The organism is Nocardia sp. CA-107356, assembly GCF_050946365.1.
In the GTDB taxonomy this organism is placed as follows: Bacteria; Actinomycetota; Actinomycetes; order Mycobacteriales; family Mycobacteriaceae; genus Nocardia.
The window spans coordinates 1,481,057-1,594,012 of record NZ_CP191992.1 but is presented as its reverse complement, the minus strand read 5'-3'; the positions used below and the strand labels follow the sequence as shown (position 1 = coordinate 1,594,012).

At 66.9% G+C, this 112,956-nt stretch carries 111 protein-coding genes, 2 pseudogenes and 1 riboswitch (2 of these 114 only partly in view); of the genes and pseudogenes, 60 read left to right on the top strand and 53 right to left on the bottom strand.

All coding sequences use genetic code 11. From position 1 onward, the window contains the following. Positions 1-793, bottom strand: partial view of a translational GTPase TypA gene (typA, locus tag ACQP1G_RS07370; protein ID WP_433199870.1) — the 5' portion only. 1,106 nt of this gene lie to the left of the window's left edge; only the first 793 of its 1,899 coding nucleotides appear in the window; its start codon is at positions 791-793; its stop codon lies beyond the left edge, outside the window. Between the two features lie 228 nt (positions 794-1,021). On the opposite strand from typA, the gene ACQP1G_RS07365 reads away from it, so the two are divergent. Together ACQP1G_RS07365 and ACQP1G_RS07360 are read left to right on the top strand one after the other, a co-directional pair. Beyond that, complete coding sequence (locus ACQP1G_RS07365; RefSeq protein WP_433199867.1) at positions 1,022-1,198, top strand: hypothetical protein; 177 nt, start codon at positions 1,022-1,024, stop codon at positions 1,196-1,198. A 67-nt stretch (positions 1,199-1,265) separates the two neighbouring features. After that, a complete protein-coding gene (locus tag ACQP1G_RS07360; protein WP_433199864.1) occupies positions 1,266-1,562 on the top strand; it encodes a 4a-hydroxytetrahydrobiopterin dehydratase in 297 nt (98 codons plus the stop codon). On the opposite strand, the gene ACQP1G_RS07355 is transcribed toward ACQP1G_RS07360, so the two are convergent. Beyond that, complete coding sequence (locus tag ACQP1G_RS07355) at positions 1,501-2,784, bottom strand: mannosyltransferase (RefSeq protein WP_433199861.1); 1,284 nt, start codon at positions 2,782-2,784, stop codon at positions 1,501-1,503. The genes ACQP1G_RS07360 and ACQP1G_RS07355 overlap by 62 nt on opposite strands. A 430-nt stretch (positions 2,785-3,214) precedes the next feature. Between ACQP1G_RS07355 and ACQP1G_RS07350 the strand changes: the two genes are divergently transcribed. Together ACQP1G_RS07350 and ACQP1G_RS07345 are read left to right on the top strand one after the other, a co-directional pair. Then, positions 3,215-4,000 (top strand): Rv1157c family protein, encoded by a 786-nt coding sequence (locus ACQP1G_RS07350; protein ID WP_433199857.1) that lies wholly within the window; start codon positions 3,215-3,217, stop codon positions 3,998-4,000. 107 nt (positions 4,001-4,107) lie between these two features. After that, positions 4,108-4,485, top strand: a complete 378-nt coding sequence (locus ACQP1G_RS07345; RefSeq protein WP_433199854.1) for a hypothetical protein — start codon at positions 4,108-4,110, stop codon at positions 4,483-4,485. A 169-nt stretch (positions 4,486-4,654) separates the two neighbouring features. Here the strand turns inward: ACQP1G_RS07345 and ACQP1G_RS07340 are convergent, their stop codons facing one another. The 3 genes from ACQP1G_RS07340 to ACQP1G_RS07330 all read right to left on the bottom strand — a co-directional run bounded on the left by ACQP1G_RS07340 (position 4,655) and on the right by ACQP1G_RS07330 (position 7,529). After that, positions 4,655-5,362: a DUF1906 domain-containing protein gene (locus ACQP1G_RS07340; RefSeq protein ID WP_433199851.1), complete on the bottom strand. Its 708-nt coding sequence runs from the start codon at positions 5,360-5,362 to the stop codon at positions 4,655-4,657. Positions 5,363-5,564: 202 nt separating this feature from the next. Next, positions 5,565-6,692 (bottom strand): hypothetical protein, encoded by a 1,128-nt coding sequence (locus ACQP1G_RS07335; protein ID WP_433199848.1) that lies wholly within the window; start codon positions 6,690-6,692, stop codon positions 5,565-5,567. Between the two features lie 228 nt (positions 6,693-6,920). Further along, positions 6,921-7,529 carry a CHAP domain-containing protein gene (locus tag ACQP1G_RS07330; protein WP_433199845.1) on the bottom strand — a complete coding sequence of 203 codons (609 nt, stop codon included), beginning with the start codon at positions 7,527-7,529 and terminating at the stop codon, positions 6,921-6,923. A 220-nt stretch (positions 7,530-7,749) separates the two neighbouring features. Between ACQP1G_RS07330 and ACQP1G_RS07325 the strand changes: the two genes are divergently transcribed. The 4 genes and pseudogenes from ACQP1G_RS07325 (at position 7,750) to ACQP1G_RS07310 (ending at position 11,322) form a co-directional block, all read left to right on the top strand. Beyond that, the gene (locus tag ACQP1G_RS07325) at positions 7,750-8,400 is read left to right on the top strand and encodes an ABC transporter permease (protein WP_433208249.1); all 651 of its coding nucleotides are present in this window, start codon (positions 7,750-7,752) and stop codon (positions 8,398-8,400) included. Next, positions 8,393-9,584, top strand: a pseudogene (locus tag ACQP1G_RS07320) (ABC transporter ATP-binding protein). Before ACQP1G_RS07325 ends, ACQP1G_RS07320 begins: the two are co-directional and overlap by 8 nt. Then, complete coding sequence (locus tag ACQP1G_RS07315) at positions 9,581-10,360, top strand: ABC transporter permease (protein ID WP_433199842.1); 780 nt, start codon at positions 9,581-9,583, stop codon at positions 10,358-10,360. The pseudogene ACQP1G_RS07320 and the gene ACQP1G_RS07315 overlap by 4 nt, the downstream one beginning before the upstream one ends. Next, on the top strand, positions 10,357-11,322 hold the full coding sequence (locus tag ACQP1G_RS07310) for a glycine betaine ABC transporter substrate-binding protein (RefSeq protein ID WP_433199839.1): 966 nt from the start codon (positions 10,357-10,359) through the stop codon (positions 11,320-11,322). Before ACQP1G_RS07315 ends, ACQP1G_RS07310 begins: the two co-directional genes overlap by 4 nt. Before the next feature lie 28 nt (positions 11,323-11,350). Here ACQP1G_RS07310 and ACQP1G_RS07305 read toward each other — a convergent pair whose 3' ends face one another. Then, complete coding sequence (locus tag ACQP1G_RS07305; RefSeq protein WP_433199836.1) at positions 11,351-12,007, bottom strand: TIGR03086 family metal-binding protein; 657 nt, start codon at positions 12,005-12,007, stop codon at positions 11,351-11,353. A gap of 119 nt (positions 12,008-12,126) precedes the next feature. Between ACQP1G_RS07305 and ACQP1G_RS07300 the strand changes: the two genes are divergently transcribed. Continuing rightward, positions 12,127-13,098 (top strand): helix-turn-helix transcriptional regulator, encoded by a 972-nt coding sequence (locus ACQP1G_RS07300; RefSeq protein WP_433199833.1) that lies wholly within the window; start codon positions 12,127-12,129, stop codon positions 13,096-13,098. 76 nt (positions 13,099-13,174) lie between these two features. After that, on the top strand, positions 13,175-14,122 hold the full coding sequence (locus ACQP1G_RS07295; protein ID WP_433199830.1) for an alpha/beta fold hydrolase: 948 nt from the start codon (positions 13,175-13,177) through the stop codon (positions 14,120-14,122). Positions 14,123-14,162: 40 nt separating this feature from the next. Here ACQP1G_RS07295 and ACQP1G_RS07290 read toward each other — a convergent pair whose 3' ends face one another. Further along, positions 14,163-15,620, bottom strand: coding sequence for an MFS transporter (locus ACQP1G_RS07290; RefSeq protein ID WP_433199827.1), 1,458 nt, complete (start codon positions 15,618-15,620; stop codon positions 14,163-14,165). 75 nt (positions 15,621-15,695) lie between these two features. Here ACQP1G_RS07290 and ACQP1G_RS07285 point away from each other — a divergent pair, with 75 nt between their 5' ends. Further along, the gene (locus tag ACQP1G_RS07285) at positions 15,696-16,178 is read left to right on the top strand and encodes a MarR family winged helix-turn-helix transcriptional regulator (protein ID WP_433199824.1); all 483 of its coding nucleotides are present in this window, start codon (positions 15,696-15,698) and stop codon (positions 16,176-16,178) included. A 34-nt stretch (positions 16,179-16,212) separates the two neighbouring features. Next, the gene (locus tag ACQP1G_RS07280) at positions 16,213-16,839 is read left to right on the top strand and encodes a hypothetical protein (protein ID WP_433199821.1); all 627 of its coding nucleotides are present in this window, start codon (positions 16,213-16,215) and stop codon (positions 16,837-16,839) included. Between the two features lie 4 nt (positions 16,840-16,843). Here the strand turns inward: ACQP1G_RS07280 and ACQP1G_RS07275 are convergent, their stop codons facing one another. Continuing rightward, complete coding sequence (locus ACQP1G_RS07275; protein ID WP_433199818.1) at positions 16,844-17,668, bottom strand: AraC family transcriptional regulator; 825 nt, start codon at positions 17,666-17,668, stop codon at positions 16,844-16,846. Positions 17,669-17,730: 62 nt separating this feature from the next. Here ACQP1G_RS07275 and ACQP1G_RS07270 point away from each other — a divergent pair, with 62 nt between their 5' ends. The 6 genes from ACQP1G_RS07270 (at position 17,731) to ACQP1G_RS07245 (ending at position 24,269) form a co-directional block, all read left to right on the top strand. Continuing rightward, positions 17,731-18,675 carry a DMT family transporter gene (locus tag ACQP1G_RS07270; RefSeq protein ID WP_433199815.1) on the top strand — a complete coding sequence of 315 codons (945 nt, stop codon included), beginning with the start codon at positions 17,731-17,733 and terminating at the stop codon, positions 18,673-18,675. A 62-nt stretch (positions 18,676-18,737) separates the two neighbouring features. Continuing rightward, entirely contained in the window at positions 18,738-20,756 is a 2,019-nt protein-coding gene (locus tag ACQP1G_RS07265; RefSeq protein ID WP_433199812.1) for a protein kinase domain-containing protein, read from the top strand. 1,040 nt (positions 20,757-21,796) lie between these two features. Then, the gene (locus tag ACQP1G_RS07260; protein WP_433199809.1) at positions 21,797-22,477 is read left to right on the top strand and encodes a TetR/AcrR family transcriptional regulator; all 681 of its coding nucleotides are present in this window, start codon (positions 21,797-21,799) and stop codon (positions 22,475-22,477) included. Then, complete coding sequence (locus ACQP1G_RS07255; RefSeq protein ID WP_433199806.1) at positions 22,474-23,229, top strand: SDR family NAD(P)-dependent oxidoreductase; 756 nt, start codon at positions 22,474-22,476, stop codon at positions 23,227-23,229. The genes ACQP1G_RS07260 and ACQP1G_RS07255 overlap by 4 nt, the downstream gene beginning before the upstream one ends. 161 nt (positions 23,230-23,390) lie before the next feature. Then, positions 23,391-23,639 (top strand): hypothetical protein, encoded by a 249-nt coding sequence (locus ACQP1G_RS07250; protein WP_433199803.1) that lies wholly within the window; start codon positions 23,391-23,393, stop codon positions 23,637-23,639. A gap of 57 nt (positions 23,640-23,696) precedes the next feature. After that, positions 23,697-24,269, top strand: coding sequence for a hypothetical protein (locus ACQP1G_RS07245; RefSeq protein ID WP_433199800.1), 573 nt, complete (start codon positions 23,697-23,699; stop codon positions 24,267-24,269). An 86-nt stretch (positions 24,270-24,355) separates the two neighbouring features. Here the strand turns inward: ACQP1G_RS07245 and ACQP1G_RS07240 are convergent, their stop codons facing one another. Both ACQP1G_RS07240 and ACQP1G_RS07235 read right to left on the bottom strand, forming a co-directional pair. Continuing rightward, positions 24,356-24,847, bottom strand: a complete 492-nt coding sequence (locus tag ACQP1G_RS07240; RefSeq protein ID WP_433199797.1) for a nuclear transport factor 2 family protein — start codon at positions 24,845-24,847, stop codon at positions 24,356-24,358. Between the two features lie 10 nt (positions 24,848-24,857). Beyond that, on the bottom strand, positions 24,858-25,445 hold the full coding sequence (locus ACQP1G_RS07235) for an NADPH-dependent FMN reductase (RefSeq protein ID WP_433199794.1): 588 nt from the start codon (positions 25,443-25,445) through the stop codon (positions 24,858-24,860). A 136-nt stretch (positions 25,446-25,581) separates the two neighbouring features. On the opposite strand from ACQP1G_RS07235, the gene sigJ reads away from it, so the two are divergent. The 3 genes from sigJ to ACQP1G_RS07220 all read left to right on the top strand — a co-directional run bounded on the left by sigJ (position 25,582) and on the right by ACQP1G_RS07220 (position 28,185). Continuing rightward, complete coding sequence (sigJ, locus tag ACQP1G_RS07230; RefSeq protein ID WP_433199791.1) at positions 25,582-26,472, top strand: RNA polymerase sigma factor SigJ; 891 nt, start codon at positions 25,582-25,584, stop codon at positions 26,470-26,472. A 212-nt stretch (positions 26,473-26,684) separates the two neighbouring features. Continuing rightward, positions 26,685-27,335, top strand: coding sequence for a winged helix-turn-helix transcriptional regulator (locus ACQP1G_RS07225; protein ID WP_433199788.1), 651 nt, complete (start codon positions 26,685-26,687; stop codon positions 27,333-27,335). 40 nt (positions 27,336-27,375) lie between these two features. Continuing rightward, positions 27,376-28,185: a class I SAM-dependent methyltransferase gene (locus tag ACQP1G_RS07220; protein ID WP_433199785.1), complete on the top strand. Its 810-nt coding sequence runs from the start codon at positions 27,376-27,378 to the stop codon at positions 28,183-28,185. Between the two features lie 261 nt (positions 28,186-28,446). On the opposite strand, the gene ACQP1G_RS07215 is transcribed toward ACQP1G_RS07220, so the two are convergent. Next, positions 28,447-29,142 (bottom strand): MerR family transcriptional regulator, encoded by a 696-nt coding sequence (locus tag ACQP1G_RS07215; RefSeq protein WP_433199782.1) that lies wholly within the window; start codon positions 29,140-29,142, stop codon positions 28,447-28,449. Positions 29,143-29,255: 113 nt separating this feature from the next. On the opposite strand from ACQP1G_RS07215, the gene ACQP1G_RS07210 reads away from it, so the two are divergent. Continuing rightward, entirely contained in the window at positions 29,256-30,464 is a 1,209-nt protein-coding gene (locus ACQP1G_RS07210) for an erythromycin esterase family protein (RefSeq protein ID WP_433199779.1), read from the top strand. Between the two features lie 228 nt (positions 30,465-30,692). Next, the gene (locus tag ACQP1G_RS07205; protein ID WP_433199776.1) at positions 30,693-31,124 is read left to right on the top strand and encodes a DUF6545 domain-containing protein; all 432 of its coding nucleotides are present in this window, start codon (positions 30,693-30,695) and stop codon (positions 31,122-31,124) included. Positions 31,125-31,204: 80 nt separating this feature from the next. Here the strand turns inward: ACQP1G_RS07205 and ACQP1G_RS07200 are convergent, their stop codons facing one another. The 5 genes from ACQP1G_RS07200 to ACQP1G_RS07180 all read right to left on the bottom strand — a co-directional run bounded on the left by ACQP1G_RS07200 (position 31,205) and on the right by ACQP1G_RS07180 (position 35,476). Further along, positions 31,205-32,233: a MerR family transcriptional regulator gene (locus ACQP1G_RS07200; RefSeq protein ID WP_433199774.1), complete on the bottom strand. Its 1,029-nt coding sequence runs from the start codon at positions 32,231-32,233 to the stop codon at positions 31,205-31,207. Further along, a complete protein-coding gene (locus ACQP1G_RS07195) occupies positions 32,227-32,865 on the bottom strand; it encodes a HEAT repeat domain-containing protein (protein ID WP_433199771.1) in 639 nt (212 codons plus the stop codon). Before ACQP1G_RS07195 ends, ACQP1G_RS07200 begins: the two co-directional genes overlap by 7 nt. Positions 32,866-33,082: 217 nt before the next feature. Then, entirely contained in the window at positions 33,083-34,210 is a 1,128-nt protein-coding gene (locus tag ACQP1G_RS07190) for an RNA polymerase subunit sigma-70 (protein ID WP_433199768.1), read from the bottom strand. Beyond that, a complete protein-coding gene (locus tag ACQP1G_RS07185) occupies positions 34,207-34,371 on the bottom strand; it encodes a hypothetical protein (protein WP_433199765.1) in 165 nt (54 codons plus the stop codon). Before ACQP1G_RS07185 ends, ACQP1G_RS07190 begins: the two co-directional genes overlap by 4 nt. Before the next feature lie 46 nt (positions 34,372-34,417). Further along, positions 34,418-35,476, bottom strand: coding sequence for a zinc-binding dehydrogenase (locus ACQP1G_RS07180; RefSeq protein ID WP_433199762.1), 1,059 nt, complete (start codon positions 35,474-35,476; stop codon positions 34,418-34,420). 245 nt (positions 35,477-35,721) lie between these two features. On the opposite strand from ACQP1G_RS07180, the gene ACQP1G_RS07175 reads away from it, so the two are divergent. After that, on the top strand, positions 35,722-35,919 hold the full coding sequence (locus ACQP1G_RS07175; protein WP_433199759.1) for a helix-turn-helix domain-containing protein: 198 nt from the start codon (positions 35,722-35,724) through the stop codon (positions 35,917-35,919). 69 nt (positions 35,920-35,988) lie between these two features. Here ACQP1G_RS07175 and ACQP1G_RS07170 read toward each other — a convergent pair whose 3' ends face one another. Then, positions 35,989-36,609: a TetR/AcrR family transcriptional regulator gene (locus ACQP1G_RS07170; RefSeq protein WP_433199756.1), complete on the bottom strand. Its 621-nt coding sequence runs from the start codon at positions 36,607-36,609 to the stop codon at positions 35,989-35,991. A gap of 77 nt (positions 36,610-36,686) precedes the next feature. Between ACQP1G_RS07170 and ACQP1G_RS07165 the strand changes: the two genes are divergently transcribed. After that, positions 36,687-37,553 carry a sterol desaturase family protein gene (locus ACQP1G_RS07165; protein WP_433199753.1) on the top strand — a complete coding sequence of 289 codons (867 nt, stop codon included), beginning with the start codon at positions 36,687-36,689 and terminating at the stop codon, positions 37,551-37,553. Between the two features lie 173 nt (positions 37,554-37,726). On the opposite strand, the gene ACQP1G_RS07160 is transcribed toward ACQP1G_RS07165, so the two are convergent. After that, positions 37,727-38,209, bottom strand: a complete 483-nt coding sequence (locus ACQP1G_RS07160; RefSeq protein ID WP_433199750.1) for a MarR family winged helix-turn-helix transcriptional regulator — start codon at positions 38,207-38,209, stop codon at positions 37,727-37,729. Positions 38,210-38,318: 109 nt separating this feature from the next. Between ACQP1G_RS07160 and ACQP1G_RS07155 the strand changes: the two genes are divergently transcribed. After that, a complete protein-coding gene (locus tag ACQP1G_RS07155; protein WP_433199747.1) occupies positions 38,319-38,663 on the top strand; it encodes an EthD domain-containing protein in 345 nt (114 codons plus the stop codon). A gap of 594 nt (positions 38,664-39,257) precedes the next feature. Further along, a complete protein-coding gene (locus tag ACQP1G_RS07150) occupies positions 39,258-40,391 on the top strand; it encodes a LuxR C-terminal-related transcriptional regulator (protein ID WP_433199744.1) in 1,134 nt (377 codons plus the stop codon). A 314-nt stretch (positions 40,392-40,705) separates the two neighbouring features. Here ACQP1G_RS07150 and ACQP1G_RS07145 read toward each other — a convergent pair whose 3' ends face one another. Continuing rightward, positions 40,706-41,884 carry a thiolase family protein gene (locus ACQP1G_RS07145; protein WP_433199741.1) on the bottom strand — a complete coding sequence of 393 codons (1,179 nt, stop codon included), beginning with the start codon at positions 41,882-41,884 and terminating at the stop codon, positions 40,706-40,708. Positions 41,885-41,993: 109 nt separating this feature from the next. Between ACQP1G_RS07145 and ACQP1G_RS07140 the strand changes: the two genes are divergently transcribed. The 4 genes from ACQP1G_RS07140 to ACQP1G_RS07125 are packed head-to-tail and all read left to right on the top strand — an operon-like array spanning position 41,994 to position 46,264. Next, positions 41,994-42,770, top strand: a complete 777-nt coding sequence (locus ACQP1G_RS07140; RefSeq protein ID WP_433199738.1) for an enoyl-CoA hydratase/isomerase family protein — start codon at positions 41,994-41,996, stop codon at positions 42,768-42,770. Continuing rightward, complete coding sequence (locus ACQP1G_RS07135; protein ID WP_433199736.1) at positions 42,767-43,906, top strand: acyl-CoA dehydrogenase family protein; 1,140 nt, start codon at positions 42,767-42,769, stop codon at positions 43,904-43,906. The genes ACQP1G_RS07140 and ACQP1G_RS07135 overlap by 4 nt, the downstream gene beginning before the upstream one ends. Then, positions 43,903-44,712, top strand: coding sequence for an SDR family NAD(P)-dependent oxidoreductase (locus ACQP1G_RS07130; protein WP_433199733.1), 810 nt, complete (start codon positions 43,903-43,905; stop codon positions 44,710-44,712). The genes ACQP1G_RS07135 and ACQP1G_RS07130 overlap by 4 nt, the downstream gene beginning before the upstream one ends. Before the next feature lie 10 nt (positions 44,713-44,722). Further along, positions 44,723-46,264 (top strand): class I adenylate-forming enzyme family protein, encoded by a 1,542-nt coding sequence (locus ACQP1G_RS07125; RefSeq protein ID WP_433199730.1) that lies wholly within the window; start codon positions 44,723-44,725, stop codon positions 46,262-46,264. 218 nt (positions 46,265-46,482) lie between these two features. On the opposite strand, the gene ACQP1G_RS07120 is transcribed toward ACQP1G_RS07125, so the two are convergent. After that, a complete protein-coding gene (locus ACQP1G_RS07120; RefSeq protein ID WP_433199727.1) occupies positions 46,483-47,883 on the bottom strand; it encodes an arylsulfatase in 1,401 nt (466 codons plus the stop codon). A 281-nt stretch (positions 47,884-48,164) separates the two neighbouring features. Further along, the gene (gene ychF / locus ACQP1G_RS07115; RefSeq protein ID WP_433199724.1) at positions 48,165-49,244 is read right to left on the bottom strand and encodes a redox-regulated ATPase YchF; all 1,080 of its coding nucleotides are present in this window, start codon (positions 49,242-49,244) and stop codon (positions 48,165-48,167) included. A gap of 139 nt (positions 49,245-49,383) precedes the next feature. On the opposite strand from ychF, the gene ACQP1G_RS07110 reads away from it, so the two are divergent. After that, positions 49,384-49,698 carry a type II toxin-antitoxin system Phd/YefM family antitoxin gene (locus tag ACQP1G_RS07110; protein WP_433199721.1) on the top strand — a complete coding sequence of 105 codons (315 nt, stop codon included), beginning with the start codon at positions 49,384-49,386 and terminating at the stop codon, positions 49,696-49,698. Continuing rightward, complete coding sequence (locus ACQP1G_RS07105; RefSeq protein WP_433199718.1) at positions 49,695-50,117, top strand: type II toxin-antitoxin system VapC family toxin; 423 nt, start codon at positions 49,695-49,697, stop codon at positions 50,115-50,117. The genes ACQP1G_RS07110 and ACQP1G_RS07105 overlap by 4 nt, the downstream gene beginning before the upstream one ends. Before the next feature lie 5 nt (positions 50,118-50,122). On the opposite strand, the gene ACQP1G_RS07100 is transcribed toward ACQP1G_RS07105, so the two are convergent. Next, positions 50,123-51,046, bottom strand: a complete 924-nt coding sequence (locus ACQP1G_RS07100) for a quinone oxidoreductase family protein (RefSeq protein ID WP_433199715.1) — start codon at positions 51,044-51,046, stop codon at positions 50,123-50,125. Between the two features lie 159 nt (positions 51,047-51,205). On the opposite strand from ACQP1G_RS07100, the gene ACQP1G_RS07095 reads away from it, so the two are divergent. Both ACQP1G_RS07095 and ACQP1G_RS07090 read left to right on the top strand, forming a co-directional pair. Next, a complete protein-coding gene (locus tag ACQP1G_RS07095) occupies positions 51,206-52,042 on the top strand; it encodes a helix-turn-helix domain-containing protein (protein WP_433199712.1) in 837 nt (278 codons plus the stop codon). A gap of 10 nt (positions 52,043-52,052) precedes the next feature. Beyond that, positions 52,053-52,478, top strand: coding sequence for a VOC family protein (locus ACQP1G_RS07090; RefSeq protein ID WP_433199709.1), 426 nt, complete (start codon positions 52,053-52,055; stop codon positions 52,476-52,478). A 49-nt stretch (positions 52,479-52,527) separates the two neighbouring features. Here ACQP1G_RS07090 and ACQP1G_RS07085 read toward each other — a convergent pair whose 3' ends face one another. From ACQP1G_RS07085 to ACQP1G_RS07075, 3 genes are all read right to left on the bottom strand, one after another. Next, positions 52,528-53,316: a carbohydrate ABC transporter permease gene (locus tag ACQP1G_RS07085; protein ID WP_433208246.1), complete on the bottom strand. Its 789-nt coding sequence runs from the start codon at positions 53,314-53,316 to the stop codon at positions 52,528-52,530. 128 nt (positions 53,317-53,444) lie between these two features. After that, positions 53,445-54,323 (bottom strand): carbohydrate ABC transporter permease, encoded by an 879-nt coding sequence (locus ACQP1G_RS07080; protein ID WP_433208243.1) that lies wholly within the window; start codon positions 54,321-54,323, stop codon positions 53,445-53,447. Positions 54,324-54,424: 101 nt separating this feature from the next. Then, positions 54,425-55,717 (bottom strand): ABC transporter substrate-binding protein, encoded by a 1,293-nt coding sequence (locus ACQP1G_RS07075; protein ID WP_433199706.1) that lies wholly within the window; start codon positions 55,715-55,717, stop codon positions 54,425-54,427. Positions 55,718-55,920: 203 nt separating this feature from the next. On the opposite strand from ACQP1G_RS07075, the gene ACQP1G_RS07070 reads away from it, so the two are divergent. Next, a complete protein-coding gene (locus ACQP1G_RS07070) occupies positions 55,921-58,230 on the top strand; it encodes a carbon starvation CstA family protein (protein WP_433199703.1) in 2,310 nt (769 codons plus the stop codon). After that, entirely contained in the window at positions 58,227-58,490 is a 264-nt protein-coding gene (locus tag ACQP1G_RS07065) for a YbdD/YjiX family protein (protein ID WP_433199700.1), read from the top strand. The genes ACQP1G_RS07070 and ACQP1G_RS07065 overlap by 4 nt, the downstream gene beginning before the upstream one ends. A 45-nt stretch (positions 58,491-58,535) precedes the next feature. Here the strand turns inward: ACQP1G_RS07065 and ACQP1G_RS07060 are convergent, their stop codons facing one another. The 4 genes from ACQP1G_RS07060 to ACQP1G_RS07045 form a co-directional block, all read right to left on the bottom strand. Continuing rightward, a complete protein-coding gene (locus tag ACQP1G_RS07060; protein ID WP_433199697.1) occupies positions 58,536-59,066 on the bottom strand; it encodes a methylated-DNA--[protein]-cysteine S-methyltransferase in 531 nt (176 codons plus the stop codon). Next, on the bottom strand, positions 59,063-60,691 hold the full coding sequence (locus ACQP1G_RS07055; RefSeq protein WP_433199695.1) for a DNA-3-methyladenine glycosylase 2 family protein: 1,629 nt from the start codon (positions 60,689-60,691) through the stop codon (positions 59,063-59,065). The genes ACQP1G_RS07060 and ACQP1G_RS07055 overlap by 4 nt, the downstream gene beginning before the upstream one ends. 202 nt (positions 60,692-60,893) lie before the next feature. Next, entirely contained in the window at positions 60,894-64,181 is a 3,288-nt protein-coding gene (locus tag ACQP1G_RS07050; protein WP_433199692.1) for an AAA family ATPase, read from the bottom strand. Positions 64,182-64,242: 61 nt separating this feature from the next. Next, complete coding sequence (locus tag ACQP1G_RS07045) at positions 64,243-65,424, bottom strand: exonuclease SbcCD subunit D (protein ID WP_433199689.1); 1,182 nt, start codon at positions 65,422-65,424, stop codon at positions 64,243-64,245. A 438-nt stretch (positions 65,425-65,862) separates the two neighbouring features. Here ACQP1G_RS07045 and ACQP1G_RS07040 point away from each other — a divergent pair, with 438 nt between their 5' ends. Both ACQP1G_RS07040 and ACQP1G_RS07035 read left to right on the top strand, forming a co-directional pair. After that, positions 65,863-67,020 (top strand): DNA recombination protein RmuC, encoded by a 1,158-nt coding sequence (locus ACQP1G_RS07040; RefSeq protein ID WP_433199686.1) that lies wholly within the window; start codon positions 65,863-65,865, stop codon positions 67,018-67,020. A 58-nt stretch (positions 67,021-67,078) separates the two neighbouring features. Next, positions 67,079-68,017 (top strand): DUF6542 domain-containing protein, encoded by a 939-nt coding sequence (locus ACQP1G_RS07035; protein ID WP_433199683.1) that lies wholly within the window; start codon positions 67,079-67,081, stop codon positions 68,015-68,017. Positions 68,018-68,045: 28 nt separating this feature from the next. On the opposite strand, the gene ACQP1G_RS07030 is transcribed toward ACQP1G_RS07035, so the two are convergent. Further along, positions 68,046-69,056: a 4-hydroxy-3-methylbut-2-enyl diphosphate reductase gene (locus ACQP1G_RS07030; protein WP_433199680.1), complete on the bottom strand. Its 1,011-nt coding sequence runs from the start codon at positions 69,054-69,056 to the stop codon at positions 68,046-68,048. Positions 69,057-69,291: 235 nt separating this feature from the next. On the opposite strand from ACQP1G_RS07030, the gene ACQP1G_RS07025 reads away from it, so the two are divergent. From ACQP1G_RS07025 to ACQP1G_RS07010, 4 genes are all read left to right on the top strand, one after another. Continuing rightward, positions 69,292-69,936 carry a lipid droplet-associated protein gene (locus ACQP1G_RS07025; protein WP_433199677.1) on the top strand — a complete coding sequence of 215 codons (645 nt, stop codon included), beginning with the start codon at positions 69,292-69,294 and terminating at the stop codon, positions 69,934-69,936. 146 nt (positions 69,937-70,082) lie between these two features. Beyond that, positions 70,083-71,327, top strand: coding sequence for an exodeoxyribonuclease VII large subunit (gene xseA, locus ACQP1G_RS07020; RefSeq protein ID WP_433208240.1), 1,245 nt, complete (start codon positions 70,083-70,085; stop codon positions 71,325-71,327). Between the two features lie 2 nt (positions 71,328-71,329). Continuing rightward, complete coding sequence (locus ACQP1G_RS07015) at positions 71,330-71,572, top strand: exodeoxyribonuclease VII small subunit (RefSeq protein ID WP_433199674.1); 243 nt, start codon at positions 71,330-71,332, stop codon at positions 71,570-71,572. Next, positions 71,569-71,913: a VOC family protein gene (locus tag ACQP1G_RS07010; protein WP_433199671.1), complete on the top strand. Its 345-nt coding sequence runs from the start codon at positions 71,569-71,571 to the stop codon at positions 71,911-71,913. Before ACQP1G_RS07015 ends, ACQP1G_RS07010 begins: the two co-directional genes overlap by 4 nt. Before the next feature lie 8 nt (positions 71,914-71,921). On the opposite strand, the gene ACQP1G_RS07005 is transcribed toward ACQP1G_RS07010, so the two are convergent. Next, the gene (locus tag ACQP1G_RS07005) at positions 71,922-72,488 is read right to left on the bottom strand and encodes a DUF4245 domain-containing protein (RefSeq protein ID WP_433199668.1); all 567 of its coding nucleotides are present in this window, start codon (positions 72,486-72,488) and stop codon (positions 71,922-71,924) included. A 110-nt stretch (positions 72,489-72,598) separates the two neighbouring features. Between ACQP1G_RS07005 and glpX the strand changes: the two genes are divergently transcribed. After that, positions 72,599-73,642 (top strand): class II fructose-bisphosphatase, encoded by a 1,044-nt coding sequence (gene glpX, locus ACQP1G_RS07000; protein ID WP_433199665.1) that lies wholly within the window; start codon positions 72,599-72,601, stop codon positions 73,640-73,642. 48 nt (positions 73,643-73,690) lie between these two features. On the opposite strand, the pseudogene ACQP1G_RS06995 reads toward glpX, so the two are convergent. Next, positions 73,691-74,646 (bottom strand): annotated as a pseudogene (locus ACQP1G_RS06995) (alpha/beta fold hydrolase). A gap of 183 nt (positions 74,647-74,829) precedes the next feature. On the opposite strand from ACQP1G_RS06995, the gene ACQP1G_RS06990 reads away from it, so the two are divergent. Together ACQP1G_RS06990 and ACQP1G_RS06985 are read left to right on the top strand one after the other, a co-directional pair. Further along, positions 74,830-75,693: an alpha/beta fold hydrolase gene (locus tag ACQP1G_RS06990; protein ID WP_433199662.1), complete on the top strand. Its 864-nt coding sequence runs from the start codon at positions 74,830-74,832 to the stop codon at positions 75,691-75,693. Positions 75,694-75,788: 95 nt separating this feature from the next. Further along, complete coding sequence (locus tag ACQP1G_RS06985) at positions 75,789-77,210, top strand: class II fumarate hydratase (protein ID WP_433199659.1); 1,422 nt, start codon at positions 75,789-75,791, stop codon at positions 77,208-77,210. A gap of 102 nt (positions 77,211-77,312) precedes the next feature. On the opposite strand, the gene ACQP1G_RS06980 is transcribed toward ACQP1G_RS06985, so the two are convergent. From ACQP1G_RS06980 to ACQP1G_RS06970, 3 genes are all read right to left on the bottom strand, one after another. Then, positions 77,313-78,182: an acyl-ACP desaturase gene (locus ACQP1G_RS06980; RefSeq protein WP_433199656.1), complete on the bottom strand. Its 870-nt coding sequence runs from the start codon at positions 78,180-78,182 to the stop codon at positions 77,313-77,315. Between the two features lie 148 nt (positions 78,183-78,330). Next, the gene (locus ACQP1G_RS06975; protein ID WP_433199653.1) at positions 78,331-78,876 is read right to left on the bottom strand and encodes an LGFP repeat-containing protein; all 546 of its coding nucleotides are present in this window, start codon (positions 78,874-78,876) and stop codon (positions 78,331-78,333) included. 183 nt (positions 78,877-79,059) lie between these two features. Next, a complete protein-coding gene (locus ACQP1G_RS06970; protein ID WP_433199650.1) occupies positions 79,060-80,454 on the bottom strand; it encodes a PhoH family protein in 1,395 nt (464 codons plus the stop codon). 282 nt (positions 80,455-80,736) lie between these two features. Between ACQP1G_RS06970 and ACQP1G_RS06965 the strand changes: the two genes are divergently transcribed. After that, the gene (locus tag ACQP1G_RS06965; RefSeq protein ID WP_433199647.1) at positions 80,737-81,009 is read left to right on the top strand and encodes a hypothetical protein; all 273 of its coding nucleotides are present in this window, start codon (positions 80,737-80,739) and stop codon (positions 81,007-81,009) included. A 62-nt stretch (positions 81,010-81,071) separates the two neighbouring features. On the opposite strand, the gene ACQP1G_RS06960 is transcribed toward ACQP1G_RS06965, so the two are convergent. Both ACQP1G_RS06960 and ACQP1G_RS06955 read right to left on the bottom strand, forming a co-directional pair. After that, positions 81,072-81,491 (bottom strand): limonene-1,2-epoxide hydrolase family protein, encoded by a 420-nt coding sequence (locus tag ACQP1G_RS06960; RefSeq protein WP_433199644.1) that lies wholly within the window; start codon positions 81,489-81,491, stop codon positions 81,072-81,074. Positions 81,492-81,585: 94 nt separating this feature from the next. Continuing rightward, positions 81,586-82,326, bottom strand: coding sequence for a TetR/AcrR family transcriptional regulator (locus ACQP1G_RS06955; RefSeq protein ID WP_433199641.1), 741 nt, complete (start codon positions 82,324-82,326; stop codon positions 81,586-81,588). 112 nt (positions 82,327-82,438) lie between these two features. Between ACQP1G_RS06955 and ACQP1G_RS06950 the strand changes: the two genes are divergently transcribed. From ACQP1G_RS06950 to ACQP1G_RS06935, 4 genes are all read left to right on the top strand, one after another. Beyond that, a complete protein-coding gene (locus ACQP1G_RS06950; protein WP_433199638.1) occupies positions 82,439-83,632 on the top strand; it encodes an FAD-dependent monooxygenase in 1,194 nt (397 codons plus the stop codon). A 132-nt stretch (positions 83,633-83,764) separates the two neighbouring features. Further along, positions 83,765-84,955, top strand: coding sequence for a hypothetical protein (locus ACQP1G_RS06945; protein ID WP_433199635.1), 1,191 nt, complete (start codon positions 83,765-83,767; stop codon positions 84,953-84,955). Next, positions 84,952-85,692 (top strand): ESX secretion-associated protein EspG, encoded by a 741-nt coding sequence (locus tag ACQP1G_RS06940; protein ID WP_433199632.1) that lies wholly within the window; start codon positions 84,952-84,954, stop codon positions 85,690-85,692. The genes ACQP1G_RS06945 and ACQP1G_RS06940 overlap by 4 nt, the downstream gene beginning before the upstream one ends. A 71-nt stretch (positions 85,693-85,763) precedes the next feature. Next, positions 85,764-86,195, top strand: coding sequence for a hypothetical protein (locus tag ACQP1G_RS06935; protein ID WP_433199629.1), 432 nt, complete (start codon positions 85,764-85,766; stop codon positions 86,193-86,195). Between the two features lie 290 nt (positions 86,196-86,485). Here ACQP1G_RS06935 and glyA read toward each other — a convergent pair whose 3' ends face one another. Beyond that, positions 86,486-87,781, bottom strand: a complete 1,296-nt coding sequence (glyA, locus tag ACQP1G_RS06930; protein WP_433208237.1) for a serine hydroxymethyltransferase — start codon at positions 87,779-87,781, stop codon at positions 86,486-86,488. Positions 87,782-87,894: 113 nt separating this feature from the next. Further along, positions 87,895-87,979, bottom strand: a riboswitch (ZMP/ZTP riboswitch). A 52-nt stretch (positions 87,980-88,031) separates the two neighbouring features. Further along, a complete protein-coding gene (locus ACQP1G_RS06925) occupies positions 88,032-88,601 on the bottom strand; it encodes a TetR/AcrR family transcriptional regulator (protein ID WP_433199627.1) in 570 nt (189 codons plus the stop codon). A 117-nt stretch (positions 88,602-88,718) separates the two neighbouring features. On the opposite strand from ACQP1G_RS06925, the gene ACQP1G_RS06920 reads away from it, so the two are divergent. Together ACQP1G_RS06920 and ACQP1G_RS06915 are read left to right on the top strand one after the other, a co-directional pair. Further along, complete coding sequence (locus ACQP1G_RS06920) at positions 88,719-89,198, top strand: PaaI family thioesterase (protein WP_433199624.1); 480 nt, start codon at positions 88,719-88,721, stop codon at positions 89,196-89,198. 32 nt (positions 89,199-89,230) lie between these two features. Continuing rightward, entirely contained in the window at positions 89,231-89,680 is a 450-nt protein-coding gene (locus ACQP1G_RS06915) for a nitroreductase family deazaflavin-dependent oxidoreductase (protein WP_433199621.1), read from the top strand. A gap of 3 nt (positions 89,681-89,683) precedes the next feature. Here ACQP1G_RS06915 and ACQP1G_RS06910 read toward each other — a convergent pair whose 3' ends face one another. After that, positions 89,684-90,880: a DUF885 domain-containing protein gene (locus ACQP1G_RS06910; protein ID WP_433199618.1), complete on the bottom strand. Its 1,197-nt coding sequence runs from the start codon at positions 90,878-90,880 to the stop codon at positions 89,684-89,686. A 176-nt stretch (positions 90,881-91,056) separates the two neighbouring features. Between ACQP1G_RS06910 and coaA the strand changes: the two genes are divergently transcribed. After that, the gene (gene coaA, locus ACQP1G_RS06905) at positions 91,057-91,989 is read left to right on the top strand and encodes a type I pantothenate kinase (RefSeq protein WP_433199615.1); all 933 of its coding nucleotides are present in this window, start codon (positions 91,057-91,059) and stop codon (positions 91,987-91,989) included. An 87-nt stretch (positions 91,990-92,076) separates the two neighbouring features. Here the strand turns inward: coaA and ACQP1G_RS06900 are convergent, their stop codons facing one another. Together ACQP1G_RS06900 and ACQP1G_RS06895 are read right to left on the bottom strand one after the other, a co-directional pair. Beyond that, entirely contained in the window at positions 92,077-92,655 is a 579-nt protein-coding gene (locus tag ACQP1G_RS06900) for a hypothetical protein (RefSeq protein WP_433199612.1), read from the bottom strand. Between the two features lie 178 nt (positions 92,656-92,833). After that, positions 92,834-93,622, bottom strand: a complete 789-nt coding sequence (locus tag ACQP1G_RS06895) for an isoprenyl transferase (protein ID WP_433208234.1) — start codon at positions 93,620-93,622, stop codon at positions 92,834-92,836. A 222-nt stretch (positions 93,623-93,844) separates the two neighbouring features. Between ACQP1G_RS06895 and trhA the strand changes: the two genes are divergently transcribed. From trhA to ACQP1G_RS06880, 3 genes are all read left to right on the top strand, one after another. Continuing rightward, on the top strand, positions 93,845-94,501 hold the full coding sequence (gene trhA / locus ACQP1G_RS06890; RefSeq protein ID WP_433208231.1) for a PAQR family membrane homeostasis protein TrhA: 657 nt from the start codon (positions 93,845-93,847) through the stop codon (positions 94,499-94,501). A gap of 185 nt (positions 94,502-94,686) precedes the next feature. Beyond that, positions 94,687-96,951: an MMPL family transporter gene (locus tag ACQP1G_RS06885; protein ID WP_433199609.1), complete on the top strand. Its 2,265-nt coding sequence runs from the start codon at positions 94,687-94,689 to the stop codon at positions 96,949-96,951. Continuing rightward, positions 96,948-98,543, top strand: a complete 1,596-nt coding sequence (locus ACQP1G_RS06880; RefSeq protein ID WP_433199606.1) for an adenylate/guanylate cyclase domain-containing protein — start codon at positions 96,948-96,950, stop codon at positions 98,541-98,543. Before ACQP1G_RS06885 ends, ACQP1G_RS06880 begins: the two co-directional genes overlap by 4 nt. A 49-nt stretch (positions 98,544-98,592) precedes the next feature. On the opposite strand, the gene ACQP1G_RS06875 is transcribed toward ACQP1G_RS06880, so the two are convergent. Beyond that, the gene (locus ACQP1G_RS06875; RefSeq protein WP_433199603.1) at positions 98,593-99,135 is read right to left on the bottom strand and encodes an ATPase; all 543 of its coding nucleotides are present in this window, start codon (positions 99,133-99,135) and stop codon (positions 98,593-98,595) included. Between the two features lie 201 nt (positions 99,136-99,336). Here ACQP1G_RS06875 and ACQP1G_RS06870 point away from each other — a divergent pair, with 201 nt between their 5' ends. Then, positions 99,337-99,681 (top strand): YrdB family protein, encoded by a 345-nt coding sequence (locus ACQP1G_RS06870; protein ID WP_433199600.1) that lies wholly within the window; start codon positions 99,337-99,339, stop codon positions 99,679-99,681. A 141-nt stretch (positions 99,682-99,822) separates the two neighbouring features. Here the strand turns inward: ACQP1G_RS06870 and ACQP1G_RS06865 are convergent, their stop codons facing one another. From ACQP1G_RS06865 to ACQP1G_RS06850, 4 genes are all read right to left on the bottom strand, one after another. Continuing rightward, complete coding sequence (locus ACQP1G_RS06865) at positions 99,823-101,895, bottom strand: thioredoxin domain-containing protein (protein ID WP_433199597.1); 2,073 nt, start codon at positions 101,893-101,895, stop codon at positions 99,823-99,825. 92 nt (positions 101,896-101,987) lie between these two features. Then, on the bottom strand, positions 101,988-102,575 hold the full coding sequence (locus tag ACQP1G_RS06860) for a DUF308 domain-containing protein (protein WP_433199594.1): 588 nt from the start codon (positions 102,573-102,575) through the stop codon (positions 101,988-101,990). Positions 102,576-102,756: 181 nt separating this feature from the next. After that, on the bottom strand, positions 102,757-103,020 hold the full coding sequence (locus tag ACQP1G_RS06855; protein WP_433199591.1) for a hypothetical protein: 264 nt from the start codon (positions 103,018-103,020) through the stop codon (positions 102,757-102,759). Continuing rightward, the gene (locus ACQP1G_RS06850; protein WP_433199588.1) at positions 103,020-103,448 is read right to left on the bottom strand and encodes a hypothetical protein; all 429 of its coding nucleotides are present in this window, start codon (positions 103,446-103,448) and stop codon (positions 103,020-103,022) included. Before ACQP1G_RS06850 ends, ACQP1G_RS06855 begins: the two co-directional genes overlap by 1 nt. Before the next feature lie 131 nt (positions 103,449-103,579). Between ACQP1G_RS06850 and ACQP1G_RS06845 the strand changes: the two genes are divergently transcribed. Together ACQP1G_RS06845 and ACQP1G_RS06840 are read left to right on the top strand one after the other, a co-directional pair. Beyond that, positions 103,580-106,297, top strand: a complete 2,718-nt coding sequence (locus tag ACQP1G_RS06845) for an AAA family ATPase (RefSeq protein WP_433199585.1) — start codon at positions 103,580-103,582, stop codon at positions 106,295-106,297. Between the two features lie 154 nt (positions 106,298-106,451). Beyond that, positions 106,452-107,501, top strand: coding sequence for an alpha/beta fold hydrolase (locus ACQP1G_RS06840; protein ID WP_433199582.1), 1,050 nt, complete (start codon positions 106,452-106,454; stop codon positions 107,499-107,501). 81 nt (positions 107,502-107,582) lie between these two features. Here ACQP1G_RS06840 and ACQP1G_RS06835 read toward each other — a convergent pair whose 3' ends face one another. From ACQP1G_RS06835 to ACQP1G_RS06810, 6 genes are all read right to left on the bottom strand, one after another. Continuing rightward, positions 107,583-109,178, bottom strand: coding sequence for an ABC-F family ATP-binding cassette domain-containing protein (locus ACQP1G_RS06835; protein WP_433199579.1), 1,596 nt, complete (start codon positions 109,176-109,178; stop codon positions 107,583-107,585). 431 nt (positions 109,179-109,609) lie between these two features. Then, complete coding sequence (locus ACQP1G_RS06830; protein ID WP_433199576.1) at positions 109,610-111,085, bottom strand: dihydrolipoyl dehydrogenase family protein; 1,476 nt, start codon at positions 111,083-111,085, stop codon at positions 109,610-109,612. A 23-nt stretch (positions 111,086-111,108) separates the two neighbouring features. Further along, positions 111,109-111,555: a VOC family protein gene (locus tag ACQP1G_RS06825; protein WP_433199573.1), complete on the bottom strand. Its 447-nt coding sequence runs from the start codon at positions 111,553-111,555 to the stop codon at positions 111,109-111,111. Between the two features lie 33 nt (positions 111,556-111,588). Further along, the gene (locus tag ACQP1G_RS06820) at positions 111,589-112,440 is read right to left on the bottom strand and encodes an alpha/beta fold hydrolase (RefSeq protein WP_433199571.1); all 852 of its coding nucleotides are present in this window, start codon (positions 112,438-112,440) and stop codon (positions 111,589-111,591) included. A gap of 75 nt (positions 112,441-112,515) precedes the next feature. Continuing rightward, positions 112,516-112,731, bottom strand: a complete 216-nt coding sequence (locus ACQP1G_RS06815; protein ID WP_433199568.1) for a hypothetical protein — start codon at positions 112,729-112,731, stop codon at positions 112,516-112,518. Positions 112,732-112,807: 76 nt separating this feature from the next. Next, a protein-coding gene (locus ACQP1G_RS06810) for an aldo/keto reductase (RefSeq protein ID WP_433199565.1) crosses the window boundary here: on the bottom strand, positions 112,808-112,956 show its 3' portion. Its footprint extends 46 nt past the window's final position; only the last 149 of its 195 coding nucleotides appear in the window; its start codon lies off the right edge, out of view; its stop codon occupies positions 112,808-112,810.

The window sequence follows — 112,956 nt, the reverse complement described above, 5'->3', positions numbered from 1 at the left end:
CGTCGGCGTGCATCCAGGAGACGTTCTGCCCCTTGCGCAGTTCACCGCTGTAGATGCGGACCAGCGCGAGACGGCCGAGGAAGGCCGAGGCGTCGAGGTTGGTGACATGCGCCTGCAGCGGCGCGGTCGGATCGCCCTTGGGCGCCGGGATGTTCTCCATCAGCACGTCGAACAGCGCGTCCAGGTTTTCCGCATCCGGCGCGCTGCCGTTCTCGGGACGTTCCTTGGACGCCTTGCCCTCGCGACCGGAGGCGTAGAGAACCGGCAGATCCAGCGCGAGCTCGGCGGCCTCCGCGGCCTCGTCGTCCAGGTCGGAGGCGAGGTCGAGCAGCAGATCGTGGCTCTCCTCGACGACCTCTTCGATGCGGGCGTCGGGGCGGTCGGTCTTGTTCACCACCAGGATGACCGGCAGCTTCGCGGCCAGCGCCTTGCGCAGTACGAAGCGAGTCTGGGGCAGTGGCCCCTCGGACGCGTCGACCAGCAGCACGACACCGTCGACCATGGACAGGCCGCGCTCGACCTCACCACCGAAGTCGGCGTGGCCGGGGGTGTCGATGACATTGATCACGGTGACCGAACCGTCCGGGTGGTGCCGGTGCACCGCGGTGTTCTTGGCGAGAATGGTGATGCCCTTCTCGCGTTCCAGGTCACCGGAGTCCATCACCCGGTCGACCGGCTCGGCTCGCTCGGCGAAGGCGCCCGACTGGCGCAGCATGGCGTCGACCAGCGTCGTCTTACCGTGGTCGACGTGGGCCACGATGGCGACGTTGCGAAAATCGCGTGCAGACGACACGCCTCAATCCTCCTGCTGTTGGGTGCTGATACCGGCGGTGCCCATTGTTGGCGTGATCGGGACCCTACGTGGTTACGCAGGCTTCCTCCTCCGGGTCCTGACGTTCACGCCAGGCTCCCTGCAAACAGGTGGAGAATCGATACTCACCGGGCATTGCGGCCAGTTACACAGTACCGGTATCCGGATGCACCGCAGACCAGAGCTCCGCTAAGGGTATGCTAACCAACCATGGGCAAGGTCAAGGCCAAACAGGTTTCGAGCCTGAAGCCGAAGAAGAAGTGCTGTCGCAAGAAGACGCGCTGCTTGAAGTGCCCTGTTGTCATCATGCGGATGAAACGCCTGGAAGCGGCCGGTTGCTGCGGTAAGGAACTGAAGAAGGGCCTGAAGAAGGCCCGCGCCCGCTGAATCGACGATTTCTCCACACCCTCGTGATTCCCCGGCGCTTTCCCGGCGCCCGGGGTACAACTCGGATATGAGCGCTCCCAAATTAACTGAGGCAGAACTCACCGACGCTTTGACCCAACTGCCGGACTGGACCCACTCCGGCGACACCATCACGCGCACCGTCGAGGCCAAGACCTTCCCCGCGGGCATCGAACTCATCCGGCAGGTCGCCGAAGTCGCCGAGGCGGCGAACCATCATCCCGATATCGATATCCGCTGGCGTCGGGTGAGCTTCACACTCTCGACCCACGACTCGGGCGGACTCACTGCGCTGGACGTGTCGCTGGCTCGCGAGATAGATCGGCTTGCGGCGCAATCCGATTGACCAGCCGCCCGGACCACATGACCCAGACATAGAGGACCAGCACGCCGAGCACGTCGACGGTGCCGAGCCAGGACAGCACCCCGGGCCGCGAGATGGTCCAGATCGACGGCTGGGCGAACGACAGTACCCATGGCACGCCGATCAACGTGGTGACCAGCCAATAGCCGGCGAGTATCCGCGCGCCGGGCGCCTGCCGCAGTGGTCCGTACACCAGCCACATCACCGTGGGTAGCAGCCACACGAAGTGATGCGACCACGAGATGGGCGACACCATCAGCCCGAACAACTGCACGACGATCAGGGTGCCCAACCGGTCGTCGGGACCAAGTGCGCGCCAAGCGAAGAAGGCCGACACGGCGACCACGACGACGGCCGCCATCCACCACGGCCCGGATTGGACGTCATAGCCGAGCAGACGGCTCAGCGCACCGCGCAGCGACTGGTTCCAGACCGAGCCGACCGGACCGATCCGGTCGGCGTCACCGAGCAGCGTGCCGAAGTACCGCTTCGCTTCCTTGTGGTTGATCAGGAAGCTGACCCCGACCGTCGCACCGAACACCGCCGCCGACCACACCGCGGTGCCCCAGCGCCGCCGGGCCACGAAGTACAGACCCGAAATCGCTGGCGTCAGTTTGATTCCCGCGATCACACCGATCAGCCCGCCGGATAGCCACCAGCGCGAACTGCGCACCGCGAGCATGGCCCCGAGTACCAGGAACACATTGACCTGGCCATAGTCGATCGTGGTCCGCACCGGCTCCATCCAGATGCCGATCGCGGTCCACCAGACGGCGGCGGTGCGCCACTGTGGCTCGCGCATCCGCTCCTTACCGAGGATCAATTCGAAGGCGATCCACACCACGACATAGAGCGCGGCGACAATGGCCAGCAGCCAGAGCACCGCGATCACCGTGAACGGCAGATAGTGCAGCGGGAAGAAAACCAGCGCCGCGAACGGCGGATAGGTGAACGGCAGCGGGAAGTCGGGAGTCTTCTCGGCGTAGGTGAAGTCGTAGAGCCGGTCGGTCAGTAGGGCCGCTGAACCGTCGACATAGACGTGCAGATCGACGAGGTTCATCCCGTTCTTCGACAGCAGCATCCACAGCAGCCTGGCCAATACGGACAGACCGAGCACCGGCACAGCCAATCGGAGGCTTCGATTCAATTCGCAGGCTTTCGAGTCGTTCCGGGTCGTCGGCCTGGTCCCGCGAGGTTCGGGCATTCGGCGACAGAGCTGAAGTCTTTGACCAGATTAACCGCCGGCTCGATAGATCCCACCAATCCCCTGGACGCACCGGGGTGAGCGAGCGACAGCGAGTGCACCGAAGCCACAGCGCGCGACGGAGCCGAACGCTGACGAGGGGTAGTCGCGAGCTGTCGAGCCCGGAGGAGGTAGGTTCCGTACCCGCGGCAGGCCACGCGCATCGATCATCACTGATAACATTTGCATCAACTTTCACTCTGGCAACATCAGACAGGGCTACCGTCTGATATCACTGATCGTCCACAACAGAATTAGGGGCACGTCGGCTGTACAACACGGCGATCATGTCCCTAGAGTGACCCCGAAACGATGGCTTTTTGCATCGCTCCTGATGTACCCGAGGTTAAGGACGGCCAGACCAGTGCTTCGCACCCGAGGATCGCGGATCATGTTGTCCGCGCTCGCCATCGCAGCGAGCGCTTCGCTCGCCGCGCCGTCGACGGCAGTCGCGGCACCGGCCCCCGCACCCGTCGCACCGAGGAACACCATTCCCATGGTTCCCGAGGGCGTCCCGATCGATGTACTCGCCGCATTGGCCCCGGCCATCATCGGCGCCATGGCCGGACCGGCCGATGCCAAGCCGGTCGCGGACACCAAACCGGTGGCGGATTCACCGAAGAACGCGATCCTCGATCAGGCCCGGGCACTGCTGGCGACGCTGAACCTGCCGCCGCAGATCAAGTCCACGCTGGAACGGATCATCACCTTCCTGGACGGCAGCGGTGGCGGCGGCCCGGAGCTCCCGCCGGGTGGCCCGGTCATCGCCCAGTTCCTCTACCCGACCATCGGCAAGGGTTGCATCGGCCCCGGCGCCGATTCCATCGGTACCGCGCTCGCCGTACCCGGCCCGGCCACCCTGCCGCCGCCGGGACCACAGGCCGGTCAGGCCGGATTCGTCTTCACCGCGCTCGGCACCAAGTCGCCGACGCCGGAGCAGAATCCGCCGATGACGGTCCAGTGGCTGAACCTCGACACCCGCCGGTCCGGCGTCCTGCCGCTCACCGACGAGGCGAAGATCAACCCGGACGGTCCGGCCACCCTCTCGGCGATCGCCGATACCGGTTCGGGCCGGGTTGTCGCCGTCGTCGGCGGCTCGCTGACCACCAAGGCCGACGATGCCGACCCGCGGACCTGCTCGTTCCTGCCGACGCTGGGCTTCTTCACCGTCTCTTGATTCTCGCTTCGAAGCCCGGTGGCCTATGCAAGGTCACCGGGCTTCGCTGCTGTCGACACGTTGTGCGAACCGTCGCGATAGCGCACCGTCTGTGGTAGACCAAAGCCATGGCGACTGTCGATGATTCGCTTCGGTCCCGTCCCGCGACCCACCCGGCTCATTCGATCCGGAGCAGGCGTTCGCGCCGTTCGATCCTGTCCATCCGCTCGGAAGGCTCGATCCTGTCCATCGGCTCCGCCTACTCGATCCTCTCGATCGGCAGCGTGGGCTCGATCCTATCGATCGGTGCCGTCGGGTCGTTCGGCTCGGCGATCTCGTCGTTCTCGATCGGCAGCCTCGGCTCCGCCTTCTCCGGCATGTCCCGCTGGTCCCTATTCTCCTGGCGCGGCGACCACGAGGCCCCCGACAACCGCCCCACCCTGCGGGTAGTCCCCGACGACGAACCCGAACTCCGCGTCGCCGCCACCGGCCACTGCCAGACTTGACCGCCTCCCTGAATACTTAGGCCATACCGGTAGGTGCCACCGAAGTTACATTCAGGTCCTACGTCAGATATCTGGTCGGATTTGGACGTACCCGACGATTTACCCATGTTCTTCCGAATTCAGTTGGTCTGTTCCGGCATTCGCCGGAACTACATGACCTCGAAAGTCTTCACCACTGGCCGTATTCGGCGGCGAGGATGTCATTGACGTCGACGCCGATGCCATCGATGGCGCGCTTGTCGATCTCGATCTGGTGCAGATGGGCGGATGGGTGTACGAAGCCCTTCGGCGTGCCCCAATTGTGCTGCCAGTACCAGGAGCCCAGGCCCGCGGCCCGCGCCAGTTCGATGGTCGGCGCGTTCGCGTAGATGCCGACGTTCTGCTTGCCGATCACCGACTCCCAGCCCAGGATGTACGGCGCGATCATGCTGGCGAAATCGATCGGTGTCGGATTGTCGTCGATGGAGGCGTAGATCGGGTGGTTCTCCGGGCCGCCCGCAGCGAGGTGTAGTTCCAGACCGCGTGCCGCGTGCTTCTTGCCTGCCTCCATGCCGCCACGCCAATCGGCGGTCGCGCCCTTGCCGAACTGGTAGTTCGACACGATCGTCAGACCCGCGGCATGCAGCTGGTCGACCTCGCTGGCGCGCAATGGCTTACCCGCCATCCATTCCGCGCCGGGGCGGCGATCCGAGACATAGCGGATGACGCCGACGTGGCCGTCGTCGCGGATGGCGCTGGCGTCGGGAATGCCGCCCGCGTAGTCGACGAGCGTGCCGAGCACTCCGCTGGCCGAAGCCCGGGGTGCGGCGATCCCGACGGCGGCGGCCGCGGCGGTGTAGGCGAACAGCTGGCGGCGAGACACAGAAATGGAACGCATCGCAGGACTCCTTCGCGCAAACCCGACATGGACAGGTAGCGTGCCCGGCGCACCTTCCCCAAGGTCCACTCGCGCGCCGGGAGCCTCGAACGTGCACTAATTTCACCATATTCACATTGGAACCGCTAGGCCCACTGGAAACATGGTTCACACTCGCCACATGCGTCAAGTGAGTTGGTCCAGGCGACGCCGTCGATCCGCGCTACGCGATACCGTCGATCCGCGCGGCCACATCGATGATCCGGTCCGAGGTGTCCGCCAGCTCCTGGCGCACAACCTCCGCCACCTGCGCGATGACCTGCTTTTTGATGCCGGCGAGCGCACCGAGCGTCGCGGCCCGCATCCCGTGCGCCTTGAACTCCAGCCGCAGGTCATCCGCCGAAGGCGGCGGTACATCAATGACGATCAGCAACGGATCGGCCGCCCGTGCGGTCAGCACCAGCGGGATCTCCACGTCCGCGCGATAGCGGTTGGCCTTGAGCACATCGACGGTGATATCCAGGCTCACCGGCAGCATCAGGTCGAAGGCCACCGGATCGTCGGACCGATCCGCCAGCTGCGGCAGCCGAACACTCCCCTGCACCGTCACCGTCACGGAGTTGCGGGGACCGGTGCGCAGCGGTCCGATCTCGATCGGACGACCCGCGACGCGCTCGACGAATTCGAAGACCCGATCCCGGGTCACAATGCGCGAGAAGAACTGGTGGCCGAATTCGTCGTAGCCGATCCAGTCGAATCCGACCCGCGTCGCATGCTGGGAACGGACACCATTGATCATGGCTTCGACGTCGAAGACCCGGCCGCGCCGGGCCTGTGGATCGGCCAGCATCGAATTCACCCGATTGGCGACCTCGCGCTGCACCACCCCGGCGATCGGGTCGAGCAACCACTCCCACGCCACATCGATGGTCTGGGCGCGCAGGACGAAGCTGACGTCGCGGGCGGTGATCCGCGGGATATCGATGACGATGAGCAGCGGATCGGCGGTGCGCGCATGCAATGTGAGGTCGATTTCGGCGACTGCCTCCAGCCGCAATTTCCGGCCGCCGAGGGTGACCTTCACCGCCATCGACAGCGGCACGGTGACCTCGAACGTGATATGCGGGCCGTTGCGCAGAATGACCGGTTTGCCGACCTTGCCCTCAGCGACGAACCCGGCCAAACCCGCTGGTCCGAGGGAGAACGGGCCGATCTTCACGCCCCGTCCGGTCATCGCGGAGACGGCCGCCTCGATCCGCTCCGCCGTCACCGCGTGGGTGACGAATCGTTCCCCGAATTCGGCATAGTCGATCCACTCGGGATCGCCGGTCGTTTCCTCGGTCGGCAGCATCAGAGTTTCCGGAACCCTCACCTCTCAACGGACATCCGACACGGTACGCGACGCACATTTCGGGGAGGTCGGGCCGATCCAGAGGTCCCTGTCCTGCTGATGAGGGGGTAGCAGGACAGGGACCGAGCGACGGCGCTGCCGGGCGCCGTCGGGTCAATGGTAAGTGTTGCCGCAGGACCCGCCGACGGTGCACACGCACTAAGCGGACCGGCTGAGCCGCAACACTATTCACAGCCGGCCGAATCCGACCACCCCGGGCGCCTCGGCCAGCGTGAAGCGGTGAATCGAGACCCCGCCGAACTCGTTGCCCCCGATGGTCGTCACGGTTGTCTCATCGGCCGTGAGGACGATATTCGTGTGCTGACCGAAGGGGCTCTGCTCACTGTAAAGCAGCACGTCACCGGTGTGCAGCTGATATTCCGAACCGATCGGCACGAAACGACCCGCGCCCTGGTAGTACTCCTGCAGCGTGTACACACCCGGAATCCGCCACGATCCGGAATTCGGGTTGGTCAGCGGCGCACCCGCCTCCCGCAGCACCCAGCTGACGAAGTCGGCGCACCACGGCTCGTCAACTCCCTCAGCGTATTCGGGGCCGTCACCGGGAGAGTCGAACTCATGCTCGAGCACCGTGACGATCCGGCCTCGGGTCGGATCCAGCGTTGATCTGTCGATGGCGGGGAACGTCGTCAACCGGTCGCCGACAATGGCGGGGTCGGTCAAGTGGTCTTGCCACCAGTGGATACCGAACACACCCGCCGCAATGAGAGTCACCACCACGACACCGAGCACCAGCCACCAATAGCGCGGCCGGACCGCCAGCTGTTGCTCCGACATATTCCCCCTCCAGCCGCCGAGGCTCGGCCCTTGCTCACTAGGACGAACGAGGATGCCTCCGGGTTCCCGCTGGCTGGTTTCAACGGGCCGGGTGCGGGGCAGTCTCGTCAGAGGCACAGCGCCACTTGGCTATTGCCGTGCCGTACCGGCCGATTTCTGTCCCGGCCGGGCGGCCGACACGATAGTCTCCGAGGACATCGGGCAACGGGGAGGTACCGCCCTGGACACACTGTGGACGTTCGTAGTGCATCGGCGCGCACAGCTGATCACCGACTCGTATTTGCACGTCTCGGCCGTGGTGCAGTCGTTGCTGATCGCGACGATCGTCGCCGTACTGATCGGGGTGCTGGTCTATCGCAGCCCGTTCGGTTCGTCGGTGGCGACCGCGCTGGCCAGCGCCATCCTCACGGTGCCGTCGTTCGCGCTGCTCGGGCTGCTGATTCCATTCCTCGGACTCGGCGTCGGCCCGACCATCACCGCGCTGGTGCTCTATGCCCTGCTGCCGATTCTGCGCAACACCATTATCGGGCTGGCCTCGGTGGATCCAGCGATCGTCGACGCCGCGCGCGGGGTCGGCATGAATCGGCTGCGGGTACTCGCGCGCATCGAACTGCCACTGGCCTGGCCATCGATCCTGACCGGCATGCGCGTCAGCACCCAGATGATCATGGGCATCCTCGCCATCGCCGCCTACGCCAAGGGGCCCGGACTCGGCAACCTGATCTTCTCCGGCCTGGCCCGGCTCGGCAGCCCGAACGCGGTGCCGCAGGCGCTGGTCGGCACGATCCTGATCGTCGTGCTCGCGCTGATTCTCGACGGGATCTTCGTCATCGTCGGCCGTCTCACCACCTCTAGGGGAATTCGTGACTGATACCGAAACCCGCGGCGACAGTTCGGCATCGGCGGTATCCGGCGTCGAGATCGTGCTCGACGCTCACCAAAAGCTATCCGGGACAACGTGATCCGGCCGTCGATCAAGTCTCACTGACCATCCCGGCCGGCGAAATCGTGGTACTCGTCGGGCCGTCCGGCTGCGGTAAGACCACCACCATGCGGATGATCAACCGACTGATCGAACCCACCTCGGGCACCATCACGATCGGCGGTCGCGATGTCACGGGTGTGAATCCGGACCAATTGCGCAGGGGCATCGGCTATTCGATCCAGCAGGCCGGGCTGTTCCCGCATATGACCGTCGCGAAAAACGTTGCGACAGTGCCGGGTCTGATCGGCTGGAACCGCAAGAAGGTCGCCGCGCGGACCGACGAAATGCTCGATCTGGTCGGCCTGGATCCCGACACCTACCGCCACCGCTACCCCAGGCAGCTCTCCGGCGGTCAACAGCAGCGCGTCGGCGTGGCGCGCGCGCTGGCGGCCGATCCACCGGTGCTGTTGATGGATGAGCCGTTCGGCGCGGTCGATCCCATCACCCGCGGACTGCTGCAGGACGAACTGCTGCGCCTGCAATCCGAACTGGGCAAGACCATCGTCTTCGTCACCCACGATTTCAACGAGGCGGTCAAGCTCGGCGACCGAATCGCGGTGCTGGGCAATCAATCCCGCATTCTGCAGTACGACACTCCGGCGGCGATCCTCGCCGATCCGGCGGACCGGACCGTGGCCGGTTTCGTCGGCGCGGACGCCTCACTCAAACAGCTCACCCTCACCCGCGTGCGCGATGTCGAGCTCGGCGATTGCCCGACGGCGGTCGAGACCGATTCGGTGGATAGCGTCCGCGCCGCGCTGGCCGGACGGGATTGGCCGTGGGCGCTGCTTCTCGACGCGCATCAGCGGCCGCTGCGCTGGGTGTCGAGTGAGCAACTGGCGCACGCGAATTCGTTGCGTGAGAGCGGATCACCGGTCGGTGAGCAACTGTCGTTGCAGTCGACGTTGCAGGATGCGCTGGAGGCCTTGCTCGCCGAGCAGACCGCGACGGCGGTCGTCACCGGGCGCCGCGGCGAGTACGCGGGGTTGATCACGATCGATACGCTCGTCGGTCATCTGTCGGCCATGCGCGCAACGCACACGGGCGCGGAAACGGGCACGCCGGCATGACCACGGCGACCACCGCACCGGCCAGCGCCTCGCCGACAACACTGCGTCGGGCCGAACGGATTCGGCTACTCGTCCAACCGGCGCTCGTGCTGATCCTCACCGCGGGCGTACTGGTGTGGGCATTCCGGCGTGATCTCACGGCCACCCAGCAGGCCAGCATCAGCGTAGACAATATCGCGACCGTCACCTGGCAGCATGTGCTGATCACCGCGACGGTGGTGGTGATCGTCGTCGCGGTGGCGGTACCGCTCGGTACGCTGCTCACTCGGCCCGGATACCGCCGTCTGGCACCGCTTTTCGTCGGTATCGCCAATATCGGCGCGGCCGCACCCGCCATCGGCCTGATCGTGCTGTTCTACCTGGCCACCCGTACCACCGGCTTCTGGATCGGCGTCGCGCCGATCGCGTTCTATTCATTGCTTCCGGTGCTACGCAATACGATTCTGGGCTACCAGCAGGTGGATAGCGCGGTCATCGATGCCGGGCGCGGCCAGGGCATGTCGGCTCTCACGGTGTTGCGCCGCATCGAATTTCCGCTCGCCATTCCCTACATTCTGGCCGGGCTGCGCACGTCACTCGTGCTGGCCGTCGGTACCGCGACGCTGTCGTTCCTGGTGAGCGCGGGCGGTCTCGGCATTCTGATCGATACCGGGTACAAGCTGCGCGATAACGTCACGCTGGTGGTCGGAGCCGTGCTGGCGGTCGCGCTGGCGCTGCTCGTCGACTGGCTGGGTGCGTTGGCCGAACAGTATCTCGGTCCGAGGGGGTTGAAGTGAGGGCGTGGATACTCGCCATCGCAGCCGTATTCGTGCTGGGCGGCTGCGGATTACAGTCGGGCAGCGCGGTCCCGCTTCGGGTGGGCCCCGGCAGTATCCGTCCGGTGCCGGAACTCGACGGTGTGGCGATCACGGTGGGCTCCAAGGATTTCACCGAGCAGAACATCCTCGGATACCTCATCGAATTCGCCCTGTCCGCAGCGGGTGCGCAGGTCCGCGATCTGACGAATATCCAGGGCTCCAATAGTGTTCGCGATGCCCAGCTGCACGGACAGATCGATATCTCCTACGAATACACCGGCACCGGCTGGATCAACTATCTGGGCAACGAGAAACCGGTCCCCGATGAGGTCGGTCAGTTCGAGGCGGTCCGCGACGCCGACCTGGCCGCGCACGGCATCGTGTGGACGGATATGGCGCCGATGAACAACACCTACGCGCTGGTGATGAGCGCCGCCACCGCGAAGGAGACCGGTGTTGTCACACTATCCGACTATGCCCGGCTGATCAGCACCGATCCGGCTGCCGCCGCGACGTGTGTCGGCACCGAATTCAATGTGCGCCAAGACGGCTATCCCGGCATGGCGCGCAAGTACGGGATCGATGTCGGCAAGGTGCACAAGCAGATCGTGCAGGACGCGGTGGTCTATCAGGCCACCGCCGATGCGAAGCAGTGTCGGTTCGGTTCGGTCGCCGCCACCGATGGCCGAATTCCGGCCCTCGGACTCGTCCTGCTGAAGGACGACCTCGGATTCTTCCCGAAATACAATGCGGCGCTGGTGATGCGCAAGTCCTTCGCCGACGCCCACCCCCAGGTCGCGGACATCATGGCACCGATCTCCGAGAAGCTGACGAACGAGGCGATCACCGAATTGAATCGCCAGGTCGACGTGGATGGCCGCGAACCTGCCGAGGTAGCTAGGGATTGGATGGTCGCCGAGGGGTTCGTCACCGCTCGCTGACCGGAGTGGGGCCGAGGCCCCGGCCGGATCATGCTTGCGGATCACGCCCCAGGTAGCGCAGCAGTTCGTCGACCACCGTATCGCCCGCCTCGCCATCGACGATCGCGGCATAGGCACCCCACTGACGCAGCGGCTCAACGATTTCCGCTTCCGGACCGCCGCCCGGCGCCGGGTTCGCGGTCCGCGCCGCGGTGAGCAGCTGGCCAGCGAGTTCGTCGTTCAACGGGGACGCCTGTCCGGTGGCGATCGCGATATCCCAGGCGTGCACGGCGGCGTCCAGTGCGCACATGACCGCGGCGACCGGGGTCGGCAGCGCGCCGTGCGGCAGCGGGGTGGGGACGGTTTCGGTCTCATCGGAAACCGATGCCCAGGCGGCCGAGGTCTGCTCGATCGCATCGCGCACCAGTTCGGCGGCCGTGCCCTCGATGGCGCCGGAGGGGGCGAAGGGGTTGTCGGCGGGGCCGTTTCCGATACCGAGCGCCTTGGCATAGGCGAGCTGATCGCCGGCGGCGTGCTGAATCACCTGCGTGACATCCCATTCCGAGCACGGGGTCGGCAGGTGCCACTGATCGTCGCCGATACCGGCGACGATATCGGCCAGCGCACGGTAGGAGGAGGAAAGGGCCTCGCGCCAGACGGGGCTGAGGGTCGCGATGGCGGCGGTGGCGGTGGCGGTGAGGTTCATTGCGGGCCTTTCGGATTGTGCGGTGCGCTTCTTGCTGATGTCACCAAGCCTATGAGGCCATTAGGCTATTTTCGTTCCTAATATCTCGGCTTCGTTCGAAAAGATTTGGGGAGGCGACAGTGGCGGCCACCACAACGCGAGTCCTGCGCTTGCTATCGCTGCTGCAGGACCGTGCGCATACCGGCCGTGAGCTGGCCGAACGGCTGGACATCACCGACCGCACACTGCGCAACGATATTCAGCGACTACGCGAACTCGGCTATCCGGTACACGCCGAGCGAGGCGCGATCGGTGGCTACCGGCTCGGTCGCGGCACCACCATGCCACCGCTGCTGCTCGATGACGATGAGGCGGTCGCGGTGGCCGTGGCGATCGGCCTGGCCGAGGACGGCTCCACCGGCATCGCCGATATCACCGACAACGCTGCCCGCGCGCTGGCGAAACTCGAACAGATCCTGCCGAAACGCTTGCAGCGCAAGGTAACCGCGCTGCGCAACGCCACCGCGATCGGACCGGCGACCACCGGTTCACGCGAACCGGACGCCCCCGTCCCCACCGCCGTGCTCACCACCCTCGCCAGCGCTATTCGCGATGGCGCCACCGTGCTGATCGGTCTGGATACCGATGCGGACAACGACATCGAGCCCTACCGGCTGATCAACTGGCAGCGTCGTTGGTATCTGGTTGCCTACGACCTCGAAACCCACTCCTGGCGTGCGATTCCCGTCGCCCAGGTGCAGCGGGCAGTGCCGGGATCGCGGCGGTTCGCCGCGCGATCACTGCCCGATGACGACCTGGTTGCCTTCGTCATGCGCGATATCGCCACCACCGGATGGAAAGTGCACGCTCGCGTGACGGTCCTGGCCCCCGCGGAGACGGTGATCGCCCGCATCAACCCGGCCGTTGGCGTGGTTGAGGCGGTCGATGCCGATACCTGCATCCTGCTGACCGGCGCGGATGCCCTGGAGACCATTGCCATCTACCTGAGCATGCTGATGATGGACTTCCGAGTCGACGGCCCGCCCGAGTTGGTCGCACATCTGCGCACGCTCGCGCGCCGCTACACCGAGTCGGTGGAACTGGCACCCTAGCGTGATCGAATCGACCGATCCGATATGCCCACAAGGTCAATGGCATGGCGCTCGACCCGCGGCTAGGGTCGAAGCGATGACGTCCGACGAGTTGTTCCTCCAGCCCAATATCGGTAAGCCCAGCGAGAAGGTCGGATACTTCGCGAGCCGAGCGGGTTTCGACCGCTTCGCTGCGGCCTATCGCGACGGCATGGCGCAGCTGCCGGAACCGGTCGAGCGCGTGGCCGTATCCACCGAGTTCGGGCCGGTGCGCGGCTATCGCTTCGGCGATAAGGGCGGGACACCGCTGGTGCTGCTGTCCGGTCGGCAGGCGTCGACACCGATGTGGCGGGCGAATCTGCCCGGGCTGCTGGCCGAGCGCACTGTGTGGTCGATCGACAGCATCGGCGAGCCCGGCGCGAGCACCCAACGCAAACCGCTGGTCAGTGCGCCAGATCAGGCCGCGTGGGTCGCCGAGGCACTTGCGGGGCTCGGGCTCGCGCGCGCGCATCTGCTCGGTGTGAGCATCGGCGGCTGGCTCGCCGCCCAGGTGGCCATCCATCGCCCCGAATGCGTCGCCTCGGTGACACTGCTCGATCCCGCGAATACCTTTGCGCCGCTGACCTGGAAGATGATCACGGTATCGCTCGGTAGCGTCATTCCCGGTTTGCCGATGCAGGTGCGCTACTGGCTATTGAGCTGGATCTCCGGCGGTGCCCGTGCCGATGATTCGGTACCGGAGGGGCGTCTGATCGCTTCGGGCATGCGCGATTTCACCGGAGCGCAGCCCATGCCAGCGCGGCCGACCGAAGCCGAACTCACGGCCATCACAGTGCCGGTGCTCGCAATATTGGGCGGGCGCAGCATTGTTCACGATGCCGAGCGCGCTGCCGCGACCGCGCGGACCATTCCGGGCGCTCAGGTGGAGGTGTGGCCGCAGGCGTCGCACGCCATCAATGGCGAGTTTCCGGACCGGATCGCCGCCCGGTTCGCCGAATTCGCCGCCGGAGTTCCCGACGACAACGGGGCCGATCCTCGCCGTTGAGGATCGGCCCCGAGGCCGTTCGGGCGCGCGCGCCCGATGATCAGGCGTGCCCGGCCTTATCGGCGGCATCCGCTGCCTTGCGCATCGGAATGATCAGTGTGAGCACGATCGCGACCAGCGCGGCGGCGGTCGCGATCAGGAAGGTGGTGTGGAAACCGTCGCGCGAAGGGAACACGTGCGGGCCGAGCTGCATCGTCATATGCGCCAGCACCACACTCATCACAGCCGAGGAGGTGGACGTGCCGATCGAACGCATCAGCGAGTTGAGGCCATTGGCCGCTGCGGTCTCGGTAACCGGGACCGCGCCCATGATCAGCGCGGGCATCGCGGCGTAGGCCAGGCCGACACCACCCGCGACGATCATTGCCGCCACCATGAGCTCCCAGACGCTGTTCATCAGCACCACGGCGCACAGGTAGCCGACCGCGATCACCGCCGAGCCGAGCGCGAGCGTGACCTTCGGGCCGCGGGCGGCCGAAAGTCGCGCGGACACCGGTGACAGCAGAATCATCACGAATCCCGTCGGGGCCAGCGCCAATCCGGCGTTGACCATGGACAGGCCGAAACCGTATCCGGTCTGCTCCGGCGCCATCATCAGCTGCGGGAAGGTCAGCGACATGCCGTAGAGGGCGAACCCGACCGCGATGGAAGCGAAGTTGGTGAACAGCACGCGCGGTCGCGCCGAGACCCGCAGGTCGACCAATGGCGAGCGCTGCTTCAGTTCGAAGAAGCCCCAGATGAGGAACACCACCGCCGACAGCGCGAACAGGCCGAGGATGCTCGCACTGCCCCAACCCCAGTCCGCGCCCTTGGTGATCGGAATCAACAACGACAGCAACGCAATCGACAGCCCGAGGGCACCACCGAAGTCGAACCGCGCCGGTGTGCGCACCGGCGACTCCGGCACGAAGACGAAAACCAGTGCCGCACAAACGACGCCGAGTCCGGCCGCGGTCCAGAACAGCATGTGCCAGTCCGCGTTCTGCGCGATCGCCGCCGCGAGCGGCAGGCCGAGCGCACCGCCGACACCGAGCGTCGCGCTCATGATCGCCATCGCGGAGCCCACCTTCTCAGCAGGCAATTCGTCGCGCATGATGCTGATGCCGAGGGGGATCGCACCGACGGCCGCACCCTGTAGCGAGCGCCCGATGATTTCGGGAACCAGCGAGGAGAACAGCGCGCAGACCACCGAACCGGCGACCAGCGACACCAGATTGGCGAAAAGAACTCGCCGCTTGCCGAACATATCGCCGAGTCGGCCGCTGATCGGGGTCGCCACGGCACCGGCGAGCAGAGTCGCGGTGATCACCCAGGACGCATTGGACGCGGAGGTGTCCAGCAGCGTCGGCAACGTGGGGATGATCGGAATGACCAGCGTCTGCATCAGCGATACGACGACACCGACCATGCCGAGGGTCGCGATGAGCTGGCCGGATGCGGGACGGCGCCGGGCGTCGTGCGCGGTGACGGTCGGAGACGCGTCGGCTGCAACAGTCATAAATGTGTACGGTACACATCCTATGTATCGTGCACAATTTGCTATCGACGTGATTCAGCCGACATAGTGTGGGCCATGCCCGAACCAGGTCCCGCAGACAACGAAGCGCTCACCCGCCTCGTTTTCGAGTTGACCCTGCTGTCCCGGCACTTCCCCGCCTCGCTGCTGCGGCGGCCGGGATTCCAGCTCGATCGGTCGGCGTATCTGATCCTGACCAGGCTGGAGATCGATTCCCCGCTCAGCCTGCGCGAGCTGTCGGAGGCCTTCCAACTCGATATCTCCACCATCAACCGGCAGGTCGCCGCCATGTTGAAGCAGGGCCTGGTCGAGCGCGTCCCTGATCCGGAGGGCGGCATCGCCCGCAAGATCCGGGCCAGCGCCAAGGGCCTGGAATTGGTCGCCGCCGATCGGGAGCAGAGCCACGAAGGCATCGGAGCGGTCGTCGCCGACTGGAATACCGCCGATATCGCACAGCTGAGCCAGCTCGTCTCCCGTTTCAACGAGTCGATCGAACACATCGAAGACAACCCCTGGCCGCGCCCGTCAGGTACTGAGTAGCGCACCGCCCGGACAGTCGGGCATTATCGCTGCGGTGAGGTTCGGGTTCGGGGTAATCGCGACGACGCTGCTCGTGGCGTCGCCGCTCGCCTCCGGCTGCGGACTCAGCACCGAGACCGACGAATGGGACGGCTGGACGGTGACGGTCTATTACACCGCGGTCGAGTCCTATCACTCCGGGTCATCCGAGACCGTGCGCGGTTGCAGCGATCTCGAATGCACCGACGCCAATATCGAAATCGGCTCGCTCCCTGGCGATTTCGTCGATGTGGTGCGCGATGAGGGCACCGGCCGGATCACCAGCGGCGACCACGCGGGCGAATTCCTGAACTGGTCCTATGATGTCGGCTTCTGGCTCGACACCGAGCCGCGCGATACCCGCGGCGAGGCGCTGCACCCGTTCGAGAGTGCGGCTGCGGACGAACTGGAGCCGGGAACTCGGTTGCGGCTCACCGATTGTGGGACCGTCGATAGCGAATCCGAAAGCGTGTGCAGCAGATTCAGCGCCGCCACCTGGAGGATCGGTGACGAATTCACGCCAGGTCTCGGCGGCCCGCGGCATCTGGACGTCTACGTCGGCGAGGAGACCTCCGAAAGCTTCACCGAGGGACCGGATTTCGTGACATTCCTCGGTGCGACGCTCGAACCTGTCGAGTTCTGAGCTGTTATCCGGCCTCGAGATAGACGCCGGGTGTGATGCCATAACAGCGCCGGAACCAGCGGGTCAGATGTGCTTGATCGGCGAATCCGGCATCGACCGCCGCCTGACCGATCGGTCGACCAGCGGCAATCAATCGGCGGGCTGTGCGCAACCGGAGCAGTCGTTGGTAATCGCTCGGCGCCAGTCCGTAGTTGGCGCGGAAGGCGCGGTACAGCGCGAACCTGCTGCACTCGGTCGCCTCGGCCAGATCGCCCATGGAGATGGGTTCGAGATACCGATCGTGGAGTACGGCACGGACCCGTCGCGCGATATCGGCTGCCGAACCAGCCTGCACGACTGATGTTTTCGCTGGTGTGCGAGTGCCACGCTGCACCAACGCCGCGACCGATGCGGCAAGTGCCTCATCGGCGGCGAGCTCGGAGGCGGGCCCGATCAGACTCGCGCACAGCCTGGCGAGCGCGGCCGACAGCACCGGATCCCGCAGCACCGGATCGGCGAACAACGGCAGACCGGTCGGACGGCCCGCCCGGTCGGAGAGCAGATCGGTGATCAACTCGGATCCGATATGGGCGATCCAATAGGTGAATCCGAGTTCGGTCGTACTGTGGCCGTCGTGCGGCTCGTCCGGATTGAAGGCCATCACCATGCCCGCCGTACTGGTGCGCGTTGCGCCGCGGCAGTCGAAGGTCTGCGCGCCGAATTCGGTCAATCCGAAGGAATACGTCTCGTGACTGTGCAGGTCGTAGACGTGCCGTTCGAAATGCGCATGCATGACCTCGACCGGCCGGTCCGCCATCCGCCGGTAGTCGACCCATTCGCGCTCGGTCACCGATCCATTGTCGCCGCACCAGCGTTCAAGACTTGTTCGCGCCCCCCGCCGAGTATTGATCCGTGCGTATCCGATTACTGTTGGTCCTGGTCATGGCGTTGTGGGGCAGCGCGTTCGCCTCCTCGAAGCTCGCGGTGAACGAGGTGCCGCATGCGGTCGCGGGATTCCTGCGATTCCTGATCGGCACGGTCGTGCTGCTCATCGCGCTGCGGCCACCGCGCCTGCCCGCCGTCGATGCCGCGCGCGCCGCCGCGCTCGGACTCGTCGGTGTGTTCGGCTACAACTTTCTGTTCTTCCTCGGCCTTTCGCTGGCGCCCGCGGCCGACGGGAGTGTGATCGTGCCCATGGCCGCACCGATTTTCACGGTTGCCGTGACAGCGTTGCTCGGACGTACCCGCTTATCACCCATCCGTCTGATCGGGCTGACCACAGCGATCGCTGGCGCGGGTGTGTTCTTCCTCGGAATTCCGGCGAGCGGATCCCATCGACTGCTCGGCGATCTCGTCTTTCTCGCCGCGGCGGCCTGCTGGGCGAGTTATACGATTTTCGGAGCGCCGCTCTTGTCCAGGCTCTCGGCGCGGACCGTCACCGTGTACGCCACCGCTGCTGGCACGCTCGCGCTCGGGCTCATCGCCGCACCGGATCTCGCAGATGTGCGGTGGTCCGAACTCGATCTCGAATTCTGGCTCAACCAGGTATATCTCGGGATGCTGCCGACCGCGCTCGCCTATGTCCTGTACTACCGCGCGGTCGGTCAGGTCGGTCCGGCCGCCGCGTCCGCCGCGATGTTCCTCGTCCCCGCCTTCGGGCTCAGCTGTGCGTGGGTGCTGCTCGGGGAATCCATCTCCGCCGTGCAGGGCCTCGGTGCGGCGCTGATGTTCGTCGGAGCTTGGCTCAATACCCGCAGCGAAGTCCCTCGCGAAGCACCATCCGCGCCGCTGCCCGCGGAGGTGAATTCTCAGGTCGTGCAGCCCTGGACTGGACTGCCCCACCCCGCCGATCGATGATGTTGCGCCCCATGTGAAACACGCATGTCGCGTGGGTGCGGCAATGCACATAGGCTTGCGCCGTGATTTCCGGGCGGACAGTGGTCGACGGGCGTTTCGAGTTGCTCGAGCCGCTCGGCAGCGGCGGGATGGGGACGGTGTGGCGGGCGTATGACCTCGCGCTGCATCGCGAGGTCGCGCTGAAAGAGGTACGGGCGGAAGCCGATGATGCGGGCAGTTCACCCGGCGTGCACCGTGAGCGGGTCCTGCGCGAGGCCAGGGCGCTGGCTCGGATCGGCCATCCGAATGTCGTCGCCATCCACCACATCGTGGATTCGCCCGAAGTGGCACATCCATGGATCGTGATGGAACTGGTTCGCGGGCAGAGTCTCGCCGATCATCTGGCCCGTGGACCGCTGCCGCCCACCCCAGTGGCGCAGCTCGGCCGCGGCATCCTCGCCGCCCTGCGCGCCGCACACCAGGTGGGTGTGCTGCACCGCGATATCAAACCCGCGAATGTGCTACTGCGCGAAGATGGTTCACCGGTATTGACCGATTTCGGTATCGCGGCGATCAATGGCATGAACGGATTGACCTCCACCGGCAGTGTGGTGGGCTCGCTGGACTATGTCGCGCCGGAACGGCTGAGCGGTCAGGAGGGACATCCGGCGTCCGATCTATGGTCGCTCGGTCTGGTGCTCTATGTCGCGGTGGAGGGGTTTCACCCGATGCGGCGTGAGTCGACCGTCGCCACGCTGGCGGCCGTCATCAGAGGTGAGGTTCCGCCGCCGAAGCGAGCCGGGGCTTTGACAGCCGTGCTCGCGGCGCTGCTCGTACCCGATCCGAGTCGTCGGCCGACTGCCGAGCAGGTGGATCGGATGCTTGCGCAGGCTATTGGCGCGCCCGGGGGTATCGGTGCGGCAGGAATGTTCAATCGGTCCGATGGGGTCGGTGGTTCCGGGGCCGATGCGTTCAGTGCTCCAGGAGCGGTCAATTCACCGGGCGCGGTCAACGCTCCCGGCGCGGCCGATGTACCGGGTGCATTCAGCACCCCCGGCACGGTCAAGTCTCCGGGAACAGCTCGTTCACCAGGCGCGTTCGATACCCCTGGCGCAGGTGACGCACCGGGTGCGTTCAGTGCTCCTGGCGCGTTGAACTCTCCGGGCGCAACCAGCTCGCCGCGCGCGTTCGATACCCCCGGCGCAGGTAATGCACCAGGTGCCTTCAATACCCCCGGCGGGTTCGACTCTCCAGGCGCGATCCACGCTCCGGGCGCAGCCAGCTCGCCGGGCTCGTTCGATACCCCGGGCGCGGGTAACGCACCGGGTGGGTTCAATGCACCTGGCGCGGCCAACCTGCCTGGTGGAGTCGGTACGCACCGCCCCGGCGCACCCCACGGACCGGGCGGCGTGCACAACTCGGCACCTCACCTATCTATGAATCATTCTGCGCGCAAACCACTTTCGCGCGGAGTCGTTATCGGACTCGCCGCGGCCATTGCCGTCACCGCAGTCGTCGCCGCCATGGTGATCGTCGCGCTGCGACCCGATTCAACCGGAAGCCAGGCCATTCCGAGCACTCCCCCGGCAACCGGCAGCCTTGCACCCACGACCCGATCCACCGGCTCGACGTCGGCACCCGTACCCGGAAACTCCGTCGACCTCCTCACCCCGAGCGGTATCCGCCAGGCGATCACCGCACTCGAAAATATCTCCGGCAGTGACGAATTCAACGAGGCAACCTTCTACCCGACCTACGCCAACGTCGGCGCCCCGGTCAAGAACAAACCCACCCTCTTCGACCTGTTCGTCTACCGCGACGGAACAGCCACCCGAAAAGGCGCGGGCGGCGCACTCTCCGACGCCGCCACGGTAAAGCTGAGCTCGATCAACTGGGATATCCTCCCGACCCTGCTCCGCACCGCCGACGAAAGCCTCGGCATCCCCACCCCAACCCTCCGCTACGTAATCGTCGACCCATCCTGGACCTTCAACAACAATCAGCCAACCGTCATGGTCTACCTAACCGACGACTATGGTGGCGCATACCTCGCCGCCAACACCGACGGCACCGTAGTAACGATGTACCCCCGAGGCCGGTAATCCGCCGACCCCGTGACCCGATGAACCCCCGGTATCTTCACGCCCATTACCCGAAATCACCTGCACCTGACCAAAATTAGGTGTCACAGGGGAATTCGACGACGTCGCCGTTCAGGTATTCATACCGGGGATGACGCAACGGCCATCGGGCCCGATGGTCCCGATTATCATGCCATCCGACAACGTACAGAAGCTGCCGACGGGTACGCATTCGCGATGAGTGTTGTAGACCATGTTGGACCCGCAGGGGATGCCCGGGTCATCCGGCTCGGCTTGCGCACCAGCGGCGACTGCCAGTGCCGCGGCAAATCCCGCACACATTGCGGCGATAAGACGAGAGTAACGAGACATGATTGGTCCTCCGAAAATGGTGTCTCACAATTAATCCTTGCTATCCACACCGTCCGATCATGCACGACCGCACCGAGTCCAGAAATCCACCGAACCCGGCCTGACCAGCAGAATCTTACCCGCTCCCCCATTATCGGGCGGCGAGGAATTCGGGTAGAGCACTACTGGACACTGGCCGACTCGACGAGTTCACACTCGTACTGTGTCCACTGGATTCAAGGATCCGCAGCGGGCAGAACGACGCCTCCGCCGAAGACTTCTCCACACCCCGATCATGTGGTCCCCGACTCGATCGACACGCGGATCTTCGATGTACGGCAGAACTCCAACGGCCACAAGTTCGCGGCGAGAAACCCTGGATCTTCGGAACACCTTGTGGCAGCTGCTATTCGGTCGAGGCGCCGACCGTTATCGGACTGATCCAGGGTCTGGCCGGTGACGGCGCGGACGACGTTTTCGAGGGCGTCGGCGGTTTGGTCGAGGGGGCGGGTGGTGCGTTGGGCTCGGCACATTGCGACGGTGCCTGCGATGGCGGCGGCGATCAAGGTTGCGGTTTGGGCGGCGGCGAGGGCGGCGGCCGAGGAACGTCCGCCGGACTCGGTCGCCCGCTGCGATTCAACCTGGTGCGGTCTTCTTCGCCCGGAAGATGCGTCTTGACAGCGAAGGGCGTGGGGAGAAACCTGGAAACTATGGAAACTAATTTTGTATCTCAAGTTTCCGACGGTGGCGGGCAGCGTGCCGACGTGATCGTGGCGGCGGCCGGTCGCCTGTTCTTCGCACCGGGACTCGCGCGGGTGAGCATGGACGATCTCGCTCGCGAGCTCGGGATGAGCAAGAAGACGATCTACCGTCATTTCCCGGACAAGCGCACCCTGCTCACTGCGGTGCTGGATCGACAATTCGCGGCGGTGGAGCGCACGTTGCTGGCGGCGGCCGAGGACGTAGCAGGGCAGCCGTTGGATATACGGGTCCAGCGGTTCCTGATCGCGGCAGGCAGTGAGCTCGGGCGGATCGGCGCAGCGCAGCTCGCGACAGGGCGGGGCGATCCGATGTTGCGCGAGTACGTGGAGCAGCGGGTGGACGCGGTGGTCTACCGGCGGCTCGACGAGCTGTTCCGGGACGGGCACCGGCAGGGACTGCTGCCGACGCCACCCGAACTGCTGGGTGAGATCACCCGCGGCGCATTGGAGCGGCTGCTCACCTCGCAATTGCCCCACACACTCGACTGGACTGCGGCCGATCTGCTGCGGGCGACGGTCGACATCGTGCTCTACGGGGCGATCCGCCCCGCACATCCCGGCACCGACGATGAAGAACTCGGGGCGGTCGTGCCGACTGCCCGCGATGATCAGCAGGAGGTGGAACTGTGACTGGGACAACCGGCAGGGTGGCATTGGTGACAGGGGCCAGCAGTGGAATCGGTGCGGCCACCGCGCGCCTGCTGGCCGCGCGAGGGATGCGTGTGGTGGTCAATTACCTCCACAGCGGCGCGGCAGCCGAGGAGGTCGTGGCCGGTATCGGGGCCGCAGGCGGCCAGGCCATGGCAGTGCAGGCCGATGTGCGCGATACAGCAGCGGTCGCGACCATGATCGTACAGGTCCAGGCGGCGTGGGGCGGCACCGACGTGCTCGTACACAACGCGCTCACCCCGTATGCGATCAAACCCTTCCAGGACATGACGTGGAAAGAACTGGGCGGCAAGCTCGACGACGAAATGCGTGCGGCGTTCACGGTCACCAAAGCCGTCTTGCCCGGTATGACCGAACGAGGCTGGGGACGCCTGATCTACCTCGGTACCGGTCTGAGTCGCCAGCCCCGAGCAGGCATGATCGCATTGGGCACGGCCAAAGCCGCATTGGCGCAGTTCGCCCGGTACCTCGCCCAGGAGCTGGGTCCGCTCGGCATCACGGTCAACGTCGTCGAGCCCGGCCCGGTGGCGGACACCCGCATCGCGGGTGTGCTCGACGACCAGAACAAACAGCGACAAGTGGCCGCCACCCCCCTGGGGCGCCTAGCGCACACAGGCGACGTCGCCCAAGCGGTCGCCTTCTATGCCAGCGAGGACAACGCCTTCATGACCGGCACCACTGCCGCGGTCAACGGCGGGATGTCCATGTACTGACGCCTCGCTGTCCTGCGCACACCGGCCATACCGTCCGAGTCCGGCCGACGGCCGCACTGCATCCGGCATACGTCACCTCAGCACCATGGGCCACAGTGGCCGGGCCCACGGCACCCGGCATGCGCGGCGCGTGGCGGTGACACGATGAAGGAGGAACGTTCATGTACACGATCGATCTCGCCTACGTCGGGCGGGGATTGCACGAAGAACTGGTTGCCTACATCGCCGACCAGCAGGGCTACTACGCCGATGAGGGCGTTCACGTCGCGTTGCGCGACGGCTGCACCTGGGACGAGGAGCGGCTGCGGCGCGGCGCCACTATCGGGCTCGGCCGGGCACTGCTGTCCCGGCTGACGAATGGCGTCCCCTGGGTCGCACTCAATGTCAACACCCACCGCCCACTGTTCTAATTCCTTGCCCGCCCCGGCCCGACCTCCCTGGCCGACCTGGCCGGGCGGCGGCTGGCGGTGCACGCCCCCCACACCGCACCCGGTTGCTTCGCCCGGATCACGCTGCGCTGCGCCGGTCTCGATCCGGACCGCGACATCCAGACCACTGTCCGCTCGCCCGGCGATTACGGCATGGATCTGCGCTGGCTGCACGACGGCAGAATCGACGCCGCCCTGGTCGGCAGCACGATGGCGCCGGAGGCAATAGCCGCCGAGCAGGGCTGGCAGGTGCTGGCCTGGGTCGGCGACTATTTCCGAGTCCCCACCGTAGGTGTGGCCGTCGACCCCACCTACATTCGCCCTGACGACCCCGCGGTCCAGGCCGTCGTACGAGCCCATCGACGCGCGCTGCACGTGATCCACAACGAACCCGACACGACGGTGCGGTATCTCCAGACGTTCCTCGGCCGACACACCGCAAACGAAGTCCGGGCCCACTGGAAGACGTTCATCGCACCGTATTTCACCACCGACGGCCGAGCCGACCTTGCCGTCGGTGCCACCGCGATCACCGCGGTTGCCGCCGAACTCGGTGTCCCCGACACCCTCACCGCAGCCGAGTTCTACCGCACCACAACCACCACACCCTAGGAGCGCGCGGCGGCTGCGCTGCAGAAGCGCAGGCAGTACCCCTCGATCGACGGCGGACCTGGTGCCGGAGCTCGGGCAGCGCGCGATCAGCCGGGCAGCTGCACAGCGGATACGTCCATGCCCAGTCCGTTTTCTCCGGGCGGTGAGCCTGCCAGCGGCGAGTTGTCGAGGTAGCGGATCTCGTAGACCCGTTCGGTGAACTTCCAGCCATCGTCCGTTCGCCGGTAGCGATCGTGGTAGATCGCGTAGTTCAGATGCGAACTGCCGCCTTTCAACCGGCCGAGTTCACAGATGTGGGCGCGGCCGGTGGCGGTGTCGCCGTCGATTTCGATCGCGCCGGGATGGGTGTGCTGAACGAAATAGTCCCAGGCGTCTTGCATCAGCCGCATTTTGGTCTGGAATTCGATGCGGCCGGCGACTTCGATACCCGCCTCGGGGATGCGTAGCACCGCGTCGTCGGTGAACAGCGATGCCAGGCGGTCGAAGTCGCGCATCATCACCGCGTCGGTGAATTCGCCGCCGAGCGCTTCGATCTCGACACGGTCCGCGAGTGACCGAAAGTCGGTTGGTGTCAGCATGATTGGCTCCTCAGGAATTGATGAGAGTGGTTTCGGCGGCGGCGTGCCGCAACGGCGCGAGCGCGGTGCTCCAACCGACGACCTGATCCAGCAGCGTGTTCAGGGCTGCGGCATGGTGGTCGCCCGGTTTGAAGGCGGTGTAGTTCTCGAAATCGGTGAGCACCGAGATCGTGACCTGGTGGCTCACATCGGCCATGCGCAGGGCACTGCAGACCAGCCGCAGATGCTCCACCGCGCGGACGCCGCCACCCGCGCCGTAGGACACGAATCCGACCGCCTTGTCGGCCCACTGCGCGAACAGGTGGTCGATGGCGTTCTTCAGCACTCCGGGGGCCGAGTGGTTGTACTCAGGGGTCACGATCACGAAACCGTCGAACGGCGCGATCCGCTCGCCCCAGGCGCGGGTGTGCTCATGTACGGAGGGGCCGAACATCGGCGCCACCGGCTCGTCCAGATGCGGTAGCGGGTGGTCGCGCAGGTCGATCAGTTCGAACTCGGCATCGCCGCGACGCGATGCCGTGTCCAGAACCCACTGGGCGACCTGCGGACCGTTGCGGTTGGGTCGGGTACTGCCGAGGATGATGCCGATTCTGATCATGTCCGGATCTCCTGCTTTGCTGAAAGTGTCACAACCTTCCGACGACGCAGCCGGTCGGAATGTCAGGCCGCCTCACAGTTCGGGTCGCTGTTTCGTCAATTCGGTGAGGGCCGCATCAACCGAAGGAGCCGACACCATGACCGATCCGCAACTGCGCTCGGTGATCAGCGAACGCCGTCAGCTGATCAACCTCGCCTACCGGCTCCTCGGCTCACTGGCCGAGGCCGAGGATGTGGTGCAGGAGACCTATGCGCGCTGGTACGCGTTATCCGAGCGGCAACGCCAGGATGTGGCGGCGCCCGGCGCTTGGTTGACGACGGTCGCCAGCCGCATCTGCCTGGATCTGCTCGGCTCGGCGCGAGCCAGGCGGGAGCGGTATGTGGGCGAATGGATTCCGGAGCCGGTACCCGACGGTTCCGAATGGCTCGGTGGTCCCGCCCCCGCCGATCCCGCCGACCGGGTCACCCTCGACGAGTCGATCAGTATGGCCTTCCTCGTCGTGCTGGATTCCATGACACCGGCCGAGCGGGTGGCGTTCGTCCTGCACGACGTCTTCCGCTACTCCTTCGCCGAGGTCGCCGACATCGTCGGGCGCACCCCTGCGGCCTGCCGCCAACTCGCCTCCTCCGCCCGCAGCCGCGTCCGCACATCGCAGGTTCCATCGCGACCCCAGCGCGCCGAGGTGGTCAGGGACTTCAAACGGGCCTGGGAGACAAGGGATATCGAGGCTCTGATCGGCCTGCTCGATCCGCAGGCGACCGCAACGGCCGACAGCGGCGGCCTGGCCCCGGCCTTCCTCCGCCCGATCAACGGCGGCGAGCAGATCGCCCGCACCTGGATCGAAATCGCCGCCCGCGGCCCAGCGGTGACGCTGCTCGAGCGAACGGTGAACGGCCAACCCGGCCTAGTGGCGCAGCTCGCCGACGCCATTGTGTCGGTCTACGCCTTCGATATCGCCGACGGCCGGATCACCCGTATCTGGGCGATCCGGAATCCCGAGAAACTGCGGCCCTGGACAGCGGGCTGAACTGCGGTAACCACTCACCGGGAGCCCGGGCGTCAACCTTGCCGGGATCCCCCCAACCGACCGCATAGCCCCGGAATCATCGGCGAAGACCACGATCTGCACCCGGCCGCGGTCGCTCATCAGTACCACTTAGTTGAGCATCAGGACTATTTAGTAGAGATTTTCAACCAATAAGTAGACGATATCTACTTTCACAGCGCTACGATGGCAGCATGCGGAGCTACGACCAGTACTGTTCGATCGCCAGGACGCTCGATGTCGTGGGAGACCGGTGGACCCTGCTGATCATTCGCGAGCTGCTGCTCCAAGGCCCGTGCCGCTTCACAGACCTGAAGAACGGACTGCCCGGCATCGCCGCCAACCTGTTGTCGACCCGGCTGCGGGAGCTCGAGCAGGCCGAGCTGATCAGCCGCGACGATGCGCCGCCGCCCATAGCGACCACCCTCTACCGGCTCACCGAAACCGGCCTGGCGCTGGAGCCCGCACTGAAGGCACTGGGGCTGTGGGGACTTCGCTATATGACTGACGTGCGGCCCGAGGACGCCTTCCAGGCGCAATGGCTCGCCTACGCACCGGCGTGGTTCGTCACCGATGTCGATCCGGAGGCGCCGCCGGTGATCATTCAGCTCAACTCGTCGGGTGCGCATGCCGTCCTCGATGTCGGCGCGGGCCGGGTCAGCTCACGCATCGGTGCGGCCGCCGATCCCGACCTCGTCCTGGACGGCCCCCCGCACGCCGTGCTCGGGCTGCTCACCGGCGTGATCGATATCGAGCAGGCCACCCAGATCGGGCTGACCACCCTCGGCCGCCGCGAGGTGCTCACCCGCCTCCGGCCCGTCGGTCGGGAAACGGGAAGTCCGTGATTGCCCTGGCACAGCCACCGGAACAACGGAGAGAACAGATATGAAAGACACACAAATCCCGGCCCAATACGCGACCGGGGTAACCCGGATCAACATCGAACAGGCCCTCGTCGCCGCGGGGAAGGACCTCGACCGGCTCGAGGCCGCGGACCTCGCGCTGCTCGAGGATTTCCACAGCGGCGGACGCATCGCGACCTACCAGCTCGTGGACCTTATCGACGTGACGCCCGCGACCGAGGTACTCGATGCGGGTACCGGCATCGGCGGCACCGCCCGCTACCTCGCGGCGCGCTTTCGATGCCGGGTCACCGGCGTCGATATGGTCGAGGAATACTGCGACACCGCCCGTTGGCTCAATCGCCTTGTGGGCGTGGACGATCGGATAGTCATCCGCCAGGCCGACGTCACGGAACTTCCTTTCGCCGACTCCTCGTTCCAGGTGGTATTCAGCCAGCACGTCCAGATGAACGTGCCCGACAAGGATCGTCTCTATCGCGAGGCGCGCAGGGTCACCGCCCACGGTGGTCGGCTCGCCGTGTGGGACATCGTCGCCGGTGACGGCGGCGCGCTGGACTATCCGCTGCCCTGGGCGGAGGGGCCCGAGCACAGTCACCTGTCCACTCCGGCCACGCTGCGCACCGCGATCGAGTCGGCCGGCTTCGCCGTCGAGCACTGGGCAGACCTCACCGCGACAACAGTGACAACGATGCGCGAGGTGCTGGCACTGCCTCCCAGCCCGCTCGGACTCCACGCATTCGTGCCCAACTTCCGCGAAAAAGCCGAGCACCTCACCAACGCACTGGCCGACGGACGCCTGCGGGCCGTCCAGGCGGTCGCCAAGGCGTCGTAACGAACACATACGTATCCCTTTGACCACGCCGTCCGATCCGGCCGACCCACGTGAGGACTGAGCGCACCCGGATCACCGCGTGGGCTCGGTCGGAGTCTCTGCAAGCCGCGATTCAACCCGGTGCGCTGCGCCTGGCAGCGGCCGAACCGCTATACGTTGCAGCAGAATTCGACCCTCTCGACATCCAACCGCCGCGCTATTGCTGGATCAGGTGCGTGCCGCGCGGCACGCCGTGGCCGGTGGTCGCGACGGTCGCCCTCGCTACGTCTGATCGAGCAGGGTGAGGTAGGCATCGAGCTGGGCCGCGCCGGCGAGCAGGTTGCGGCTGCGCATGGTCAGCCGGTCCTGCCATGAGTCGAGGAAAACACTCAACGCGTCCGCCCCGCCCGCCGCGCGCAGCGACTCGATGAACTGCGCGACCTGGCGCAACAGGTACCCGCCTCGACGGAGCTGTCGCGCGATCTCGGCGTCGCGCACGCAGTCCGGTCCGTATTCGCGATAGCCCGTTGCCCGATCGCGTTCGGGGCGCAGGATGCCCTCGGTCTCCCAGGTGCGCAGCGTTGCCGGGTGCACCCCGAGCCGGCGCGCGAGTTCGCCCACGGTCAGCGATCGACCGTTGACCGGGATGGGAGTGCTGGCAGACAGGGCGCCGAGGGCGGTGGCGACCTCGGTGCGGGTGTTGCGTTCGGCGAGTAGCGCGACGTGTGCGGCGTCGATGAACCGGTAGGCGGACTCGGTGTCGCCTCGGTTGGTCGCGCGCATGATCGCCATTGCCTGCTGGTGTCCGTGGCCGCCGCGTAACGCGAGGAAGGCGCGCAGGGCCTGCGCGTGCAGCGGCGTGTAGCGCCGGTAGCCGGACTCGCTGCGCTCGGTCGGCGGGAGGATGCCGGCGTCGTCGTAATTGCGGATCGCCTGGGCGGACAACCCGTGTTCGCGGGCGAGGTCGATGGGTCGCAATCTGCACCTCCGATTGAGGCTTTGATCTATCGACTCCAGGTAGAAGTCACAGAAGTTTCACCTGACTCTTCAACGATATCGTCGAAGGCAGTGCCTTCCGGAAAGGGGTGTTCATGTCCACTGCCGCATCATTGCGCGGGATCGGCCGCCAACTCGACGACCCGGCAAGCCTGGGCCGTGCCCTCGACGAGCTGCTCGCCGCGCGCACCGAGCCACCGACCCTGCTCGCCCTCGGCGAGCCGACACACGGAATCGAAGCGTTCCCGTTGCTGCGCAACGAACTCCTCGGTCACCTCGTCGAACGCGGTTACCGATCGATCGTGCTGGAGACCGATTTCTTTGCCGCGTCCGTTGTCGACGACTACGTGGGCGGGGGAACGGCGGATGTCGACACGGTGCTCGCGACCGGGTTCAGCCACGGGTTCGGTGCCGTGCCGGGCAACCGCGAACTCGTCGAATGGCTCCGCGCGCACAATGCCGGGCGCGCGCCACGGGATCGGGTTCGCTTCTACGGCTTCGATGCGCCGGTGGAGTACTCCGGCGCACCGAGTCCGCGACACGCGCTGTCCTGGGCCAGCGACTACCTGCCCGCGGCACTGCGGCCCGAATCACTCCGCGACCTCGACACGTTGCTCGGCGAGGACACGGACTGGAGCAACCCGGCAGCCATGTTCGACCCGGCAGCGTCCATCGGCGACTCCGACCGCGCCCGCGCCCTGCGCATCGCCGCCGACGACCTCGCCAGCACGCTCCGCCGCGCGGCACCAGCCCGGCACTCGGCCGACCCGACCGGCTACGCCCACGCCGTCGCGCACGCGCGCATCGCCCAGGGCCTGCTGCGCTATCACGCGGCCATGGCCAGCCCCGCGCCCGATCGCATCGCGACCCTGCTCAGCCTGCGCGCTGAGATGATGGCCGAGAACCTGCTCGCGATCGTTGCGCGGGAGCAGCGACGCGGGCCGAGCCTGGTGTTCGCGCACAACGCCCACCTGCAACGCACGCAGTCTCACGGCGAGGACGAGGTGAGCTGGGGTAACGCTGGAGCGCTCGTCGGACTTGCTCTCGGCGAGCGCTACACCTTCCTGGCAACCGACGCCAACCCCGACAGCGCCCCGGGCACCCTCCAGTGCATGTTGGCCGAGGCAACCACCCGCCGCGCTTTGTTCCCGACACAGCCCCTGCGCGCCATGCTTCCCCCGTCGATCGGCATGGGCGAACCGATCGTGCCCGGCCATATCCCGCTCAACCCAGCAGAGTTGGACGGCACCGACGCGGTCATCTTCATCGCCGACACCGATGGAAAACGGCATCAGTACTGGTAGCAGCACTCGATGCGGGCTGGTCATCACCCTGTTCGAGAAACCGGTGCCTCCCGATAGCTGGCAGGCACCGGCTTTCTGCCCTCGGGCGGTGAATGCCGGCCATTGCGCTATCTCTTGCCGGTCCGGTAGTTGATCCCGACGATCGCGCACGCTTGTCGGCGGTAGCCCTGCCGGACGAGTTCGAGCGCCTTCCTTCTCTCTGCCATCGGCGCTCCCGCCACGATCACCGTGCCGCTGATCAGCACCCTGCTCACCCACATCGGATGGGACCGCACCGGCCGATACTGCCGCCGCCTGCGGCCGATGTGGGCCGATCTCACCGCAGCCGTACCCGAAATCGTCCTGGAGATGCGGCGCGACCACAACGGCCGAACAGACCCGGCCATCCGCCTGCACCGCATGACGGTCGAGATCCGCGACAGCCTGCTGCATCTCGAGCGCTACAGCGACAGCCCTGACGATCTGGCTGCCACCGGCGGTGACCCCCATATCCATGGCCGCCGCATCGCCGAGACCATTGCCACCAAAGCTGCCGGGCACCCCCGAGCGCGAGCCGGCGCACGCCCCGATACAAAGTCCAACCGGGGGCACGCGACCTCACCGCGGAGCTGCGCCAGCTACTCGCACTTGCCGAGGCATGGCCACACGTCCGCGGCCTGACACAGTCGCCGTAGCGTCGCGCCGTCAACCTCGAACCACCTGGGGTAATGCGGTGGCCGGGCGACTCCGTGCCGTGATCTCTAGGGCTGCCCCAGCTCGTCGTCCGGCCGTTCTTCGAGCGTTTTCACGAGGGCCGAGGCGATGAGAGCCACGGCCCGGTCATCGTCGTGAGCCAGTTGCCGCAGGGTATCCAGCGCGATGGTTCCCGGCATCTCGGCGAGTGCCTGGGTCAGTCGTATCCGCACCGCCGAGTCCGCGGTATGCGCGGTGAGCTCGTCGACCAGCGCACTCATGATCCGGTCTGCCCACTTCTCGTCCCGTGCCAATGTTCCCAAGAGCTCGGCCGCCTCGACATCGTTCGGGCCCTCGACCACCGTGCCGACAAGTTCCGGCACAGCCTGGGTCACGCCTCGCGCACCCAGTGCGAGAGCAACATGCCTGCGGACCGTCGCGTCTGCGTCCCCGAGCGCGTCGGTGAGCACCGCAGTCGCCTCGTCGCCGGGTAACTCGGCGAGCGCCAGCACCGCGCGCCGCCGGATATCGACATTCTCCGAGCTCATGGCAGGTATCAGGCTCGCCACACCGTCACCGACAGCCCGCGCGAGGGCCCACCGTAGGGCCCCGGCAACGTTCGGATCGGATTCGGTGAGGACCGCCTCGGCCAGCAGCTCGGCGGGCACCAACACGTCCTCGGCCGGGGCCAGGACGGCCTGCTGCCGCCGGGCGGCACTCTGCGAACCGAGTCCGTGTAGGAGCTCGACGATCCGCAGGGCGTCTTGCCAGCCGGAGGGCTCGGCCGCATCGACCGTACGGAGCCGCTCGAGGAGTTCCTGCTCCCGGTTCAGTCGTTCTTCGGTCTTTCGGATGAGGTCGCCGACCAGTGCGGACGGGCTGAATCCGGAATCGTCGAGAGCGCGTCCGATTTGGCTCAGCGACAGTCCCAGCGACCGCAACCCCTCCACATGGAGGATCCGGCGGATGTCTGCCGGGGAGTATTCCCGGTAGCCACCCACGGTGCGACCTGTCGGTCGCACCAGCCCGAGGGAGTCGTAGTGCCTGAGCATCCGCGCGCTCACCCCCGAGCGGCGCGCCACCTCGCCGATCAGCATGCGGTTGTCTCCGCACCGAGCGCGACGACCCGTCTCGCCTCGACGACGGCGAGTTCGAATCCGGCATCCGGGTCGCGCAAGAGCCGCTCCGTGGCGCTCGCATGCGCCCGTACCGTCGGGTCGTGACTTGCCATCGCCGTCCGAAGGACCGGCTCGACCACGTCGCCGAGCGCGACGAGGGCACGGCTCAGACTCAGCCGTACCTCCCGGTCACCGCGGCCGAATTGCATGGCCAGTTCCGCGGCCAGCCCTTCCTGCTCCCCGTCGGGCACGAGAACGACGGCAGCGCGCCATGCACTCCGCGCGACCTCGTCGTCGGCATCGCGCAGCAACGACCGCGTGATCGCCGACCAGGCGTTCGGGTCCCTGATCTTGGACAGACTGTGCAACGCTTGGCTCCGGGCCTGAGCGTGCTCGGAACCGAGCTCCGCACGCAGTTTCGGAACCGTGATCTCCGACGGGAGACGGGTAAGCGCCCACGTAAGCATGTCGCGCACGAAGAAGTCCGGCTCGATCGCGCACCGCTCGACGAGTGCATCGACGAAACCGGGGTCGGGATGCGTGCCGACTGCCAGAGCCGCCTCGAGCCGCGTCGAGGAGTTCCCGGCCGCCAATGCGTCGAGCAGTCGCATGTCCTGTGGATTCCTGTGTGTCGAATTGATGGGGACCACCTCCGACAGCCAGTGAAGGCCTTCACACAGTGACAATGTCAAGTGCACGGGCGAGACATCGGTGATGGTGATGGCGTTGCGGCGCTTGTCGGCCGGGTCGAGAGCGCGGCGGACCCAGCCACCGTCTTCGAGGTCGTTGCAGACCCCGGTCGCACTGACCGAAGCCCTCGACCGGGCCCTAGGTCGCACTCGAAATCGGGGAAGCTTCCTGCGAGGGTGCGTCCGTTCGGTTCTGCCCGGATGAGCACGCATGCTGCGCAGTTCGCATGTCGCGACCAGCACCAGGATCAGGCGAGGTTCCAGCGCCCGGTCGGGTTCGATCTGCGAGCACGTCCGGGAAGCCGAACAGCGCGACCAGTGCCGGATCGTGGAACGCGACCACGCGGGAGACGCCGGTGGCAGTTGCGGCCAGAACCACGACGCCGTAGGCCCGGAACGCGTCATCGGCATCCCGGTGGTAGACGACGGCGGCGGGCTGGTTGTTGGCTGTAGTAGCGAGCATCCGCCAGTCGTCCGGCGTGCCCAGCACGTACGCGTCGAGCATGTGGATGCAGTTCACGCGGCCCGCCTGCCATTCGCGGAACGGCGTCGCTTCCAGCGTGGCGTCGGTGCGCAGCACTTGTTCCAGCAGACCGGCGTCCGCGCGCTCGAAGGCTGCGATGTAGCCGTCGAGCAGCGCCCGCGCCCGCTGGTCGGTCGGTTCGAGCAGCTCCTCGGGCTCCGGCTCCAGTTCGTTCAGCCGGGCGCGGGCGCGCTGCAGACCGCTCTTGACCGCCGCCGTGGTGGTGCCGAGGACTTCCGCGGTTTCGGCCGCGGAAAACGCCAGCACCTCACGCAGGATGAGAATCGCGCGCTGGCGTGCGGGCAAATGCTGCAGACTCGCGATGAGCGCCAGCCGCAGCGACTCGCGCGCGACCACCGCCGCGGCCGGATCACCGGCGGCCGGGACGATCCACCCGTCCGGCAACGGTTCCAGCCACGAAACTTCGCCCGGCGCAACGTGACTCGCCGGGCGATCGGGTCCGTCGTAAGGACCCGTCAGCCCCGAGGGCAGCACCCGGATCCGGCGTGGCTGCAACGCCGTCAGGCAGACGTTGGTGGCGATCGTGTAGAGCCAGGACCGAATCGACGCGCGGCCCTCGAATCCGGCGTAGGAACGCCACGCCCGCAGGTACGTTTCCTGCACCAGGTCCTCCGCGTCGTGGGCCGAGCCGACCATGCGGTAACAGTGCGCCAACAGCTCGCGGCGGAACCGCTCGGTTTCGGCTGCGAACCCGTCCTGGTCCGCCAGCGCGTGCGCCGTCATGCGGCGAGTCTAGGCCGCGGCCGGTCGGCCGAATGCGTGATCGCATCGCAGTTGTCCATCGACAGGCGGTTGTCCGGCGGCGTCCGCTCGTAGTCCAAGGCCGGAAGCGTCGACCAACACCAGTTCAGCTCCGCCACCGCCACGGGTTGTTCGGTCGACATGCGCTGCTCCTTTCGGACCGGTCCCGCAGGTCGGCACCGTCGCTCATTACGACCGGGATGCCGTTGCGAAGGAATCGAAACCCAGGTCAGCGGGCATCCGGGTAGTGGCAGGATGGGGCTGCAGGGCCAGCTTGCCGATGGTGGTGCGAGTTTCCAGCTCCGCGAGGGCCTTCGGGCCGGCGGCCAAGTCGTAGGCGGTGGGGCGAGCGGGGGTGAGGACGCCGGCGGCGACAAGCGCGGACAGCTCACCCATGAGCTCACCGTAGATCTGCGGTGCGGCCTGGGCCAGCACGCCGATGTTGAAGCCGACGATCTGGACCTGATACCGGTACACCAGATCCCAGTTGGTGATCGCCGCTTCCCCGCCTGCCACGCCGTAGACGATGACTCGGCCGGTGACCCGCCTGGCCGCGGCCAAGCTGGCGTGGAAAGTGGCGCCGCCAGCGGACTCGAGCACCAGATCGGCACCGATACCACCGGTCAGCTTCAGCACCTCGTCGGTGAGGTCCGCGGAGCCGGAGTCCACGACGTAGTCGGCACCCAGTGCCCGCACTGTTTCGTGCTTGCCCGGCGATGCGGTGGCGATGACCGTCGCACCGTAGTGCTTGGCCAGGGTCACCGCGGCCTGGCCGGTCGCGCCCGCCGCGGCATGGATCAGCACTGTCTCCCCGGCGACGATCCGGCCGAGAAACCTGAGCACGGCCAGCGCGGTGGGCCAGTTCACGACCAGGCCCAATGCCTGCTCAGCAGTCCAGCCGGCCGGCACCGGCCCCGCGGCGGCCGCGGGCAGGACCATGTACTCGGCGAAAGCCCCGTATCCGACGCCGACGACGCGAGCCCCCAGTTTCGGGCCGGTCACGCCCTCGCCTACCGCCACGACCTTGCCGGCGGCCTCGAAACCCGCCAGATACGGTGGCTGCGGGCCGTCCAGGAACGTACCGTAGGCCCTCGAGATGTCGGCGAAATTGACGCCGGCGGCGGCGACCCGGATCAGAACCTCGCCCTTGCCGGGGCTCGGTACCGGCGCGTCGGCAATCAAACGCATGTCGCGCGGACCCTTCAGCGAAGTCTGCTCCAGGGCGCGCATGGTGGCGGGAATGCTCACGGCAATCAGCTCTCCTTCTCGGCTTGCCTCGTCACGGTCGGCCGCTTCGGCGGGCCGCACCGTCGACCATGTAGACCTCCGCCACCACAGAAAGGAATCGGCAGCCGAGTTGACGCGCTAGCGAGCCGCATACTTCGAGCTCATGGCGCATGGGCTACAGCAGCCGCCAGGCGTGCGACATCGTCGGGATCAATCTTCGGACCGGCCAAAGACGGCTGGCACTTGCCGCGCGGTGACGCAAGTCGGTGCCTCCGATCTACCAGGAGGCACTGGCTCCGACGGGTCAGTCCCGCTACCTGCGGGAAGAAGACCGTATCCGGATTGCCGACCTGCTGCGCGAAGGCACCGGGGTGCAGGCCATCGCCAGCGAGCTGTGCCGTGCGCCGTCCACGATCAGCCGTGAGATTCGCTGCAAACCGTCACCCTGGATACGGCGCCGCTGACTATCCCACAGGGCGCGATGTCGTGCATTCTGACCGAGTGGGGCTCGGTGCGCCGGTGACAGGTGGGCGTCAGCGGATCGGACCGACGGTGAAGACGGCGTCTATCAGGCGGGTGAAGCGCTCGGTGAGGTCGTCTGCGGACTCTGCGGGGTGGTCGCGGGCGTAGGTCATGATCGAGTCCACCGCCGAGGTCCAGATCCCGATGAGCGCGTCGATGTCACCGCGGTCGGTGTCGCCGAGATTCGCCAGGAAGCGAGTGACGCCGTCGGTGGCGAAGCGGTCGATCTGCGTGCGGTAGCGGTGCACGATCGGGCCCGCGGCTCCGGTGTCGGGAGCGGTGGGGTCGTGCAGGATGCGCCAGGCCGTGCGGTCGGGGCCGAGGGTTTCGAAGATGCCGCGCAGTGCGTGGATCGGCATGCTGGAAGGGTTCGCGCCGCTGGTCATTTCGGCTTCCAGACGGGTGAGCAGCGGCTCGCCGACCTCGATCGCGCACGCGGCGTACAGCTGATCCTTCGACGAGAAGTGCTGGAACACCAGCGCTTTGGAGATCCCCGCCCGCGCCGCGACCGAGGCGACCGAGACCGCCCCGAAGCCGCGGTCGGCGAACTCGCGTAGCGCGGCCAGGAGAATTCTTTGCCGGCGATCGTCCGACGGCATGCCCTTGGTTCCCAGACCCGCGGCCGTTGACATGGACTCGAACTTACCTTACGGTCACTTCATTCGATGTGACCGATAGGTCATATCGCTGAAGTGGAGGCGATGACGCCGTGCCCCTGTGGGATCAGATCAACCAACCGGTGACCTACGCGGTCCCGTTCTTTCTGCTCGCGCTCGCGATCGAAGCCTGGTCGCTGCGCACCGAACGGCACGAACGCGTCGGCTACGACCGCACCGACGCTCGCAACAGCCTGGTCATGGGCTCGGTGTCGGTGCTGATCAACGGCGCGGCGAAATTCGTCGCGATCCTCGGCTACGCCGTGCTGTACGTGCACGCGCCCTGGCACCTGGATCCGCACAACCCGCTCTCCTGGGTCGCGGTGATGGTGGCGGTGGATCTGCTCTGGTACGTCTACCACCGCATGTCGCATCGAATCCGGCTGATCTGGGCCGCGCATCAGGTGCATCACAACAGCCGCTATTTCAACTACGCCACCGCTCTGCGGCAGAAGTGGAACCCCTGGTTCGAACTGCTCATCTGGACTCCGCTGCCAGCGCTCGGCGTGCCGCCATGGATGCTGTTCACCGCCTGGTCGACCAACCTGATCTACCAGTTCTGGGTGCACACCGAAACCATCGGCCGACTGCCCGGCTGGTTCGAGTTCGTCTTCAATACGCCTTCCCACCACCGGGTCCACCACGCCAGCGACGCGGAGTACCTGGACAAGAATTATGGCGGCATCTTCATCGTCTGGGACCGCATATTCGGCACCTTCCGCGCCGAAACCTTCCGCCCCACCTACGGACTCACCAAGGACATCGACAGCACGAACGTCTTCACGCTGCAGTACTACGAATTCGGCGCGCTCTGGCGAGACCTGCGTTCCACCAAGCGAATCCGCCATTGGCTCGGCTACGCTTTCGGCCCACCCGGATGGGAACCCGAAGCCTCCCGCGAACCGACCGAAGCGCGATAGCCGAACCGATCCAACCGCCGCCGGCAACGCCTCGAGAGGGCTCCTCCTGCCGCGTCGCCAGGCTGGCTATAGCGGGCAAGAGTGCGCGCTCATGCCGAATATCGCGTGATGCTCTAGACCCTCCGCGAGCAGCGCCACACCGCAGGCGCGGTAGTCCCGGCGGCGGCGCGCACTCACCCGGTGGGGCCGCCCGCGACCTCCCGCCGCACGGCCTCGGCGACCCGGGACAGCGCTGCGCCGAGGTAGCGGCGCTGCACGGCGGTCAGGGGGTCGAACACGAGACTGCGCACCTGCGCGACATGCCCTGGCGCACTGTCGATCACCTGTTGCCGACCCACCTCGGTCAGCGTGGCCAGGGTGTAGCGGCCGTCACTCGGGTCGATTCGGCGGACGATCCACCCCCGTGCCTCGAAGCGGTCCATCAGCTTCGACAGCCGTGGGAGCGTGCTGTCGCAGTCACGGGCCAGCGCACTGAGTCGCATGGTGTCCCGATCCGTCATCGACAACCGTGCGAGCACGCTGTACTCGAAGTTCGACATACCGGCGTCGCGCTGCAACTGACGATCCAGCGCCGCGGGCAGCGCGATCACGACGGTGAGAAGGTCCTGCCACAGCTGCTGCTGCTCGGCGTCGAGCCACGGTGACGGTTCGTCCATATCGGCCATCTTACTTGCCCAGGAAACAAATATCTATTGCCTAGGCAAGTGAATACCGGTACCTTTCGAGTTGCCTAGGCAAGTGAAACTAGACACCGAGGAGCTTTCCGTGATCAAACTCAGCATCTTCCTGACCCGTCGGGCCGACCTCACCCACGAGGAGTTCGTGGACTACTGGACGCAGCAGCACACCCCACTGATCGCGAGCCTGCCCGGCGGGGAGGTCCCGGTCCGGCGCTACGTCCAGCTCCTGCCCACCGGCGACGAGATCCCCGGCGTCAGTAGCGTCTTCTACGACGGTGTCGCCGAGGTCTGGGTCGACGACATCGCCGACGCCGCACGCTGGTTCACCTCCGACACCTACATCACCACCGTCGCCGCGGACGAGGAGAAGTTCATCGATCGCTCCCGAACCCGCTTCCTCTATACAACCGAAACCCCGATCTTCGCCTGATCCCCAACGGGATTCGCCTCGACGGCAGTGAGCGGTGCGGAACTGCGCGCCCGATGCAGGAGATCGACGAACTCCGGGGCCGACAGCACCGGCACGTCCGCGATGCAGCACCGCCACCTGCCGACAATCTGGCCATACCTTCCACAAGCACGCTCGTAGCGGTGCGCACTCTCCAACGCGACAGCTGGGCCCAACACCGAGTCTCGGCGTGTCTACACCGACGGGACTAACGTCCTGAACCCGCACCGCTGACCGCGCTGACCGAACCGGCCGATGTTCAGCGCCGGGCGGAACGACTGAGCCCCCGCCTGGACATCGGACGGGGGCTCAGCAGAGTCTCTACCAGCAGCGATGCGTGCGCTGCCCACTTCTTCGCAGAGGCTGATCCGCGTCGATGTCCGCACGATCGATCATGTGGTGCACAGCGCGGTAGGTATTGCCAAGACACAGATCCGCCCCCACACACGGATATCAAGCTGGCCAGTGCCACTGTCACGCCAGACTGGCAGATCTGATCACAAAGAACCTCAATCGATCTCGAACCAGCGACCACGCCCGGGCCGTGGTGCCGGTGGCGCCGCTAGGCTTCCGGCCATGGGCGATGAGGCCGGGCCGAGGGAACGTGCGTTGGCAGCGCTGGAGCAGTTGGGTAGCCTGCTCGGCGCGAGCACGTCGGCATCGAAGTGCGCGGATGCGGACACCGGGACGGTCGAGCAGCTTGTCGATGACGGCCTTGCGCAGTTGCGCCGCGTTCTGCCCGGCCACTCCGGTCCTGAGGCCGCCAACATCGCCGCGGTGGCGTTGGAACTGGCCGACGTGCGCCACGCGCTCGCGGAGGCGCGCACGGCTCGCCGCCTCGACGGCGTTCTGCAGGTTCAGCGAGCGCTGGCACGTCTGCGTGCTGTGGGCTCTACCGAGCAGATGCTCGTCAAGGCACCCGAAGCGGTCTGCGAGTATTGCGGATTCGCGGCCGCGATCCTGTGGCGTGTGGACGAGGGGCTGGTGACGCCGGCGGCGGCATACTCCAAGCGAGACCCTGACTGGGCCGACAAGGTCATCCGCACCGCCGCCGAGCGCGGTCCGATTCAGCTCGACTCGATGCTCCTCGAGAACGAGATGCTGCGTCGCCGCGCCCCGGTCATCGTCCACGACGCCCTCAATGACCCGCGCGTCGTGCGTGACCTCACCCGACTTTCCAACATCCATTCCTACGTCGCCGCGCCGGTGATGCCCGAGGGCCGGGTGATCGGGTTTCTACACGCGACAACGATGGCGACCGATGACATCCTCGATCGCGACGTGCTCTGGGCGTTCGCGGAAGGGTACGGCTATGCGTTGGAGCGCACGATTCTGATCCAGCGCCTGCACGAGCAGGGCAAGCGGATCCGCGAACTCGTGGTCGCGACCGAAACGGTGCTCACCGAGATGCGTGAAGCCGGCCTGCAGATCTCGACGACGAGCGAGGACCTGCAGGCGGCCGAGCAGACCCCGGTGCGCTCGGCGATGTTCTCGGCCCCCGATTCACGCATCCACCAGCTGCTGACGCGCCGCGAGTTGGAGATCATCGAGCTTATGGCCCATGGCGACACCAACCGGCAGATCGCCGAGCGGATCGTCGTCTCCGAGGGCACCGTCAAGACACACGTGAGTCAGATCCTGAAGAAGATGCGCGCGGCGAACCGAGCGGAGGCGGTGTCGAAGTTCATGCGGATGATGGAGAAGCAGTGAACGCGTCGCCCGCACCGGTGGCGGTACTTTCGGCGATGATCTGCACGCGGCGACCCTCGGCGAACCAGATCGAGGTCGCTCGCCGCGCCACTGCGCCGGTGCCATTCTTCGAAGAAGCGGGCGCAGCCCGGTAGGGGTCTCGGCCTAGGCGACGCTACCCCCGCCGGTGCCGCAGCCGGAGAGGAAACGGTCATGTCCTTGAACGGCGCCAACCGCAGGATCCCCGTCTCTCCCCAGAAGCACACATCCACACCGAGCGACGCAGCCGACTCAGCCGCTCGGCGAACTGGCCGCCTACGAAGCTACGGCCGAACTCACCGCGCCAGAATCGTCACCGTGGCCGCTGCGGCGTCGTTCTCGAGGTACCCACCGCCGTTCTCGGCCAAGGCGATTCGCGCGCCGTCCACCTGCCGGGCGTCGCAGCGCCCACGCAGCTGGTCGGTCAGCTCGACGAGCTGCGCGCAGCCGGTCGCCGCGACCGGATGCCCCTTGGACAGCAGACCCCCACTCGGGTTGACCGGAGTCTTACCGCCCAGCGCGGTCGCACCCGAGCGCAGCAATTGCGGACCCTCGCCCGGCGAGCACAGCCCGAGTTCCTCGGTGACGATCAGCTCGGCCGGAGCGGCCGCGTCGTGCAGCTCGACGACGTCGACATCGCTCGGCGCGATGCCGGCTTCCCGATACGCGGCCTCCGCTGCCCGCTCCACAGCGGTGCGGTCGCCGTTACGCCGATCGCGGCCCGACACCAGCGCCGTCGCCAGGATCCGGACGGGATCGGAGTCCAGGCGACGCAGCCCGCGCGCCGTCGCCAGCACCAGCGCGGCGGCACCGTCACTGATCGGTGAACACATCAGCAGCCGCAACGGATCGGCGATCACGCGGCTGTCGAGCACCTGCTGCAGCGTGACCGGGTCGCCGTACTGCGCCTTGGGGTTGAGCCGGCCCTGGTCGTGGGCCTTGACCGCGACGGCGGCGAAGTCGTGCTCCGTCGCGCCGCTGCGCGCCATGTACTCGCGTGTCATCTGCGCGTAGATGTCCATGAACACCGAGCCCGTCGAACCACCCCGCAGCGCCGCCGAAGGTGGCTCCTCCTGGTCGTAGCCGGCCGAGAACGCCGCGAAGCTCTTGGCTTTGTCCGGGTGGGTGAGCTTCTCGGCACCCACCACGATCGCAACGTCGGCCGCCCCCGAAGCCAGCGTCGCCCGCGCGAGGCCGAACGCGGTCGAGCCCGAGGCACAGGCGTTCTCGATGTTGACCATCGGGATGCCGAGCAGCCCCGTATGGCGCAGCGCCGACTGCCCCGGAATGCATGCCTGGCCGGTGATCAGCCCCGCCGTCGCGTTGGCGAAGAACGCGTGCTCGACCGCGTCGGGTGTCGCGCCGGCGTCCGCCAGCGCATCGGCCACGGCCTCCTCGGCCAGTGATCGCATGGTTCTGGACTCGTGCTTGCCGAAGGTCGTCATGGCGACCCCGGCGACGTAGATCTCGGTCATGGCCCAAGCGTGCCGAACCCCGCATCGCGCGACAATTGGCCGATCGGCATGACTACATCCGCCGTTCGTCGGATTGCCGGGGTCACGCGCCGCTGGAAGCTTGGTTGCCATGAGCGATGCAACAAGTTACGAGGTCCGCGGCCCGGCCGCGTGGATCCGCCTGATGCGGCCGGACAAGCGCAATGCGCTGAACCCGGACATACTGGCCGGCATCGGTGCGGGCCTGGATCGCGCGGAGCGCGATGGCGCGCGGGCTGTCGTGATCGCGAGCAGCGGCCCAGTGTTTTGTGCCGGCGCCGACCTCACCCACGTGCTCGACGGGATCGGCGATCTCGACGGGATCGCGCGGCTGCTCGGTGACGCCGGCACCCTGACGCGGCGCATCGAAGCCCACCCGGCGCCGGTCGTCGCCGCGGTCAACGGCGCCGCGGTCGCGGGCGGGCTCGAACTGGTACTGGCCTGCGATCTGGTGGTCGCCGCGGAGAACGCCACCTTCGCCGACGGACATGTGGCCTACGGGCTGTTCCCCGGTGCCGGCAGCTCGGTGCGGCTACCCCGGCTGATCGGCGCCAACCGCGCCCGCCACCTCATGTACACCGGCGGATCGCTGAGCGCCGAGCAGGCGCTGGCCTTGGGTATCGTGTGTGAGGTTGCGCCGAGCGACCAGCTCGAGGCCGCCGTCGAGGCGTTGTGCCACCGGTTGGCGCGCGGCAGTCGCGCCGGCCTGGCCCGGATGAAGCGGGTGATCCGCGAGGCGGGCGACCTGTCCCTGGCCGACGGCCTGGAACTCGAGCTGGCCGAGGCGCGCGCGCACCTGCGCTCGCCCGACGTCGCCGAGGGTCTGGCCGCGTTCGCCGAGGGCCGCCGACCGAGGTTCGCCCGATGAGCGCCACCAGCATCCCCTGCATTCTGGGTGACGAACTCGAGATGTTCCGCAAAAGCGTCGGCTCCTTCGCCCAGGCCCGGCTGGCGCCGGGCTATCTCGACCGCGCGCTCGACGATTCCTTTCCGTGGGAGATCTACCGCGAGCTTGCCGCGCAGCGCCTCATCGGCCTGGAGGTCAGCGCCGAGCATGGTGGCCAGGAAGCCGACCACCTCGCTGTCGGCATTGCGTGCGAGGAGCTTGCGCGGGCCGACTTCAACGCCGCCTACATGGTGTTCTCCTCGACACTGCTGGGCAGCCTGATCGAGCGGTTCAGCCCGCTGGCCCCGCGGCTGCTGCCCGCCGTCGTGCGGGGCGAGCTGAAGCTGTGCCTCGGGCTGACCGAGCCGGGTAGCGGCTCCGACGCCGCCGCGATGACCACCAGGGCCGAGCCCGTCGATGGTGGCTGGCTGCTGCGCGGTGAGAAGACGTCGGTCACCGGCCTGCCCGCCGCGCACATAGCGGTGGTGTTCGCTCGCACGCCGAAGGGCCCGACCGCGTTCCTTGTCGACCTCGACGATCCGACCCTGTCGCGCCAGCGCTTCCGCGACCCGGGGCTGCGCCCGGTCGGACGCGGTTCGGTCACCTTCGACGCGACATTCGTGCCCCACGACCATCTCATCGGCGAGGAGGGTCGCGGCTTTCAACTCGTCATGCACGAATTCGATTACAGCCGAGCGCTTCTCGGCCTGATGGCGGTGGCCACCGCCGAGAAGGCGATCGAGATGACCGTCGCGTATACCCAGCAGCGCACGACCTTCGGCAACCCGCTGTCGGCCAACCAAGGCGTCACCTTCCCGATCGCCGAGCACCTGACAAGGCTCGAGGCGGCGCGCTGGCTGTGCTACCGCGCGCTCAGCCTGCGCCAGGCCGGCCGACCGCACACCCGGGAGGCGGCCATGTGCAAGTGGTGGGCGCCGCACATCGCGATCCGCGCGATCGAGGACTGCGTCGTATTGCACGGCCACGTCGGATGGTCCGACGAGATGCCACTGCAGGCGATGCGCCGCGATGTGTCGGGCCTGCTGATCGGCGACGGCACACCCCAGATCCAGAAATTGATCATCGCCCGTGAAGCCTACGGAAAGAGTGCGACATGACCCTCTCGACTGAGCCGACCCCAGTCCTCGGCGAGCTGCTGGACCTCACCGGGCGCGTCGCGCTCGTCACCGGCGCGGGCCAGGGAGTGGGCGCGGCGACCGCACATATGCTGGCCGCGCAGGGCGCCGCGGTCGCCGTCAACGACTTCTTCCCCGAGCGTGCCGAGCAGGTCGCCGCGGCCATCGGTGGGCGCGCGCTGGGCGTGCAGGCCGATGTGTGCGACCCGGCCGGCGTCGCCGCGATGGTCGACACGATCGAGTGCGAGCTGGGCCCGGTCGACATCCTGGTCAACAACGCCGGCAACGCCGGCGCCACTCACTCCGCCGCCGACCGCACCCCTGCCTTCTGGGAGTCCCAACCGAGCGACTGGGCGCCGTGGATCGACATCAACTTCACCGGCGTGATGATCGCCACCCGCGCGGTCCTCGCCGGCATGGTGCACCGCGGGCATGGCCGCATCGTCACTGTGATCTCCGACGCCGGGCGTATCGGCGAAGCCGACCTGATCGTCTACTCGGGCGCCAAGGCCGGCGCCGCCGGCTTCACGCGGGCGATCGCCAAGGCCGCCGGACCGCACGGCGTGACCGCCAACTGCGTCGCCCTCGGCGGCGTGCGCACCCCGGCGATCGCACACCTGCTGGCCAACGAGGAGTTCGTCAAGCGCGCGGTGCGCGCCTACCCCGTCGGGCGCCTCGGCGAGCCGACCGACCCGGCGGCGCTGATCACCTTTCTCGCCTCCGACGCCGCAGCGTGGATCACCGCGCAGACCTACCCTGTCAACGGCGGATTCTCCGTCGCGTTGTGAGGAGTTCGCAATGGACCTGACGACCATTGCCCGCAAGGGAGCCAGCCAGTTCGCCGAGTCACCGGCGGTGATCTGCGACGGGCACATCCAGACATACGAGCAGCTCTTCGAGCGCGCCTGCCGGCTGGCCAACGCGCTGGCGGCGCTGGGCGTGCAGCCTGGCGAGCGGGTCGCGACCCTGAGCGACAACGGCCCGGAAGCCGTCGAGCAGATGGTCGGCATCGCGCTGGGCGGCTACGTCCGTACCGCGCTGTACACGCACAACTCCGGCCAGTCCAACCGCTACCTGCTCGATCTCGTCGAGGCGTCAGCGTTGATCGTCGAGGCGAAGCGCTACGAAGAGATCGCCGCACAGCTGCCCGGCTCGTGCGTCCGCCACGTGATCGTGTTCGGCGGCGAGGTGCCCGACGGCACGCTCGGCTACGAGCAGGCTTTGGCGGCCTCATCAGCCGACGACCCCGGCATCGCGCTGCGACCCGACGACCCCCACTTGATCCGCTTCTCGGCCGGCACCACCGGCAAGCCCAAAGGCATCCTGCACAACGTCGCGGGTTGGAGCGCGGTCGCCACCGAGATGACGTTGGTGATGCCGCGGATGGATCAGACAGACCGGTATCTGGCGGCCGGGTCGCTGTCACATGCCGCGCTGCTGCCGCTGTTCGGCACGCTGGCCGCCGGCGGCGCGGTCGTCGTGATGCGCGCCTTCCACCCCGCGCGCTTCCTCAGCTTGCTCGCCCAAGAGCGCTGCACGACAACGCTCTTGGTCCCGACGATGATCCAGATGATTGCCGGCGACCCAGCGGCGAGGACCACTGACGTCTCCAGCCTGCGCGCCGTCTTCTACGGTGCCGCCCCGATCAGCGAGCGCACGCTCGGGGAGGCCCGCGCGCTGTGGGGCGACATCATGTACCAGTGGTACGGCCAAAGCGAGGTCGTCCCGCTGACCGTGCTGGCACCCGCCGACCACATCGGAGGCCGGTTGCGCTCCGCCGGCCGGCCGACGCCCCACACCATCCTGCGGATCGTCGATGCCAACGGCGACGACGTCGGGCCGGGTGAGATCGGTGAGATCGCCGCGCGTACCCCGGCTGCGATGACGGCGATCTGGCGCGACCCCGCCGCGACCGCCGAGCGGCTGCTTCCCGACGGCAGCGTGCTGACCCGCGACATGGGTTACCTCGACGAGGACGGGTTCCTCTATCTTGCCGACCGCAAGGAGGACATGATCATCTCCGGGGGCTTCAACATCTGGCCCGCCGAGTTGGAGAACGCTCTGGCGTCACACCCCGCGGTCGCACAGGTCGCGGTCGTCGGTGTGCCCCACGAGAAGTGGGGTGAGACGCCGAAGGCCGTCGTCGTCCTGCGCTCCGGCCGGGAGGCGTCGGAGGAGGACCTGATCGCGTGGACGCGCGAGAAGGTAGGCGCGGTCAAGCGGGTGACCTCGGTCGAGTTCGCCGACGATCTCCCCAAGTCCGCTCTGGGCAAGATCCTGCGCCGGGAGGTACGGGCCCGCTACCAGGAACCTGTGGGGCGCAACGTCGCCGGCACGTGAGGCATTACGTCTGCGAGGCGCGCCGTCGCCCGTTCGCCGATCCATGAGCCCGCAGGCCGACCACCGCTGTGTGCGAGTGCCTTGCCTGGACCGTGGGTGCTTGCCGAGTGGCGTGCCGAATTCGGGGAGTAGCCGGCTTTTCCGGGCTTAGTCGGGTGACCACGGGGTGATTCCGTCGGGGAGGACGCGGAGGTCGTTCTCGGCGGCGATGTGGGATGTCAGTAGCCGGTGAAATCTTCTCCTGTCTCGATGTTGCGGTACTGCTCGATGCTTTTCTGGTAGTCCGCGATGACTGCGCCGGCCAGGAACAATATCCAGGTGCAGTCCATTCTGGTGTCGACCAGGTTGTAGTTTTCGTGCGGATCGCTGCTGAGGTCGAACACCTGGGGGAAGTACGGTTCGACGACGGGTTTGTCTATTCCTTCGGCGTAGCGGAACACGACTTTGCCGTAGTCCACCTTGACCGACATCAGCTGGTCGTCGAGCCCGAACAACATGGCGTACCTGCGTGGTGACTTCTCGGTGTGGCCGGTCAAGAACGCCGAGGCGTCGAGGCCGTCGATGGGCCTGTCGTCGGGGACGCGGCCGGATTCGCCGAGCATGCCGGCCAAGGTCGGCAGCCAGTCGAGGCCGGCCAGCATGTCGTTGCTCACGCGTCCGGCGGGCACGTGGCCTGGCCAGCGGATGATGGCCGGTACCCGGTAGGAGCCCTCGTAGGGTGGGGTGAAGAAGTTGCCTCGCCAGGGTCCGTTCGAACCGCCTGGGACGCTGAGGACTCCGCCTGTGGCGTTGTCGCTGGTGAGTATGACGATCGTGTTGTCGGCGATACCGGCGTGGTCGATGGCATCGAGGACCTGGCCCACGCGATGGTCTATCTCGGCGATGATGTCGGCGTAGAGGCCGAGCCGGTGCGGTGCCGTCCGGTCGAATTCCGGGTGCACCCGCTCGGGCGGGTGGATGTGTGTGAAGCCGATATAGGTGAAGAACGGCCGGTTCGCTGTCGCCTGCCGCGCAATGTATTCCGTGGCCCGCTCGACGATCTTCTCGTCCAGGTATGGGCGGACTTCCAGGTCGAGGTCGCCGGTCGCCTCGGCCTGCCCGCCCTTTCTGGCCTCCCAGAGTTTGGGGGATTCGCCGACTCCCATACCGATTGCCAAGGGCAGGGGGAATCCGCTGTCGAGTAGCTCCCGGTATGCGACGTACCCGGTATAGCCGGCCTCGTCGGTGGTGTTCTTCAGTCCCCACCACTCGTCGAAGCCCTGATCGGTCGGCAGCCGGCCCGCGGTCGCGCCGAGGTGCCATTTCCCGTAGGCGGCCGTCGCGTAGCCTGCGTCGGACAGCAGATCGGCCAGGGTGTATTCCCACGTGCACAAGCCGTAGGGTTTCGGCAACAACGGCACCTGCGTAGTTCCCGATCGCACCGGTAGGCGCCCGGTGAGGATGGCCGAACGGGTCGGGGTGCATTGTGGCTCGACGGTGTAGTTGGTGAGCCTGGTGCCCTCCGCTGCGAGGGCGTCGATGCGTGGAGTGGGCGTCTGGCCGCCGTAACATCCCCAGTCGCCCCAGCCGACGTTGTCGAGCAGCATGAAGACGATGTTCGGTCGATTCCGCGACGTCATGTCGATCAACCCCTTCTCCGGTCCGTCGTCGTGGTCACACGTCTTGGATGAGGATCGAAAGGTCGGGCCCGTAAACGACCTGGCCGGTTCCAGTATCGCAATGCCGAAGGCGTGTTGCGATGACCGCCTGAGGCGCACCGCACCACGCTGACCGAACCGGCCATCGCACGGCGCCGGCGAAACGACCGAGCCCCCACCCGGATCTCCGGATGGGGGCTCGGCAAAGTCTCTACCAGCTGCGAGTCGGCCTCGCGCGCTACTGCTTCGCCGCGGCCGAACCGCTATACGTTGAAGCGGAACTCGACTACGTCGCCGTCGGACATGACGTAATCCTTGCCTTCCATGCGGACCTTGCCCGCGGCTTTGGCGGCGGACATGGAACCTGCGGCTACCAGGTCGTCGAAGGCTACTACTTCGGCCTTGATGAAGCCGCGTTCGAAATCGGTGTGGATGACGCCGGCGGCTTTGGGGGCGGTGTCGCCCTGGTGGATTGTCCAGGCGCGGGCCTCTTTCGGACCGGCGGTGAGGTAGGTCTGCAGGCCCAAGGTGTGGAAGCCGGTGCGGGCCAGGGCGTGGAGGCCGGGTTCGGATTGGCCGATGGATTCGAGGAGTTCCAAGGCGGATTCGTCGTCGAGTTCCAGGAGTTCGGCTTCGACCTTGGCGTCGAGGAAGACCGCATCTGCCGGTGTGACAGCGGCTTTCAGTTCGGCGACCTTCGCCTCGTCGGTGAGCACCGACTCGTCGGCGTTGAAAACGTAGAGGAACGGCTTGCTGGTGAGCAGCGAAAGCTCTTTCAGCAGTTCGCCATCCAGCTCGGCGCGCGCAGAGAAGAGCGTTTTGCCGCTGTCGAGGACTTCTTGGGCGGCCTTGGCCGCGTCGAGCAGCGGCTTGCGGTCCTTCTTGACCTTGGCTTCCTTTTCGAGGCGCGGGATCGCCTTCTCCAGGGTCTGCATATCGGCGATGATCAGCTCGGTCTCGATCACCTCGATATCGGCCATCGGGTCGACCCGGCCGTCGACGTGCACCACGTCGTCATCGGCGAAGACCCGTACCACCTGGCAGATGGCATCGGCTTCGCGAATGTTGGCGAGGAATTTGTTGCCGAGTCCGGCGCCCTCGGAGGCGCCCTTGACGATGCCCGCGATATCGACGAACGACACCACGGCGGGCAGGATGCGCTGGGAGCTGAAGATCTCGGCCAGCGTGTCCAGCCGCGGGTCGGGCAGCGGAACCACCCCGACGTTCGGCTCGATGGTCGCGAACGGGTAGTTCGCCGCCAGCACGTCGTTCTTGGTCAGCGCATTGAACAGCGTCGACTTTCCGACGTTGGGCAGGCCGACGATTCCGAGGGTGAGACTCACGAGAAGCAGAGTCTACGCGGCCTGACGTCGGCGTTCCGCAGCGGCCGAGCGGGCAGGACGACAGCTCGCGAACCATCGGTCACTGCGACCGCCCAGATGGCCGTAGCGCATCCGTAGCATAACCGTAGACAGTGTCGATATGCTGGTAGTCATGGGAATCCCCGCCGAACTGCCAGAGATCCCGCAGCGCGAACTCCGCAACGAGGCCAGCCGAATCCTGCGCGAGGTCCGAGCCGGAAAGTCGTACACCGTCACGGTCGATGGCACCGCGGTCGCCGATTTGGTGCCACACCGCCACGCGCGACGACGCACTGCGGTGCCTCGTGCCGATGTGCTCGCCGCATTCGCGGGTCTGTCGAACGGCGACGACAACTACGTCGTAGACGACTCGTTGTACGACCCTTATGACCGTGCCCACCGCCGAGGCGAGTTCGCGCCCGGAACCGATTCGTGAACGCCGTCCATGAGCGGGGCCTGGTTGATACCAATGTCTTGATCCTGATCGACGCCGTCGACCCCGACGAGTTGCCAGCCGAGATCTTCATCAGCTCGATGACGATGGCAGAGCTCACCGCCGGACCGCATTTCACACCAGATCCGGGCGAACGCGCCCGACGTATCGAACGTGTGCAAAACGCGGAGGCTTTGTTCGAGCCGCTGCCGTTCGATGCTCGCGCGGCACGCCGCTATGGCCATGTCGTCGCGGCGGTGCTCGCAGCCGGGCGAAATCCGAAGCCGCGCAGGATCGATCTGATGATCGCGACAGTAGCCTCCGTGCACCGGCTGCCCTTGTTCACCGTCAACCCGGCAGACTTCGTAGGACTCGAGGATCTGGTGACGCTCTCGCCGGTCACTCATCCCGACGCTCGCTGACGGCGTCAGGGGATCAGGATGACCTTGCCGAGGTTCGAGCGGTCTTCGATGACGGTGTGCGCCTCGGCGGCTTCTTCCAGGGGGAACTGCGCGTGGACGGCGGGGCGGAGTTGGCCGGAGGCGAAGTATTGCCAGAGTTCTTGGCGCCAGTCTTCATATAGGTCCGGGGAGTTTCGGGCGATGCGTGCCATCTGGAAGCCGATCACCGATTTGGCGCCGACGAGCAGGTCGTAAGCCTGGATGGTGCCGCCGCCGGAGCTGTAGGCGACGAGTCGGCCGCCTGGGGCCACAGCCGCGATGGCCGGGGTGAGGAGGTCGCCGCCGACCGCGTCGAGGACGTAATCGACTGGGTCGCCCCAGGATTCGTGGTCGTAGGCAACCACTTCGTCGGCACCGAGGTCGCGCAGGAACTCGGCCTTGGCGAGATCGGAGACCGCGGCGACCACACGCGAAGCGCCGCGCACGCGCGCCAACTGCAGGGCAAGGTGGCCGACACCGCTGGCGGCGGCGGTGATCAGGGCCGATTCACCTGGCTTCGGGTTCGCGGCGTCGAGCGCCCCGAGCGCCACCAAACCGCTGCGAACCAGCGTGACGGCGTCGACGGCCGAGGCGCCGTCCGGAATCGGGGAGGCCATCGCCTGGGAGAGCAGTGCGTAATCGGCGTAGCCGTGGCCGAAGACCAGACCGGTCACACGGTAGCCGGGCATGCAGCTGGTGACGCCATCCCCGACCGCGACCACCTCACCCGCGATCTCGCCGCCGAGCGCGATCGGCTCCCGCGGTTCACGCACCTTGCGGACCACCGGCAGGGTCACACCAACCGCCTCGACCCGGACCAGCAGTTCACCCGGGCCGGGCGTCGGCACCTCGGCCGATACGACCTCGAGTACCTCCGGACCACCGCTGCGCTGGTATTGCACCCGCCGCATAACACCTCCAAGAACGTTAGAAGCGGTAACGGTAACCGGATGCGACGCCATCTCACAGCACGCTCTCGACCCGAGTGCGATATCTCACCGCCCCGCCACATCAACGTCGCCACCCAACTGATCGTGCAGTAGCCGCCGGCCGGCGTAGCGTTGGCGGACGTGGAGCCGACCACCGAAGTGGTGACGGCACGTCCGGCACCGGCACTCGCGGCGTTCATCGATGGGTACGTCGGGTATCGACTGTGCGGGTTCGAGCCCGGACTGCATCGGGGGCTGCCGTCGCGTCATATGACTTTTATCGTGTCCGTCGGGCCGAGTATCGATGTTGTCGCACAGACTGATTCGCGGCAGTCGCCGCAGGACTACCGCTGTGTGCTGAGCGGGTTGCAGGCGAGTTCGGCGGTCATCGCACACAACGGGTATCAGGAAGGGATCGGCATCGAGCTGACGCCGCTCGGCAGCCGGGCCCTGTTCGGAATGCCCGCGAGCGCGCTCTGGAACACCTCGGTCGAGTGCGCCGAGGTGACCGGGCCGGTCGGGCGTCAGCTGTGGGAGCAACTGCAGGAGCTGACCACCTGGCCCGACCGCTTCGCCGCCTGCGACCGGATATTGACCGCACTGGCCTGCCACGACCGCGTGGTAGCGCCCGAATTGACTTGGGCCTGGCGGACTTTGGTCGACACCGACGGTGCGGCGCAGATCGGTCTGCTCGCCGAGGATATCGGCTGGAGCCGCCAGCATCTGGCCCGGCGCTTTGGCGCGGAGTTCGGTCTCAGCCCGAAGCTCGCCGCCCGAATCGCCCGATTCGAACGAGCCAGGCGGATGATCGGCCGCACGCCGTCCTACGTGACGATCGCTCAGGTGGCCGCGACCTGCGGATATTACGACCAGGCCCACCTGAACCGCGATTTCGCGGAGCTGGCCGGTTGCAGCCCGACCATCTGGCTGGCGCAGGAGATTCCATCCGTCCAAGACCCGCAGGGGTCCGGCGGGTGAGGCTGGAGCCATGACCACACCGGATTCAGCACAGACCACAGCGACCCGCACCGCCGTATGGCCGTGCCTCAACTTCACCGACGCCCGGGCGGCGGTTGCCTTTCTGACCAGTGCCTTCGGCCTCGAGGAGGCCGCACTCTATGCCAGGGAAGACGATCCGTCGTTCATCGAGCACGGTCAGCTGCGCTGGCCACTCGGCGGCGGAATCATGTTCAGTTCCATCGGCAAGGGCGATAACCCGTTCTGCGAGCGGGGGCCGGGCACCGACTCGATCTACCTCGTCTGCGAGGACCCCGATGCTCTGCACGACCGCGCCGTCGCCGCGGGCGCGGAGGTGGTGCGCGGCCTGCGTGACGAGGACTACGGTTCGCGCGGCTTCACCGTCCGCGACCCCGAGGGCAACCTTTGGAGTTTCGGCACCTACTGGGGCGAGTAAGTCGATGAGGCGCGCGGCATTGCGGTGCAGCGGTCGGCTGCGGTGACCGTCAACGACCACCGAGACCCGATGCCGCGATGCCGCGCACAAAAGCGCGTTGCGCGATCGCATAGACCACAACCAACGGCAGCAGAATGACAACGGCCGTGGCCATCAGGATCGGCCATTGCGTGTAGTACTGCCCCTGCAACCGAACCAAACCCAGTGTGGCGGTGGCAATGTCGTTGCGTTGGATCATGATCAGCGGCCATAGGAAGTCGTTCCAGACGGTGATCCAGGTGAGCACGCCGAGCACCATGAGCGCGGGACGGGTGTGCGGCAACAACACTCGCCAGAACACCTGCCAGGTGGTGCACCCGTCCACGATCGCCGCTTCCTCGAGTTCGGCGGGCAGAGTTCGGAAGAACTGACGCATCAGATAGGTGCCGAATGCGCTGCCGAACAGGCCGGGGACGATCATCGCCCATGGTGTGTCCACCCAGCCGAACGCACGCATCAGCAGGAATTGCGGGATCACCGTGACGGTCAGCGGCACCATCAGCGTGCCGAGATATGCGAGGAACAGCACGTCGCGTCCACGAAATTGCAAGCGCGCGAACGCATATCCCGCAAGAGAGCAGAAAAAGAGCTGTCCCGCCGTTACACACAATGCGTAAAAAGCGGTGTTGGCCAACATCCGTCCCAGCGGCAGTAGTTCGAAGACCTTCCCGTAGTTGGACCACTGCGGGCACACGGGAACCAGTGTCGGCTCGGTGATCTCGCCGTCGCGCTTCAGCGAACCCGACACCGCCCACAGGATCGGCCCCAGCGCGCACCAGGCGACGGCGATGAGTGCCATATAGATCAGGACGCCACGCGCTGTTCGGCGCAGGATCGCCCGCTCCACCCGAACTCGCGCGCCGCCCACAGCGGGCGTACCAGCGATGCACCGCACCGCAAGCGACCGCCGCACCATCTCGGACGTATTCACAACTGCACCTCCGCCCGCCGCGCGAACCGCAATTGCACCAGTGTCAGCACCAGCAGAATCGCGAAGATCACCCAGGCCAGCGCCGCCGCATAGCCGATCTCGTAGAACCCGAAAGCGTTCTGGAACAACATGATTCCGAGCAGATAGGTCCCGGTCTCCGGCCCACCGTTGCTACCGGTCAGCGCGTAGGCCTGATCGAAGGCCTGGACCGAGTTGATAATGGTGATGACGAAGACGAACGACAGCGGCCCGCGAATCAATGGCACGGTGATCGACCAGAACCGCCGCAGCGCGCCCGCCCCATCGATGCGCGCCGCCTCGTACAGCGTTTCGGGCACCCCCTGCATCGCCGCCAGCAGGATGACGGTCCCGAAAGGCACGCTCTTCCAGACTGTCACGATGCTCAGCGATATCAGCGCCCAATCCGGATCGGTCAGCCACGGCACCGGTTCGATGCCGACCCAGCCGAGCATGATGTTGAGCAGCCCGTCATCGGTGGTGAAGATGAAGCGCCACACCACCGCCATGGCGACGGTCGAGGCGACCAGCGGCAGGAACGCGATGGTCCGGAAGAAACCGATACCGGCCAACTTCCGATTGAGCACCGCCGCGACCGCCGATCCGATCACCACTGTCGGCACCAGTGTGAGCACAGTGAACACCGCGGTATTGCGCAATGCGATGAGGAACAACGGATCCGATGCGAACAGCCGCCGATAGTTCGCCGCCCCCACGAACCGCGGCGGACTGAACAGATCCCACGACTGCAGACTCAGATACAGCGAAACCCCCAGCGGAAACAGCATGAACACCAGCACCGCCGCCATATTCGGTGCCACGAACACCCATCCCGCCCGCTCCCGCCGCCGCGCCAGCCGCCCCCGCTCATGCGGTACGCCGAGTGCCACACCATCGCGGCGCCTGCGCACGGTCTTTCGCAGCCATGTGCCAGTCGGGACGCGCAATTGTGCTGGGGTCATGGGGATTCCAGGAGGGTGTTGATATCGGCGGTCAGGGAGTCGCTCAGCGAGTTCGCGGTGGCGGCGCCGCGTAGTACGCGGTTGCCGCCGCGCTCCAGCAATGCGGAGACCTTGCCCCATACCGGAGTTACCGGTAGCGCGCGCGAATTCTCCGGCCCCTCGGTGAATACCCGGAGGTTGCCTATCTCGCGGTGGACGGCCGCGAATCCGGGCGAGCCCATTGCGGATTTCAGGACGGGCACGAACAATCCGGAGGCCGCGATGATGGCCTGACCCACCGGGCCGGTCGCGAATTTGACGAATTCCCAGGCCTGTTCGATGCGCGGACTGTCCGCGGCGATCGACAAGCCGGTGCTGCCGACATCGGTGATCGCCCCGGGGCCACCGTGCGGCCCGACCGGCAGCACCGTGACATCGATGGGCACATCCTCATGTCCGGCGAATTCGGAGTACAGCCAATGCCCGCCCATCGCCATGGCGGCCCGCCCACGTCGGAACAGATCCGGCGCCGAAACCGACTGCTGATCAGCGATTTTCGGCGCTACCCGCTGGCGAATGGCGAGATCGGCATAGAACTGGAACCCCTCGGCGAACCGGGGATCATTGAGATTGGTCATGGTCGGTTCCACCGGTGGCGTGAACCATTCCGCCCCGTTGTTCATACCGAAGCAGGCGGCAGAGAAGTACGGCACCCACGCGTCGGCAAAGCCCCACTGCTGGGTCCGGCCAGACCGATCACGGCGCGTGAGTGCCCGTGCGGCATCGAGGAATTCGGCGAACGACCAGGCCTCGCACCACCGAGCCGGTGCACTCAGCCCGGCTTCGGCGAACAGCTTTCTGTTGTAGTACAGAAACACTCCCGACCACTGTTCCGGCAGTGCGTACTGCCCACCGGCGTAGGTGAAGGTGTCGTACAGCGTCGGATAGCTGTCGGCCCGCAGTGCCGCGGCGTATTCGGGCTCCCGATCGAGCAGGGTCCGCAGATCCAGCAGCACTCCGCGGTCGGCGAGTCCGGCGTACAGCAACTCCCACGCCATCATGACGTCCGGACATTTGCCGCCCGCGCAGTAGGTGAGCATCTGCTGCAGTGGGTCGGGCCCGGACATGATGGTGCGAATTCGGATGTCCGGGTGCCGCTTCTGGAACTCGTCGATGATCTTCAGCCGGACCCGCGCCTCCTCCGGCCTGGCCTGAAAGAAGAAAGTGAGCGCGTCGTCCGCGGATCCGCAGCCGGTGGCGGCGAGCAGCGGCGCGGCCAGCACCGAGCCGAGCAGCGTGCGCCTGCGCAACGAGGCCCTCCTCCATGCGGATGTGGAGCTTGGCGGAATCGCATGGCAGCATACGTTCGGCAACGCCGAGGTGACGGCCGACACACGAACAAAACTTAACGTTGTCCAAAGCCGAAGGAAAACGGCCCCATTCGTCGTCACCAATCGGATACGTTGTCACGTGTTTCAGCAGGATCCTGCGCGTTTTACAGGAGAGTAGACGGATGGCGACAATCGAATATTTGCGGACGGATCCCGATCTGCCGCCCGTCGGGGTGGTCGATCGGTCGCCGATCACGCCACGGAAGAAGGCGATCTTCGGGGCGATCGCGGTCGTCGGCGCGATCGCCTGGGCCATCGTCGCCATCGCGCGCGGTGAGAATGTCAACGCGGTGTGGATCGTGATCGCGGCGGTCTGTACCTATGTGACCGCCTACCAGTTCTACGCCAGGCTGATCGAATACAAGATCACCCGGCCGCGCGACGATGTGGCCACTCCCGCCGAGGCCATGGAGAACGGCAAGGACTACATGCCGATGGACCGGCGGGTGCTCTTCGGGCACCATTTCGCCGCCATCGCCGGTGCCGGGCCGCTGGTCGGACCGGTCCTCGCCGCGCAAATGGGTTACCTGCCCGGCACCATCTGGATCATCGTCGGCGTGGTCTTCGCCGGTGCGGTGCAGGACTATCTGGTGCTCTGGGCCTCTACCAAACGTCGCGGTCGCAGCCTCGGGCAGATGGCCCGCGACGAACTCGGGCCGATCGGCGGCGTCGCCGCGATCATCGCCGTGCTGGTGATCATGATGATCCTGCTCGCGGTGCTCGGCATCGTGGTCGTACAGGCGCTGGCCGCGGTCAAGGGTCCCGACGGTGCACTGCACGGTGGCAGCCCCTGGGGTGTGTTCTCCATCGGCATGACCATCCCGATCGCGCTGTTCATGGGCCTGTATCTGCGCTTTGCCCGGCCGGGCAAGGTCGGCGAGATCTCGGCCATCGGCTTCGCACTGCTGCTGCTGGCCATCATCTCCGGCCGCTGGGTCTCCGAATCCGGTTGGGGCCGTGACCTGTTCACACTCTCGGGCACGACCATCGCCTGGCTGCTGATCATCTACGGTTTCATCGCCTCGATCCTGCCGGTGTGGCTGCTGCTCGCACCGCGCGACTATCTGTCGACCTTCATGAAGATCGGCACGATCGGCCTGCTCGCCATCGGCATCGTGATCACCATGCCGGTGCTGAAGGCGCCCGCGGTGTCGCAGTTCGCCAACAACAGCAACGGTCCTTCCTTCGCGGGCAGCCTGTTTCCGTTCCTGTTCATCACCATCGCCTGTGGCGCGCTGTCGGGTTTCCACGCACTCGTCTCCTCCGGCACCACGCCCAAACTGCTGGAGAAGCAGTCGCATGCGCGGATGATCGGTTACGGCGGCATGCTGATGGAGTCGTTCGTCGCGGTCATGGCGATCATCACCGCAAGCATCATCGACCAGCACCTGTACTTCGCGATGAACGCGGGCGCCGGGCTCACCGGCGGCACCGCAGAGAAGGCCGCCGCCTACACCAATTCCCTTGGCCTGAGTGGTAATCCGATTACGCCGGGTGAGCTCACCCAGACCGCGAAGGATGTCGGCGAGACCAGCATCATCTCGCGCACCGGTGGTGCGCCGACGCTGGCGGTCGGCATGTCGGAGGTGATGTCGCAGTTCCTGGGCGGTTCCGGACTGAAGGCGTTCTGGTACCACTTCGCGATCATGTTCGAGGCGCTGTTCATCCTCACCACCATCGACGCAGGTACCCGTGTCGCGCGCTTCATGCTCTCGGATTCGCTCGGCAATCTCGGCGGCCCGGCGAAGAAGTTCAAGGATCCGTCGTGGCGGCCCGGCGCCTGGCTCTGCTCGGCCGTGGTGGTCGCGGCCTGGGGTTCGGTGCTGCTGATGGGTGTCACTGATCCGCTCGGCGGGATCTACACGCTGTTCCCGCTGTTCGGCATCTCCAACCAGCTGCTGGCCGCGATCGCGCTCACCGTGGTACTGACCATTCTGATCAAGAAGGGCCTGACGAAGTGGGCGTGGATTCCCGCACTTCCACTGATTTGGGATCTGCTGGTGACGATGACCGCGTCCTGGCAAAAGATCTTCTCCGCGGATCCGAAGATCGGCTATTGGAAGCAGCACAGTAACTTCGCCGCGGCCCGTGACGCTGGGAAGCTGCTCGCCCCCGCCAAGAATGCCGACGATATGGACAAGATCGTGCGCAACACGTTCATCCAGGGCAGTTTGTCGGTCATCTTCGCGGTACTGGTGCTGATCGTCGCGGTCGTCGGGGCGGTGGTCTGTTTCCGGGCCTGGCGCGCGGGCGGCGGACCGAGCACCGAATCGCCGGACGAACCGTCGAAGATCTTCGCACCGCGCGGATTCATCGCCACCTCGGAAGAGAAAGCGGTGCAGAAGGAATGGGCTGCACTGATCGAATCGGGGCAGGTCCGCGCACCGGGCGCCGCACATGCCAAAGGCGCGGCGGCGGAAGCGGCACATTGACCGCAGCGGTACAGCCCGATGACGGCCGGTCGCCTCGACCGGTCGCCATCGGGCGTCTGCGGACCGCCGCAAATGCGGGTGTGGCATGGATTCGCGCGCTCGGATCGTGGTTCAACGCGGTCCTCGGCGGCCACGACTACCAGCACTATGTGGACCATCTGCAGCGCAACCATCCCGGATGTGAGATACCGTCCGAACGCGAGTACTGGCGTCGACGCCATGCCGATGCGGATAACAACCCGCAGAACCGCTGCTGCTGAGTGCGGGTCGATCCGCCACCGACCGAAACCCGGTCCGATGCGGGACTATTCGATGGTCAACTGGGCTTTTCCGCCTTCGTGATCCAAGAGCCAGCGTTTGACCGGCAGCCCCCAGCGGAAACCGCCGAGCGCTCCGCCGATGCGCAGGACCCGATGGCATGGGACGAAAAGCGCCGCGGCATTGCGGGCACAGGCGTTGGCGGCGGCGCGGGTCGCGTCCGGACGTCCGGAGATCGCGGCGTATTCGGTGTAGGTGACCGGGTCGCCCGCGGGGATCTTGCGCAGCACTTCCCATGCGTGCATGAGGAATTCGCCGGATCGCTGGCGCACCTGGATCGCATCGATCGAGGTCAGTTCGCCGCGGTGGTAGGCGGCGATCGCGCGGGTTACCGCGCCGAGTTCGTCCCGTTCGCGCACCTGGTCCGGGCGCAGGCTGGGGTGAATCAGTTGCCGTAGGTTCTCGGCGTCGGCGGTCCAGCCGGAGGCCAGTACGGCGCCCTCGGCGTCGACCAGCGCGGTGAACGGGCCGATCGGGGTGTTCTGCGTCGCGAAATCGGTTGTGGTCGGCGCATTCACAATTCGGTCCTCGCTTTCGGTCCGGCGACAGACTTCGTCGCGGGCGACTTCGGTGGCATGGCTTTGCGACCGGCGAGCGCGGCCTTCCACAGGTGCATGGACAGATACGAACGCCACGGCGCCCAGCGCGCGGTATCGGAAAGATCCACGCCCAAGAGGGTGGCGCCTTGGCGGACAACGAGATCGGTGTCCAACAGGACATCCGGATCGGCCAGCAGCCGCATGGTCACGTAATCGGCCGTCCACGGTCCGACCCCATCCAAGGCCAGCAGTTCGCGGCGCAAGTCGGTGGCGGTGCGGCCCTGGTGCAGCACCAGGTCACCGGCCGCGAGAGCCGAGGCGACGCCGATAATCGAGCGGATCCGGCGCGCCGGACCGGTCAGCACCTCGGCCCCGCGCTCGGCGATCGTGGCCGGGGTGGGGAACAGCCGCGTGACCGGTCCGTCGATCGACTCGCCGAGTGCATCGACCAGCCTGGCGGTATGGGTCGCGGCCGCCGATATCGAGATCTGCTGTCCGATCATGGTGCGCAGCAATAACTCTGGGCCGTCGAGGCATCCGGGCACCCGGATACCGGGGGTGAACGGCGGTCGCGCGGTGGTACGGCGGGTGCCGGTCGCGCCCACATTGAAGGGATGGTTGGCCGGTGCCGCACCGGCATCCGGGAGATCGCGCGCGGAGGTCACGGCGACATCGGTGTCGGCTGGCACCACGCCGAGCGCCTCATCGATGCCGACCGGGTCGGCATCCAGATCCAGCAGGTGCCGCAGTCGCGCGACGGTCGGCGCGAGGTCGCGCATATCGTGCAGGGACAGTTCGGCGCGCATGTGATCGCGCTGGAAACTCAGTCGCGTCGTCGCGTGCCCGTGCGGGGTGCGCAGGCTGCGGGTGTAGGCGCGGTCCTCCCACAGCTCCACGCCCGGCGCGACGTGTGAGGAGAGGAACCACTCCAACCAGGCCCGATCCAGCGGTTCCCGAAATGGCAGTCGCAGCGTCAGCGAACCGTTGGTGGCGGGCACGGCGTGATTTCCGGAGCGGGACATCCGCTGCGCCTCGGTGCGCATGGTGGTCGGGCTTACCGCGAACACCTCGCGGACGGTGTCGTTGAACTGGCGGATGCTGGCGAATCCCGCCGCGAAGGCGATATCGGACATCGGCATATTCGTGGTCTGGATGAGCAGCCGCGCGGTATGCGCGCGATGCGCCCTTGCCAGCGCCAGCGGACCGGCTCCGAGTTCGGTGGTGAGCACCCTGGTCAACTGGCGCTGCGAATAGCCGAGTGTGGCGGCCAATGCGGGTACGCCACCGCGCTCGATGACGCCGTCGCCGATCAGCCGCATGGCCCGTGCGGCCAGGTCGGCGCGGGTGTTCCACAGCGGCGAACCGGGTGCGGCATCGGGCAGGCAGCGGCGGCAGGCCCGGTATCCGGCCTGTTGCGCGGCCGCCGCCGTCGGCAGGAACGTCACATTCGTCGGCTTCGGCGTGATAGCCGGACATGAAGGGCGGCAATAGATTCCGGTAGTTCGCACCGCGGTGAAGAACTGGCCGTCGAATCGGGAATCCCGGGTCGACACCGCCCGATAGCAGCGCTCGAAATCCAAAGCCGTGATCGTCACGTGATCCACAATGGCAGTAACCCGCACCGGGCGCTAGCGGAAATCCGCCACAAACCCCCTATGGTGGGCGCGAACGGTGTTGTGACAATCGTCCGGACCGACCAGTACACCGGAACCGCGCCGTCACCGAGAGCGGTTGCCGGACCTGCACCGGTCCTGCCAGCGGGACCGTTACCCTTTTCACTCGATGATCAGCACGTACCCGGTCGACTCAGGCGACGGTGGTGCGGAGTTGGGAGCCAGCGCGCCCGCGGATGACGTGCAGGCGGCTCGGGATGCGCTGGCGCATTTCATCGACGTGGCTGACCACGCCGACCACGCGGCCGCCCGCGCGGAGTTCGTCGAGGACGCCCATGACCGCGTCGAGGGTGTCGGCATCGAGGCCACCGAAACCCTCGTCGATGAAAATGGTGTCGAGGACTACGCCGCCGGATTCGGCTGCAACGGTATCGGCCAGGCCGAGGGCCAATGACAGTGCGGCCATGAATGTTTCGCCGCCGGAGAGGGTTTTGGCGGGGCGGATGGCACCGGTGTAGTCGTCGCGGATGTCGAGGCCGAGGCCGCCGCGACGGCCGTGTGTGCCCGCCTTGTCGGAGTGTACGAATTCGTAGCGCCCGCCCGACATTCGGCGCATGCGAACCGAACCCGCCAGCGCAACCTCCTCGAGCCGGGCTGCCAGCACATAGGAGCGCAGCGACATTCGACGGTTGTTCTCACCGCGACCCGCCACCACCTCCGCGAGCCCCGCCAACTCCTCGTGCGCACGCTGGACCGGGGCGATGCGGTCGACGGCGGCCCATAGTTGACCACCCAGGTCTTCCAGCTGGTTGACCCGCCGAGTGGCCTCGGCGTGTGCGGCGACCGCGGTGTTCAACTGGGTTTGCGCGGCGGCCACCGCGGTTTCCAACTCGTCGAGATCGCCGGGTGCAGTCGATGCCGCGGCTCGGATCTCCGGTTCGGCCAGTACGGCTTCAGCGGCTGCGCGAGCCCGGTCGGCAGCGACCAAGTCCGCCTCGATTTCCTGCTGCCGCTGCGCTGTTCGCGAGGCGGCGGTAACCACCCGCGCATAAGCCGTCAAAAGGGCGACGTCGTCGCGCGGCGCACAGACCATCTCCGCCGTCCGGGCGGCCGCGCCCCGCGAAGCGTCCGAATCGTCGGCGACGACCGCACCATCGGCGACGCGATGAGCCAGCGCTCGACCAGCAGCCGCACTGTCCGGGTGAGCGGCACCGGCATCGACGGCTCCAGCAGCATTCGGATCGGCGATCCGGCTCGGCGCTGGACCGGCGCCCGGTGCGCCACCGCGGTCGGCGTCGGAAGTTTGTTCGACGACGAAACCTGCTGCCAATGCGAGGCTTTCGATGCGGTCGGCGATTACGGTGACCTGCTCGGCGGCGGCCGATGCATCGTTGCGGGCTTCGCGCAGGGCGGTCGCGTCGCCGATCAGAGTATCGAGCCGGGCGCGGCGGTGGTCGATGGTGTTATCGGCACCAGCGGCGGCACGCAGGCGGTCGGTGAGTTCGGTGAGGCGGGCGGTGGCGGCGGCGATGCGAGTGGTGACGGTACTGCGGCGGGTGTCGGATTCGCGGAGTTCGTCGTGCAGGCAAGTTTCATCGCGGCGCAGGCGGGACAGTTCGGCGGTGAGGCTCTCGGAGAGGGTGGCGAGTTCGGCGGCGTCTTCGTAGCGGTCGGTGGCGGCGCGCAGGGCGCCGGCCAGTTCGACGCGGTCGGCATCGCCGCCACGGGCCAAGAGTGCTTCGATTTCGCGTTCCAGAGCGGTGATTCGGGCCAGCACTCGGTCGCGGGCATCTTCGGCGGCGCGTTCGCCGGCGGCGGCCGCGTCCTCGGCATCCTTCGATACCGCGCTCGGTGCCGGGCGGGCCGGCGCGGGATGATCGGCGGATCCGCATACCGTGCAGGGCAGTCCGGCGGTCAATTGACCGGCGAGTTCGGCGGCCATCCCGGCCAACCTGCGCTCGCGTAGTTCGAGGACCCGTTCCTTGGCGTCGAGGTGTGCGGCGCGGGCGGATTCGAATTCGACGCGGGCGCGGTCGAGAGTTGTCCTGCGACCGGCGAGTTCGACGGCGGCCGCCGCGGCCGTTTGCAGCCGTTCACATTCGGCGGTCAGGGCGGGCAATGTGGCTGCGGCCTCGGTGGTTTCGCGCAGCCTGGCCTCGATGGTGGCGATCGACTCGGGCAGTTGCCGACGCAATCGGGTCAGTTTGTCCACGCGGCCGGTCAGTGCGGCGTCCTCGTCGCGCAGCGTGGCCAGTTCGGAGGTGAGCCGGGTCGCTGTGGTCGCGTCGGCGCTCACCTCGTCGAGTGCGCCGATCTGGGCGCTCCACCGTCGGATCGCCGCGTCGATATCAGCGGCGACGGCGATGGTCGGCGATCCGTCCGAGCCGGGTTCGACGGCGATGAGTTCATTACCCGCGACGTCCGCGCCCGCTGGCTCGGCCAGCAGCGCGGCCAATCGCGTTGCGATGCGGTGAGTTTCGTCGTCCTTGCGCCGGGCGTACACAACCGCGGTGCGGGCCTCATCGATCGCCTCGGCGACCGGCGCGGCGCGGCGCGCGAGTTCGAGTTCGGCCTGCAGGTCGGCACGGTGGTCGGCGGTGGCCGCGTATTCGTCGAGCCGCTGCCGGGCGGCGGCCATCCGGCGGCGCAGTTCGTGCAGGCGGCGTTGTTCCTCGGCAAGGGACCTGGTGCGCACCGATTCCTGTTGGCAGCGTTCGGCTTCCGCAGCGGTCGTGGTGAGGGCGGCGCGCGCGGTCGCGAGCAGATCCTGCGACCAGCTGACCGCCTCCAGCGGTCCGACGGATTCGGCCGCCGCCTCCCCGGCGGCCACCGCCACCTGTGCGATCAACCGATCGATACCCTGCTTGCGGGACTCCACCTCGGCGGCCGAGGCACGACGCCTATCGGCCAGCCACTGCTCGGCGCTGCCGAATCGCTCGGTGTCGAAGAGCTTTTCGAGCAGCTTCTCCCGCTCCTCGTTCTCCGCGCGCAGGAACCGCGCGAAATCACCCTGCGGCAGCAGCACAACTTGGAAGAACTGGTCCGCGCTCATTCCCAGCAGCCGGATGATCTCGTCCCCGATATCGGTCAGGCGAGCGAGGTTCGCACCGCGACCGTCCAACCATTCCAATGTCGCGGTGGCATTCTCCTTCACCCGGCCGCTCTTGGCCCGCTTACTCGGTCGCTGGAATTCCGGCGAGCGCGTCAGCCGCACTCGTCGGCCCCCCAGCGTCGCCTCCAGCAGCACGCGCGGCGGTGTCTGCTCATCGGCATGATCGGAGTGCAACCGCTTACTCTCGCCACGCGCGCCCGGCACACTGCCGTACAGCGCGAACGCGATGGCGTCCAGCACCGTCGTCTTCCCGGCCCCGGTCTGCCCATGCAACAGAAACAGCCCATCCGCCCCGAGCGCGTCGAAGTCGACAACCGTGGTCTCGGCGAACGGGCCGAATGCGGTCATCTCCAGCCGGTGCAGCCTCATTCGGCGTTCCCGGCAAGCGTCATCGGCGCTGTGGACACCGCATGCGCCGATCGACGGTCGCTCATGCGGACAGTTCCCCGGTCAGGGTTTCCACCGTGGCAACGACCCGGTCGGGTTCGGCGACCGCGGCGGCGAGTGCTCGTTCCAGCCAGGCCAATTCGCCCGCGGTGGGTTCGCCGCGGACGTCGGTCAGAAAGCTCTGCGCTACTTCGGTATCGCCGCGGCCGTGCACACGCTCACGGTAGCGCAGCTCCGGGTTGCCGTCTGGGCGTGACCATTCCACGTGTACGGCATGCGGAAAGCGTTCGCGCAGTTTGCGCATGGCATCGACGGGGCGGGCGTAGTCGGTCAGCGTGGCCGAGACGTAGTGTTGCTCCGCCTCGGAGTAGGCGGCGGCACTGAGCAATTCATCGAGGGTGTCGGTGAGGCGGCTCAGGCCGCGCACGAGCGGCAGGTCGCGGCGGCGCACCGAGTGCAGGCCGGTGTCGTCCAGATCGACGAGCCAGACCGCCTTGCGGTGTGAGGTCTCGGCGAACGAATACGGCAGCGGGGAGCCGGAATAGCGCACGGACCCCGACAGCGTCTGGGGTGAATGCAGATGCCCGAGCGCCACGTAGTCGATGCCGTCGAATGCCGATACCGGCACGGTCTCCACACCGCCGACCGAGATCGAACGCTCGGAACCGGTCGCCTCGCCGCCGACTACGAACGCGTGGGCGAGCACCACCGTGCGAATTCCGGGCCGTTCGGCGATATCGGCCCGGATCCGGTTCATCGCCGCGTCCAGGATCTCCGCATGCGAACGTGCTTGCGGCACACCGAGTTCGGCACGGGTGATCTCCGGCTCCAGATATGGGATGCCGTAGAAAGCGATCGCACCGTACTCATCGGATAACAGCACCGGCCGACCGGCATCGGCGACAGTGGTGCGCAGATGCAGCCCACCCGCCGCCGCGAAACTCGCACCGGCACCGAGCCGCGTCGGTGAATCGTGATTGCCCGAGGTCGCGATGATCTGTGCCCCGGCCGCGCGGATGGCCTCGAAGCCCTGGATACACACCGCGATCGCGTCGGCACTGGGAATGGATCGGTCGTACACGTCCCCCGGCAACACGACGACCTCGACGGATTCCGCGGCCACTACTTCGGCAATGGCCGCGAGCGCGGCGGCCTGATCGGCGAGCAGATCGACTCCATGGAATGTGCGCCCGATGTGCCAGTCCGAGGTGTGCAGCATCCGCATGCCGCGAAACCGTAGGCGATCGCACCGACAGACTCAATAATTTGGCCGCGCCTTCGGCGCGGCGTGTTCGCGGCCCCCTGGTGTCTCGCGTCCGAGCCGTCGAGACTCGCGCCTTCGCCGCATACGCTTCGACAACTCGGACGCGAGACGGGCCACGAACGGGCCGCTCGTAAAACTCGCTCCGTCGAGGTCACCTAAGCGCGGATCGTCAGCACCCGGCGTGCGTCCGAGCCGTCGAGACTCGTACTGCGGTGGTTGCGAATGCGAAATGTTACGCATCCCAACGTCGCCACAGGGCGGGCAACCCGTGTTGCTGCGCCGAGTCCGACGACCGACCGAACAGTTCGAAACCGCGGCTCGTGGCCATTTTCCGACGCGCTGCTGCCCGATAGCTCACGAGTTTCGAACTTGTCGGTGCCATGCGGCACTATCTGCGCTATGACCGCACCGATGCTTGTCGCACTGATGCTGGTATTCGCCGCCGGGGTAGGGCTCGGCTGGCTCGGACATACCGCGCGCGCCGGTCACCGGGCGACGGCCGCGGAGGCGAGACTTGCCGCGGCCACCGATAACGAGCGGTTACTGCGGCAGTCGCTCACCGCGGCGAATGAGGATGCGGCACGCCGACATTCGCACGCCATCGGCGCCATGGTCGATCCGCTGCGCGAGGCCGTCGGCGCGCTGAACCAGCACATCCAACAGGTCGAGCACCATCGCATCAACGCCTATTCGAGTCTGCGGGAACAGGTCGCGGGTATGCAGCGCACCTCACACCAGCTCACCAGTCAGACCGGTCAGCTGGTCGCCGCGCTGCGTGCCCCACAGGTGCGTGGGCGCTGGGGCGAGATCCAGTTGGAGCGCGTGGTGGAACTGGCGGGCATGACCCGGCACTGTGATTTCGACACCCAGGTGACCAGGGCCGCGCGCGGCGACGGCAGCACCGAACGCACCGGCATGGTACGGCCGGATCTCGTGGTCAGACTGGCGGGCGGCAGGCACATCGTGGTGGATGCCAAGGTGCCGTTCACCGCCTATCTCGACGCCACCATGGCCGACGATCCGGACGAGCGCGCCGAACTGCTCGGCCGCCACGCCAAACATCTGCGTGCCCATATCGACCAGTTGGCCGATAAGGCATATTGGCTGGCCTTCGATCCCGCACCGGAGTTCGTCGTGCTGTTCGTGCCGGGCGATCCGTTCCTCGACGCCGCACTGACGACCGACTCCGGCCTGCTCGAGTACGCGTTCGGCCGCAACGTGATCCTCGCTACCCCGACGACGCTGATCGCGTTGCTGCGTACGGTCGCTTTCGGTTGGCGGCAGGAGGCACTGTCCCGCGATATGGCGAACATTCAGCAATTGGGCCGAGAACTCTACAACCGGCTCGGCATGACCGGCCGACATCTGGACCGCCTCGGCGCGCAACTCGGTAAGGCCGTCGACGCTTTCAACTACACCGTCGCCTCGGTGGAATCGCGGGTAATGGTCACCGCACGCAAACTCCACGACCTGGAAATAGCTGAACAGGAGGTGCCAGCAATCCAGCGCGTCGATTCGTGGCCGAGGGCGGTCGGGTTCGCCGACGCCGACGATTAGCCCGGGTGACCGCCGTGCCGTAACGCCGCCCAACGCGGGGGCAGTTAGTGTTCATAGTGTGGCTGCTTCCCAACGTGTGCGAACCCGGGTGCCCGCGCCGCATCGTTCGATCCTGCCCTCGGTGCCGGGAATCCCGGCCGGGGCAGCGGTCCTGATCGCGGTGGCGTGCACGTTTCTGGGGTTCCTGATCGATGCCCACGGCGAGAGTAATGAGCTGACCGGGACGTTCAACACGTTGTACGTCCTTGGCTGCGTCGCGGCGGTGCTTGCCGTTCGCTACCGCGGCATCTTCACCACGATGGTGCTGCCGCCGCTAATGCTGTTCATCGCGGTGCCGCTGGCCTATCAGCAGCTGACCGGTCACGCCTCGACCGGACTCAAGGACATCCTGCTGAACCTGGCGATCCCGTTGGTGAATCGGTTCCCGATAATGGCGCTGGCCACCGTGCTGGTGCTGGCGATCGGTGCGGGTCGGATCCTGCTGCACCGGCGGGAGGAGGCCACCGCGCGCGCCGGTGAATCCCGTCGGGGCATCAGCTGGGGCCGCAGTAGTCCCGAACGGACGGGGTCGGAGCGCACCGCGGGCGGCTCGCTCGCCGATGCCGCGCGACGGCGTATCCGCCGCCCGCAGCCCGATCCGACCGACCTCGATACCGATCTGCATCTGCCGCGCCCGAATCGGCGGGCGAATTCGGAAGTGGCGGACACGCCGCCTCGCGTCGGCAGTGCCGCAAACAGGGGTGACGAACGCCCGGCCCGCGATCGCCGACCGGGCACCCGTCCCGCACGACCGGCGGCAGCAGCGCCTCGGGCCGAGGGCGACCCGAACCGGGCCGCACGACCGGCAGCGGCAACCCCTCGGGCCGAGGGCGACCCGAACCGGGCCGCGACGGCGCGACGGCGCGGCGAGGCACCGCCGCCGCATCCGCAGCCCAATGTTCGCTATCGGGAACGCGATTCGAGCCGGACAGAGCGCCGGCGGCCGGAAAACCTCTGACCCGGACGTCGGGAACCCTCGCCGCGGCTCAGCGACGAGTGGCGCGCAACTCTCTGGGCAAAGCGAATACCAACGTCTCGTTGGCGGTCGTCACCGGCTGGACCACACCGAACCCGTGCTCGGCCAACATATCCAGCACACCGCGCACCAGAATGTCGGGCACCGACGCACCCGAGGTGATGCCGACCGTGCGCACCCCGGCCAGCCAGGCCGGATCGACCTCGCGGGCGTAGTCCACCAGGTACGCGGCCTTCGAACCGGCACCGAGGGCGACCTCGACCAGCCGCACCGAATTCGAGGAATTGCGCGAGCCGACCACGATCACCAGATCGCATTCCGGCGCCATCGCCTTCACCGCCACCTGACGGTTCTGGGTGGCGTAGCAGATGTCATCGCTCGGCGGGTCCTGCAGCGCGGGGAACCGCTCGCGCAGCCGTTGCACCGTCTCCATGGTCTCGTCGACGCTGAGCGTGGTCTGCGACAGCCAGATCACCTTGGACTCGTCGCGCACGGTGACCCGGTCGACCGCATCCGGACCATCCACGAGCTGTACATGCTCGGGCGCCTCCCCCGCGGTGCCCTCCACCTCCTCGTGCCCCTCATGGCCGATCAGCAGAATGTCGTAGTCGTCGCGGGCGAAGCGCTTGGCCTCCTGATGCACCTTGGTCACCAGCGGGCAGGTCGCGTCGATGGTGCGCAGATTGCGCGCGGCCGCCGACTCGTGCACCGCAGGTGAGACACCGTGCGCGGAGAAGACGACCAGCGCGCCCTCGGGCACCTCGTCGGTCTCGTCGACGAAGATCACCCCCTGCTCGCGCAGCGTCTCCACCACATGGCGGTTGTGCACGATCTCCTTGCGCACGTAGATCGGCGCACCGTGCTTCTCCAGTGCCTTCTCCACCGTCTCCACCGCGCGGTCCACACCGGCGCAGTATCCGCGCGGCTCGGCTAGCAGCACGCGCTTGCCGCCGTCGGCATCGGCGGATCCGGAACCGGCCGAGCGGGCGATTCCGACGTTCAATGGGATGGCCGAAGACATGCCACTCAGCTTACGTGCGCCCAGTGCATGCCGGACGGCCGGTCACCGCCTCGGAGCGGTCATTCTCGACACACCGACATGGCGTCGGAATTCGGCCCGATGATGCGCAACCCCGGCGCGTGCGGTCGGGGCGGAGGCGGCCCGCGTAACCATGTGGGGCCGCGTGCGCCAGATAGATTGTGTGTCTGTGACACCAGTGCTTTGCATAACATCCCGTATCGGGCAGGCTAGGAGCATGTTTCGACCACCGTTCCTGGCCCGGGTCGCTGCCGGAGCCGCCGTATACGCCATCGAAGAAACTCGTCGGCTTCCAACTGCCGCAATGAATTTCCCGATCACCGCGATCAGCCAGATGCTGCAGACCACCATGCACCTGCAGCAGTTCGTGACCAGCCTCGCCCTCAAGGGCGACGGCGTCTTCGACCGTCTCGCCAACTCCCCGGTCGAACAGCCCGAGTGGGCGACCTTCGACGAAGATGCGGACCCCGAATTCTCCGCTACCGCCCACGCCAGCCGCTTCGACCTGTATGCCCCCGACGAAGCCGAGTTCGCCCCGCACGACACCCTGGCCGCCGAAGCCGCCGCACGCGCCGGTGAGCGCAATGGTCACGCCACCCCGACACAGACCATCGCCGAGCCGGTGACCGAGGTCACGGCGGCCGCCGAACCGGAGCCCGAGGTCGAGCCCGAGGTCGTCGAGCCCGAGGTGGCCACCCGGTACGACTACGCCACGATGACCCTGGCCCAATTGCGCGCCCGCCTGCGCATGCTCACCGTCGAGGACCTGACCGCCCTGCTGGACTACGAACAGAAGACGCGCGCCAGGGCGCCGTTCGTGACCATGCTGACGAATCGGATCGCCACCGTGCGGGCCCAGTGAATTCAGCATCGCGCAGCGATTCGATGGGGGGTGATGGCCGGGACGCCAGTGGGCCCGAACCACCCCCGTCCTCGTCGACGGTTGGCCGGGAACCTTCCGGCCAACCCGACCGAACGGCCGCCCCGGCCAACTCCGCCGAGCACCCGATGCCGGTGCGTTCGGTATCCATCAAGGTCGCGCAGTGGATCGATCGGCTCGGCAGCATCTGGGTGGAGGGGCAGATCACCCAGATCAATCTGCGTCCGGGCACCAGCACCGCATTCCTGGTGTTGCGCGATACCTCCGCCGATATGTCGCTATCGGTGACCTGCCATCCGGACCTCATCCGCCGATCCGCCGTACCGCTGCAGGAGGGCAGCCGGGTGGTGGTCTACGGCAAGCTGGCGTTCTTCACCGGTCGCGGCACAATTTCGTTGCGCGCCATGGAGATTCGCCCGATCGGCATCGGTGAATTGCTGGCCCGCATCGAACGGTTGAAGGCGCTGCTCGCCGCGGAGGGACTGTTCGATCCACGACTGAAGCGGCCGATTCCGTTCCTGCCCAAAACAATTGGCCTGATCACCGGCCGCGCGAGCGCCGCCGAACGCGATGTCCTCACCGTCGCCCGGAACCGGTGGCCCGCAGTGCGTTTCGAGATCCGCAATACCGCGGTGCAGGGCCCGACCGCGGTGCCGCAGATGCTGCAGGCGCTGGCCGGACTCGATCGCGATCCGGCGGTCGAGGTGATCGTGCTCGCCCGCGGCGGCGGCAGTGTCGAGGATCTGCTGCCGTTCTCCGATGAGGCACTCTGCCGCGCGATCGTCGCGGCGACCACCCCGATCGTCAGCGCAATCGGTCACGAACCCGATAACCCGCTCTGCGATCTCGTCGCCGACCTGCGCGCCGCCACTCCGACCGATGCCGCGAAGCGCATCGTGCCCGACGCCGCCGCCGAACTGGCCGGGGTCCACGATATGCGCGCCCGCGCCGCCGCGGCACTTCGCGGCTGGGTCGACCGTGAGACCAGGGCATTGGCACAGCTGCGTTCCCGGCCGGTACTCGCCGATCCGCTGCGCGAACTCGACCACCGCTCCGAGGAGATCGAGCGCCTGCGCTCCGCCGCCCGCCGCACCGCCGATCAGCTGATCCGCACCGAATCCACCGCAACGCGTCATCTGCGCGAGAAACTCACCGCGGTGGGTCCGGCCGCAACCCTGGCCCGTGGTTACGCTGTCGTGCAGCGCGTCGCCGGTAAGGAACGACACGTGGTCCGCTCGATCGAGGACGCGCCCGCGGGCAGTCAGCTGCGGATCCGGGTCGCCGACGGTGCCGTCACCGCCGCCGCGCTCGGAACCCGAGCCTTGGGCAAACCAGCACTGAGCAAAACCGAGACCGACACCGGGAGGAACTGACCTTGGCCGACTCCGACAAGGACGACGAGCTGGCCGAGATCTCCACCTTCGGCTACGAACGCGCCCGCGACGAACTGGTCAACGTCGTGAAGATGCTCGAACAGGGCGGCCTCGACCTGGACGAATCCCTGGCGCTATGGGAGCGCGGCGAAGCACTGGCCACCCGCTGTGAGCAACATCTTGCCGGTGCCCGCCAGCGCGTCGAAAACGCGCTCTCGCGTACCGATCTCGAAGCCGACGAATGACCATCCGCCGCGCCACCCCCGACATCCGCACTGCTGATATGGCGGCCAGCCGCGAGTTCTACCAGCGGCTCGGCTTCGAAGAGGTAATGGACCTCGGCTGGGTGGTGACGATGGCGTCCCCGACCAACCCGACCGCCCAGGTGCTGCTCGTCGGCCCGGAAGCCGAACCGCCGCAGCCGGATATGAGTGTCGAGGTCGAAGATGTGGACACCGTGCACGCGGCCATGGTCGCGGCGGGCGCAGATATCGTCTATCCACTCCGCGACGAGCCGTGGGGTGTGCGCCGGTTCTTCGTGCGCGATCCCAGCGCGACGATCGTCAACGTGGTCGGCCACCGCTGAGCGGCGCGCTATTTCTGGAGCGGCTCGGCGGCGGTGATGGCGGCGGCCAGGGTGGTGAAGGCGGCGTGGTTGCCCGCGCCGGTGATGAGCACCCGGGACCGGCCGAAGTCGGCGATCCATGCCGTCTCGGAACCTTGTTCGGCGTACACCACCCACTTCTGGTTGCCGACCTGCTCGGTGCCGGTGCCATAGCGGGAACCGAGGACGAAGCGGGATAGCGCTTCCTCGGTCGCGCTGCTCTGGCTCATTCGCAGGTAGGTGCCCTGCGGCGTGATGTAGCCGACCGTGCTGACCGGCCCGCCGCCCGCGCTGGTGATGGTGTCGCGGCTGCCGGAGTTCGGCGTCCAGTGTTCGGGCAGGCTCGGATTGCGGATCGGGAACGGCATCGTCTTCGCGTCATTGGCCAGCGCGGCCGTCACATCGAAGTGCGGAATCTGGCCCTGGGTCGGCCCCTTCGCGGCGAAGCTGCACTGGCTGGCGAGCCCGGCGAAGACCACGGCGATCAGCACCAACGGGATCAGCGACCAGAACAGATCCCGGTAGTCGTTGAGAATGCGTGGTTTTTGGTACGACACGCTCCCAGTATCCACGTTCGGTCTGGCACGCTCGTCCAGAGGTGGTCGGCCATCTGGAGCTCGCTTCTGAGACAATCATCGGTAGCAACGACCGTAGGAGGCACACCGTAATGACGGCATCTTCGCCCGCACCCAGCCGCCGCGAGGCACCGGACCGCAACCTCGCGCTCGAACTGGTCCGGGTCACCGAGGCCGGTGCGATGGCCGCGGGCCGCTGGGTCGGCCGCGGCGATAAGGAAGGTGGCGACGGCGCGGCAGTCGACGCCATGCGGCAGCTGGTCAGCTCCGTTTCCATGCGCGGCATCGTGGTGATCGGTGAGGGCGAGAAGGATGAAGCGCCCATGCTCTACAACGGTGAGCTGGTCGGCGACGGCACCGGTCCCGAGGTCGACTTCGCGGTCGACCCGATCGACGGCACCACGTTGATGTCGAAGGGTTCGCCGGGCGCCATCGCGGTGCTCGCGGTCGCCGAGCGGGGCGCGATGTTCGATCCGTCCGCGGTGTTCTACATGCACAAGATCGCTGTCGGCCCCGATGCGGCGGGTGTGATCGATATCTCCGCGCCGATCGCCGAGAACATCGCCCGGGTCGCGAAGGCCAAGAACGTCTCGAAGTCAGATCTCACCGTCTGCATCCTGGACCGGCCCCGCCATGCCGAGCTGATCCAGCAGGTGCGCGACGCGGGCGCTCGCATCCGGCTGATCTCCGACGGCGACGTCGCCGGCGCCATCGCCTGCGCCCGACCGGATTCCGGCACCGACATCCTGGTCGGTATCGGCGGCACCCCGGAGGGCATCATCGCCGCCGCCGCGATGCGCTGTATGGGTGGCGATCTACAGGGCATGCTCGCCCCGAAGGACGACGAGGAACGCCAGAAGGCGATCGAGGCGGGCCACGACCTGAGCCGCGTACTCACCACCGAGGATCTGGTCGCGGGCGATAACGTCTTCTTCTGTGCCACCGGCGTCACCGACGGCGATCTCCTACGTGGCGTCCGCTACTACGGCGGCGGCGCGTCGACCCAATCGATCGTCATGCGCTCCAAGTCCGGCACCGTCCGCATGATCGACGCCTACCACCGCCTCACCAAACTGCGCGAGTACTCCTCGGTCGATTTCATCGGCGACGAGCACGCGGCGCCCCCACTCCCCTGAGCGATAAACCCTTGTCAGGTCGCTGATCCGACCGCACGCCGCAGGTGACTACGCGGCGAGCGCGAGGCGAGCGATCTCGCCGTTGCCGGTGCGGCCTGCTCGCGTCATCAAGCGCGCGATGGCATCGGCGACCTGGGTCGGCTGTTCGAGAATCACCGAATGGCCGGCGCCGTCGACCAGCACGAAATCCGAGTATTCGACGGCGGCGGCCATCGCGACGGAATGCGATGGCGGCGTCATCAGGTCGGCGGTGCCGCACAGCACCAATGTCGGGATATTCGAGAGCACAGCGAGCGCGTCGGTCTGGTCATAGGTCATGAAGGCGCTCAAGAAGCTCGCCATCGTCACGATCGGCGTCGCGTTGTGCATCGCGTAGGCAAGGGCGAGCACCCGCGCACTGACCTTGCGGTCGCCGAATTCGGCGGTGCGGATGATCGGGGCGAAAACCCTGCAGGCCATGCGCTTCGAGTGCTGCATCAGGCGCGGAGCCCGTCGGACGGCAGCCTGGAATACCGAAACGACCGGGTTGCGCAGGAGGCGGCCGAAACCGGCGTCGGCGAGCCCGCTCGCAGCGGTCGCGATCAGTGCGGCACCGACGATGCGCGTGCCGATCTCGTGCGGGTTCTGGCTGGCGTAGGTCAGCACGGTCATACCGCCCATCGAGTGGCCGACCAGCACGACCGGTCCGGTGGGGGCGACGGCGTCGAGAACGTCGCGCAGGTGTAGCCGAGTTGCTCGAGGCTGTACGTCCGTCGCGACGCGGCGGCGGAGTCGCCGTGGCCGCGGTGGTCGTAGCAGACGACCCGGGCGCCGGCGTATCGGCGCAGCAGCGCATCGCGGACGTAGGTCCAGGACGCGGTGCGCAGGCAATGTCCGTGCAGCAGGACGACGGTGAGGTCCGCATCGCGCGGACCGTATTCGCGAACCGCGAGTGCCACACCGTCTGCGGTCGACACCGTGGCACGACGGTCCGCCGCGGAGGCGATTGTGCTCGAGGTCGACATTGGATGCTCCGGGGTCGGGCGTGCGGTGACTTGTCCAACTGTCCGCCGAATTCGCCGCCGGAATCAGGCCCCCGAGTGCTGGGGTCGGACCCCCAAGGGGGAGCAGATCGCCACCAAGGTGATGGCGGTGTGCTGGTGCTTCGACGGCGATGAATTCTTGCGGCCGGGTTCGTCCACACTGATATGACCGAGCACACTCTCGACACCGCCGAAGCCGACATCGTCTACGACATTCACGGACCGCTGCCCACCGCCGACGGGTGCCCGCCGCTGTTCATGATCGGACAGCCCATGGATGCCAGTGGCTTCCGGACGTTGACCTCGTACTTTCCTGATCGCACGGTGGTTACCTATGATCCGCGCGGCCTCGGGCGCAGCGTCCGTAAGGACGGGCGCGTCGATAACGCGCCCACCGTCCAGGCGGGTGATGTGCATGCGATCATCGCGGCCCTCGGTGCCGGACCGGTCGAGATATTCGCGAGCAGTGGGGGTGCGGTCACCGCGCTGGCGCTGGTTGCGGCCCACCCGGACGATGTGACCACACTGATCGCCCATGAGCCGCCGCTCATCCCGGTGCTTCCCGATGCCGCCGCGACTGAGCGCGCCCGCGCCGAAATACGCGACGCCTACGAGGCCAAGGGAGCCGGTGCGGGCATGGCGACCTTCATCGCCATGACCTCGTGGCAGGGCGAGTTCACCGATGACTACTTCGCCCTGCCCGCGGCCGATCCCGCCCAGTTCGGGATGCCGACCGAGGATGACGGTTCCCGTGACGACCCGCTGCTGTCCGACCGTTCCTGGGCGATCAGCGGCTATCGCCCCGATGTCGCCGCACTCACCGCCGCGCCGACCCGTGTCGTCATCGCCGTCGGCGAGGAGTCCACGGGCACATTCACCGGACGCACCTCCGAGGCGGCCGCCGCTCTGCTCGGCCAGCCGGCAACGGTGTTCCCCAGCCACCACGGCGGCTTCCTCGGCGGCGAGTACGGCTACCCCGGCCAGCCCGAAGCCTTCGCCCGCAAACTCCGCGAAGTCCTCGAAAACTGACGCCGAGTATTCCCGGCGCTGCGCGCCGCGGGGTGTGCGAATCGCCTCAGGCGTGGCAGCCCCGCGGCGGTCGTCTCGGGCATAGGGTCGAAATCATGACGACCGAGGAGACGCAGTACCGCATCGAACACGACACCATGGGTGAGGTTCGGGTACCCGTGCGCGCGTTGTGGCGGGCGCAGACCCAGCGTGCCGTGGAGAACTTTCCGATCAGCGGGCGCGGGCTGGAGCGGGCGCAGATCCGCGCGCTGGGTCTGCTCAAGGCCGCGTGCGCGAAGGTGAACAAGGATCTCGGTCTGCTCGATCCGGCGAAGGCGGACGCGATCATCGCCGCCGCCGATGAGATCGCCGATGGCCTGCACGATGACCAGTTCCCGATCGATGTCTTCCAGACCGGCTCCGGCACCAGTTCGAATATGAACGCCAACGAGGTGATCGCGTCGATCGCGAAGGCGAACGGCGTGACGGTGCATCCGAACGACGATGTGAATATGTCGCAGTCGTCCAATGACACCTTCCCCACCGCAACACATCTGGCCGCCACCGAGGCCGCGATCAAGGATCTGATCCCCGCGCTGGACCATCTGCGGCTGGCACTGCTGGATAAGTCGACCGAATGGCGCACCGTGGTGAAGTCCGGCCGCACCCATCTGATGGACGCGGTGCCGGTAACCCTCGGCCAGGAGTTCGGCGGCTACACCCGCCAAGTCGCGGCGGGTATCGAACGCATCATGGTGGCACTGCCGCGGCTCGGCGAACTGCCGATCGGCGGGACCGCGGTCGGCACGGGGCTCAACGCACCGGCGGGTTTCGGCGCGAAAGTCGTTGCCGAACTGGTGCGGTCGACCGATATCGATGCTTTGTCGGAGGCGACCGATCACTTCGAGGCGCAGGCCGCCCGTGACGGTCTGGTCGAGGCATCCGGTGCGCTGCGCACCATCGCGGTAAGCCTTACCAAGATCGCCAACGACATCCGCTGGATGGGTTCGGGCCCGCTGACCGGTCTCGGCGAACTGCGGCTGCCGGATCTGCAGCCGGGCAGTTCGATCATGCCCGGCAAGGTGAATCCGGTACTGCCCGAGGCGGTTACGCAGGTTGCCGCGCAGGTGATCGGCAATGACGCAACCGTCGCGTTCGCCGGTGCCAGCGGCGCGTTCGAGTTGAACGTTTATATCCCGGTCATGGCGCGCAATCTGCTGGAGTCGATTCGGCTACTGGCCAATGTTTCTCGACTGTTCGCCGATAAATGCATTCGTGGTCTGATTGCCAACGAGGACCATCTGCGCACCCTCGCGGAATCGTCACCGTCCATTGTGACGCCGCTGAATTCCGTGATCGGTTACGAAGAGGCGGCCGCGGTCGCCAAAGAGGCTCTGCAGCAGAAGAAGACCATTCGACAGACCGTGATCGATCGCGGTTTGCTCGACGAGAAGCTAACCGTGGAAGAACTCGACCGCCGCCTGGATGTGCTGTCGATGGCGAAGGTCGAGAATGGGAAGTACAAGGAATTAGGCTGATACGGGGGAGGTTTCATCACATTTCCGTCGCAGCGAAAAACCGGTCGGCGCACAAACCGTGCGCCGACCGGCGGTAGATCTTCGAGCTACCGCAAGACCGGATCAGGTCAGCGAATCGACTCGCAGATGCGCGAGTTCGGCGCGCGCCTTCGCACCCTCTGCACCGATGTCGGTTCGAGTGAAGAACTGCCACCGCTCCAGCAGCGGCGCGAAGACCAACTCGCCTTCCTTGGCGCGGTCGTAGATGCCCGCCTCGGCGAGCACCTCGTCGCTGCTGCGCCCGTCGGTCAGCGTCACCGATGGCACCTGGAAACTCGCCACACTGTCCGCGATGGCACGCATGGTCTGATCCGGCGCGAAACCGAACGCCGCGGTGATCAACTCGGCGAAGAATTCCGACTGCAGCTCATCGTCGACCGCGATGCGCTCGGCGATGGCGGTGACCATCTTGTTCTCCCCGAGCGCCGCGGTGTTGCGATGCCGGATGGCGGCGGCCGCTTCCTCGAACGCGCAGGTGGCGAGCACGTCGAGCAGGTGGAGCGCGGGACGCCGGAACCCCTTGGTCATATGTTCCATCCGCAACCGCTCCAACTGCACCGGGTCGAGCGACCTGGTGACCATGAGGTAGTTGCGGATCATGATCTCGTGGCGGTTCTCCTCGGCCGTCCACCGGCCGACCCAGCGCCACCACGATCCGGTGCGCAGGTACTTGCCGATCTCACGGTGGTATGAGGGCAGGTTGTCGGCGATGAGCACGCTGACCGTCAGCGCCAGCTTCGCGGTCTCACTCAGCGCGGATTGCTCCGGCTCCCAATCGATTCCGCCGAGGAAGCCGAAATTGCGGCCGTCGTCCCACGGGACGTAGTCGTGCGGCTGCCAGCCGTCGGCGGCGGCGATGTGGCGGCGCAGGTTCAGCTCCACCTCATCGGCGAGGGACGCGAGCAGTTCGCGATCGGTCAAGAGTGTTTGCACTAACACAACCTAGCGGCTGGGCCCCGGGATGCGGGGATCTACGAATAGGAATCGGTATCGGCGTCCGAGCGTACAAGCGCTGGCCCTTTCGAGCTAGCCGCCAACATTCACCAGCGGTGAAATGCGAGTGTCCGGACGCCGTGCCGGGTCAGGACTTCGGCGTGACGGTGGTATTGCCGTCCACCCAGGTGATGGTGCCGCTGGCGAATTCGCTCTGCTTGCCGCCAGGGATATCCTTCTCGTCGCTGGTCGGGTAGCCGAGCGTGCCGTCGGGGCCACCGGTGTCTTCCCACGCCTTGCGGATTTCGCCCCAGACGATGTGCGCGCCGGTGTCCTTGCTCCAGGCGATCGCGCCGCCGGTGAAGTCCTGCCACCTGCCGTCGTTCGGGGCGTCCTCCTGCGCCTTCAGCGGAGCGCCGAGCGGACCGGTCGGACCGCCGGACTGTACGTACTTGTCGAAGATCATGCCGGTGACGGCGATGTCGCCACCCTGGGTCGCGATCTTCGTTTCCCCCGCGGCGCCGGACATATGCTCCTCGCCGTGGCCAACGGCCGCCGTGGTGGTCGTCATGGACGCGGCGGAGTTCGTGTCCTTGTTGTCGTCTTTGCTGCAGCCAGTGGCCAGCAGCAGTGCCGCCGCCGCGATGACCGCGGTGAATCCAGCCGTTCGTCGAGCGAAGTGGTGCATTTCCATCCTCTCGAAAGTGGCTACCGATGCCACCGGACGCGGTGACGTCGCGCGTAGCCTAGGCCGATGCCCGGCAACGGCCCGGCGAATCCGCAAAAGACTCGCCGGGCCGGTGCTGAACAGGTATCGCGCGGATACTACCCGCTCGATTGTGAGATGAAACACACCCTGGACAGTTGCCCTGGGGCACTAGGAGTTCGGGCCGTACTCCTCCAACATCTCGGTCACCAGCGCCGCAATCGGCGACCGTTCGCTACGGGTCAGCGTGACGTGCGCGAAAAGCGGGTGTCCCTTGAGCTTTTCGATCACCGCGGCAACACCGTCGTGCCGCCCGACCCGCAAGTTGTCGCGCTGGGCCACGTCATGGGTGAGCACGACCCGCGATCCGGTGCCGAGTCGGCTCAGCACCGTCAACAACACATTGCGTTCCAGCGACTGCGCCTCGTCCACGATCACGAACGAATCGTGCAGCGAGCGACCGCGAATGTGGGTGAGCGGCAAGACCTCCAACATGTCGCGGGCGAGCACCTCCTCCATCACCTCACGACTGGCCAACCCGTCGAGCGTGTCGAAGACCGCCTGCGCCCACGGGCCCATCTTCTCGCTCTCCGATCCCGGCAGATAGCCGAGATCCTGCCCACCGACCGCGTACAGCGGACGGAACACCACCACCTTGCGCTGCGTGCGGCGCTCGAGCACCGCCTCCAATCCGGCCGTCAACGCCAGCGCCGACTTGCCGGTACCGGCCCGGCCGCCGAGCGAGACGATGCCGACGCTCTCGTCCAATAGCAGATCCAGGGCGACGCGCTGTTCGGCCGAGCGGCCGTGTAGTCCGAACGCCTCGCGCTCACGCACCAGCTGCACCCGCTTGTCCGGCGTGACCCGACCCAAGGCACTGGAACTGGAGCCGAGCAACCGGATCCCGGTGTGGCACGGCAGTTCCCGCGCCTCGTCCAGATCGATCACGCTCTCGGTGTAGAGCAGATCGACCTGAGCTTTGGAGACATCGATCTCCACCATTCCGGACCAGCCGGAGGTCACCACGTCCTGGGCGTGGTATTCGTCGGCGTGCAAACCCACCGCACTCGCCTTGACGCGCAAGGGAATGTCCTTGGACACGAGCACCACCTCGCGGCCCTCGGCCGCCAGGTTGAGCGCACAGGCCAGGATGCGGGAATCATTGGTGTCGGTGCGGAATCCGACGGGGAGTACCGCGGGGTCGGTGTGGTTGAGTTCCACCTGCAGCGTTCCGCCCTCGGTGCCGATCGGCACCTGCTGATCCAGCCTGCCGTACTGCAGGCGCAGATCATCGAGGTTGCGCAGGGCTTCCCGCGCGAACCAGCCCAATTCATGGTGGTGGCGCTTGCCTTCGAGTTCGCTGATCACGACCAGCGGTAGTACGACATCGTATTCGCCGAACCTGGTGAAAGCCCAGGGATCGGACAGTAGAACCGAGGTGTCGATGACGAAGGACCTGGCACCGGATTTCTGGGAAGGCGAGGGGCGGGCCCCCTTCGCGGCGGCTTCGCCTTTCGCGGAGCTGGAGTGCGCCGAGGGAGCGGGAACGGAGCGTGCAGCAGTCACGGTGGGCTCCTTTTGTGTTCGCGCGGCACCCGCACGAACGATCTCGCTGGACCGGTCCGTCCCGATGGGATCCGACTTGCGTCAGATACCCAGAGGGCCGGGTGCCGGCCCTCTCGTACTGAATAGCTCAGTCACGGTTCAGGACCTCCCGTACGAGCCACACCGACGCGGCCCGTACCACCGACGCTACCGCCGACCACCCGGTCTCCGCTCGGGCACAGGTAGGCATGTCCGTGAATTTGTCGTTAACCCCGTATTGGTGCACGGGATAGAGTCGCAGGTATGGCCGGTAACGAGGAATTCGAGAAGCTGTCGTCCAAGGAGCTGCACGACCGTGCGGTCCGGCTCGCGGCGCGGCGCGGCGACATCAAGTACCTGTGGCGGCTGCTGAAATCGATCCCGGCCGCCGAGGCCGCCGCCGGCGATCTGGGTGAGAGCGAGGCCGACATCAAATACGTCGTCCCGATGATCGACGACTACATCCACGCGGGCGACGGCAAAATCGCCGAAGTCCTGCGCCCCTACTACCTCGACTACCTGACCAAGCACACCTGACCAGTCGAATGGTCGCGCTCGGGGCAGCCGGAAGCCACCATTCGACTCGCCTCGACGCCCCTTCAGCGGTTGGGCAGGGCGGCGCGGAATAGTCCGACAACGGTGCCGCGTAGGAAGTTCTCCCAGCTGAAGTGGTCGTGCCACAGAATGATTCGGCCGTCACGCAGTTCGAAGGTGCCGCATACCCAGAAGGCGATCCGCAGCGGGCCGACGCGCAGGATATCGGTGCGGTCGGTCAGCACGATGTCAGCGTCGGCGGCGATGTGATGTATCTCGGCCGCGAAGCCGATGGTGTCCTTGTTCATGCCGCGCAGAATTTTGCGGGTGAGGCCGCCGCCGACGGTCGGCAGCGAGGTGTTCTTCCAGACGACGTCGGGGTGCAGAAGGTCCAGCGCCTCCTCGACGGCACCGAGTTCGAGCGCGGCGAAGAACTCCCGCACCGTGGTGATCGCTTCCTGCTTCAGTTCGATTTCCTCGGTCATGATCCGAGCGTAGGCGGTGGCCTCGCATTCGCTCGTCCAAGCGCAGGAGACTGGTGCGGACTCCGTCCGGCGGCGTCCGAGCGGGCCGGTCGGGTCAGGTGCGGCTGGCGATGAGGACACCGAGGCCGTCGAGGATGCGGTCGATGCCGAACTTCAGCGCGTCATCGGGACCACCGGTTCCCGGCTGTGCACCCGTCGTCGCCGATTCCTCGGCAAAGGCGGCGGCCACCAGGGGATAGCGGTCCCCTACCGCGGTCATCATCTCGGCCACCTGCTCGGCCATCCGCTCGGCCGTCTCCGTACGGCCGACCGAGGTGACCTGTTGCACCAGACTCCGGATGTGCCCGTTCACCAGGACGATGGTGTCGAGCTTCTCGGCGCCGCCCAATCCGGTGCCGTCGAGCGTGATCAGCGCGGCGTTCATCCACCCCATCTCGTTCGGGCCGATCGGTCGCACGCCCGTGGTCAGCGCGATCGACCAGGGATGCGTGCTATAGCGCTCGAAGATCGTCTCCGCCCACCGGCGCAAGCCGGAGCGCCACGGCTCCTCGGTCGAATCGCGTTGCGCCGCGGCGATATCCGGCGCCGCCCCCATGGCCGAATCCACCATCAGCGCGGTGAGCTGTTCCTTACCCGGCACATACCGGTACAGCGACATCTTCGTGAAACCGAGGCGTTCGGCCAAGCGCTGCATGGACAGGTTCGCCAGCCCCTCCGCATCGGCGAGGGCAATCGCTTCGGCGACGATCCTCTCCAGTGACAGCGCGGGCTTCGGGCCGCGCTTCGGTCGCTGCTGGGTGCCCCAGAGCAGCTCGACTGTGGTCGGTGATGGCATCCCCACATCCTTCCGGATAACGGCTTGACACTTAACTGTATCTACCATACTCTAATTCGTGTCCGGTAGATACAGATTCCATCGGACGCAGATATAGACCTCAGGAGAGATCATGCGCAACAAGACCGTTCTCATCTCCGGCGCGAGCGTCGCGGGCCCCGCCCTCGCCTACTGGCTGAACCGCTACGGATTCGACGTGACGGTGGTCGAGCGGGCGCCGTCGCTGCGGCCCGGCGGCCAGGCCGTCGACTTCACCGGCGAAACGCATCACAAGGTGCTCGAGCGCATGGGGATCCTGGACGAGGTCTACGCACACCGGACCGGCACCACCGACACCGTGCTCGTCGACGATAAAGGCCAGCAGCAGGCCCTCATCTCCGGCGATTTCACCGGCGGTGATGTGGAGATCCTGCGCGGCGATCTGGCCCGGATCATGTACGAAAAGACCTACCGGGACTGCGAATACATCTTCGGTGACTCGATCAGCGCACTGACCGAAACCGACGACGGGGTGTGGGTCGAGTTCGAGCGCGGCACGCCACGCGGCTTCGATCTGGTCTTCGGCGCCGACGGAATCCATTCGCGGGTACGGCGTCTGGCCTTCGGACCCGAGAAAGAGTTCGTCAAGCACCTCGGGCACTACTACTGCGTCGCGGGCGCCAGCCCGTGGGCCACGAAATCCGAGGGTGCCCCCGAGCGGATGACGGCCTACGGCTACAACGAGCCGGGCAAGTGCGTCATCACCGGTGGCTCCAAGGCACAGCAGCTCTATATCTTCGCCGCACCCGAACTCGACTACGCCCGTGACGACGTCGCGGCGCAGCGCCGCATCATCAAGGAGACCTTCGCCGACGTCGGCTGGGAGGCGCCGCGCATGCTCGCCGAGATGGAAGAATTCGATGATTTCTTCCTGGACTCGATCAGCATGGTGCGCAAGATGAAGAGCTACAGCCGCGGCCGAGTCGCCCTGGTCGGCGACTCGGGCTACGGAAATACTCTGGGCGGCTTCGGAACCGGGCTCGCGGTCCAGGGCGCCTACATCATCGCTGGCGAACTCGCCAGCGCCGACGGCGATTACACCGTGGCCTTCGCGCGCTACGACGAGCTCATGCACTCTCTCGCCAAACTCGCGGACTACAGCAACGCGGGCCGCTTCTTCGCACCGAAGACCACGCTCGGCATCAAGTTCCGCAACTGGTTCCTGCACTCGTGGATGTTCGACAAGATGCTGAAAATGACCGAGAACGCCAAGACCATCGAGTTGCCGGACTACCCGGCGCTGGTCGCGGCGGCCGATGCGAACTGACACCGGACCCACCCCACCTCATCGGACCGCATGGTCTGGTGCGGCGGGATCGGCTGTGTTTCGATGGAACCAGGGTGGGGTCGGGTGCGTCTATAGGATCAGACGGCACTGACGGAAGGGGCTGGGTCGGCCATGACAGCACAGACGGACGGCCGCGCGATCACCAATCCCGAAAACGCGCAGAACTTTTCGCACGCGGAGATCAAACAGGCAGCCGACCAGATGAATCCGGACGGACTGGACGCGGCGTTCGACACTTGGTCGGCCATCGCGGCGGCGGTGACCAAGGCCGGACAGCAGTTCGAAACCGCGATCCAGCAAGCGGTGGACCAACATTGGGAGGGTGCCGCCGCGGACCGGGCGGTGCGCGGCATCCGGGATTACGCCGCGCGGGTGGGTGAGCTCGGTGAGTCGCTGGACCAGCAGTCGACGCCGCTATCGTCGGCCGCGAGTGCCGCGGCACGGTTCAAGGTGGCGGTGCCTCCGGTGGTGGAGACCTCGGGCAATCCGCGCGGACCGGAGCTGCGGAATACGCAGGAGGAGCAGGCTCGCGACGATATGAGCACCCTATACATACAGCCGTATGGGACTACCGCTCCGTCGATTCCGACGTTGCCACCGCCGGTCTCGCCGATCTCCGTGCCGGGGGTGGTGCCCGGAGTCGTTCCGGGGACATCGCCAACTGATACCGGGTCGGGTCAGCCCGGTAAGCCGGATGACTCCGGTAAGCCGACCGAGCCGAGCAAGACCGAGGATACGAACAAAGCGGGGGATCCGAGCAAGAGCGAGGACACGGGTAAGACGGCGGAGTCGGGTAAGGCGGAAGAGTCGGGTAAGGCCGAAACTGTTGCGCCACAATCTGTTTCGCCGACTCAGTACGGCGGCGCAGCGACCACACCCGCTTCCACAGCACAGACCTCGACGACATCGGCCATGCCATCATCGACGACCGGTATGCAGCCGAACTCACCGATCACTGTCACGTCGGCCGGAGTCGCGCCGGGCACCCCGAACCGGATTGCTGTCTCGCCGAGCCCCAACGGCACACCCGGTACCGGCGAGACGACGCCGAGTCCCGGAAAGTCGGTGCCGGGAACCACGACACCGGGAGCGGCCGCGGTGCAACCCGCCACCGCTACGCCGAGTCGAGTCGGCGCGGCGGGGCCCGCCGGATACTCCGGGATGCTTCCGCCAAGGGCCCGTGCCCGACGCGGGGAGGACGGCGAGCACAAGGCGGCGACGTACCTGCGCACCGAGGAACACGGCGAGGAGCTCATCGGCGAGGTGGACAAGACCGTGCCACCGGTACTCGGGGCGCAATGATGACGCAATGGACCTTGTCCGCCGAACAATTCGCGGCGGCCTGGTTCGGTACCGGCCTGGACCGCATGCCCTTCCCGTTTCGCTTTACCAGCCGCTTCCCCGGACTCCACGAATATCGCGCCTACCAGCGACAATTCCGGGCGGAGCTGGCCCGTGCCGACCACGCGCCGCTACAGCGCGCGCTACAGGTGCTCGCCCAACCCGAGTGGCGCATCGAACTATTCGGCATCGATAACACTCGCGGCGCGGTCGAGGTGCGCGCCATCGGCTGCGCCACCCGCAGCGGACCCGGCGTCATCGCCCTGCAGGCGCCGGCACCGGACGGCGGCAAGGTGCGGCTTCGCCGCGTCCGGGTCGACCAACTCGCCACCGAATTGATCCGCCTGCTCCCCGATACCCCACCCGGCACCGCGGCCGAAAAGAGCTACCTGCTCGACGATCTCAACGACGACCGCCCCGACCCCTTCGGCAACTCCCCCGCCCGCGCCATCCAAGATCGCTACCGCCGCTTCTGGCGCCAACCCTGCGATACCAGCGGCACCGCAACCGTCCTGATCGGCCCCCGCAATGCCGAACCATTGCGCACCGGCAAACTCCGCTGGATCGACACCAAGGACGGCCGCTACTGCGAAGTCCCGGCCAACCGCGCCCTGATGATCCGGCCCGCCGGCAGCGCCGACATCACCCGATATCTCGACGAGTCCATCGTCCGAGCGAAAGCGCGCATGGACCAATAAGATTCGCGTCGTGGTCGCCCTCGCCGCGGTGGGAATACCCATGTAGTTCATGTGGAGTTTAAGTTGTCGGTATGACAACCCGCGAGGAAATCCAATCCTATCTAGTCGAGTATCAGGAGGCGTTGAGCACGTTCGACGCTCAGCGTTCGGTCGCGCAGTGGGGTGCGCCGGGAACCATGGTCACCGACACTTTCGTGGGAACCGTTGCCACCGCTGCCGAGATGGCGAAGGGCCTCGAGCAGTCCTACCCGCTCTATCAGGCGCTCGGCCTCGCCAGCGTCGACCACACGGTGCTCGAGCACGTCGACCTCACCGACCGCATCACCCGACTGCACGTCCGCTGGCACCTCTACGACGTCGAAGGCGATCTGCTCACCGACAGCGACTACGAATACCTGCTCCGCCGCGATGACGACGGCCAACTCCGCGCCTATGTCGCGATCGCCATCGACGAGATGGAGAAGATCGCGAAGTTGGCCGCCGAAAAGGGTATTCAGCTCTGAATCCGGTTGCCACCGACCCGAATTCGAGCTGAAGGCAGCTTGTCCGCCACCGCATGATGGCGGCGGACATGCATCGCCGGGGCGGCATCCGACCACTGGTTCGATTTTCGGGCGGCGGCCAGATGCGCCGACACCAGTGTGTCGATGAGAACACAACTGCTGCAGCATTCGGCCCCGCGACCGGGGCACGCACCGAACCAATTCGCCTGGAAATCCGGGCATCACGCAGACAACCGGATGATTGCCGTTGGTGCGGAGCCGAATTTCCAGGCGAGTCGGAACGAATGGGATCAGCCGAGCAGGCGCCAGTCCTCGAGGCCGTTGTAGAGCGGCAGATCCCGAGCGAGCTTGCTGACCCGGGCGCGCAGCGCGTCGACATCGGAACCACCTGCGAGCGCGGTGGCGATGATATCGGCGACCTCGGTGAATTCGGCGTCGCCGAAGCCGCGGGTGGCCAGGGCAGCGGTGCCGATACGCAGGCCGGAGGTGACCATCGGCGGGCGCGGATCGAACGGAACGGCATTGCGGTTCACGGTGATTCCGATGTCGTGCAGCAGATCCTCGCCCTGCTGACCGTCGAGTTCGGAGTTGCGCAGGTCGACGAGCACCAGATGCACATCGGTGCCGCCGGTGAGGACGCTGATGCCCTTGTCCTTGACATCAGCGCCGCCCAGCCGCTCGGCCAGGATCTTCGCGCCGGACAAGGTGCGCTCCTGACGCTCCTTGAATTCGGCGCTCGCCGCGATCTTGAAGGCCACGGCCTTGGCGGCGATCACATGCATGAGCGGACCGCCCTGCTGCCCGGGGAACACCGAGCTGTTGAGCTTCTTCGCGTACTCCTGCTTGGCCAGGATGAGGCCGGAGCGCGGACCGCCGAGGGTCTTGTGCACGGTGGAGGACACCACATCGGCGTAGGGCACCGGCGAGGGATGCAGACCTGCGGCGACCAGACCGGCGAAGTGCGCCATATCGACCCACAGCTTGGCGCCGACCTCGTCGGCGATCTCCCGGAACGCGGCGAAGTCCTGGTGCCGCGGGTAGGCCGACCAGCCCGCGACGATCACCTTCGGACGTGCGGAGAGCGCGGTCTTGCGCAACTCCTCCATGTCGATGCGGTGGTCTTCCTTGCTGACCCCGTAGGAGTGCACTTCGTAGAGCTTGCCGGAGAAGTTCAGGCGCATGCCGTGGGTGAGGTGACCGCCGTGCGCGAGGTCGAGGCCGAGCAGCCGGTCGCCCGGCTCCATCAGCGCCATCAGCACCGCGGCATTGGCCTGTGCGCCGGAATGCGGCTGCACATTGGCGAATTCGGCGCCGAAGAGTTCCTTGGCGCGGTCGCGGGCGAGGGTTTCGACGACGTCGACGTGCTCGCAGCCACCGTAGTAGCGACGGCCCGGGTAGCCCTCGGCGTATTTGTTGGTGAGCACGCTGCCCTGCGCCTGCAGCACCGCGCGCGGCACGAAGTTCTCCGAGGCGATCATCTCGAGAGTGTCGCGTTCGCGGGCGAGTTCGCCTGCCATCGCGGCAGCGACCTCGGGATCGAGCTCACCGAGAGATTGGGTATTGACAGAGGCGGTCGTCTGCGTCACCTGATCGAGTCTATTGGCCGTCTGCGCAGCGCCGATCAGGGGGTTCTGTGTCTCGGTATACATCGCAACCTCCGTGGTCCGGGTGCCCCAGGGTGCGCACCCCGAAGCCGTGAGCCCGGCACCCAGGCGCGCGGTGCGAGGCGAGGGTGCTTCCCGGTGGTTGCTTCCACCTCGAGTGCGCCAGTCGCGGTCCGATCATCTTATCCGGAGGTGGACAACGGGCAGTTCCACGTCTGACCGGCCCCGCGCGTCAGGCGCCGGGTACGGCGGACCGCAATAGCGCAGTGAGGTGGATCTGCGCGTCGTCCAGCGGCCGAGTGGATTTCTGGGCCCGAGATTGAATGATGGCGCCCTCCAGCGCGCTGATCACGAATCCGGCCAGTGACCGCGCCTCCTCGACCGATAAACCTTTGTCGCGCAGTGCGTCCGCGAGTCGGTCGGTCCAGTCGGTGAAGACGGCGCCCGCCGCCGCTTGCACACCCGGTTCGGATTCGGCGAGTGCGGCACCGACGATCGGGCATCCCATGGTGAACGAGCTGCGTGCGAGGGCGCGCTGCCACCAGTCGGTGAGTGCTGTCGCCCATTGCGCGGGCGACCCCGTCGCGGTGACCTTGTCCATGACAGCGGCCAGGCGCTCGCCCGCCGTCTTGGTCGCGACCTCGACAAGCTCGCTCTTACCGGATGGAAAGTGCTGGTAGAGCGAATTCCGGGAGGCGTGGCTGCGTTCGAGCAGGGCAGCGAGCCCCGCGGCGTGCACACCCTGCTCGCGAACCAACTCGATGGCGCTGTCGATCAGTCGGTCACGTGGACCCGCGGTCATCGGCGTCCTCCCTGGGCTCTGTCCTGTGTTCGCTCACTCATGGTTGCGTGAACCGATCGGTCCATGCTCCAATCATGACAGATGTGGACCGATCGGTTCATCGAAAGGATGGAACTCATGAGTTCGCAAATCTCGGCCGAGCCGACCCGGACCGAGTCGACGCCCGACCTGAGCCAACTATCCGGACTCGAACTGCTGCGGATCGCGATGTCGACGCAGTCGCGCCCACCGTTCATCGGCGACCTGCTCGGTATGGAGGTCGACCTGCTCGAGCACGGCAAGGTGAGCTTCGCCGTGCGCACCCGCCCCGATTTCGCCAATCCGCTCGGCACCACACACGGCGGCATCTGCGCGACCCTGCTCGATTCGGTGATGGGCTGTGCCGTGCACACCACCCTCGACGCCGGTGTGGGCTACACCACACTGGAGTTGAAGGTCAACTACATCCGCGCGGTGCCCACCAATGGACGTCGGCTCACCGCGACCGGCACCACCATTCACGTCGGGCGCAGCACGGCCACCGCCGAAGGCCGGATCGTCGACGACCAGGACCGTCTGGTCGCACACGGCACCACCACCTGCGTCATCTTCCGCTGAGGCGGACCCGCAGGTCGACAAAGGAGAACAGCATGAATGAGCGCACCACCGAAGCGACCGTGCGCAAGTTCCGGCGCGAACGCTTCATCGGCCACTATTTCGTCAATCCCGCTGTCGGACTGCTGGATCGGATCGGCATCCGCTCCGCGCTGATCGCCGAACTGGAGACCACCGGCGCGAAATCCGGTCAGCCGCGTCGCGTTCCGGTCACCGTTTCGATCGACGACGAGGGCGCGTGGCTCATCTCCCAACACGGCCGCCGCGCGGGCTGGGCCCGCAATATCACCGCGAACCCGCAGGTCCGGTTGCGTCACGGCAAACGCTGGTACACCGGCACCGCCGCCTTCGTCCCCGATGACGACGTGGTCGCCCGGGCACGCAGCTTCGCCAAGGGCCGCATCCCCGCCCAAGCCACCGCATGGACGATCAAAGCACTGGAGTCCGATCCGATTTCGGTGCGTATCACCTTCGGCGCGGCGTGAGGACTACCCGGCGCGAAGTGCGCCGGGGGTGAGCGGTTCGTCGAGCAGGCGGCGGAAGCGGTCGGCGCGATCGTCGGCGTCGGCCGAGCGATCCAGCCAGTCGCCGAGCAGGCGGTAGCCCTCGACGTAGGTGCTGATGTAGGCGCGCCACAGCGGTGAGGACAGGAAGCGCAGGGATTGGCGGGCGCGTTCGGGTGTGGTCAGGCTCCAGCGCTGCAGGAATTCGGCGACCTCGTCCGCGTCGCGATGCCGATCGTGCAGCAGCAGCGCGGCGTCCTGCCTGACCCCGAGCAATTCGGCCGATGCGTTCGAAAGCTGCTCGGCACGTTCACCTTCGAAGCGCAGACCCAGATCGGCGTAGATCTCCTGCGCCCATTTACCCCAGCCGGGTCCGACGATCGAGCGCAGCGCCAGATCCGCCAGCCCCTCCGCCATCAGGCACTGCGGGGTATTCACCAGGAACAATGTCTGCTCGGCCTGCCCGTTCGCGACCAGTCCGGCCTCCTTGCGGCAGTGTTCGGTGTGATGTCCGGGATAGGATTCGTGCGCGATGAGGCCGGGCAGATGCGCCATATGCTGCTTGAGGTCGGAGTTGATCGCGACCCTGGAGTGGTAGTTGCCCAGGTAGTAGTTGAAGCCGGACCAGGGCTTATCGCCGACCACCTCATAGGTGACATGCTCGTGGTCGGGCAGCGGATAACGCTCGCGCACCCGTTCCCGCAGCGCACTCGAGAATGCCTCGACGCATACGCTCAACCGCTCCGGCGGAATCTCATCGGCCTTGCGGAATGTGGTCACCCGCTCGGCGAGCGGGCCGTCGCCGGTGAGCACCTCGTCCATCTGCCGGTGCGCATCGCGATAGTCCTCGACATCCCCCGGTGCGATCTCGACATCGAAGTACGCGCGCACCTCGTCGACGAATCCGATATCGTCCCCGGCGAACTTGCGTCCCGAGCATTCCAGCGCCCGTAGGTGGGCATCCAGGAATTGCGACCGCTGCGGCGCCAACCCGGCGGCGGGCAGTTCCGCACGCAACGCCACGGCCCGCCGGGCCAGTTCGCGCGGCTGCGGCGCTGGCGCGTTCTCCACCTCGTGACGCAGCGCCGGGTCGCCGGTATACGCGTCGACGAACCCTTCCTCCAGCCGGTCGAATGCCAAGCCGAGCCGCAGGTACTCGGTCACGAGGGGATGCGCTTCCATGCCCGCCGACATTAGCCGGAATCGGCCTGCGTATCGACCGGTTACCGCCCGTATCGACACCCCGCGTTTCACACGATGTTGACGCAGAGCAGAATTCGGCTATGCGAGAGCTGGACCGAATCTCACACAGTCGGCGCATCACGTATGCGTGTTTGCCTGAACGGAGCGTCGGGTAAGTGGCACGAATGAGCGAGCCGAGTCCCTATGTGGAATTCGACCGGAAACAGTGGCGCACCCTGCGTAAGTCGACTCCCCTGGTGCTCACCGAGGAAGAACTGATCGGCCTTCGCGGCCTCGGCGAACAGATCGATCTGGAAGAGGTCGCCGAGGTCTACCTCCCGCTCGCTCGACTCATCCACCTGCAGGTCGCCGCACGTCAACGGCTGTTCGCCGCGACTGCGACCTTTCTCGGGGAGAAGCATCCCGATCAGCAGGTGCCATTCGTGATCGGTGTCGCGGGTAGTGTCGCGGTCGGAAAGTCGACCACCGCACGCGTACTGCAGGCGTTGCTGGCGCGATGGGACCACCATCCGCGTGTGGATTTGGTCACAACCGACGGATTCCTTTATCCGACCGCGGAACTGACCCGGCGCGGCATCATGCACCGCAAAGGTTTTCCAGAAAGTTACGACCGCCGTAAACTGCTGCGCTTCGTCACCGAGGTGAAATCCGGTGCGGCCGAAGTATGCGCGCCGGTGTATTCACATATCTCCTACGACATCGTGCCAGGCAAGTTTCACTGCGTCACTCAACCCGACATTCTCATCGTGGAAGGTCTCAATGTGCTGCAGACCGGTCCGCGGTTGATGGTCTCGGACCTATTCGACTTCTCGATCTACGTCGACGCGCGCATCGAGGACATCGAGAAGTGGTATGTGCAACGGTTTCTCACGCTGCGCCAGACCGCCTTCGCCGACCCGAACGCACACTTCCACCACTACGCCGGTTTCACCGATGACCAAGCCACGGCCGCCGCGCAGGAGATCTGGAACTCCACCAACCGGCCCAACCTGGTGGACAACATCCTGCCCACCCGTCCGCGCGCCACCCTGGTGTTGCGCAAGGACGCCGACCACAGCATCAATCGCCTGCGGTTGCGCAAGCTTTAGCCGTAGCGACTGGTCGCAGGCCGTAGCGACTGCTTGCAGGGCGTAGCGACTGCTTGCAGGGCGCTCGAAACGGTCCGCTCGATTGGGTTACAGCTTCCAGGCCGCGTCCAACCGGGCGGCGACATCGATATCACGGACCGCCGCGATATGCGGTTTGCGGATTTCAGTGGCGATATAGCGCGCCACGAACCGCCGGATCTCGTGATCGACGCTGACGAGGATGCGCAGCAGTTGGCCGCGCTTCGTCGCGGTCGCCACATTGATGCGGACGTCGCTCGGGCGCGGTTCGGTGATGTCGATGACGACCCGCAGCGGTTCGGCGGTGCGAACGGCCAAGTGCAGGTGGACATTGCCGCTGACCCGGAAGCGATGCCGGTCCACGGCGAGATCGAGCAGCAGATCGACATCGAGCGGGATGATCAGCTCGAAGGAGATGACATCGTCGAAATACCTGTGCAACTTCGGCTCGCCGAGTTGCACCTGCGCGGCGACCTTCGCCAACTTGCCCGGCCCGACACCGATCGGCCCGAAATCGAAGGCGGCCCCGGTCAACTGGGCGAATGCACCGGAAATGCGCTGCTCCGAGGCCGCGTATTCCAGGAAGCGCCTACCGAATTCCTCGTAGCCGATGTAGGACGTACCACCATCCCCCCACGGCGGGTTCACTTTTCGTCCTCAACTGAGGTCGCTACCCCAACCACCGCGGAGCGAGTCTTACGAGCGACGTTCGCGGCTCGTCTCGCGTCCGAGTCGCCGAAGCGCATGCCCCGCAGGCGCGAGCCTCGACGGCTCGGACGCGAGACAATAGGGTGCCGTGAACACGCCGCACCGCAGGCGCGGCAAATCAGATACCGAAACGGCGATGGCGGGCGGCGTAGTCGCGCAATGCGCGCAGGAAGTCCACTCGCCGGAATTCCGGCCAGTACGCCTCGGTGAACCATATTTCCGAGTATGCGCTCTGCCACAGCAGGAATCCGGAAAGTCGCTGCTCACCGGAGGTTCGGATGACCAGGTCCGGATCGGGCTGGCCGGAGGTGTAGAGGTGCTGGCCGATGGAGTTCACGGTGATCGACTGGACCAAGTCCTCGCCGGTCTCCCCCGCGGCCATCTCCTGACGGACCAGTTTGCGGACCGCGTCCGCGATCTCCTGCCGACCGCCGTAGCCGACCGCCACATTCACGTGTACGCCATCGCGTCCGCTGGTGCGTTCGGCCGCGGTGCGCAGCCGTTTGGCGACAAGTTCCGGAAAGCCGTCGAGCGTGCCGACGATGCGCACGCTCCAGTTCTGTTCCGGCGCGGACAGTTCCTCGACGACATCGGTGATCACCTCGAACAGCGTCTCCAGTTCCTCCGGATCGCGCTGCAGGTTCTCGGTGGAGAGCAGATAGACGGTCACCATCTCGATGCCTTCGTCCGCGCACCAGCCGACGAGTTCGGCGATTTTCAGCGCGCCGACTCGATGCCCGTGGCTCACATCGGTGAAGCCGTTCTCTCTCGCCCAACGCCGATTGCCATCACACATCACCGCGACGTGCCGGGGATGTTGTTTGCCCGCCAGCTGCTTGGACAGCCGGGCCTCGTAGATGCGGTAGGGCAAACCACGCACCTGACTCGGAAGCTCCACGGCGACCAACCCTACGCCCCACCGGCGCGATCCCGGCACCGGCTGTATCGGATTTGCGGCGTTCGCGATGCCCTCCGCGGTTACGCTGCGCTACCCGTCGCTCACACCGCGTACGACGCGGTACAGTGGCCGATGACCCGCAACTTACGGTACCGTAGGTTACTCACGGGTATCACTAGGAGGTAACTCGTGTCCGAAACGGTCGGCACTGCCGATGCGACACCGGTCGCGATCACGGGCACAGCGACGGTGATCAAACCGCGGCTGCGCGGCTGGATCCACACCTGGGCGGTCGGCATCGCGGCAATCGCGGTGATCGTCCTGGTGGCCGAGGCCGCGACGATCTCGGCCACGGCGGGCTGGTCCACCCTGGTATACGGGCTCACGGTCTGCGGATTGTTCGGCATCAGCGCCGTCTACCACCGGGTGACCTGGGCAACCGCGAATGCACGCATCCAGATGAAGCGCGCCGACCATTCGATGATCTTCCTGTTCATCGCGGGCAGCTATACCCCGTTCGCATTACTTGGACTGCCGGGCCGGACCGGGCAGACCCTGCTGCTGGTGGTGTGGCTCGGCGCGCTCGCCGGCGTGGCATTGAAACTGCTGTGGCCCACCGCGCCTCGCTGGGTGGGGGTACCGCTGTATCTGCTGCTCGGTTGGGCGATCGTGCCGGTGGCCGGGCAACTGAATACGAACGTCGGAATCGCCCCGCTGATCCTGCTGCTCATCGGCGGCCTGATCTACAGCGCCGGCGCGATCCTCTACGCAACCAAATGGCCGAACCCCTGGCCCACCGTCTTCGGCCACCACGAGTTCTTCCACGCCGCAACAGTCCTCGCAGCCCTGTGCCACTACGCCGCAATCTGGCTACTCATCCTGCGCTGACCCCGCGCCGACCCATGAGCACCGGGCACCCCGCCCGTTAGCCGGGCACCCCATACATGGGGTGCCCGGCCCCGACACGGGGTGCCCGGTGCTCATGGGTCGGGCACCGGGACGTCGTGGGTGTGCCGAATTGCAGGGTGCGGCAATAGAGTTGGGGGCGAGGGACGGATCGAGGGCGGGGTGGTATGGCACAGGAGATGGGCGGGACCGGCGCACGGGGTGTGGATGGTGAGCGGGGGATCGGGTACCGGTGGGGCGTCGCGATGGCACAACACCGGCGGATAGTCGTCGGGATCTGGCTGGTGCTGATCGCCGCGTGCGCGGTCGCCTACCCACAGCTCAACGGTCGCCTCGAGGCCATGGAATTTCATGCTGACCAGGCGGAATCGACGCGGATCACCGAACTGCTCGCCGCGCACTATCCCGATCTGGGAGCCGAACAGCTGGCACTGGTCTTCGATTCGTCCGAGCGGACCGTCGACGATCCGGCCTACCGGGCCGTCGTGGAGCGGGCGGTCACGGACCTGCGCGGCGTGCCGGGAGTGCGGGTCGCGGTCGGGCCGTTCCAAGGTGATCAGACATCGCAGATCTCGGCGAGCAGGCATGCGGCGATGGCGGTCATCGGGATCGATGGCGCGATTCCGGCGCGCGCACAGCTGGCCGGTGAGCTGCAGGAACGCGCGGGGCGATACGCCGGCGCCGGGGTGAGCGTAGGCATCACCGGATTCTCGCCGGTGCTGCACGATCTGATGCAGATCGAGGTGGCCGATTCCGGACAGGCCGAGGCGCTCGGCCTGCCGGTGGCATTCGTGCTGCTGATCCTCGCGCTGGGCACGGTGGTCGCCGCACTGGTGCCGGTGATGGTGGCGCTGAGCGGGCTATTGCTCGCGTTCGGCGGCCTGTTTCTGCTGTCGCATGTGATGGGCACGAGTTCGCTATTGCTGGCCGTCGCGACCATGATCGGCACCGGTATCGGACTGGACTATGCGATGTTCCTGGTCAGTCGTTTCCGGGAGGAGCTGGCGAAGCCCGGTGGCAGTTCCCCGGCCGGTGTCGCTCATGCCTGCGGAATCGCGATCGCCACGGCCGGTAAGACGATCGTCGCCTCGGGCTTCATCGTGATGATCTCGCTGTGCTCGCTGGTCGTGGTGCGCGCGCCGGTGTTCCGCGGTATCGCGGTCGGCGTCGCGATCGCGGTACTCGCCACGCTGGTGGTGGCGTTGACGCTGCTGCCAGCGGTGTTGGCAATGCTCGGGCCGCGGGTGAATCGCGGTGCGCTGCCCGCGCGGTGGCAGCCGCTGGAGACCCGGCCGGGCGCCGAAGCCACCGATCCCGCGAGCGGGCGGTGGACGCGGTGGAGTCGGATCGTGATGGCTCGCCCGGCGGTCTTCGGTATCGCCGCCACCCTGGTGCTGCTGGTCGCGGCCGCACCGCTGGCCGGGGTGCGCTACGGGATGGATATGGGCACCGCCGCGATGACCCAGACCGCTTCCGGTAAGGCGAGCGAGGTCGCCTCGGCGAATTTCGCGCCCGGACTGCTCGCGCCGATTTCGCTGGTCGCGACCGGTCCCGGCGATTCCCCGCTGACTTCTACCGCGGCCGGTGCGGTGCAGAGCTTCCTGACCGCACTCCGCGCGGACGAACGCATCGAGCAAGTGCTGCCGATCCACCGTGACGGACGGATCTTCGCGGTGGTGGTGGCGAAGACCGCATTCGATTCCACCGAGGCCGATCGACTCGTCCGCGAGATCCGTGACCGTGCCGCCACCTTGTCCGGAGCGGATGTGCTGGTCGGCGGCGTGACGGCCGAGTTCGCGGATATGTCCGACGAGATCACGGGGAAACTGCCACTGGTGATCGGGCTGGTTCTATGCTGCTCGTTCGTGTTCCTCATCGCTGCCTTCCGCAGCATCACGCTGCCGATCAAGGCAATAGTGATGAATCTGCTGGCCACCGGCGCGGCACTCGGTATCACTGTCGCGGTGTTCCAGTCGGGCATCGGCGAGTCGCTGCTCGGCTTCCACAGCACCGGATTCATCCAGGTATTCCTACCGACGATGGTCTTCGCCATCCTGTTCGGGCTGTCGATGGACTATGAGGTGTTCCTGATCCGGCGGGTCAAGGAGTTCTGGGAGCGCTCGGCGCGCACCGCGGCCGATAACGAGTACGCGGTGGCGGCGGGGCTGCAACACACCGCCCGCCCGATCAGCGCGGCGGCGGCAATCATGGTGGTGATCTTCGGCAGCTTCCTGACCGCGAGCGTGTTGGAGCTGAAACAGATCGGACTTGCGCTGGCGGTCGCCGTCGCGATCGATGCGGCACTGGTCCGGTTGGTGCTGGTACCCGCACTGATGAAGCTGTTCGGGACGTGGAATTGGTGGCTGCCGGGTTCGGTGGGATCGGTTGTGCCCGTGCAGGTTTCGGTACGTACGGACGCAGAGGTACCGTGATCACCAAGCTGGTTGTCTGGGCGCTGCGGGCGCGGTGGGGTTTGGCGGCGGTGGTGATCACCGCGAACCTCAGCGGGCTCGCGGTGATCGTGACCGAGCTGTGGCTCAGTGGATTTCTCAGCCGGATCGGGGACGACTGGCGCCATATCGTCGGGCTGGTATCGATCTATCCGGTGGTGGGCTTTCTGGTCGGAGTAGGGCTCGCCGTGCGCGATCGCACCGTCTACTTCGGCTGGCTCGATGACGGGCGTAAGCCGACGGTCGAAGAGGCGCGGCGACTGCTGCGCCTGCCGGTCGCGATCACTACCCGGGCGCTGGCGGTATGGCTGCCCGGCGTGATCGTTGCCGCCTCGATGTTCTCCCATCTCACCGCGCACAACAGTGCGGCGGTGACCGCGGCGCTGTTCACTCTCGGTGCCCTCGAATCCGCCGGGTTCACCTTCCTGATCGTCGACCGGTTGATCCGCCCGACCATCCCGATGGTGGCCGGAGTGCTCGGCGGCACCATGCACTGGAGTTCCTCGGTACTGGTGCGGGTAGTGATGACCTGGGCGGTGGCGGGCGCGATGCCGCTGCTCATGCTGATCGTCGTGCTCGCCGATCCGGCCTCCGGTGCGCCGGACCGCATTCGCACCGCCATCTACCTCTCCGGTGTCGGATTCGGTGTCGGCGCGCTGGCCACCGCCTTTCTGGCCCGTTCGGTCGCCACACCGATGCGCACACTGCGCCGGGCGCTAGATCTGATCACCAAGGGCGAATTGGATGTTCGGGTGCCGGTCGGCAGCACCAGCGAGATCGGGCGGCTCGAGCACTCGGTCAATGAACTCGCCGCCAACCTGCGCGAACGTGAGCGGATGCGGGATGTCTTCGGCCGCCATGTCGGCGCCGACGTGGCGGAGCGAGCGCTTGCTGGCGGGTTCGACCTGACCGGCGATGTGCGCGAGGTATCGGCGCTGTTCGTCGACGTCACCGGATCCGTCGAACTGTCCAGCGGTCTGCGGCCTCAGGAATTCGTGGCCAAGCTCAATCGACTGCTCGCGATCGTCGTCGCGGCGACCGAGGAGAACAACGGCCTGGTCAACAAGTTCGAGGGCGATGCGGCGCTGTGCATCTTCGGCGCGCCGATTGCCTTGCAGGACAATGCCACACCGGCTCTGCGGGCGGCCAGGCGGATCCGCGACGAGGTCATCGCCACCGGCGAACTCGATATCGGTATCGGCGTGGCGCGTGGTCCGGTGTTCGCGGGTGATGTCGGCTCCGATACGCGCTTGGAGTACACGGTGATCGGCGACGCCGTCAACGAGGCGGCGCGGTTGACGACCGAGGCGAAACAGGTGCCGCGCCGGATCCTGGTGAGCGGCGCGGTCATCGAGGCGGCGGCCGCCCACGAGGACGTCAAATGGACCCTCTACGACCATATTCCGCTGCGTGGTATGCCGGAACCGACCGCATGTTGGACCGATGTCGAGACCTCCGATACCAACACGGCCAATGACATGACGCCGGATACCGTCCCTGCCGATGGCGGGACGGCGGTCGGCGCGATCACCGAAGTACGCACCGCGACAACCGAATCGCAGTCCCAGACGTGAGTTGGTGTTCCTCGCACCAGTCGGATAGTCCCTACCGCTGAGACCGGACTCAGGGCAGCCAGCCGGTCAGGCCGACGACCTCCGCCGCGATATCGGACACTCGGCGGCCATCGGTGCCGACCCGATGCACCCAGTCCGGGGCCTCGGCATCCAGCTTCGCGGCCATCATCTTGCCGCGCTCGATGTGTTTCTCCAGCGCGCTGCCGATCTCCCGGCCCGCGAGCCGCTCGGCCGCGGCCGCATCCGCACAGGTCAATAGGACCGCGGTGACCTCGGGTTGCTCCCCCAGCGCTGCGACGAGTTCGCCGAGCACATGTTCGAACACACTCGCGGTGTTGGTATACACGATTCGCCGATATCCGAGCGCACGATAGTTCGCCCACATCGCGGCGAGATTCCGCTCCGCGAGTCCGTGCTCCCACGGCGCCGGATAGGCCTGATCCAGATTGTCACCCTCGATCAGACAGTGCCGCACCCGCACCGCCGAAAGCCGCGCATGCACCTCGAAGGCCACGGTCGTCTTACCGACCCCGGACCTACCGCCGATGAAGAGAGCCTGATTGCGCACGGTCACCCGATCACTCTGCCGCATCGGCCCGCGGCTACCAATCGCCTGGCCGAAGGCATCCGATGTGCTGGGCCGGCGCCCCGCCGAACGGGTCGAGCCGCGTAATGCAGAGGCGTTCCTCGCCCCCCACACCAGTGCCGGGCAGCAACTTGACGTGAGCGAGCCATACGTGCACACTGCTCTCATTAGAGAGCGATGCTCTCCACGATTCGAGGGAGAACGGACATGTTGGAAGTCTGGAAATGGGCCAACCTCACGCTGGCATTCGTCATGGAGTTGGTTGCGTACGCGGCGCTGGCGCTGTGGGGCTGGAAGACCGCCAATACGACTCCGCTCAAGCTCGTATCGGCTGTGGGTCTGCCCCTCCTCGCGGCGCTGGCCTGGGGTCTCTTCGCGGCGCCGAATGCGACATTCGACCGCCCACTGCTCGCGGTCTTTACCAAGGTCGTGGTTTTCGGCTGCGCCGCGATCGGACTGTGGGCCATGAGCTACCGACCGGGTGCGGTCGTCTTCGTCGCCGTCCTGGTCGCGAACCTGCTGGCGATCAGGCTCGGGCGCATCACCGCGTGAGCAGGTCGACGACACCCGAATCCGCAAGGCAGATCCGAACATCCACGCCGCCGAGCTGTTCGGCCATTCGGGCGGCAGGTCGGCCGCGCACGATCCAAAAGCTCCATCCGGAGCGGACGAGTGAGCGACTGCCGGGCGATGCTAGGGGCGTTTCAGGGATGCGCTCAGGTCGGCGGGCGTCGTCACCGGGAGGTCGCAGACCGAGCCGCGGCAGACGTAGGCGGCCGGTGCGCCGTTTTTCGCGGACCGGTCGGCCAAGAGGGGAACCGAGTCGGTGGGCCCGGCGACAATGACCGTGCCGCCAGGGGCTTCGGCGCGGGCGGTGGCGATCAATTCCATTGCCGCGGTGGCGATATCGGCTGCGATCGCGACCTGCAGCGGGCCGCGAAGGGCGGCTTCGGCGACCGTCAGCCATTGGCCCGCCGAGCGGGGAGCACGGGCCAGCACGACGGCACCGCGCCGCAGCGTCTGATCGGCGAGTTCGCGATAGCGCGTGGCGGATTCCGGCGCGCTGGCGGCCGCGGCGGTGAGCAGGGCTTCGGCCAGTGCGGAGGCGCCGGCCGGGGTGGCGCCGTCGATGGGGTCACGTGGGCGGGTGACGAGGGTTTCGGCGTCGTCGGCGGTGTCGAACCAACTGCCGGGGGCGGCGGGGTCGGCGAAGTGCTGGATCGCGCTGTCGAGCAGGCGTTGTGCGTATTCCAGCCAATCCAGTTCGCCGGTGGCCTGATGCAGGGCGAGCAGGCCGGTGACCAGCCAGGCGTAGTCCTCCAGGACACCGGGGGACGCACCGACGACACCGCCGAGGGAGGCACGGCGCACCCGGCCGTCGACCACATGCTCGGCCAGCAGGAAGCGGGCGCAGCGGACCGCCGCGTCCACCCAATCATCTTGCTGCAGTGCGGAACCCGCTTCGGCGAGTGCGGTGATGGCCATACCGTTCCATGCGGTCACCACCTTGTCGTCGCGGTCCGGCTGCGGGCGTCGCCCACGCACCGCACGCAGCGTCGCACGAATCCGCTCGAAGCGCTCGCGCGCGGCCGCCGCGGTGGCCGAGTCGGATAGCGCGTCCGGATCGGAGTATCGGGTGAGGACCGAGGTTCCCTGTTCGAAATTACCGGCGGTGGTGACCCCGAAAACCTCCGCGGCCCAGGCGCCGTCGATGGCACCGAGTTCGCCGATCAATTCGGGAGGTGTCCACACGTAGGTCGCACCCTCGACGCCGGGGCCGCCCGGCTGCAGGTGCGTGTCGGCGTCCAGCGCGGAGGCGAATCCGCCATGGTCGGTGCCGAGATCATCGACGATGAACTGCACGGTCTCGCGAGTAACCCTGCGCGCCGATGACTGCCGGTCCTGCGACGGGGTACGGCGGGCAAGATGCGCATAGGCGCGCAGCAATTGGGCATTGTCGTAGAGCATCTTCTCGAAATGCGGTATGACCCATGCGGCATCGACGGAGTAGCGCGCGAAACCGCCGCGCAACTGGTCGTAGATACCACCGCGCGCCATCGCTTCGGCGGTGCGGTTCACCACATCGAGGACGGCGGTGTCACCCGTGCGCTCCCAACTGCGCAGCAGACCCTCCAGCAGCGCCGATGGCGGAAACTTCGGTGCGCCACCGAATCCGCCGTGCTTCGGATCCTCATCGCGCATGACCGCGCCGACCGCGTGATCGAGCAGTTCGGCCGAGATCGCCACATCGGCATCGGGCAATCCGGCGGCCTGCGCTCGCAATGCGTCGGCCACCTGGGCGGATGCCTGGTCCACCTCGTCGCGCCGGGTATTCCAGGTATCGGTGACGGCGGTGAGCAACTGGGTGAACGACGGCATCCCGCCGCGCGGCACCTTCGGGTAATAGGTGCCGCAATAGAACGGTTCGCCGTCCGGGGTGAGGAAACACGTCATCGGCCAGCCCCCCTGACCGGTCATCGCCACGGTCGCATTCATATAGACCGCATCCAGATCCGGACGTTCCTCGCGATCCACCTTCACACACACGAAGTTGTCGTTCATCTGCGCGGCCGTCTGCGCATCCTCGAACGATTCGTGCGCCATGACATGGCACCAGTGGCAACTCGCGTACCCGATGGACAGCAGAATCGGCACATCCCTGGTCGCCGCCTCCGCCAAGGCATCGGCGTCCCACTGCCGCCAATCGACCGGATTGTGGGCATGCTGACGCAGGTAAGGCGATGTCGCGCTACCCAGTTGATTCATACCCCCAGCCTTCCACAACGATGAGCGCGTAACACGGCCCACACACCACCCCACGCAATCGAACACTCACGACTACGCACGGTCGGCGAGCATCATCGGGCAGCGCTGGCGCGCTGGGCTCGGGACTTCCAGGCAAGGAGGGCTGCCTGTGCGATGAAGAAGATGCCACCGCCGGTCGCATAGGTGGACAGGACGTCGAGGGACGGGGACGGTCCGATGGCCTGGACGAGATAGAACACGCCGACCAGGAAGGACAGGCCGCCAGAGATCAGTGTCGGCCATTGCTTGCCCAGGACGGGACCACGACGGTGAATGCCGACGGCCAATTGGGTCGCGCCGGAAATCACTGCCCAGACGCCGAAAACGGCCAGGACCGCGCCGACGCCGCCGACGGTCGCGGCGATTCCGAGGGCGACCGCGGCCACACTACTCAGGGCGCCGTTCAGAGCCGTCACACGGCGGTCGGGACCGGGCGCGACGGCGAGGTAGTCGATGAGCGACGACACGGCATCGATCAGGGGATAGCTGACCAGCAGGGTGACCGCGACCGCGTCCAAGGTGTGGTGAGCGGCGGCGAAGGCCGAGGCCCACGCGATCGCAACGACACCGCGGACCGCGTACAGACGAATCAGCGAGGAACGCTCGGACTTCGAATCCGGCAGCGCCACAGTGGTATTCATGATAAATATCCATTCGATCGCGGGGAACGGGGACGCTCGGCGGCGAGATCCCATATGTTGGGCCCGCGCCCGTGCAGCACCGCGGACTCGGCCCAGAGCCAGAGCGTCACCGGGCCCGGGAAAACCGCTGCCGCACTGAAACGTTCCAATTCTCGATCCCGACGCTGGGATGGCATACCGATCACCTTTTGCTGGAGTGGACGAACTCGCGAACCGCGTCTGCGAACCGCCCGGGCTCCTCCAGATGCCGGTGCAGCGGGTGGTAGGCCGCCACCAACACCCCGTGCGGGTGGCCGAGCAGATGAGCCTCGGACATGGCGAGGTGAGCAAGGCAGATGGGGCCGCGGCCGTGCCCGTGGTAGCGCTGAGTGATGCCGTCGGAGTCGACGGGGTGTGCGCCGGGCGCCAACGGTTCGATGTCGGGGATCGCGTGCGGTGCGGACATCACGCGGCCTGTAGCGGGCCGGCGAACGACTTGCGCAGCGATGACGGGCCGACCAGGGGCAGCAGGGCCGCCAGCAGTTTGCCCTTGAAAGCCTGCGGGGTGCGGGTCAGTTCGACGTCGACGCGGGTGCCGTTCGATTCGGGGGTGGTGCGGAAGACCCACCCGCCGCCGGGGCCGAAGAGTTTGGAGTCCAGCGTGGTGACGGTGACAGTGTCGCCGACCGGATCCCATTCGTAGCGGGCGCGTTCCCAGGCCGCAGCGGTGCCCTCGGTGACCTCGGCCCAGGTCTCGCCGCGGTCGTGGACCACGAAGTGCTCGGCGTCGATGGACGACCAGACCTCGGCTCGGGAGGGCTCGAAGTCGGTGAGCACCCGTACGACCTCGGCGGGGGACAGCATGGACAGGAGATGAAAGCGGACCGTTGTCATGCGAACACTCTCGCTGTCGCGGGCAGGGCGGCGAATCAGTCAGATGACGCTGGGGCTTACGTATTCCACTTTCGGTACGGTCACTAGGGAGCCCCATATGACCTGGTGGGCCGCAGAGAGGAGTACGCACCATGCCGATATTCGGGCGGGACACCGAGTTGAAAGACCTCGGTTCGCTCGTGGACGGCCCCGGCGACTGGAGCGGAATCCTGATCGAAGGGGAGCCGGGGATCGGAAAGTCGGCGCTCGTCGAGGAAGCGGTGGCGGCCGCGGCCGTCGCGGGGCTGCGGGTGTTACGGACCGCCGGTGTCGAGGCCGAACACAACCTCGCTTACGCGGGCCTGCAGCGGCTGTTGTACCCGCTTCGCCGCGGGTTCGACGCCCTGCCGCCGCGTCAGCTCGACGCTCTGGCAACGGCCTCGGGCCTGTCGGACAGCGCCGACGATCCGAGCCCCTACCTGGTGGGGCTCGCCGCACTGACCCTGCTGGCCGACGCCGCCGCCGACCGCCCGCTGCTGATCGTCGCCGAGGACGTGCACTGGCTCGATACCGCCAGCGCCGAAGCGCTCGCCTTCCTCGTCCGCCGCATCGACACCGAGCCCGTCGCCGTGATCGCCACCCTCCGAGACGGCAGCACGACGCCGCTACGCGACGGGGGACTGTCCCCCATGCGATTGGAACCGCTCTGCGACGATGCCGCGGCAGCGTTGCTCGACAGCGTCGCACAGGACCTGTCCGCGCCGGTCCGTCGGCGAGTGCTCGCCGAAGCCCAGGGCAATCCGCTCGCATTGATCGAACTGCCCACGGCGGTCGCGGATGTCGCGGACCTCACTTCGGCGATGCCGCTCACCGGACGTCTCGAACGCGCCTTCTCCGCGCGTGCCGCCGCCCTGCCCGCGCTCAGCCGGTCCGCGCTGCTCGTCGCGGCGCTCAACGACGGTGACTCGCTCGCGGAAACGCTTTCTGCCACGGGCATTCTCCTGGGCGCTGCGGTCGAGCCCGAGATCCTCACCCCTGCGGTGCAGGCGCGTCTGATCGACATCGACGCCGACGCCGTGGCCTTCCGGCACGCGCTGATGCGGTCGGCGCTCGCGGCCTCGGCGACCGATGAGGAACGTCGGCGCACTCACCTCGCGCTGGCCGAGGCGCTGGATGCGCTGCCGGATCGGCGGGTGTGGCATCGCGCGGCGGGCGTTGTGGGCGCTGACGAACAGGTGGCCGCGGAGCTCGAGGACGTCGCTGAACGGCCCCGGCATCGAGGCGGGGCGGTGGCGGCGCTGGAACGGGCCGCAGCCCTCAGCGACAGCCCGGATCGGCGCGCGGACCGCCTGCTGCGGGCGGCCGAACTGGCCGTCGATTCCGGTCGCCGCGCGACTGCCGAACGCCTGGTGGACACCGCTCGCGCGCTTGCGCTCACGCCGCGCCACGAGGCCACCGCGAACTGGCTGCTCAGCGGCTTCGACGACGGCATGCGCGAAAGCCCGTCACGCATCGGCGAACTGGCCGCCCAGGCGGCCTCCGTAGCCGCCGATGGCTACCCTGATGCCGCGATGCGCATCCTGTGGGGTGCGGCCATGCGGTGCTTCTGGGTCGAGCCCGGTCCCGACACCCGCCGTGCGCTGCTCGCCGTCGCCGACGCGCTCCCTTTTCCCGACAGCGACCCGCGCTTGGTCGCGGTCGCCGCATACGTGGCTCCGTTCGAACGCGGTGAGCGCGTTCTCGGTCGCCTCCGGGAACTGGCCGCGGGCACCGGGCAGGACCCGGAAGTCGACCGTTTTCTCGGGAGCGCGGCACTCCAGGTGGGTGCCTTCGACCTCGCCGCACATTTCTCGGCGGCCGCCGCTCGCGGATTCCGCGCGTCCGGGAGGCTGGGCCTGCTGACCCGCGCACTCGCGGTGCAGGCGTGGTGCCTGACCCGGGTCGGCGATCTCGCCGCCGCGGCGCCTGTCGCGGCCGAGGCCGCGGCTTTCGGCCGCGAGACCGGCCAACCGTTCATGCGGGGACTGGCCACCGCCGTCGAGGCCGAGATCGCCGCCCTGCGCGGGGATTACGAGCAGGCTGCCGCCCTCACGGCAGAGGCCGAGCGGACCGGGCTCGCCGCCGGTGCGCGCCCCGTGCTGGCCACCGTCCAGCTCACGCGCGGTCTCATCGCATTGGGCGAGGGACGATTCGACGATGCCTTCACTGATCTGAGCCGCCTGCACGATCCGCACGATCCGGCCCATTCTCCGTTCCTGCGTGCGTATTTCGTGGCCGAGCTCGCCGAGGCAGCGGTCCGCGCGGGCCGGTCCGAGGCCATGGGCGAGCTGCTGGATGGGCTGGAATCGGCGGCAACGGCGACACCATCGCCCGCGCTGCACCTCGGAATGCGTTATGCACACGCCGTTTTCGCCACCGACGCAGCCGAGGAGCGATTCTCCGCCGCGCTGGCCGCGGATCTCCTCGGCTGGCCCGCCGAACGCGGCCGCCTGCACCTCGCATTCGGGGAGTGGCTGCGCCGACAGCGCCGGATCGTCGAATCCCGCACCCATTTGCGCACGGCCAGAGAGATTTTCGACGCGCTCGGCTTCGCCGCCTGGAGCGAACGGGCACGGGTGGAACTGCGCAGCGCCGGCGAGTCCAGTCCGGATCGCAGCACTGATGCCCGCGAACGGCTCACCCCGCATGAGCTGAGCATCGCGCGGCTGGCGGCGCAGGGCCTGACCAACCGGGAGATAGGGCAACGGCTATACCTGTCACACCGGACGGTCAGTACCCATCTGCACCGCATCTTCCCCAAGCTCGGGATCAGTTCGCGTGGCGATCTGGCGGCGCTGCTGCCCACCAGCGACGACGACGCGACCCGGTAGACCAGCACGCCGGTCGACCGTCATCGATTACGTCATCCGACGGTCGCGGCGCTACCCGCGCACTGCCTAGCGTCAGCGATGTGGGCGGTGACGGTTGCCTCGGCTCGGACCTCACCGCACCACGGTTCAGGACGACGGCCTCGCAGGAGCACAGATGCAGATCAGCAGAAGACTATTCAGTGGGACGCTCGCCGTGGGTGCCGCGAGCCTGGCCGCGGCCTCGCTGAGCGCCTGCGCCACGGACCCCGCTACAGCGCCCGCGACCACGACGTCCGGCACGCCCGATCTGCGGGCGGGATCGGGCGCCAACACCACACTGGGCACCATCAAACATATCGACGCCGGCGTCCTCGACGTCGGCTACGCCGAATTCGGACCGAGCACAGGACAACCCGTCATCCTGCTGCACGGCTGGCCCTACGACCCCTACAGCTACGCCGATGTCGGGCCACTGCTGGCCGCCGCCGGATACCGGGTGATCATCCCGTTCCTGCGCGGCTACGGCCCGACCACCTTCCTGTCCGCGCAGACCGTCCGCAACGGTCAGCAGTCGGCGATCGCACGCGACATCGTCGACTTCATGGACGCCCTGCACATCGACAAGGCCATCCTCGGCGGATTCGACTGGGGCGCAAGGACTGTCGACATCATCGCCACCCTCTGGCCGCAACGCTGCAAGGCGATCGTCGCGGTGAGCGGATACATCGTCACCCAGCAGGCGGCCCAGCAGCAGCCGCTGGCGCCGGAAGCCGAACTCGGCTGGTGGTACCAGTACTACTTCGCCACCGAGCGCGGCCGTGCGGGCTACACCCGCAACCGGCACGACTTCAACAAACTGATCTGGCGGCGCGCTTCCCCGCAGTGGAACTTCGACGACGCCACCTACGACCGCAGCGCCGCCGCTTTCGACAACCCCGACCACGTCGACATCGTCATCTCCAACTATCGGTGGCGGCTGAGCCTGGCGCCGGGCGAACCGCAATACGACCCCTACGAACAGCAACTCGCCACCGGACCGGCGATCACCGTGCCCGCCATTACTATCGCCAGCGACTTCGACGGCGCGGCCAAGGACGGAAAAGCTTACCGCGCCAAGTACTCCGGCAAGTATGAGCACCGGATTCTCGACGGTATCGGGCACAACGTCCCCCACGAAGCCCCGCATCCGTTCACCCAGGCGATCATCGACGCCGACCATATGTGAGCACCGCCGCACCACCGGCATCCGGCGTCGGACGGGCTTCGGCCCGTCCGACGCCGCTCTTTCTCCCTTGGGGATGCCGGTCTACAGGGGGCCGCCCGGCTGGATGCGGCCGTCGGAATCGAGCGCTACGACAGTGTCGATGCCGATCCTGCGCAGGAACGGGTAGTCGTGACTGACGACCAGGAGCGCGCCACGGTAGGCCGCCAGGGCTTCGACGAGCTGGTCGACGCTGGCGATGTCGAGGTTGTTGGTCGGCTCGTCGAGGATCAGCAGCTGGGCCGGGGGATCGGCGAACAGCAAGCGCGCCAAGGAGACTCGGAAGCGTTCCCCGCCCGACAGTGTCGAGACCGGCCGGTCGACACTACTGCCACGCAGGAGTAGCCGGGCCAGCTGATTGCGGATCGTGGCGGGCGGGATGGTCGCGGCCACCGCGTGGACGTTCTCGAGCGCGCCGGCCTGCTCGTCGAGTCCGTCCAGGCGTTGCGGGAGATACCCGACCCGGTCGGTGAACAAGGTGGCGCGTCCGGGATCACGACCGTCGATCAGGTTCTCGATCAGCGTCGACTTGCCTACCCCGTTTGGGCCGACCAGGGCGACTCGCTCCGGGCCCTGGATGACCACGCAACGGTCACCGTCGCGCAGTTCGGCGATGCGCCGGCTGCGCGGCACATCGGGATCGGGCAGGTCGAGGTGAATGTGTTCCTCGCGACGGACGCGAGCGGCTGCCGTATCCAGGACATCCTGGGCCGCACGGACTTTCGTGTCGAGAGTGGTGCGCAACGCACCAGCGGAGGCTTGCGCCTTGCTGGCGCGGTTGCCCGCCAGGATCCGGGGGATGCCGCCGTGCTGCTGGGTGGCCCGGCCGGTGCGCTCGCGCCGGGCCAGTTTGGTCTCGGCCTCGATGCGCTGGCGTTTCTCGACCTTCAACGCCTGCTCGGCGGTGCGTGCCGCCTGCACGGCCGCCGCCTGTTCCTGCTCGACGTACTGCTTCCAGGCGCTATAGGGGCCGCCGAAGACATCCACTGTCGTGCCGTGCAGTTCCGCAGTGGCATCCATGTGCTCCAGGAACTCTGAATCGTGGCTGACCACCACGAGGGTGCCCGGCCACGAGTCCACGAATTCGGCTAGTTCGGCACGGGTTTCGCGGTCGAGGTTGTTCGTGGGCTCGTCGAGCAGGGTGATCGGCGTGCGCCGGATCCGCAGGCCCGTGATCGCAACGAGAACGGCTTGGCCGCCGGATATTTCACCCACCTTGCGGTCGAGATCTGCGGCGTTGAAACCGATGTCGTGTAGCGCTTCCTCGGCGCGCGATTCGATGTCCCAGTCGTCGCCGATCGTCTCGAAGTGCTCGTCCGCGATCTCACCGGACTCGATCGCGCGCAGGGCCGCGAGTTCGCCTGCGATACCGAGTAATTGCGCGATGGTGGCGTGGCGGCCCAGGGTGAGTGTCTGCGGTAGGTAGCCCACCTCGCCGACAGTTTCGATTCGCCCGGACGTCGGTGTCAGAATTCCGGCGATCAGCCGCAGCAGCGTCGATTTACCGGCGCCGTTGCGGCCGACCAAACCGGTCCGCCCGGCGGTCAGGGTTCCGTTTATCCCGGAGAACACCGCCGTTCCGTCGGGCCATTCGAATGACAGGTTCTGCAACGTGATCGCAGAGGGCATGGATGTGGACATGGGTCGTCGACTCTTTCCTGCTCGCGAACGAGCGGCCGCAAGTTTCGCGCGCCGAGGTAAGCGTGTGCGCGCGTGTTTCCGGGACTATGCGGATGCAGACGAAGGCGAGATTTCCTCGGGCCGTTATCAATACAGGACACCGAGAGGAATGTGCGATCGGAAGCCGCCTTCGACTGGGCGGCTAGAGTCTGTCGACTTCCTCGATGAGCACGTGACGATCCTACCAGCGGTGTCAGACGGTAATAGTCTGGTATTCGGTGTACTGGCCCAGGCCGAAGCATGTGCCGCCGCCACCGCGCGGTCCACGTCGAAGGGCTGTGCCTGGGCCGCTCGGCCGATCAGCGAACGATCGTGCGGAGAGGCGATCTCCAGCAGCGCCGGGTCGCTGGGTTCGGTCCACGAACCACCGATATAGAGCCGGTCCTAGGTGATCATCTGCTTGCTTCTGGAATCGGCGAATACTGTTGGTCGCGATAGGTTTCCAGCAACCGCAGCCAGACCTCGCTGATAGTGGGAAATGACGGCACCGCGTGCCAGAGCCGATCGAGGGGCACCTCGCCGGTGATGGCGATGGTGGCCGAGTGCAGCAGTTCGGCCACGCCCGCTCCGGCGAAGGTCGCACCGACGATGACCTGCCGCTCCGGATCGATCAGGACGCGGGCACGCCCCCGATAGCCGGGATCGTGCTGGATCGCACCGGCGACCCGGCCGATGTCGTAGTCGACCACATCCACGTCCCGGCCGACACGGGCCGCGTCCTCTGTGGTGAGGCCGACCGCCGCGATCTCCGGATCGGTGAACACGACCTGCGGCACCGCCTCGAGGTCTGCGGTCCCGACATGCCGCCCCCACGGACCGGTGTCGAGGGCCAGCCCGCTGGCCCGTTCCGCGATGACCGCACCGGCGATACGTGCCTGGTACTTGCCCTGATGAGTGAGCAGCGCACGGTGATTGACGTCGCCGACCGCATAGAGCCAGTCGCCTTCGACGGCGGTCACGGTGAACGTGTCGTCGGTGGTGAGCCACTGGCCGGAGGTCAGGCCGACGGTGTCGAGGCCGATGTCGTCGGTGCGGGGCGCGCGTCCGGTCGCGAGCAACAGTTCGTCGGCGACCAGCCGGGTGCCGTCGGCGAGGGTGAGGTGGATGCCGTCGTCGGGTCCGCCCGCGCGTTCGGCGGCGGTGATGGTCGTCTCGAACCGCAACCGGACACCGGCTTCGCGGAGCCGCTCGGCGACCAGGTCCGCGGCGAAAGCTTCCACCCGTCCCAACAGCCGGGACTCGCGGGCGATGAGTGTGACCCGCGCGCCCAGCGCCTGCCAGGCGGCGGCCATTTCGGTGGCGACCACGCCCGCTCCGAGAATCGCGAGCCGGTCGGGTACTTCCCGCGCGCCGGTCGCTTCGCGACTTGTCCACGGCCGCACCGCATCCAGGCCCGGAAGCGGCGGCAGGGCGGCGGCGGTGCCGGTGCACACGGCCACCGCGTGTCGGGCGGTGAGCCGCACGGTGTCGCCCTCGGGCGTGTCGACCATCACCTGCCGGGGTCCGTCGAGCCGACCGTGACCGCGGACGAGGTCGACCTGCACGGAGTCGAGCCAGTCCACCTGGTCCCGGTCGTTCCAGTCGGCCACCATGCGGTCGCGGTGTTTCAGGACCGCGGCCGCGTCGAGCGGTCCGGTGATCGCGCTGCCGACGCCGGGGAAGCCTGCGGCCTCGCGGTAGAGCAGGGCGGGGCGCAGCAGGGCCTTGCTGGGTTCGCAAGCCCAGTACGAGCATTCGCCGCCGACCAGTTCGGATTCGACGATCACCGTGCTCAACCCGGCGGCTCGGGTACGGTCGGCGACATTCTCACCGACCGGCCCCGCCCCGATGACCACGACATCGTAGGTACGAATTTCCTTATCGGACATGGGGTTCACCTTTGATGGGCTGATCAGCGGCCGGGTGCCCGCTGGGAGACTTCCTGCAGGAACCAGCCATTGCCGTCGGGATCGGTGAACGCCGCGAACGAGCCGTAGCTGCGTCGCTGCGGATCCGCCCCGGGGATACGGCTTTCGGTTCCGGCGTGGTGGAAGGCGCCGGTGGCATCGCGGAACGGTCCGTCGACCGTCACGCCGCGTTCGGTCAGTTCGGCGACGGCTTTCTCGATGTCGGTGACGATCAGGTGCAGGCCGTGCAGTGTCCCGGGTGCCGCGGCAGCCACGCCGGTGCCGAAGATGATCGAGCATTCCGAGCCGGGCGGGGTGACCTGCACGACCCGATAGCCGTCGTCAACAGGGAAATCGGCGTCGAGACGGAACCCGAGCCGCTCGGTGTAGAAGGCTTTGGCGCGGTCGACGTCGGCGACCGGCAGGACGACGACTTCCAGTTTCAAATCCATGATCGTGTTCTCCTCGAGTGTCTTTCGCGATGGTCAGTGGGCGGCCGTGTCCCGGGCGGCCTGCTCGATCACGTCGGCGACCACATCGGGATGTGAGATGGCGACCGAGTGCGAGGCCGCGACCTCGGTGACCTGCGCGTGCGCCCGCTCGGCCATGAATCGCTGCGCCGCGACCGGGATATTGAGGTCCTCAGTGGTGACCACATCCCAGCTGGGCTTGTCGGTCCAGGCGGCGACGGTGGCCTTCTCCTGCAGCGCTGACTGGAGGATCGGGCGCTGTGAGGCGGCGGCCGAAGCGGCGCGGTCGGCGGGGACGTCGGCGGCGAACTGGTCGTGGAACTTGGCCTGCTGGATGTACAGGTCGGTGCCGGTGCTGCCGTCGGGGTTGGTGAACGGGACCGGGTCGAGCGTGCCGGGCAGGGTGGTCCCGGGGAACTTGCCGGTCAGCTCGAGCGCGGTCTCGCCGGGCGCTGGCAGGAACGCAGCCACGTACACCAGCGCCTTGACCTGATCGCTTCCCGCCGCGGCGGCGCTGATAACCGATCCGCCGTAGGAGTGCCCGACCAGGACGACGGGTCCGTCGATATGGCTGATCAACCCCCGCAGGGTGGTGGCGTCGGCGGCGGGTCCACGCAGCGGATTCGCCGCCGCAACAACGGGATACCGATCCTTGCGGAGCTTGTCGATGACGTCGTTCCAGCTCGATCCGTCCGCGAACGCGCCGTGGACCAGAACAACGGTCGGCTTCGGTGCGTCCTCGGTCGGCCCGGCATGGGTGGTGCTCGCGGTGCACGCGACGGCGAGGCTACCGGCGGCCACTGCGGCCGTGATCGCCGCAACCGCCCGGGCAGCGCGCCGGATACGGGGGCGTCGGATGTCGACCATATCGTGGTCCTTTCGAGGAACGGTGAAAGCAGGATGTGTGGCTTCCACTGTGGGTCGCGCGGCCCTGCCGCCACATCAGTCAACTGACGCCAACCATGACGTAGTCACACCTGTGATCGAACGCCACGGCCATCCCGCGGCGAACCCGTCGGTGACGCGCGGGCGGCACAGCGCGATCGGCACCGCGTGTTGCGCCGCGGTCAGCGAGTTCAGCGCGGCGGGCCGCCGACGGAGGCTTTCGTGCGTGCCGTTGAGCGAGAGCCCGCCCACCGACCACGGTCCAGTGCTCACCCAGCTATTCGGCGGTGGCATACACCCGCGACACTTCCTCATCCCAGAACAGCGATACATCCGTCGACTCCGGTCACTAGAGGGCCGATAGTCGCAGGATCTGGTCGGCGGAGAGCCGCAGCTGTTCCGCGGCGGCATTTTCCGCGAGTTGAGACAGTGAGGTCGTGCCCGGAATCGGCAGCATCACCGGTGATCGGTGCAGGAGCCAGGCCAGCGAGACCTGCG

What these genes read in the sequence shown, in the direction of transcription:
- ACQP1G_RS07365 (WP_433199867.1), top strand. Translation starts at nt 1,022, where the DNA reads ATGGGCAAGGTCAAGGCCAAACAGGTTTCGAGCCTGAAGCCGAAGAAG.
- ACQP1G_RS07360 (WP_433199864.1), top strand. Translation starts at nt 1,266, where the DNA reads ATGAGCGCTCCCAAATTAACTGAGGCAGAACTCACCGACGCTTTGACC.
- ACQP1G_RS07355 (WP_433199861.1), bottom strand. Translation starts at nt 2,784, where the DNA reads ATGCCCGAACCTCGCGGGACCAGGCCGACGACCCGGAACGACTCGAAA.
- ACQP1G_RS07350 (WP_433199857.1), top strand. Translation starts at nt 3,215, where the DNA reads ATGTTGTCCGCGCTCGCCATCGCAGCGAGCGCTTCGCTCGCCGCGCCG.
- ACQP1G_RS07345 (WP_433199854.1), top strand. Translation starts at nt 4,108, where the DNA reads ATGGCGACTGTCGATGATTCGCTTCGGTCCCGTCCCGCGACCCACCCG.
- ACQP1G_RS07340 (WP_433199851.1), bottom strand. Translation starts at nt 5,362, where the DNA reads ATGCGTTCCATTTCTGTGTCTCGCCGCCAGCTGTTCGCCTACACCGCC.
- ACQP1G_RS07335 (WP_433199848.1), bottom strand. Translation starts at nt 6,692, where the DNA reads ATGCTGCCGACCGAGGAAACGACCGGCGATCCCGAGTGGATCGACTAT.
- ACQP1G_RS07330 (WP_433199845.1), bottom strand. Translation starts at nt 7,529, where the DNA reads ATGTCGGAGCAACAGCTGGCGGTCCGGCCGCGCTATTGGTGGCTGGTG.
- ACQP1G_RS07315 (WP_433199842.1), top strand. Translation starts at nt 9,581, where the DNA reads ATGACCACGGCGACCACCGCACCGGCCAGCGCCTCGCCGACAACACTG.
- ACQP1G_RS07305 (WP_433199836.1), bottom strand. Translation starts at nt 12,007, where the DNA reads ATGAACCTCACCGCCACCGCCACCGCCGCCATCGCGACCCTCAGCCCC.
- ACQP1G_RS07295 (WP_433199830.1), top strand. Translation starts at nt 13,175, where the DNA reads ATGACGTCCGACGAGTTGTTCCTCCAGCCCAATATCGGTAAGCCCAGC.
- ACQP1G_RS07290 (WP_433199827.1), bottom strand. Translation starts at nt 15,620, where the DNA reads ATGACTGTTGCAGCCGACGCGTCTCCGACCGTCACCGCGCACGACGCC.
- ACQP1G_RS07285 (WP_433199824.1), top strand. Translation starts at nt 15,696, where the DNA reads ATGCCCGAACCAGGTCCCGCAGACAACGAAGCGCTCACCCGCCTCGTT.
- ACQP1G_RS07260 (WP_433199809.1), top strand. Translation starts at nt 21,797, where the DNA reads ATGGAAACTAATTTTGTATCTCAAGTTTCCGACGGTGGCGGGCAGCGT.
- ACQP1G_RS07250 (WP_433199803.1), top strand. Translation starts at nt 23,391, where the DNA reads ATGTACACGATCGATCTCGCCTACGTCGGGCGGGGATTGCACGAAGAA.
- ACQP1G_RS07240 (WP_433199797.1), bottom strand. Translation starts at nt 24,847, where the DNA reads ATGCTGACACCAACCGACTTTCGGTCACTCGCGGACCGTGTCGAGATC.
- ACQP1G_RS07235 (WP_433199794.1), bottom strand. Translation starts at nt 25,445, where the DNA reads ATGATCAGAATCGGCATCATCCTCGGCAGTACCCGACCCAACCGCAAC.
- sigJ (WP_433199791.1), top strand. Translation starts at nt 25,582, where the DNA reads ATGACCGATCCGCAACTGCGCTCGGTGATCAGCGAACGCCGTCAGCTG.
- ACQP1G_RS07225 (WP_433199788.1), top strand. Translation starts at nt 26,685, where the DNA reads ATGCGGAGCTACGACCAGTACTGTTCGATCGCCAGGACGCTCGATGTC.
- ACQP1G_RS07220 (WP_433199785.1), top strand. Translation starts at nt 27,376, where the DNA reads ATGAAAGACACACAAATCCCGGCCCAATACGCGACCGGGGTAACCCGG.
- ACQP1G_RS07210 (WP_433199779.1), top strand. Translation starts at nt 29,256, where the DNA reads ATGTCCACTGCCGCATCATTGCGCGGGATCGGCCGCCAACTCGACGAC.
- ACQP1G_RS07200 (WP_433199774.1), bottom strand. Translation starts at nt 32,233, where the DNA reads ATGCTGATCGGCGAGGTGGCGCGCCGCTCGGGGGTGAGCGCGCGGATG.
- ACQP1G_RS07195 (WP_433199771.1), bottom strand. Translation starts at nt 32,865, where the DNA reads ATGCGACTGCTCGACGCATTGGCGGCCGGGAACTCCTCGACGCGGCTC.
- ACQP1G_RS07190 (WP_433199768.1), bottom strand. Translation starts at nt 34,210, where the DNA reads ATGACGGCGCACGCGCTGGCGGACCAGGACGGGTTCGCAGCCGAAACC.
- ACQP1G_RS07185 (WP_433199765.1), bottom strand. Translation starts at nt 34,371, where the DNA reads ATGTCGACCGAACAACCCGTGGCGGTGGCGGAGCTGAACTGGTGTTGG.
- ACQP1G_RS07170 (WP_433199756.1), bottom strand. Translation starts at nt 36,609, where the DNA reads ATGTCAACGGCCGCGGGTCTGGGAACCAAGGGCATGCCGTCGGACGAT.
- ACQP1G_RS07160 (WP_433199750.1), bottom strand. Translation starts at nt 38,209, where the DNA reads ATGGACGAACCGTCACCGTGGCTCGACGCCGAGCAGCAGCAGCTGTGG.
- ACQP1G_RS07150 (WP_433199744.1), top strand. Translation starts at nt 39,258, where the DNA reads ATGGGCGATGAGGCCGGGCCGAGGGAACGTGCGTTGGCAGCGCTGGAG.
- ACQP1G_RS07145 (WP_433199741.1), bottom strand. Translation starts at nt 41,884, where the DNA reads ATGACCGAGATCTACGTCGCCGGGGTCGCCATGACGACCTTCGGCAAG.
- ACQP1G_RS07140 (WP_433199738.1), top strand. Translation starts at nt 41,994, where the DNA reads ATGAGCGATGCAACAAGTTACGAGGTCCGCGGCCCGGCCGCGTGGATC.
- ACQP1G_RS07135 (WP_433199736.1), top strand. Translation starts at nt 42,767, where the DNA reads ATGAGCGCCACCAGCATCCCCTGCATTCTGGGTGACGAACTCGAGATG.
- ACQP1G_RS07130 (WP_433199733.1), top strand. Translation starts at nt 43,903, where the DNA reads ATGACCCTCTCGACTGAGCCGACCCCAGTCCTCGGCGAGCTGCTGGAC.
- ACQP1G_RS07125 (WP_433199730.1), top strand. Translation starts at nt 44,723, where the DNA reads ATGGACCTGACGACCATTGCCCGCAAGGGAGCCAGCCAGTTCGCCGAG.
- ACQP1G_RS07120 (WP_433199727.1), bottom strand. Translation starts at nt 47,883, where the DNA reads ATGACGTCGCGGAATCGACCGAACATCGTCTTCATGCTGCTCGACAAC.
- ACQP1G_RS07110 (WP_433199721.1), top strand. Translation starts at nt 49,384, where the DNA reads ATGCTGGTAGTCATGGGAATCCCCGCCGAACTGCCAGAGATCCCGCAG.
- ACQP1G_RS07100 (WP_433199715.1), bottom strand. Translation starts at nt 51,046, where the DNA reads ATGCGGCGGGTGCAATACCAGCGCAGCGGTGGTCCGGAGGTACTCGAG.
- ACQP1G_RS07090 (WP_433199709.1), top strand. Translation starts at nt 52,053, where the DNA reads ATGACCACACCGGATTCAGCACAGACCACAGCGACCCGCACCGCCGTA.
- ACQP1G_RS07085 (WP_433208246.1), bottom strand. Translation starts at nt 53,316, where the DNA reads ATGGCACTCATCGCCGTCGCCTGGTGCGCGCTGGGGCCGATCCTGTGG.
- ACQP1G_RS07070 (WP_433199703.1), top strand. Translation starts at nt 55,921, where the DNA reads ATGGCGACAATCGAATATTTGCGGACGGATCCCGATCTGCCGCCCGTC.
- ACQP1G_RS07050 (WP_433199692.1), bottom strand. Translation starts at nt 64,181, where the DNA reads ATGAGGCTGCACCGGCTGGAGATGACCGCATTCGGCCCGTTCGCCGAG.
- ACQP1G_RS07045 (WP_433199689.1), bottom strand. Translation starts at nt 65,424, where the DNA reads ATGCGGATGCTGCACACCTCGGACTGGCACATCGGGCGCACATTCCAT.
- ACQP1G_RS07040 (WP_433199686.1), top strand. Translation starts at nt 65,863, where the DNA reads ATGACCGCACCGATGCTTGTCGCACTGATGCTGGTATTCGCCGCCGGG.
- ACQP1G_RS07030 (WP_433199680.1), bottom strand. Translation starts at nt 69,056, where the DNA reads ATGTCTTCGGCCATCCCATTGAACGTCGGAATCGCCCGCTCGGCCGGT.
- ACQP1G_RS07025 (WP_433199677.1), top strand. Translation starts at nt 69,292, where the DNA reads ATGTTTCGACCACCGTTCCTGGCCCGGGTCGCTGCCGGAGCCGCCGTA.
- xseA (WP_433208240.1), top strand. Translation starts at nt 70,083, where the DNA reads ATGCCGGTGCGTTCGGTATCCATCAAGGTCGCGCAGTGGATCGATCGG.
- ACQP1G_RS07010 (WP_433199671.1), top strand. Translation starts at nt 71,569, where the DNA reads ATGACCATCCGCCGCGCCACCCCCGACATCCGCACTGCTGATATGGCG.
- glpX (WP_433199665.1), top strand. Translation starts at nt 72,599, where the DNA reads ATGACGGCATCTTCGCCCGCACCCAGCCGCCGCGAGGCACCGGACCGC.
- ACQP1G_RS06990 (WP_433199662.1), top strand. Translation starts at nt 74,830, where the DNA reads ATGACCGAGCACACTCTCGACACCGCCGAAGCCGACATCGTCTACGAC.
- ACQP1G_RS06985 (WP_433199659.1), top strand. Translation starts at nt 75,789, where the DNA reads ATGACGACCGAGGAGACGCAGTACCGCATCGAACACGACACCATGGGT.
- ACQP1G_RS06975 (WP_433199653.1), bottom strand. Translation starts at nt 78,876, where the DNA reads ATGGAAATGCACCACTTCGCTCGACGAACGGCTGGATTCACCGCGGTC.
- ACQP1G_RS06965 (WP_433199647.1), top strand. Translation starts at nt 80,737, where the DNA reads ATGGCCGGTAACGAGGAATTCGAGAAGCTGTCGTCCAAGGAGCTGCAC.
- ACQP1G_RS06960 (WP_433199644.1), bottom strand. Translation starts at nt 81,491, where the DNA reads ATGACCGAGGAAATCGAACTGAAGCAGGAAGCGATCACCACGGTGCGG.
- ACQP1G_RS06955 (WP_433199641.1), bottom strand. Translation starts at nt 82,326, where the DNA reads ATGCCATCACCGACCACAGTCGAGCTGCTCTGGGGCACCCAGCAGCGA.
- ACQP1G_RS06950 (WP_433199638.1), top strand. Translation starts at nt 82,439, where the DNA reads ATGCGCAACAAGACCGTTCTCATCTCCGGCGCGAGCGTCGCGGGCCCC.
- ACQP1G_RS06945 (WP_433199635.1), top strand. Translation starts at nt 83,765, where the DNA reads ATGACAGCACAGACGGACGGCCGCGCGATCACCAATCCCGAAAACGCG.
- ACQP1G_RS06940 (WP_433199632.1), top strand. Translation starts at nt 84,952, where the DNA reads ATGATGACGCAATGGACCTTGTCCGCCGAACAATTCGCGGCGGCCTGG.
- ACQP1G_RS06935 (WP_433199629.1), top strand. Translation starts at nt 85,764, where the DNA reads ATGACAACCCGCGAGGAAATCCAATCCTATCTAGTCGAGTATCAGGAG.
- ACQP1G_RS06925 (WP_433199627.1), bottom strand. Translation starts at nt 88,601, where the DNA reads ATGACCGCGGGTCCACGTGACCGACTGATCGACAGCGCCATCGAGTTG.
- ACQP1G_RS06920 (WP_433199624.1), top strand. Translation starts at nt 88,719, where the DNA reads ATGAGTTCGCAAATCTCGGCCGAGCCGACCCGGACCGAGTCGACGCCC.
- ACQP1G_RS06915 (WP_433199621.1), top strand. Translation starts at nt 89,231, where the DNA reads ATGAATGAGCGCACCACCGAAGCGACCGTGCGCAAGTTCCGGCGCGAA.
- ACQP1G_RS06910 (WP_433199618.1), bottom strand. Translation starts at nt 90,880, where the DNA reads ATGGAAGCGCATCCCCTCGTGACCGAGTACCTGCGGCTCGGCTTGGCA.
- ACQP1G_RS06885 (WP_433199609.1), top strand. Translation starts at nt 94,687, where the DNA reads ATGGCACAGGAGATGGGCGGGACCGGCGCACGGGGTGTGGATGGTGAG.
- ACQP1G_RS06875 (WP_433199603.1), bottom strand. Translation starts at nt 99,135, where the DNA reads ATGCGGCAGAGTGATCGGGTGACCGTGCGCAATCAGGCTCTCTTCATC.
- ACQP1G_RS06870 (WP_433199600.1), top strand. Translation starts at nt 99,337, where the DNA reads ATGTTGGAAGTCTGGAAATGGGCCAACCTCACGCTGGCATTCGTCATG.
- ACQP1G_RS06865 (WP_433199597.1), bottom strand. Translation starts at nt 101,895, where the DNA reads ATGAATCAACTGGGTAGCGCGACATCGCCTTACCTGCGTCAGCATGCC.
- ACQP1G_RS06860 (WP_433199594.1), bottom strand. Translation starts at nt 102,575, where the DNA reads ATGAATACCACTGTGGCGCTGCCGGATTCGAAGTCCGAGCGTTCCTCG.
- ACQP1G_RS06855 (WP_433199591.1), bottom strand. Translation starts at nt 103,020, where the DNA reads ATGTCCGCACCGCACGCGATCCCCGACATCGAACCGTTGGCGCCCGGC.
- ACQP1G_RS06850 (WP_433199588.1), bottom strand. Translation starts at nt 103,448, where the DNA reads ATGACAACGGTCCGCTTTCATCTCCTGTCCATGCTGTCCCCCGCCGAG.
- ACQP1G_RS06845 (WP_433199585.1), top strand. Translation starts at nt 103,580, where the DNA reads ATGCCGATATTCGGGCGGGACACCGAGTTGAAAGACCTCGGTTCGCTC.
- ACQP1G_RS06840 (WP_433199582.1), top strand. Translation starts at nt 106,452, where the DNA reads ATGCAGATCAGCAGAAGACTATTCAGTGGGACGCTCGCCGTGGGTGCC.
- ACQP1G_RS06835 (WP_433199579.1), bottom strand. Translation starts at nt 109,178, where the DNA reads ATGTCCACATCCATGCCCTCTGCGATCACGTTGCAGAACCTGTCATTC.
- ACQP1G_RS06830 (WP_433199576.1), bottom strand. Translation starts at nt 111,085, where the DNA reads ATGTCCGATAAGGAAATTCGTACCTACGATGTCGTGGTCATCGGGGCG.
- ACQP1G_RS06825 (WP_433199573.1), bottom strand. Translation starts at nt 111,555, where the DNA reads ATGGATTTGAAACTGGAAGTCGTCGTCCTGCCGGTCGCCGACGTCGAC.
- ACQP1G_RS06820 (WP_433199571.1), bottom strand. Translation starts at nt 112,440, where the DNA reads ATGGTCGACATCCGACGCCCCCGTATCCGGCGCGCTGCCCGGGCGGTT.